Origin of the sequence: Helicobacter sp. MIT 01-3238 (assembly GCF_003364135.1) — a bacterium.
In the GTDB taxonomy this organism is placed as follows: domain Bacteria; phylum Campylobacterota; class Campylobacteria; order Campylobacterales; family Helicobacteraceae; genus Helicobacter_B.
Window position 1 is genome coordinate 57,672 of sequence record NZ_NXLN01000001.1, and the last position, 115,343, is coordinate 173,014.

A 115,343-nucleotide genomic window follows, 5' to 3' on the forward strand; every position below is an offset into this window, starting at 1 on the left:
TGCCGATAAAATTTAAGCCAAAAAAGCTTTTATAAAGCCAAATAAAAAGCATAGCAAAAAGGCTAGATAAAGGCTGATAGGGCAACCAAATAAGCTAACAACAAAACAAACTAACAAAAGGAAGGTTTAAAATGCGCATTTTAGTAGTAGAAGATGACGCGGCTCTTAGCAAGTCGCTTAGCGAATCGCTCAACGCCAATGGCTATCAAACAGACATTGCAGAGAGTTTGAAAGATAGTTTGTATTATGTCAGCATTCGCAATTATGACTTAGTGCTTGCCAACTACAAGCTAAAAGACGGAAATGCCATAGAGCTACTTACCGAAGTGAAGTCGCGCTCGCCACGCGCATCTGTGATTGTTATGGCTAGCAAGGCAAGACCCGAGCAGGAAGTATCTGTGTTTGGCAATGGAGGAGATGATTTTTTGGCAAAGCCATTTGATTTTTCTGTGCTTTTGGCTAGAATCCAAGCTAGACTTAGATTTTTTGGGACAAGCGCCATAGAGATAGAGGACTTAGTGATAAATCCTGATGAAGAGCGTGTAACTTACAAAGGCGAGGAAATCGAAGTAAAAGGCAAGCCATTTGAAGTGCTAACCCACCTTGCAAGACAGCGCGACCAAATCGTATCAAAAGAGCAACTACTTGATGCGATTTGGGAAGAGCCAGAGCTTGTTACGCCAAATGTCATTGAAGTGGCTATCAACCAAATTCGCCAAAAAATGGATAAGGTGCTAAATATCTCCACAATAGAGACTGTGCGCAGGAGAGGCTATCGTTTTTGCTACCCTAAGCGTCCTATCGGCGAGTAATCTAGCTTAAGGGTTTGCAAGCCAAAAGGCTTAAATCCAAAAATCACTACAAATGGTGTTTTGTTTGATTTTGTCTCTCGTTTGATTTTGTAAAAATCCAAAAAAAGTGCTTAAGTGTTTTTGTGGATTTAGCACTAAATTATGCTAGCAAAATCTATGAATGCCAAGATTTCAGTGCTAGATGTCAATAAAAGACAAGCGTTTGAGTTTAGCCTATTTGATAGCTTGGCAGATAAGATTCTAGGCAAAAAATCATCTCAAAAGTCGCCTCAAAAATCACTAAGGCAAAGCATAATGCTTGCCTTTGCATACATAAAAAGAGCTACAAACAAAATCTTTAAGGAAATAGCTATGAAATCATTAAAATTGTTACCCCTAGCAATCGCACTAAGTGCCTTGTATATGAGTGCTTGCAAGGAAGAAAATATGAGAATTTACAACACTTGGAATCTAATAACTCTAAGTGTGGATGGCAACCCTATCGACCCTACAAATAGCGAAAAACAAGTCTTTATCACAGTGGATGACCAAAAATTCAATGGCTATGCAGGGTGCAATCTGTTTTTTGGGAATCTAAAAATCCAAAAAAACAAAATCCAAAGTTCCTCCACAGGTGCTACAAAAATGCTTTGCGACCCCTCTGCTATGGAGATTGAACGTGCTATATTGCAGCTATTTTCTGATAGCTCGGTAGACTTTGTCATAAAGGACAAAAATCTAGTCTTAGAAAAAGACGGCATACAAGCGATTTTTGAAGCAAAAGGACAATAACAAACGCTACTTTCTAAAAACTAAAACACACAAACCAACGCTTACAAGGATACAAAATGGCTAAATCGCTAAATGGCTCACAAATGCTTATAGAAGCCCTACGATTAGAGGGTGTGGAAGTCATATTTGGCTATCCCGGTGGGGCTGTGCTAAATATCTATGATGAAATCTACAAGCAAGAGCATTTTCGCCATATTTTGAGTAGACACGAGCAAGCTGCCATACACGCAGCAGACGGCTACGCACGCGCTAGTGGCAAAGTAGGCGTGGCTATCATCACTTCAGGACCGGGCTTTACAAATGCCGTTACAGGTATCGCTACGGCTTATATGGACTCTATCCCTCTAGTAGTCATAAGCGGGCAAGTCCCCACAAGCCAAATCGGCACAGATGCGTTCCAAGAAATCGATGCGGTGGGAATCTCTCGCCCTTGCACCAAGCACAATTACCTAGTCCAAGACATAAAAGACTTGCCTAGAATCATAAAAGAAGCGTTTTATATCGCAAAAAGCGGGCGATTTGGACCTGTGCTGATTGACATTCCAAAGGACATTTCAGCCAAATTTGGAGAGTTTGTCTATCCCAAAGAAGTCGCCCTGCGAACTTATAAACCCACTCTAAAGCCAAATTCTCGCCAAGTAAAAAAACTAATAGAAGCCCTAAGCTATGCAAAAAGACCGCTTGCATACATAGGTGGAGGTGCGGTGCTAGGGCAAGCACACGAGGAGATAAGGCAGATAGTCTCACGACTAGGGATTCCCTGTGTAGAGACGCTTATGGCTCGCGGTTGCTTAGAATCTAGTAATCCATTTTTGCTAGGAATGGTGGGAATGCACGGGAGCTATGCGGCAAATATGGCAATGTGTGAGTGTGATTTGCTTATCTCACTAGGAGCGAGGTTTGATGATAGGGTTACAGGCAAGGTTAGCGAGTTTGCTAGAAGTGCCAAAATCGCTCATATAGATATAGACCCAAGCTCTATTGGCAAAATCATTGACATAGATTTTCCAATAGTTGGAGACATAAAGCTAGCTTGCCAAGAGATTTTGGCTTTGCTAGATTCCACAGATTTACCACAAAAAAGCACAGAGGATAAAAATACGCTAAGTGCCACAAATTACGATGAGTGGCGAAAACATTTAGGCAAGTATATGAGTGCAAATCCTATGTTTTTTAATGATTCTGCCACCACGATAAAGCCTCAATGGATTATCCAAGAGCTAGGCAAGAATTTTTATGGCAAAGCGATAGTTTCTACCGATGTGGGACAGCACCAAATGTGGGTGGCGCAGTTTTATCCATTTAGCACACCTAGAGAGCTGCTTACAAGCGGTGGGCTAGGGACTATGGGCTTTGGCTTGCCTGCGGCTATGGGAGCATATTTCGCACAACCAAAAAAGCATATTTTCAACATTAGTGGCGATGGCAGTATTTTGATGAATATACAAGAGCTGATGACTTGCGTAGAAAATCAAATCCCTGTGATAAATATCGTGCTAAACAACAACTACTTGGGTATGGTGCGACAATGGCAGACATTTTTTTATGAGGATAGATTTTCTCACACCGATTTGAGCTTGCAGCCAAATTTTGTCGCCCTAGCAGAATCGTTTGGCGCGGTAGGATTTCGCGTAGAATCCAAAGAGGATTTTGCCCCCACGCTAAAAAAGGCGATAGAGTCCAAAAAAGTTTGCATTATTGATGTGGTGATAGATAGGTTTGAAAATGTTTTGCCTATGGTGCCGACAAATGCCCCACTTGATAGAATGATACTGCCTCAAAAAGCACTAGACTCTACCTCTGTCATAGAAGTGCAAGTCAAAAAAGAAGCAAAAGCCACAAAAATCACACCCCGCGCTTTGACAAAAAAGAATTAGATTTTGTAAAAATTTCTTTAAGAATATGGCTAGGTTTTTGTGTCAAAAATTTGCATTTTTTAGTGTGTTGCATTTTTTTATTCGCATTTTACATTCGCTCAAGCACTTCGCTTACTTCGCTTACAGCAAAGCATTTGATAGCGGTTTGAAAGCTCGGTATTTTTGGGACTATCGCTTTTTTTAGTCCATAGCTTTGCATTTCTTTTAGTCGCACTTCAAGGTTGCCTACCTCACGCACATCACCTGTTAGGCTTACCTCGCCGATGAAAGCACTCTCTATCCCCAAAGGACGATTGCGAAAGCTAGAGATAATCGCAGCTACCACACACAAATCCGCGCTAGTCTCGCCAATCTTTATCCCACCCACGACATTGACAAACACATCATATCGATTTAGCGGAATCTCTAGCTTGCGCTCTAGCAAGGCTAGGAGCATATTTAGCCGATTACTATCAAAGCCTGTTGATTGTCGCCGTGGATTGCCATAGCTCTCGCTTACCAATGCTTGAATTTCAATCACTAACGCCCTAGAGCCCTCCAAAATCACACTAACCGCGCTACCTGCTACGCTTTTTTTGCGTGTAAAAAATGCCCTAGAGGCGTCTTTGGCACTTTTTAAGCCATCTGCACTCATCTCAAAGATACCGATTTCACTAGTCGTGCCAAAGCGATTTTTGAACCCCCTAAGTAGTCTTAGCTCCTTGCTAGAATCCCCCTCAAAATACAACACACAATCCACCATATGCTCTAGCACGCGAGGTCCCGCTATGCTACCCTCTTTTGTGATATGCCCGATGATAAAAATGCTGATATTGTTTTCTTTGGCAAGTCGCATAAGCTCAAATGTAATCTCACGCACTTGGCTTATAGAGCCCGGGGCAGAAGCGACATTTGGCGAGTAAATCGTCTGAATAGAATCAATGATGCACAAATCAAATCCTGCGGAATCTTTTGTATGCTTTTGACTTTTTTCACTTTTAGGATTTTCATCATTTGGATTTTTTGCTTCCACTTGTTTAGCACCATTTTGCAGGGCAAATTTGATAGAATCTAGGTTGATTTCATTTAGCAAAAATAGCTGATTGTGAATCGCGCCAAGTCGTTGCGCTCTAAGTCGTATCTGTCCAGCACTCTCCTCACCACTCACATACAGCACATTGTGTGCGTTTTTGGCGAGATTACCCGCGACTTTTAGCAAAAGTGTGGATTTTCCAACTCCCGGACTACCACCCACAAGATATAGCCCACCGCGCACGATTCCCCCACCTAGCACGATGTCTAGCTCCTCCTCAAATGAACTAAAAAAGTGATTTTGCTCGCTACTTATTTGCGTGATAGGAAGTGGAGTTTTTGTGCTATTTAGCCCACTAGTAGAGATTGCACTATTTTGGACTTTGATAAATTCTTTTTGGACTTGGTTTAGTTCTATCAAACTATCCCAGCTGCCGCATTCTCCGCATTTACCAAGCCATTTTGTTGTCTGCCAACCACAATGCTGACATTCAAAAAGGCTAGATTTTTTTGCCATTTTTTACCTTTTTTAGTTTTTGGATTTTATTTTGGAGGTTGGTTTTTAGAAGTATTGATAGAATTTTAGCAAGAAAAAATGAAGCGAAATCAAAAAGCGCGGACTTAAAGACTAAAAAGGTTTAAAAAAAACCTAAAAAATTCTCAAATCCTACGCTTTTTGTAAAATCTTTTGCAAGTTCTTATAAGTCCTAGTGATGAGATTCACAAGACTTGTGTGTGATAAACACACACAAAACCTGCTATGAGCAAAAGTGCCACAAAATCTTAAAGTGCAAAATCTTGGATTTTATCAAATTCCAAATATTTATATACTTTAGCGGTATTATCGCCTAGCTTTTGTGGGACGATTTGTAGGTATTCTTGCACGCTTGGTAGTCGCCCTAGCTTAGCACACACAGCACCTAGCTCGGCACTTCCTAGATATACTTGCGCTCCTTTGCCCATTCGGTTATCAAAGTTTCTAGTTGAAGTTGAGAATACTACGGCATTGTCTTTTACTCGAGCTTGGTTGCCCATACATAGACTGCAACCCGGCACTTCTATCCTTGCGCCACTTGCGCCAAATAGGCTGAAATATCCCTCATCGCTTAGCTGCTTAGAATCCATTTTTGTAGGTGGCACAAGCCAAGTGCGTGTAACGCTTTGCCCCTCGTTTTTCATTATCTCGCCAAACGCGCGGAAATGCCCGATATTTGTCATACAGCTACCGATAAAGACTTCATCAATATTTTTTGGACGCTTCTCATCAGCTAGTATCTCACTCAAAGTCGCCACATCATCAGGGTCATTTGGGCAAGCTAGAATCGGCTCTTTTATATCTGCTAAGTCAATCTCAATAACCGCAGCATATTCCGCGTCTTTATCCGCTCGCATAAGGACGGGATTGTTTATCCATTCACGCATTTTTTGCGCTCGCCTTTCTAGTGTTTTTGCATTGCCATAGCCGTCTTTTATCATCGCATTGATAAGTGCGATATTGGATTGCAGGTATTCAATTATTGGTTCTTTGTTTAGCGCGATAGTGCAAGCCGCTGCACTTCGCTCTGCACTCGCATCGCTAAGCTCAAATGCTTGCTCAACTTTTATATCTTCTAGCCCCTCAATTTCTAGGACTTTGCCACTAAAGATATTCTTTTTGTTTTGTTTTGGTACGGTTAGTAGCCCTTGCTTTATAGCATAGTATGGAATCGCATTGACCAAATCACGCAAAGTGATACCCGCATTTAGCTTGCCCTTAAATCGCACTAGCACAGATTCTGGCATATTTAGTGGCATATTGCCCGTAACGGCAGCAAACGCCACAAGTCCGCTTCCTGCAGGGAAGCTAATACCGATAGGGAATCTCGTATGAGAATCTCCACCTGTGCCGACCGTATCAGGCAAACAAAAGCGGTTTAGCCAAGAGTGTATCACGCCATCTCTAGGTCGCAGTGCTACACCACCGCGCGAAGTCATAAAATCTGGCAAAGTCGCTTGCAAACTGACATCCGCTGGCTTTGGATATGCAGCTGTGTGGCAAAAGCTCTGCATAACAAAATCTGAACTATAACTAAGGCTAGCTAGCTCTTTGACTTCATCGCGCGTCATTGCCCCTGTGGTGTCTTGGCTACCCACAGTTGTGGCGATAGGCTCGCAGTATTCGCCCGCTCTCACACCCTCTTTGCCACAAGCTTTGCCTACCATTTTTTGTGCTAAAGTGTAGCCTTTTGAGCTTTGCTGTGGCTGGGAGGCTTTGGCGAAGATTTCACTCTCTCCTAATCCTAGAAATTTGCGCGCCTTGTTGGTAAGCCCACGCCCGATGATAAGTGGAATCCTTCCACCTGCACGAATCTCATCAAAAATCGTATTTGGGCTTAGGCTAAATTTGCTTACTACTTCGCCGTTTTTTAGGATTTCGCCACTATGGGGTTTTAGCGTGATGATGTCTCCCTCTTTTAGCGCATCGACATTTGCCACCACAGGGAGGCAGCCACTATCCTCACAAGTGGCGAAAAATATCGGAGCGATAATCCCACCGATGACAAAGCCACCGCTTTTTTTGTTTGGCACGAAAGGAATCTCATTGCCAAAATGCCATACAATCGAGTTGCAAGCGGATTTGCGACTGCTTCCTGTGCCTACTACATCTCCTACATACACGACACTTGCGCCGTTTTCTGTGGCGACTTTTTTTATTGATTCTAGTCTTGCTTCGTAGTTTTCTACGCGCGATTTTAGCATAGCTTTGGCGTGTAGCGGAATATCGCTTCGCGTGAAAGCATCGCTAGCAGGGCTTAAGTCATCAGTATTTGTTTCGCCATCAATTTTTAGCACAGCTAGTTTGATTTCCTTTGGTAGTTCTGGCTTGTGCAAAAACCACTCGGCATTTGCCCAAGATTCTAGCACTTCTTTTGCGAGTGGCAAGGATTTGCTTTTCTCTGCGATAGTATCAAACGCATCATAGACTAAAAGTGTGTGCTTAAGAGAATTTGCCGCAGTTTTTGCGATATTTTCATCGCTAGATTCTAAGGCTTTTAGCAAAAACGGGACATTATACCCACCTAGCATTGTGCCTAGCAGTTTTGTGGCTAGCTCTGCATTTATACTATCGCATTTTTTGCCCTCAATTATCTCTCCTAAAAATTGCGCTTTGATTTTTGCGCCCTCATCGACACCGGGGCTTACGCGGTTGGTAAGCAAGTCTAGGGCAAAATCTTTGTCTGCCTTACTAGATGCAGAATCTAGCAAAATCTTAATGACTTCGCTGACTTCATTTGGCTTCAAAGGAAGTGGAGGGATTCCCTCTTTTGCTCGCTCTTGTGTGGCTTGGTTGTAAGTTGTGATAAATTGCATTGTTGCTCCTTTTGCATTATTCTAGAGTGTGTTAGATTATGCGAAATCTAACTTTTAGAATCCATAAGTATAGCAAATCTTATCCTAAGGCGAGTTAAAAAAATCTTTAACTTTTTAGCAAATGTGTAGAATCTATACAAACTAAATTGCGTATCAATAAGGACAAAATTCTAATAATGTATATAAAATCTGCATAACATTTTTTAATGCACTATTTTTGTAGAAAAGTCTTATTTTTGTGCCTTAAAAAAAACATACAAATCAAGCAATAAAAATTAGGCAAAGAAAATTTAGACAAAAAAATTAAGCAGGAAAAATACAATCAAGCAACCCCTCTATGTAGGCATTTTTATCAAATGCTAGTAAGTCCTCTTTTTTCTCCCCCACACCGATAAACTCTACGGGTAGTCCTAAAATATGTGCAATGCTAAAAATCACTCCGCCTTTTGCACTACCATCTAGCTTGGTAACGATAGCAAAATCTAGCTTAAGGGATTCTCCAAAGATTTTTGCTTGGCTTAGTGCAGAGCTACCTTGCGTGCCATCAAGGATTAGCACGCATTGGCATTGTCCCCTTTTCACTCCGTCATTTTCTAGAGCTTTTTTTGATACACGCAGGATTTTTTCTAGCTCGGCTTTTAAGTTTGCTTGATTTGGTAGTCGCCCTGCTGTGTCGATGATGATATGCTCTATGCCTTTTGCTAGCCCTGATTGAATCGTGCTAAAGGCAAGCGCACTTGGGTCGCTACCCTCTTTTGTGGCTACTACGCCTACTCCTAGTCGCTCTCCCCATAGCTTTAGCTGCTCGTTTGCTGCAGCACGAAAAGTATCTCCTGCACCCAAAAGAGTAGATTTTCCTTGCGCAAGTGAGTGGGCAGCTAATTTTGCTATGGTGGTGGTTTTGCCTGCACCATTTACGCCGATGATGAGGCTTACTAGAGGGTTTTGGGGAGTGGATTTTTTTAGCCTTGTGGCAAAATCATCGTTGCTTTCCTCGTTTTCTGCGCTATCTTTTTGCTCATTTTTTTTTGCATTTTGGCTTTTTAGAATCATTTCAAATTCTCTTTTTAGCTCCTCTCTAGTGATTTTGCTAGGGAGGTGTGATAGGATTTGCTCAATGATTTCATAGTCTATGTCGCATTCAATTAGCACTTCTTCTAAGGTATTTTTTTGTATAGAGTTGCTAGAATCTTTTGTAACAAGTGAAGCGATATTTTGCGCGGTTTTATGTAGAAATGTAAGCATTGCAATCCTTTTTGGATTTTGATAGGTGGGCAATATCTGTTTTTGCGATAAAAGCTATCGGGCAAGCGAGGCAATATCGCTTGAGAAAATCTCTTCTGGGATAATCCCCTCATAGTCTTGGTAAAATACCTGCGCTTTATCAAAAAGCACAAAGTAGGGCAGGGCAGGGATTTTTGGGGCTGTTGGCTGAAGTTTTTGAGATTCGCTTAAATTACTTGATTCTTTAGAATCGCTAGAATCATTAGCTTTTGCAGATTGCGCGTTTTTTTGTGTTGTTTTGGATTCTATGGGGTTTATAAAACTATTCACTGATTTTAAGTCATTTTGGATGCGCACAAATTTATTTTCTACAAGTAGTGTTAAAAGCTCGTTATTTTGGTTAGATTTTGGGTTTAGCAGAGCAAAATCAATCGTATATTTTTTTTGCAATGCTACTAAGTCTTTTTCATCGATTTTGCGTGATAGCACAGCGACAATCATCGCTTTGGATTCTGCATCTAAGTGGTTTAGATGCTCATAATACCTTGCGCAATCCTCGCAATCTGCATCTACAAAAACAAGCATAATAATGCGGTTTTGTGTCTTGCCATTTTTTTGGAGGATTAGCTTTTCTTTTAGGGATTTGGGATTTGTGATAGTTTTATTAGCGGGTGAGTTGTCCTTATTTGCGGAAGTATCATCTGTGGTGTTGCTAGGTAAAAGTGGCGTTTCTATGGTAATCTCATAGCTAGAATCTAGCGAAGTGTAGCTAAAACTTTTTTGGCTTATTTCTTTGTCTTTACAGCCTATAAAGAAAGCACAAAATCCAACACTTAGTATCAAAAAAGTGTTTTTTATGTTTTTATACATCGTTTTTATTTCTCCCGCTTTTGCTTTCTCTATTTTTTGATTTTTTATTTCTGTCGTTTTTTGTTGCTTTTTCACTTCCCCGATTATATTGCAAAATCCTTTTACCACAAATCATTTAAGAATCAAAAATCACTTAAAAATCTTGCCTTGACTTAAAAAACCTAGTGGGCAAATTCTACTGCCCTCACTTCGCGTATCACACTTACTTTGACTTCGCCGGGATAGTTTAGATTTTTTTCTATTTCTTTGGCTATATCTTTTGCAAGCACTATGCTTTGAGAATCATTTATCACATCTGCGCGCACTATCACTCGTAGTTCTCTCCCCGCATTTATTGCATAAGCCTGCTTTACGCCTAGCTTGTCATTGGCGATTTTTTCTAAGTCTTGCATACGATTTAGGAAGCTCTCTAGCACCTCTCTCCTAGCTCCCGGGCGAGCTGCAGAGAGTGTGTCTGCTGCACATACCGCTGCTGCTTCTACGCTCTCAAATGGTTCATTTCCGTGGTGGCTCATTATCGCATTTATCACTACGGGGTGCTCTTTGTATCGTCTGCATACTTCCGCACCCAAAGTTACGTGATTGCCACCACCATTTTCGATAGTGAGTGCTTTGCCTATGTCGTGGAGTAGTCCTGCGCGTCTTGCCAGTTTTTCATCGCCACCAAGCTGTGCGGCGATGATACCTGCTAGGTTTGCCGTCTGTATAGAATGCCCCAAAGCATTTTGCCCAAAGCTCGCTCGGTAGCGTAGCTTACCAATAAGCCTTATAATCTCTGGATGCATATAATCAAGCCCCAAATCAAGCACCACGCTTTTGCCCTCCTCTTGCACTTCAGCATCCATTTGTGCTTCAATTCGCTCATAGACTTCCTCGATTTTGGCGGGGTGGATTCTGCCGTCTTCTACAAGGGTGTTTATGGTTTTTACTGCAATGGTCCTGCGGTAGAGATTAAAGCTGCTTAATATAATCGTAGCTGGCGTATCATCGATGATGACATCTACACCACTTTTTAGCTCTAGGGCTTTGATATTTCGCCCCTCTTTGCCTATGATTCTGCCTTTCATCTCATCATCTGGCAGTGTTATGACATTGATAAGTCGCTCGGAGGCAAACTCGCCCGCATAGCGCGTAGTGGCTTGGGCTAGGATAAAGTTTGCGATTTTTGCAGCCTCCTCTTTTGCTTCTTTTTCGTATCGGCGGATAAGGTGTGCTTTATCATCAATTAGCTCATCTTCTAGGTTTTTTAGAAGCATTTGCCTTGCTTCCTCTTTGGTAAGTCCCGTGTAGTGGCTAAGAGTTTTATTTAGCTCTTCTATTTTTTCAAGGTATTGTTGCTGGATTTTTAGCTGGCTATCTTTTTGGAGAGATAGATTGTTTAGCTCTAAAGTGATTTTCTCTTTTTCTTTTTTTAAGTCCGCTGTCTCACGCTCTAGCCTATCCTTTAGTCGATTTTCTTTGCACTCAAACTCATAAGCCTTGCGCTTTAGCTCCTCATTCATACTATGGACTTTGCTTTTGTATTCTTGCTCAAGCTGGAGCTCACGCTCCTTTGCCAAAAACTTTTGCTTATCAAGCAGGGCTTGCGCTTCTAGTTCGATAGCACGGGCTTTTGCTTTTGCTTGAGTTAGTAGATGAGTAGAATCCAAGCTAGCGATTTTGCGGCAGATAAAAAATACCACCGCCCCTACTAGCACCCCGAAACCTAAAAAACTTATAAGAAGTGTCCAAGACATTATAAAAACCTTTTTTTTGTGATTTTGCAAATTTATAGCTTAAATACATATCTGCCCTAATGTCGAAATCCTCGCACAAAGGGAGTTTGGAAATGTATAGATTTTGGCTTACAAATACTTTACATATTTTTTGTGTTTTGCACATTTTGTGCTTAGGCTGTTTTTTTGATAGGCTTGCAAATACCCTATCATACATTCCTTTTCCCATACCGATTCGTGCATAAAATTTATCAATCCCAAGTGCTGGGATAAGCGCGAAATCAATGCGATTTGGCACATAAGAGCTAAGGTGTGGCTCAAAAATCCCTAATGTATTTTTTACTAAAGGCAAGCGATATAATAACATTTTAAAGTTAAGTCCCTTTATAGTTGGCAAAAAAATTCGTTTATTTTTGTTTTTTTTAAGTTTTTTAAGGAGTGGGAGGATATTTGCTTCAAAGGGCAGTGGGTAAAAAAGCAGTATATTTTTAAATCGTTTTTGGGACAAAATTTTTTCTAGCAGGGAATTTAAGTGGCGATGAGAATATGAGATAGGACGAGAATTTGCATAAAATCTAGAGTAACTAGAATCTGTGCTAGAGTCTTTGCAAAAATGCGCGTGAGATTTTGGGCTAGATTTTAGGTGGGATTTTATCGCTTCTCTAAAGCTAGATTTTGTGCTAAAGGAGCGGGATTCTAGCGTGCAAAATGGCAGATTTTGTGTGGGTAAGTTTTTTGCGTAGAGATTCTTTGATTCTTGCGCTTTTTTTGATTTTTGTGCTACTCGCTCTACTTGCATTACTTGATTTTTGTGCCACTAAGATTGGATATATTTAGGACTTTTTAGCTTCCTTAGGTTGCTTAGTAGATTCCTCGATTTTTATCACTTTTAGCCGTTTGATTCTCGCACCGTCCATTTCTAGCACGACAAATTCTATCCCCTCTTGCTTGATAGTATCGCCCACCATAGGCAGTCGCCCAAGTAGGTTAAACACATAGCCACCGATAGTTACTTGCTCTAGCTCTCCTTGAAACTCTATCCCCATAAGCTCCTCCACGCTTTCCAAATCAAGCATACCATTGACTTCATACACGCCATCACTTATGCGCTTTGATTCTTGGTTTTTCATATCGTGCTCATCGGTTACATCACCCATCACTTCCTCTATGATGTCCTCCATCGTCAGCAGCCCTGCTGTGCCGCCGTATTCATCGATGACAAGGGCTATGTGGATTTGCTCTTTGTTCATCGTGGTTAGGATTTGTGAGATTCTAGCTGTCTCTGGGACGATAATCATTTTGCGGATAATGCTTTCCAAGTTTGGCTTGGATTTGGATTCTGCCGAGCTGATAAGCAAATCTCGTATGTGAATCATACCGATGATATTGTCTTTGCCACTTTTGCAGTAGGGATAGCGTGTGTGGTTTGTCTGCTTGATGATTGCGATATTTTCAGCATAGCTAGATTCTGCATTTAGACACACCATATCTTTGCGCGGTGTCATTATCTCTTTTGCGATAGTTTCGCTAAAATCCACCGCATTTTTGATGATTTCACCCTCATAAGAGTCGATGAAGCCACCCTTTAGGCTCTCACCCACGATGATTTTTAGCTCCTCTTCAGAGTGTGCGTTTTCTTCCTCACTTGCAGGTGTGATATGAATCTGTAGCAAGATAAACGCAGCTAGCGCGTCAAAAAGCTTGATAATAGGGTAAAACGCCACAGAGAAGTAGTATAGAGGATACGCTACAAAGAGCGCGGATTTTTCACTTTTGGCTATGGCGATTGATTTGGGCACGATTTCGCCTAGCACTACGTGCAAAAGCGTGATAAGCGTAAAAGCGATAAACACTGCTATGCTGTGGATAAGAAGTGGATTTTCTCCAAAAAAGTGCGCAAAAGGAATCGCTACAAGCCTAGCTAATGCAGGTTCGCCTATCCACCCAAGTGCGAGCGAAGATAGCGTGATACCTAGCTGGGTAGCAGAGAGGTAAGAATCTAGTCGCTTAGTGATGTCTAGTGCTAATTTAGCCCTTTGGCTATTTTTTTGTAGCTCCTCTAGCTTGGAGCGGCGCACTTTGACAATCGCAAACTCTGCGACAACAAAAAAGGCATTTAATAACACAAATATGACTGCCAAAATCAGCATAAAAACCGAATGGGACGGGTCCAAAGTCTCAACTCCTTAAGAAAACCTATCTAGCATTTAAGTGCAGTGTAGATAACGCCACAAAGAATGCAAATATAGGCTTTGGTAGCTTCTAGTTTGCTAGCTAGGTTTTTGGGTTTTGTAAAATCCAATAATCTAGCAAAGCCCAAATCACTAACTAAAGCTTGAAACGCCCAAAACCCCGAAACAAAGTCAGGCTAAATCAAGCTATCTTAAAAAACCTCATAAAAAACAAATTTGGTGGATTATAGCACTAAATACTTAAAATATAGTTAGCAAATTGTGTAGTTTGGTAGGATTTGTCGTTGATGAAAAAGCATTATTTTACATTTTTTGTAAAATATATATTGACAAATAATGTAAAAATGAGCTACAATTATCCCCGATGAATTTTTGCCAAGTTTATAAATTCATCAAAGCAAAATCTAAAACTTAAGGCAGATAAATGCAAAAATCAACAAAGCCAAAATCCACTACCAAAAAAAACATAGCTAAAAGCACCAAAAGCGTGAAGTTTTTGCGCGACAAAATGCGCGAGGCGGATTTTAGGCTTGTGGATTTGGCGGAGTTTTTGTATATTTCTCGCCCTACGGCATATAAGTTTATCGAGCTATATGAGAGAGGGCAAAAAGACAAAATCCAAGCCAAAGTGCTAAGGCTGTTTGAGTTTATCGACAAGCAGGAGGATTTGAGTAGGATAGGGATTTTGAGGCATATCGCTACGATAAATCTAGGCAAGCAAGACACCAAAGAAAGCAAAGCCCAAAAAGAGGAAATCATCGCTAGCTTGCTAAAAAAAGAAAGCAAGACAAAGATAGATTTTATAGATTTGCTTAGCAGTAGCGAAATCTATGATGCTATCTTGGAATACTTGCTAGAATGTGCTAAAATCATCGCTAGACCAGCCCCTACACAAAGCGATTTGGAGAAGCTAGAGCCACTTATAGCTTTCTATGCTTCTCTAAATCTTAAAATCAGCTTAAACTATACCATAGAATAAGGAGATGAGTTAATGGTTAAAGTAAAACTATCAGAAATCGCACAAGAAACCGCAAGAAAGCCAGAAGAGGTTCTCACAAAAGCTAAAGAGATGGGCTTAAAGGTGCATAATGTAACAAGCTCGGTAGATGTCGAAATCGCAGGCTATATTGCAGAATATATCCTCACAGGCGTAAATAAAATATCCGCTCCAAAATCTGCAAAAATCCACAGCAACAGATAAAAAAGACAAAATCCAAAGTGATAAAGTCAAAAAAACACGCAAACTTGAAATCAACAACTTCAAAAATCTAGGCATAGGAGAGAAAACAACCCTTATCCTGCCACCAAGCGATAGCGGGGATTTGCTATTTGTCATCGGTGAAAACAATGTCGGCAAAAGCAATCTACTATCTGCGATAAAAGCATTTGGAGATAAGTCTTTCCAAGAAAGCGATAAGCCAAACTTCGTAGGTTGTGAGGAAGCAAACCCAAGTATAAAACTTATAGAGAAAACTATCGCTTTTGCTGATATTTCATCTGCAAGTGCTTCTACAAATACTTCTGCGGGGGGGGGGGGGGCGACTTCTGCCAAACTAGATTTTAGCAAATTGCGATCATTAAGCAAGGAGTTTAAAGATAAGGATTTTAATATCAGTTTTACGCCTGAATCACTAGAGGAGGGAGCAAGGCTAAAAGGGATTTCTCAAAAAGAATACATAGAGCATTGTAGAGGTTTATTTGACAATGCCAATGTTTTGGCATTTCACGATATGAATAAATCCCAAAAAAATCCTAGAGAAGAGATTCGGCTTGTGTTACAAGATTTGGGATTTGTGTTTTTTTGTATGACTAGGGCGGGGAAAGACTTGGGCTGCTTTCGTGTGATAAAAATCAACGATATTAGCGAGGTAAAAAACATTGATAGGGCATTTATCGCAAATTGTCGTTTTTGGGTAAAGGAGACTATTGAGTCTATACAATCAAAAGAGCCTAGTATCACCACTCTAGATAATGCAAATGAGCTAAAGAAGTTTTTAAAAGCGGATTTTAAGAAGTGGCAAGATAAATCAGTAAATGGCACAAATAATCTCAAAAATGAAATAGGGGAATGCAAGGAAAATTTTGTCGAAATCTTATATGTGGAAAACATAGGCAAAAAGCAAAAGATTATCGATAGGAAAGCGACTTATCAAGCACTTAGCCAAAAGTTTAGTGAGATTAGTGAGATATTTCTTGAGGATAAAATTAATGATGAGTGGCAGAAGTGGAAGTATGATGAGGTAGAGGAAGATAGTGAGTTTGAGGAATATATTACCTCATTTTATGACAAGGCTACAAGAGTTTATTTTGACAATATTGATTGGAAAGCATATAGATATGCAGATTACGGTTATTATTCCACAAGCCGAAGAGAGCGATGTGAATACTATGTAAGTGAAAATCTCTCATTGTTGGAGCAAAAAATTGACCTTTTTGATGAAATTTGTGATGAGGCTAATAGTGATGAATATGCTGATAAAATCACCAAGCTAAGAAAACAAGTAGATAAATTAAAGCGTCAATATAGTAATAAAAGCAGGATAGATTCCAATCCTTTTAAGGACAAATATAATAAATTAAAAGAGATTTTCTTTCCTAAAGTGGATTCTTTTATAATCTATCAACAGAGTGGAGTAGATATATCAGGAGATGAGAGCCTTATACCTCAAGTGATTTGGTATGAGGAAAATCAAGTGAAAGATAGCGATTTGGTTACCACACCAAGAGATTTTGGCACTTCTAGATTTTTCCAAAGCCTATGCAAAGCACTAGGAGATACCAAAGTAGCCACACAGATACAAGAGTGCTACTCCAAAAATAAAAATGACGCATATAGGGAAAATCTAGAAGAGAATATAAACAAGATTATCAAAAATGCTGTTACAAAGAAATTCAACGAACTATATCAATGGGGAAGTGAATATGCCTTCAGACTTCGGCTAGAGAGTGCTCGTATATCACTATCTTTTAGCAAGAAAAACACCATAAAAGAGCCACTTACACTCTCTCAACAATCCACAGGATTTCAGTGGTTTTTTAGCTTTTTCTTTAATTTCTTGCATTCGCATAATCTAAATAACGGCGATATAGTCTTGCTTGATGAGCTAGGTGGTAGCCTAAGTATCCCCACTCAAAGAGATTTGCGAAAGTTTCTAAAAGACTTTGCCAAGTCAAAGCATATCACTTTCATAGCAGCGATACACACGCCATATATGATAGATATAAATCATTTAGATGAGATTCGTATCATCAAGCAAAGAGTGGCTAGCAAGGACAATGCCAAAAATAAAGAAGTCTGTGGCACGGAAATCATCAATGATTTTTCTACCATAGATGATGAGATAGATTCGCTCGCTAAGATAGGGCAAGCCTTTGGGGTGGATAATCACTTCTCTATGGTGGGTGGGGATAGTAGGATTATCTTTGTAGAGGGAATCACGGATTATAACTACCTCATAAAATTTAAGCTACTCTATGAAAAAGAAAAGGACAAAAAGTTAGATATAGCCTTTTTGCCAATCGGCGGGCTAGGCAAAATAGAGCAAGACAAAAAAGGACTTAGCGACAAGCAAAAAAAGATTTTAGAAGAGCTACCCAAACTCGCACGAGCGCACAAAGAGCATTACGCCTTATTGCTTCTAGATAATGACAAATCAGGCGAAGCTATAAAAAATCACAAGAAAGACAATCTAAAAGTAATAAGCATAGATGAGGCATTTGAAGCGCAAGATGCAACTCGGGATAAAATCAAGGAAATAGAGAATCTTTTTAGCAAAAACGATATGCAAAAGTTTTTGCTAGATTCTAGCAAAAAAGTCATCAAGCGTAGCAATCTAAGTAGATGGTTTAAAAACAGCGACACTCAAGTAGAGGAAACCACGAAAGAGAATTTCTACGCGCTTTTGGAGTATCTAAAAGATTTATAGACTTTATACACCTTTTGCTAGAATCAAACTAGATTCTAGCAAATATAAAATCTACCCATCGATAAACATTACCTTAAACGCGATAAATACAAATCCCCCAAGCACAGCAGAAGCAGGCACGGTTATCACCCAAGAAGCGATGATTCTGTTTATCTCACTGCGCTTGACTAGCTCGTGTTTGTAGAATTTCTTTAGCTCTTTTTTCTCTTTGCTTGTTAGCTCAAAGTTTGGATTTTTTGTCTTTAGGCTTTCTAGCATTTGGGCTTTTTGCTTGACATTTGCTTTGGCAAAAGTCCTTAGGAACTCTTCAGCTACTTTTTGGTCTTTGCCTTTGTGTGCCTTGATGATTTGCTCACACATTTCAAAGTATCGTCCCTTGATATATTCGCGCAAAAACCCCACCCCGATAACCGCGCCGATAGCGATATGTGTGGAGCTTACAGGCAGTCCTAGCGCACTTGCTAGTAGCACCGTGATAGCCGCACTCATAGCGATACAAAAAGCACGCATTCTGTCTAGCTCGGTTATCTCACTACCCACTGTTCTTATTAGGCGAGGACCATAGAGTGCTAGCCCCAGTGAAATCCCAAGCCCACCGATAAGCATAATCCAAAAAGGCACGCTAGCTTTGCTATTTATGTCGCCACCGCTTAGTGCTTCATTTATCGCAGCGAGCGGACCTATGGCGTTTGCCACATCGTTTGCGCCGTGCGCGAAGCTAAGCAGTGCCGCAGAAAAAATCAGCGGAATCGTAAAGAGTGTGTTTATGGATTCTTTGGTGTTTTGAAGCGTGGAGGCTTTTTGGCGGATAAAAGGCGTGGTTACAAAATACACCACGATAGCCACAAATAGTGAGATAAGCCCCGCTTGCAGTGGGCTAAAAGAGTATAGCTTAGAGAATCCTTTCAACAAAAGATACGCGCAAAATGCCCAGCTCATCGCAAATACTAGCAAAGGCACGATTTTTTTTGCCGCTTCTTTTTTGTCCTCTTTGTAAGTGATAGTCCGCTTTATAAATACCAAAAATATTACCGCTATGATTCCGCCCATAACAGGTGAGATAACCCAGCTAAGTGCTATTCCTCCTAGCACCCACCAATTTGCCGCAGCCACGCCACCAGCGACTACCCCCGCTCCTAGCACACCGCCCACGATAGCGTGCGTAGTAGACACAGGAGCACGCAAAATCGTAGCCAAATGCACCCAAATAGCACCCGATAGAAGCGCAGCTAGCATAACAAACAAAAAGATTTCAGCATTTGCGATTTTTTCAGGAGCGATGATATCGGATTTTATCGTGCTTACGACATCTCCACCTGCGAGAATCGCGCCACTTGCCTCACAAATCGCAGCAATGATAATCGCGCCTGTAAGAGTGATAGCCTTAGAACCAACAGCAGGTCCTACATTGTTTGCCACATCGTTTGCGCCGATATTCATCGCCATATACGCACCCACAAGCGCGGCAAACGCAAGCAAAAGTGGCTGTGTAGAATACCCCAAAAGCGAGATAATCACCACGCTAAGCATAAAAAAGCACACAATACCGATTTTTATGCGCTCTACTTGATTGTCTTTGCTACTTATGCCTTCTTGAATCTTTTTGACATCTCTTATATCCATTGTGCGCTCCCCGCAAGTCTTATGTAGAATTTGAAGAAAACTTTTTCAACACAATTTTTAGAAAATCTGCTTAAAGATTCATAGCGGATTTTAGTGATTTTTGATAATCTCTAGCAAAATCCTTACACAAAATCTAAAGGCAAAAAATCTAAAAAGTGCGCATTCTCCGTTTTTCTCCGTTACTGAAAATGTAGTAAAAAAATATCTATTTTTTGTTAAGAATGCAGAAACAAAAAAAAAAAAAAACGGACATTTTTTGTGTGTGGCTTGGATTTTGGTTAGAAAAACGCTTGATTTATGTGAATTATCTTGTGAATTATCTGCTATAATTTGCGCTTTGTTTTATCAATCTTACTTTAAGAATCAAAGGAGTAGCAATGGCAACGGTTATACGACTCACACGAATGGGACGCAAAAAAAAGCCTTTTTATCGCGTTGTAGTAACGGACTCTCGCAAGAGGCGCGATGGAGGCTGGATAGAATCTATCGGATATTATAATCCGCTTGTAGAACCCGCACTTATCAAAATCGACACCGAGCGACTGTCGTATTGGAAAAGCGTGGGTGCAAAGATGAGTGAGCGAGTAGAAAAGCTAGCAAGCGTGAAATAGTGAAGTGATGTTTTATATGGATTTGGGGGGCGATTAAAATTTTCGATTAGAATTTTTAAAGTTCTTTATAGCACAATGTAAATTTTAGGGGATTTTGGGTTTTCTTGTATTTTTAGGCGTGGGGAAAAATAGGGGATAAATCGGGGATTTGGTTTTTAAGGGGATTTTATAGAGTTTGAAAGTTTGGAAAAAATAGCGAATATTTTTAAGTGCTAAATTATTTCAAATAATCAAAAATACTACATTATCAAAGAGTAAAAAATGATAGAGAAATTTCTAGAAAGCTATGTCAAAAAAATCGTGGCATATCCCGAGCAAGTCGCAGTAGAGAGTCGCTTGCTAAAAGATGAAAATATGAAGTTGCTTGATGTTTTTGTCGGGGTGCAAGATATGGGGCGCGTGATAGGCAAGGAGGGCAAGATGATAGCCGCTCTTAAGACTTTCGTCTCTGGGTGCAAAGCAAAAGATGGGCTGACTTATAAAATCACTGTCCACCCAAATAATGAGTAGCCAAAATAAAAACCACACTAGAGAATCCTCCTCTTTAAGCGAGAAGGGCAAACATTTTTTAGAATCCTCACATTCTAAAAAGTCCAAAAAAGAATCAAAAAATATAGATTTTGCAAAATCTAAAAGCATAGCAGAATCCGCAAAAAATGCAGATTTTGCAGAATTTGTAGAAGTCGGCAAAATAGGGCGTGTAAGCGGACTAAAAGGTGGACTTTGCTTTTGGCTTAGTGGGGATTTTGAGGAGTTTTTATCTCGTGGCATAGAAGTGCAAGTAAGGCTTGCAAACGAGCTAGAATCCCTAAAATCTAAAATAAAATCAAAAACACAATCTCAAAATACCACCAAAGATTTTGGGAGTATGTATCCAAATGTGGCAGAATCTACGGAATTTGCCACTACTATATCTACCCATACTACGCTCACTCTCGTAGTAAGCTCTTTTATCAAAAAAAACGATAAATATTTCATCGAGTTTGAGGGAATCACTTCGGCAGATAGTGCCAAGCAGCTTGTAAATGCCAAAATCTATGCGACAAAAGCACAGAGTAGAGAGCATTGCAAGCTAAAAAAAGATGAGTATTTTTACTTTGACATTATCGGGCTAGACATTATCGAAGATGGCGAAAATCTAGGCATTGTGCGAGATATTGAGCGCATTGGCAATGTTGATTATTTCATAGTGGAAGTGGCTGATAATCTTGCATCAAATATCGCTACGAAATCCACACAGCACAAACTCAACAAATCAAAAAATATAGCAAAATCTACAAACCCCACCACCAAACCCACAAAAAAACAAAAAAAACCAAAAACATTCCTTGTGCCTTATATTGATAGATTTATCCTAGAAATTTGCTTGCAAACGGGCAGGATTTTTACCAAAAACGCCAAAGCTATTTTAGAGCAAAGCTAGGAAATCAGTGCAAAATCTAGTAAAATCTACAACGCAAGCAAGCAAAAATAGCGCAACAAGGCGCAAATAAAGGGTAAAAATGCACTTTAGTTTTTTGACACTTTTTCCCCAGCTCATTGAGGGATACTTCAGCGATTCTATCCTCAAAAATGCGCGAGAAAATGGACTAATCAGCATTGAGACGATACAAATCCGCGACTTTGCTACAAACGCTTATAAAAGCGTAGATATGCCCCAAATCGGCGGTGGGGCAGGGCAAGTGATAAGCTATGAAGTGCTTAGTCGTGCTATCTCATCACTGCAAAAAACAACAAACCAAGACGCTAGGCAAAATCAAGCACAGATTCCACAGCAAGATTTTGCGCTAGATTCTACGCAGGATTTTACACAAGACTGCATACAAGCCACCGATAAAAATACTTCAAAAAGCAAAAATACCAGCAAAAACGCTAGCAAAAATACTGACATAAATATTTGCAAAACAGCACGGCCGCATATCATTTTTCTAACCCCTTGTGCCAAGCCATTTACCCAAAATGACGCAAAAAGGCTAGCAAAAAAACCTCATATCGCCTTTGTTTGTGGTCGTTATGAGGGGGTCGATGAGAGGGCGATAGAGGCATTCGCCGATGAGGTGTTTTGCATAGGGGATTTTATCCTCACAGGTGGCGAGCTAGCCGCGCTATGTCTATGTGATAGTATCGCTAGAAATATTAGCGGTGTGCTTGGCAATAGCGAGTCTTTGCAGGGGGAGAGCTTTGAAAACTACTTGCTCGAAGCCCCCGTATTTGCGCGACATATCAAGGGCGAGAAGATTTTGGATAGTTTCTTTACAGATTTTTCTACTGCAGATTTTGGATTTTCTTGCCAAGCAAGCGCGAAAAATGATAAAAATTTTGTAAATTTTATCGCCCCTTCAGTGTATTCAAAGGGAAATCATAGTAAAATCAGCATTTTGAAAAATGATTTGGCAGTGTGTAAGACGCGCTATTTCCGTCCAAATCTCTTTGAAAAATGGAAAATCCACAATCCAAATAACCCCAAAAAGAAAGGATAGACAATGAAAAATCGATATATTGAGAATTTTGAAAAATCTCAAATCGGGGATAAAAAAGTCCCACAATTTAAGGCGGGCGATACCATTAAGCTAGGCATTCGTATCGTGGAGGGTGATAAAACAAGAATCCAAAATTTTGAGGGCGTGTGTATCTGTATCCGTGGCAATGGTGTGGATAGCACCTTTACCGTTCGCAAAATCGGCGCAAACAATGTCGGTGTAGAAAAAACTTTCCCACTTTATAGCGATAGCTTGGAAAGCATACAAGTGCTACGCGTTGGCCGTGTGCGCAGAGCAAGGCTGTATTATCTGCGTGATAGAAAAGGTAAAGCAGCTAGAATCAAAGAAGACCGCTAGTAGCTGAAGTGCTACTTAAGAGTGATGATTTGCATAGATTCTAGCAAACCTATGCTAGTTGATTGCAAAACTTTGTATATCAAGTTAATGAATTAGCCCAAGAAATCAAGTCCAAATTCTTACCCACAAATACTTGGTAAATCCTAAATGCGAATACGAATCTACTATGAGGATACCGATTGTGGCGGTATCTTGTATCATACAAACTACATAAAATACTGCGAACGGGCTAGGAGTGAGCTATTTTTCTCGCGAGGACTATTGCCATCTCAAACAAGTGCTGGGTTTGTAGTGAGTGTTATGGAGGCGAAGTTTTTGGGCTTTGCTAGGCTAGGGGATATGCTAGAAGTGCGCTCAAAACTTACAAAACTCGGCAAAGTCCAAATAGTCCTACTCCAAGATATTTATAAACTACCTCATTTAAGCGTGCTAGATTCTAGTGCGAATATCCTAGAATCAGCGCAAAAATCCACTCAAAAAAAACAACTTGATAGTCCTAGTGAAGAAAAAATATTTAGCGCGCAAGTGCGACTAGGCTATGTCGATGTGGTAAGCCAAAAGCCCGTAGCGATTCCAAAGCATTTAGAGCAGATATTTTTAGAGCTAGGTAATGATATACATTGAAGCGCAAAAAAATGTGGAAGTGTGAGAACCCTAAAAAGCAGGAGCGAGTATGAAAAGCAAGCTAGAGATTAGCTACCCTTGCGTGTGGGAATATCGCATAATAGGCGAAAATGCCGAGAAAATCAGCGAAATCGTAGGCGAGATAATGCAAACCCCTTATCGCCTAGAATCCAAAAATCGCTCATCAAAAGGACGATTTGTATCTATGCACTTAAGCACTAGCGTGGATAGTGAGAAGTATCGCAATGAGATTTTTTCCCTCCTTAGCTCCCACCCTGAAATCAAAATGGTTATTTAGCTACAAAAACAAAAAATCAAATGCTTTTTTGCAATTAGCTATTGAGTGCAAAAGCATATTTTTATCCAAATTTTTTTTATAATTTTTTTACAATTCTGCATAAAGTCTACAAAAACCCACAAAAACTATCTACCCCTTAGCGTTTCCCAAGTCTGCGACTTTCCCCCACATTAGCCGATATTTGCGCTTCATAAATTCTAGTTCTTCTCTAGCGTGGCTTAACTCTTCGCGCATTACTTCTATCGTTTTTTTGTCATCATCATAGACTTCCTGCATAGAGATTAGCGCGTCTTTTAGGAAGCTATTTTCACTTTTAAAGGCGACTATGGTTTCATCTTTTGCACTGATGACTTTGTCGTGCAAGCCCATAATAGTGTGAATCGTGCGCTCTACAAACACGGGGTCATAAGAGCTACCATTTGCTTCTGCGGAGGTAAGCCCTGTTTGCACGCGCTGCACTAGGGCATTTGAGCTACTCTCTGCTTCGATTAGCCTGCGTCCGTCCTCCTCCTTGCTTGTGATTAGCCCATTTTCTATCATTTCAAGAACTTTTTGCTCTTCTAAGCCAGAGAGTTTTAGAAATTCGCTAAATTCTATCCAAGCCTTTGCAGATGCTGGGGTTGTAGAAGTGCTTGTGGGTGCGTTGGATTCCATTATATTCCTTTGCATTTGTGCTTTTCTAAGCCACTATATGCAAAAATTATTCCTTAAAGATTCTTTGTAAAAACTCAAACAAAACTAGATAACCTTAAAATATTGCAAAAGACACTACAAAAATTCTTGCCAAAGTTTTTATATTTTTTTAGCAAAAAATATAAAAGTGCAAGGCGCAAGAAAAAAACATAAAAAAACTAAAAAATACAAAAAACTTATCTATTTTGAGCTAAGCAAAACTTCTATTGAAGCAGAATCTTGTGCGACTTTTTCTTGCTTTTCTAGTCTGTCTTGTCGAAGTTTTTGCGCTAGATTTTCATCATTTAGGCTAAGGATTTGCGTGGCTAGATATGCCGCGTTTATCGCGCCTGCTTTGCCTACTGCCATAGTTGCCACAGGCATAGATGATGGCATTTGCAGGGTTGAAAGGAGTGCATCAAGCCCATCTAGGATTCCACCTTTTAGTGGCACACCGATTACGGGCTTTGTGGTTTGAGAGATTATCGCACCCGCTAGGTGGGCTGCCATACCAGCCGCACCGATAAACACTTGCACCCCACGAGATTCTGCGTCTTTTATGTAGTCGTGCGTGCGCTGTGGGCTTCTGTGTGCTGAAGAGATAAGCACTTCATAGCGCACACCAAAATTATCTAGCACTTTTAAGCATTCGCTCATCACCTCGTAGTCGCTTTTGCTCCCCATTATGACGCTTACAAATTTCATTTTCTCTCCATTAGATATTTTTGCAGAGTTATTGGCAGTTTATGCACTCTAGTCCCCTATCCACAACATCATCTTTGATTTCAGGGCTTTTTGTGCGGAGGTAGTAAGTGGATTTTAGCCCTAGCTTCCACGCAAGCATATATATATCGTTTAGAAGTTTTCCTTTTGTGTCCCCAGATGGCAAAAAGATATTTAGACTTTGTCCTTGGTCAATCCACTTTTGGCGCACACTTGCGGCTTTGACAAGAAGTGTTTGGTCTAGGCTATATGCGGAGGGGTAGTAGTTTATCGTATCAATAGATAGATTTGGCACGACTACGGGGATAATGCCACTTAGATTTTCCTCAAACCACTTTTTTTGATACACAGGCTCGATGGTCTGTGTCGTGCCTACCAAAATCGAAATCGAGCTAGTCGGTGCAATCGCCATAAGATAGCCATTTCGCATACCTTGTGATTTGACTTTGTTGCGCAACTCCTGCCAATTATATTCTGTATCAAAAAGTGTCTTATCAGTGAGATTTAGTGCATTTTTGTTTGCCACATCGATAGGGAAAATCCCCTTACTCCAATTACTCCCCTCAAATTGTGGATAGCTTCCGCGCTCTTTAGCGAGATTGGAGCTGGAGAGAATCGCATTGAAACTTATCATTTCCATTATATTATCAATCGTGTTTAGATGCTCTTGGCTTCCCCACTCTATTTGCTTTGTGGCGAGCATTTCGGCTTCGCCCATCACGCCAAGCCCTATGGCGCGATTTTGCATATTTGTGTATTTTACTTTACGATTTGGGTAGAAATTTAAATCAATCACATTATCAAGCATTCTAATAGCCACAGGTAGCACGCGCTCAATGTCCTCTTTTGTGTGGATTTTGCTTAGATTCACGCTTGCTAGGTTGCATACAGCGGTGTTGCCGCCCTCTTGGATTTTGGTAGTGATATAGATTTTTTTGCCTTTGATAGAGTCTAGGGAAGTGAGTTTGTTTGCTTTCTTTTTTACTCCCTCATCGGTTGTTATTTCATCATTTTCTTCAAAGTATTGTTTCTTGCCATCTTCAAATTCTACTTCGACTTTGTAGTGGCTAGGTGCAGTGTTTTGGAAAATCTCTGTGCAGAGATTTGAGCTTCGTATGATTCCTGCGTGCGCGTTTGGATTAGCCCTGTTTGCGTTATCTTTAAAGCACAAAAACGGCATTCCTGTTTCAAAGTAGTTTATAAGAATCTTTTTCCATAGCTCTTTTGCTTTCATTCGTTTTTTTAGAATGTCTTGGTTGTTTTCTAGCTCAATGTATTTTGCCTCAAACTCTTCTCCATACAGTTCGGTAAGCTCTGGGCATTGATATGGGTCAAAAAGTGTCCACAGCTCATCTTTCTCCACACGCTTCATAAACAAATCACAAATCCAAAGCGCAGGGAACAAATCGTGTGCCCTGCGTCTTTCTTCCCCACTATTTTTGCGTAGCTCGATGAACTCTTCTACATCATTGTGCCACACTTCTAGGTAAGTAGCGATTGCGCCTTTGCGCGTGCCAAGCTGGTCTACCGCGATAGCGACATCATTTGTGATTTTTAGGAATGGCACAACGCCACCACCTACATTTTTGTGTCCATCGATGAAGCTACCAAGTCCGCGCACTTTGGAATAATCCCACCCGATTCCGCCACCATACTTGCTAAGCAACGCCATTTCTTTGTAGGCATCAAAAATCCCCTCAATATTATCAGGCGTGCTACCGATATAGCAAGAGCTAAGCTGATGACGCGGTGTGCGGGCGTTTGCAAGTGTGGGCGTAGCGCAAATCACCTCAAACTTGGAAATCATATCATAGAACTTTATCGCCCATTCATTTTTGTCTTTTTCATTTTGTGCTAGAAACATTGCTATTGACATAAACATATGTTGTGGTAATTCAATAGGTTTATTTTCTTTGGATTTGATTAGATACCTATCATAGAGAGTTTTTATCCCAAGATAGTTAAACTGCAAGTCTCTCTTTGGCTCGATTTTAGAGTTTAGCAACTCTAAGTCAAATTTTTCTTTTAGTCCGCTTATGATTTTGCCTTGAGATTCTGCGTTTTCAAAGTAGTCTTTTAGGTGTTTGTATCCTGTGAAGCCATTTACTCTATGATACAAATCATACAAAAATAACCTTGCTGCGACAAATGTCCAATTTGGCGTGTCTATATCGATTTTATCTACTGCGGTTTTGATAAGTGTTTGTTGGATTTCGTATGTGTTGATACCATTGCGGAAATGTAGCTTTGCGTCCATTTCCAAATCACTCTGACTTACTCCGCTTAGTCCCTCCACCGCGCTTGAAGTATATTTTTTGATTTTATTGACATCAAGGAGTTCGATTCTGCCGTTTCGCTTAGTAACTGTAAAATCTGATTTTGACATTTTTTATCCTTATTTAGAGTATTTTTGCAAATTCATTAAAGGCGATTCTAGGTGCTTTGTGCTTAGGAGGTGCGATTCTATACCCAAAGCAAACAAGCAGTGCTACTTGCTCACTAAAAGTATCAATCCCCAAAAACTCCTCTAGCTCACTTCTGTCAAACCCCTCAATCGCGCAAGAATCCACTCCCAAAAACGCAGCGCAATTCATCATCGATATTGCTATCAAGTAGGCTTGCTTGGCACTCCACTGATATATTGAGCTAGAATCCACATAGCCGTTTTGCGCTAGAAATCCCGCATATCGCTCATCTTTGTAAGCCTTTAGCTTTGCTCTCACTTCCTCAGGCTTACTACCGCCTACTTTTCGCTCAAACATTTGTGTAGCGTAGTTTGTAGTGTGGCTCATATCAGCGATTTTGCTTAGATAAATCACCACTTCACTGCAATCTGTGATTTGAGATTGATTCCAGCAAAGTGGTTTTAGGGATTCTCTCACACTGCTATCTCGCACTACAAGCAAGCGCGTAGGCTCTAGTCCAAATGAGCTAGGCGTTAGCCTACCTGATTCGATGATGATGTCTAAGTGATTTTGTGGGATTTTTTTGGTGCTATCAAACACTTTGCACGCGTGGCGAAATCTCATCGCTTCCAAAAACGCGTTTTGTTCTAGCACTTGCGGGTTTGGCTCTAGTAGCGATTTTGCAGTGATATGCTTGGTAGAAAGGCTCATCGTATCTCCTTAATTGATGATTTGGTTTATACAAAAAAAAAAAAAACAGAATCAAAACAGATAACAACACAAATAGGCACAAATAAATACAAAATAGTGAGGCAAACAAACCAAAAAACTGCCCCTATAAATTCAAGTAGAGTTCTTACAAGCAAGTTTTATTTGGTAGTTTAGCAAAAGCAAAAAGTAGCTTAAAAAACATTTATTTTAAAAATCCTTTTATCTTAAAATGCTTTTTTATACTACTTCGCAAGTCAAGCAAAAAATCTACTCCTTAATTGTGGGATTATTGTGATACAAGATTGCTAAGACAAAAGCTGATAAAGCACATAGCATAGCCAAGATTTTGCGCTTACGCATATTTGCTTTATGCTACTTGGCTTTAGCATTTGCCCTTTTTCTTGCATTTGGCTCTAAAATCTTTTTGCGGATTCGCAAGTTTAGTGGCGTGATTTCTAAAATCTCATCTTCTTCTATCCACTCTAATGCCCTCTCTAGCGTTAAATCGCGTGGTGGCACGAGTTTGATTGCCTCATCTGCACCACTAGAGCGCATATTTGTAAGGTGCTTTGCCTTTATGGGATTGACATCTAAGTCATTATCACGGCTATGTTCGCCTATCACCATTCCCACATAGACTTTTGCCTGTGGCGCGATGAAAAGCACCCCTCGCTCCTGAATGTTAAAAAGCGAAAATCCTGTCGCCTCACCCGCTTCCATAGAGATGAGCGCACCATTTTTGCGCGATTCCACGCTTCCGCTAAATGCGCGAAACTCTAAAAAGCTGTGATTCATCACGCCCTCGCCCTTTGTATCTGTCAAAAACTCGCTACGATAGCCAATAAGCCCCCGCGCAGGGATTTCAAACTCTAAGCGCGTAAATCCGTCACCCATCGGATTCATCGCTTTCATCTCTGCCTTTCTGCGCCCAAGTCGCTCGATAATCGTCCCGCTAAAGTCCTGTGGCGTGTCAATTACCAAGTGTTCAAAGGGCTCACACTTCACGCCATCAATGTCTTTGACAATCACTTCAGGGCGGGAGATACTAAACTCAAAACCCTCTCTGCGTAGATTTTCCGCCAAAATAGTGATTTGTAGCTCCCCGCGCCCACTCACGCGGAATTTCCCCTCGCCCATTTCCTCACAGCGCATTGCGATATTTGTCTGCATTTCTTTTAAAAGCCTATCTTTAATCTTATTTGCCGTGATATGTTTGCCCTCTGTCCCAGCTAGTGGGCTATCATTTACCGCAAAATACACGCTCATCGTGGGCTCTTCTAAGTGCATAGGGTCAAGTGGCATTGGATTGTCTTTATCCACAATCGAATCGCCCACATCAACGGCGTTAAACCCAGCAATCGCCACGATGTCCCCAGCTCCAGCGGTTTCGATTTCGGTTCGCGCGAGTCCCATAAAGCCGATGAGCTTTGTGATTTTGCCCACTTCCTTTGTGCCGTCCCCCTTGGCGAGCATTACGGATTCGCCCTTTTTGACAACGCCATTAAACACCCGTGCAATGCCGATTTTGCCCACATAGTTGTCATAATCAAGCGTGAAAATCTGCATTTGCAAGGGATTTTCACTGCTTCCACTAGGCGCACTCACGCATTCTAAAATCGCCTCAAAGAGTGGCTCTAAATTCTTTTTTTCATCTTCTAGATTCTTGATAGCATAGCCATCACGCGCAGCTGCATAAATCACGGGGAAATCAAGCTGCTCATCACTTGCTCCCATAGCCACAAACAAATCAAACACTTCATCAACCACCCTATCAGGCTCGGCTGCGGGTTTGTCGATTTTATTTACCACGACAATGGGGCGGATTCCAAAGCCTAGTGCCTTTTTTACGACAAATTTGGTTTGTGGCATCACGCCCTCTTGCGCATCGACAAGCAAAAGCACACCATCTACCATTTTTAGCACGCGCTCCACTTCCCCGCCAAAATCCGCGTGTCCGGGCGTGTCGATAATGTTGATTTTTGTGTCCTTATAAGTTATGGCGGTGTTTTTGGATAGGATTGTGATTCCGCGCTCTTTTTCTAAGTCGTTGCTATCCATTACGCGCTCATCGATTTTTTCGCGCTCACTGAATGTGCCTGATTGGCTTAGTAGTCCATCAACCAAAGTTGTTTTGCCGTGGTCGACATGTGCGATAACGGCGATATTACGGATATTTTGGGTATTTTGCATATAGGCTACTCTCTTTAGATATTGAAGTGAAATGAAGTAAAAACGCAATTATAGTTTTTTAATCCTTTAGCTAAGCTATGATAGAACTTAATTTTTGCTAAAAATTGTGCTACAAAAAGAATCAAAAGCGCATATAAAAGCCTAAATTTAGGGCTTTGCTAGGTTGTTAATTATTTTCTTGTCTTTTTTGCGCACGATTTAGTTTGCACGATTTAGATTTCGGGCTTGCTGTGGCTTTGTGCTTTGCGTTTGTTTGCGATAAGGTTATTGCAAAACCTTATCGCAGATTTTACGGATATTTTGGATTGTGCTTTTGTTGCGCTTTAGCATTTTTTCATCGTGTTGATTACTATCCCACACGAGCAAATGTGCGTGCGGATAAAAGGGACTTTTGGGACTTTCTAGCCTCCCCCATCGCCAATCAAAGATTATCGGCAGTAGCACAAGTGTAGGAATCCCAAGTGCTAGCCCAAGATGAGCTAGCGCACTATCAATGCTTACAATCATATCAATATCACTTAGGGCTTCATAAGTGTCTTGCCAATCAAGCAGATTTTCCCCACGATTTTGCATAAAGCTAGGCACTATGAAATCCTCCTTTTTGCCATTTATCACTTCTCTCACTTGAAAGGATATGATTTCGTGCGGACTATCCCTAAAGGCGCACTCCAAAATCTCTAATGGAATATCTCGCTTAAATCGTTCAAAATTCCCACTACTATTGGTATGCCAAAAGAGTGCTATTTTCTTTCTTGCGCTAGATTTCGCACTAGAATCTTTGCTGTGAAAATCTTTGCCACTAGAATCTTTGCGTGATATAGGCACGATAGGTCTTGGCAGGCTTTGCCACTCCTGCAATCTCAAATCCATAAGAAAAGGAAGCGAGCATATCGGCACAGCATAGTCAAACTCATACCCACTAAGCCTTGCACTTCTCTTTTGATGAGCTGTGAGTTTTGGGTTTACCTTGCTATCATTGTGGTTTTTATCTCTAGGGAGGCTACCTATGATATGTAGATTTTCAAAGTCTTTGTTGCCATTATTTTTTAGCATTTCTAAGCTAGTGTCAAATAGCCGAAAAAGCTGACTTTGTGGAAAGAAAAGCACCTTTTTAGCCATAGCACATAGCTTGGCAAGTGCGGGGCTAAACATTATAGTATCGCCATAGCCCTGCTCGGCATAGACAAAGACTACTTTGCCATATAGTGCGTTTTTATCCCGAGCCAAATCCTGCCTGCAAGCCTCATAGTGTGATAGGCTAAATGCCATCTTACCCTTACTTGTCTCATTTAGCACAGCTAGTCTGTGCTCATAGAGTGTCAAGCCCTCTTTGTAGATTTCCTCGTTTTCTAGTAGCTGCAAAAGCATTTTACCGCAGCTAAAAAGTGCGCCCGCACTTCTCCTTAAGTTGATTGATTTTTGAAACGCATTATAAGCCTGCTGATAATCTCCACTGTGCCATAGCGCATCGGCATAGAAACTCCAAAAGTCGCTATTTGTTTGGTTGAACCTCTCTAGCTCGGAGTAGAGATTTAGGGATTCTTTGTCGCGATATAGGCAATAGAGATAAAAAGCTATGCCCGGTCGTATCACACAATTTATATAGGCTGATAAGTGTTTGATTTGCTTATCGTTTTGGTAGGTAGTGAGCGGGAGGGGGGTTAGTCGCTCCTCTAAAGGCTGGCACATATTAGGCAGGCTATCATTTGGCGAGGTATAAGGGATTTGCTTATTTGTGGATTTAAGGTTTGCAAGTATGCCCTCTAGTCTATGCAAAATCTCATAAAAAATCTCTAAGCACTTTTGCTCGCTAATTTTTTCATATTGTCGCCATAGATTTTCTATCGCCCTTACGGCTATGAGGTTTAGAGTGCCATTTGTGTCAAACATATCTTGCAAGTCTTGCTCGCTTAGACACCATTTGCTATGCAAAATCGTTTTGTAGATTTTCTCTGCTTCCTCATATTCGCCTAGTGCGGTGTGTAGCTCGGCTAGGGCACAGAGGATTTCTTTTGCTAGATTCGTGTTTAGGCTTGGGATAGGGCTTGTAGCAGGACTTTCATCAATGTTTTTTGGTGGATTTTGCGTAGGGTTTTGGGAGGGGGTTTTAGAGAGATTTTGATGGGGATTTTTGGAGGGATTTTGCGCTAGAGTATCATCGCCCCCCCCCCCCCCAATATTTTCATCTATATAGGATTTAATCCAATCTACAAATCCAAAATCCATATCATTAGCCTCCGCGCCTTTTAGGGCAAAATCCAAAAACGGCTTAGCAAGATTTTGCAAAATCTCTTTTGAGTGTGCTATATTGCCGTTGCTTGCGTAGGCTTTTGCCAAAGTCAAATCATAAAACGCCATTTTATCTTGGCTAATCTCATCGCACAAAATATGTTGCGTGCCTTTATTTTGCTCGTTTTGCGTGCTTTTATCTCTCGTGCTTCTATCTTGTGAATCTTTATGTGCTTTTAGCGCGATTTTGGCAAAGATAACTGCTTGCTTTGTGATTTTGCCGATTGCTTGCGTAGCTTTGGCTACCTCAAGTGCGCTTAGAGCAATCGCACTTGAGGTAAACTCCCCTAGCTCTTTTGCCCACGCGCTTATAAAATCCTCGCCAAAATCACAACCAAAATCCTCACTGCAATCGCCACCACAATTCCCACTAGAATCCTCGCTAGAATCCTTATCAAAATCCTTGCCAAAATCACTTGCGCTAGATTCTTTCAAATCTAGCAAGTCTGCAAGCCTCATCACTTGTGTGAAATCCCTACTTGCAAACGCGTCCAAAATACTATCTTTTATCCCACACAAATTTTGCCCCGCAAACCTTTCTTGCAAGCCTTTGTTGTCTAATAAATCTTTACCACCCATTTTCACTCCTTTTATTTTTTGAGATTTTTTGCTTTATTTAGTGCCGTATTTTTCTACCATTTTTATGGGATTGTAGCTTTTTTTTGCTCTCCTTAGCCCCTCTATGCCCAAGTCCTCCTCTCTGTTTATAAGCTCTACCGCGCTAAATTCATTTGCTAAAAGCTCTCTATTGATGATTTGATACGCTCCTGCTATGAGTGGGTTTGCCTTTTCGATATGCACTACTGCCATTTTTTGGCTCATCACTTCCCCAAAGCTAAATGCCACGATTTCGCTTTCCAGTCGCACCACGCCACCTTTTAGCCCTAGATTTTCATACTCTTTTAGTGTGTTTGCGATTCCTACAAACTCAATTTCTAGTGCTTGATTTTTGTTTGGATTTGCTTCTAGCCACTCTTTGCCACGCGATAAAATCTCATCTGCATTACTAGCACTCATTTTCTCATAGCTCCATTTGCCCTCATTATTTTGCAAAAACTGATTTAGATGATTTTTTTTCTTGTGAAATTTTCGCCCCTCAAGTTTGATAAGCTCTTGCACGCTATACACATAGTCAAACCGCGCAACTCGTGGCTCAAACTCTACTTGGCTAAACACCGATTTTATAGAATCAATATTTTTAGATTCTATCGACTCAAAGCGCGGGGGTAGATTTTTATCGCGCAAATATTTTTCCAAAGCACGCAAGGCATTTTCTTTGTCCCCACTGCCAAATGGATAAAAAAAGTAGGGCTTCTCGCCCTCATAGCGCGTCTGCACCACCACACAATCACTCTCAATCGCATAAGTGATTTCCCTTGCGTGCTTCCAAAGGTATAGATTCCCAAAGACAATATCAGAAATCTCATAATCCTCGCTTTGCAAATAGGGTTGCAAAACCTGCCTAGATTCTAATGTGATAGGGATAAACTCCATATATTCTCCTTAAAGATTTCTTTCAAAATTTTGCGTTTTTTAGCTTTTGCTATTTTTTGGCTTTTTGTCATTTTTATTTTGCGTTGATTTTAGGGCTTTTAGGCTTTTGTGCGCTTATGGCAGATACGCGTGTTTAGGCAAGCGGGCTAGTCCATTTTGGGATAGCTGCCAAGCCATTTGACTTGCCCGCTCCATTTCTCCAAAATCTCTGCGACTTTTTCATCATCTCTATGCCCATCAAAGTCGATATAAAAGCCCGAGCTAAAATCGCCCTTTTTGCTTTGGCTTGTCGCGTTTGAGGAGCGCACAGGGCGAGAGTCGATTTTGGTTAGATTGATTTTGGCATCTTCAAAATCTTTTAGAAACCTAAGCAGTGTGCCAGATTTTTCAAACCCCTTTAGCGTGGCAAAAATAGAGGTTTTGTCATTGCCACTGCGCTCATTGCTAAAATCACTTATGATGACAAAGCGCGTCTTGTTGCCACTATGATTTTGGACATTGCTAAACATTATAGGAATCTCATAGATTTTTGCAGCAATCTGTGAGCATATCGCCGCGCTTTGCTTATCTGCTTTGGCGAGCTGTGCGGCTTTTGCGGTGGATTCTGTGGGGATTTGCTCTAAGTGAAGTAGATTGTGAGCGTTTATGAAGCTATCGCATTGCCCGAAGGCTATGTCTTTGGAGTAGATTCTTTTTATTTGGCTTAGATTTTCACAAAGCGAGGCAAAGCTATGATGAATAGGCAGGATAATCTCTGCGATGATTTTTAGGCTAGAGTTTGCTAGATTGTCGATTGTCTCGCCTACTACGCCATTTGTATTGTTTTCTATCGGCACTACGCCGTATTTGGCTTGGGAGGATTGGAGGGTTTTAAATATCGCGCTAATGTTGTTTATCGGCAGGTATTGACTTAGTGCGCCAAAGCGTTTGGCTGCGGCTTGATGAGTGTAGCTTCCTAGCGGTCCTAGATAAGCGACTTTTTCGGGTAGCTCTAGATTGCGCGAGATAGCGAAAATCTCGTGATAAATCGCTTCTATCGCGCTAGTGTTTAGGTGGGCTAGCTTGTGCGCGCTAAGTCGCTTGATGATTTCTCTCTCTCGCTCGGGGCGATATATGCTTGCTTTGTTTTGGATTTTGGTTTTGCCGATTTGGGTTACGATGTGTAGCCTTGATTCTAGTAGGTTTAGGATTTTTTCATCTATGGTGTCGATTTGGCTTCGCAAGGCTTGCAAGTCTTTGTCTTGTGGATTTTTGTTTTGTTTGTTGTGTTTGCTAGCGTTATTGTTTTTGCGTGGCATTTTTTATCCTTTGTGTTGTTTTGTGCGGTTTTGCGCTATGTGATTTTGGCTAGCTCATTTTGGAGGTAGATACTAGCTTTTATCGCGTGGCAAGTTTGCAAAAATCCCTCTAGCTCATCTTTGCTTGCTTGATAGTTTTTGCGATATTTTAGCCACTGCTTTAGCACCTCATAGCCACCGATTTTGTATTGCCATATCTCTTTTGTTATGCCTTTGATTGATAGTTGTTTGTTTAGCGTGATTGTGTCGTTTTCATATCGTTTGGTTACTTGAGTAGAGTCTATGGGTATATCGCTTGAAAATTCCCCGACAAAATCAATACTAGCAAAATCCATATTTGGCAAAATCTCTTGGACAGGTAATCTCATCAAATGCAAGTCGATTAGCTTTTGCCCGAGATTTGCAAATGCTTCAAATTTTGATTTACTTACTTCAAAATCCACTCGTGGAAAGCCGATTTTTAGGTATTCTAAATATTTCGTGCGATAATGCGGACTAAATAAATTCGCGTAAATAAAAGCCAAAATCTGCTCCGAGCTTTTATTTTTTAGCACTTTATGTTGCGCTTTAAATGCGCTAAATTCTTTTGTGAAATTTGGGATTTTTTGCACTTTGCCCTCTTTGTCGCCTATTATTTCATCGTAGCGATAAAGTGGCGCGATATAAGTTCTACCCCCAATAAAATGCCCCTCTATCATTTTATCGCTAATAAAACTTACATTCTGGGAATCTAGCCCTTTTTCAAAGCCAATTCCTAGATTTTTATCTTGCAAAAAGTGTTGCATTATTTCTTTTCTACTATCGCCACGAGGGATAATTTTGTTGATTTTATCTAGCGGGTAAAAAATAAACTGCGTATCAAAAGGACGATAAGCAATTTGTATAATATCTTGTTCTTTTGGATTTTCAAAGTTTTTTCTTTGTTCGTTTATTGTCCAATCTTGCGTTTCTTTGAAATGATATTTTTGTAAGATAGATTCACGCTCTAGATTCTGCATATCATTAAGCATTTCTTTGATTTTTATTGCACTAGGTTGTATAAGTAGATTATCTTTCCTTGAGTTTGTTCCACAATTACAAACTTCAAAAATCGCTCTAGATTCGCCCAAAGCCTTATCGCTAGCTAACGCCCAAAAGTTTTTATATTCCACATTATCAAATGTTTTTGGCACAAACCAAAAGTATGGCTCATCTAGTTCTAGCTCTACCCACTTGATAGAATCTAGTCCATTGTGTGCTACGCTATTTAGCAAGGCAAATTTATCATTTCTGCGTAAGATTGTGTTGTCTTGGGTGGAGAAATAATACACTTTAGCGAGTTTGTCATTCTGAGGGAGCGAAGCAACCGAAGAATCTCTTTTATTATTCTTTTGAGATACTTCGCTTCGCTCAGTATGACAATTATTGGTATGACGATTTTGCGTGGTTTTATCACTATGGCGCACAAAAATACTTATACAAACACCCACTCGAATATCAAAGACATTTTCGTCCTCTCTACTATCCCCGTGTAGGTTTAGGATATAGATTTCATCAAATGATTTGGCTAGGGATTCTCTCATTTTGCGATGAGTGCGTCCGTCTAGATATGAATTGTTTGTGATGAAGCCTAGCAAGCCTTTGTTTGAGGTGTCAAAAAGACTGCTAGGCTTTCTTTGCTCCAAAAGTTTCCATTGCGCAAATCGAATGAACTTTATATAATCATCATCTAAAGGCTGTATATTTGTTTCATTTAGCCCTTGCTTATAAGTGTCTAGTAGTTTTAAAATCTCTTCGCCTTTGTTTGAGGACTTGACATTATAAGGAGGATTGCCCAAAATCACAAGTAGATTTTTGTTGTGCTTAATGTCTCGGGCTTTTTTCCACTCATCATCTAGGCTTAGCAGGGGCATAGACATTGTGAAATTTGCATTCTCACTCAAATCCAAAGTGTTGTTTAGATATATGCAAAAATCCGCATCGCTAAAGTCGCTAAAACCTGCGTTTTTTAGAATCTGCCCTAGCTTTAGCCTAGCGACAATGTAGGCAACAAATGAAATCTCAAAGCCATAAATATCACGCAAAAACTTATGCTTAATCGCATCATTTCTAAATGCCTCCCTCTCTTTTGATATGATTTTCTCAAATACACTCGCTAAAAAGCTCCCCGTCCCTGTGGCAAAATCTAGCACTTTGACTTCACTATCCAAAAACCCCTGCTTCTTGCCAAATCTGCTGATAAGTAGCTCATCAAGTGCGCTAACTATCATCTCTACTACAGGCGCAGGCGTGTAGAAAACCCCCCCTTGCTTGCGTTTTTGCGTGCTTCGTAGCTCATCGTATTCTTTCAAAAAATCCTCATAAAGATAAATAGCGATTTTTTCTATTTCTAGGTTTAAAAACTTTGACATACTTGCTTTATCAAGCAGGGCTAGAGTTTTTTTGACATTATCTAGCACATAAAGCACGCGCTTAGGAATCGCGTGATTGGGCAAAGAAAAATAGATAAACTCGTGCAATGTCTTAAAGTGAGAGGGCAAAAGAGTGATGAGAGAGTGTGCATCGATTTTGTCTATCTCTATGTTTTCACTCTCTACAAATGATACAAATAGCCCATATACAATGCTTTGAGAGATAATATCGCAAAAATCTAACTCACTAAAATCTACTTTTTGGACGGACTTGAAAGTATCATAAGTTTTATCCCAAAACTCACAAAATAGCGCGGAGGTGCTATCGCTATGTGTGCTACTTCCCTCATCATAAGCATTTTTTAGCGATATGCTTAGATAAAAACTTTGCGAGCTAAGCACTTTGACAAGCTCGGCTTTGGACTTGATTTGCGTGCTAGTATCAGCAAAAAACGCACTAATGAGGGTAAAAAACTCATCTTTTGATTCTTGGGTAAAAAGGTGTTTGTTTAGATTCTCATCAAAAAGCGTAGTATCATAAATCACTTTTCCAAAAGATAGCAAAATAAACCTACGATAGTTTGTGAGAATGATATTTGGCGAAATCTCTAAATATCGCTTGATTTGCTCGCTTTGCGTGTCTAAGTCCTTGTCTATGTCTTTGCATTCGATAAATCCCACAAGGCTATTGTAGCTTAGCTCATCGGCTTTATCGATTTTTTTATACACATCAAAATCTGGCTTTGCATTGTTTGCAAATTCAGCTTTTGCAAACTCGGTGGCTTGATTTTGTGTGCTATTTGTTTTTTTATCTCCTGCTTCATTGCTTTTTGTTTGCTTTGCTTCTTGGATTTTTGCTTCTTTGCCTTTTGCCTCTTGGATAATAGTATAGCTAGGGCTTGGCTTTAGGGCTTTAAGCAGATTTTCTAAAGGCGTGCGAAAGCTAAGCTCTTTTGTAGCGCGTGTCTCATAGAGGGCTTTTATCTCTTGGTAGTAGTTTTCTAAAATCTCGTGCTTTGCTTGGCTCATTTGTAGGCTTTACTTGGTGGATTTTGTGCTTTTTTGTGTTTTGGTGGATTTTTTGGATTTTTTTGCGTGGGTAAAATCTCGGCTAGAATCCGCATTTGAGAGATTGTCAAAATTTGAGAGATTCTCAAAGTCCAAAGCGCACTCTAAGCTAGATTTTGTTTTTGTGCTATATTTTGTGCCTTTTGCAAAATCTTTTAGACATTCTAGCTCGTTTGCCACTAGCTCGCTAAATGTTTCTCGCTTCTTTAGCAGGACGACTTGTGTTGTGCTATCTTTTTGGTAGATTCCCACTTCAGCGGGCTTAGCTCGTGTGTTGTAGTTGCTAGCCATTGAGTAGCCATAAGCCCCTGCATTGTCAAACCCTAGTATGTCGCCTTGCTTTAGCTCTCCTAGCTTCACTTCGCGCAAAAATGTATCGCTACTCTCACATACAGGTCCTACAATGTCTGCTTTTGTGCTTTGTTTGTCATTTGACTTGTCGCTTGATTTATCGCTTGCCTTGCTATATACTTGCACTTTATGCACGGCGTCATATAGGGCAGGGCGCATCAAATCATTCATACCGCTATCGACTATGACAAATCGCTTATTTGCCGTGCGCTTCTCATATAGCACTTTTGTTAGCAGCACACCTGCATTGCCTACTATGCGCCGTCCGGGCTCACATATAATCGTAAAATCACTTCCTTTAAGCGCGCTAAGTATGGCTTGAGCGTAGTCATACAAAGCGATTTCTTCTTCTTCCTCATACCGTATTCCTAGCCCCCCGCCAATGTCAAAAAAGCGGATTTCTATGCCAAGTGCTAGCAGAGATTTTGCAAGGTTTGCGATTTTTTGTGCGCTTTGTGCGATAGGGGCTAGCTCGCAAATCTGCGAGCCTATGTGAAAATGTATCCCCACAGGGTCTAAAAACGGCGAATTGTGCGCATAGAGATAAGCCTGCTTAGCACTCTCTATATCAAGCCCAAATTTATTTTCACTAAGCCCTGTGGAAATGTATGGGTGGGTTTTGGCATCGATATTTGGATTTACGCGGATAGAGATTCTAGCTTTTTTGGGCGATGAGGGGCTAGAATCTGTTTGGTGTGGACTTTGGCGCGGGTTTTGGTGTGAGTTTTGTTGCAAATGTTGGTGTGGATTTTGCGAGCTAGATAGCTTTTTTGCGATTTGCTCAATAGTCTTTAGCTCCTCGCTAGATTCTACATTTAGAAACAAAATATCTAACTTTAGTGCCTCTTCTATCTCCTCTGCGCGCTTGCCCACACCTGAAAAGATGATTTTATACTTTGGGATTCCAGCTAGAAGTGCGCGCTTGACTTCGCCGATAGATACGCAGTCTGCACCACTACCAAGTCGCGCTAGGGCGGAGAGAATCCCTAGATTTGAGTTTGCTTTGAGTGCGTAGCAAATGAGTGATTTGCGTCCACCAAAGGCTTCTTTGAATGAGAGGAAATTGCGCTCTATGCGCGATAAATCATACACATAAAGTGGCGTGTCATACTCCATAGCAAGTGCCAAAAAAGTATCTTGTAAAGAAGTGTCTTGTGATAGGTTATCAAGCATAAAAATCCTTAGCAAAATCTATGAAAATATCCAAAAAGAGTTTATGCAAAAGTTTGCACAAAAAAGCGCAATTTAACGAAAAATTGGCTAGAATTCTAGCCAAAATTCTAGCAAAAACAAGTTTAATGTTTTGCAAAAGCAAGTGCAATCTTTTAAAAAAATGGAAAAGCAATGTTTGAATTAGTCGCTTCTTTGAGCCTCTTTGTCTTTGTCATCGTTTCAGCTCTAATCATCGTAGCCAAAGTGTCCAAAAAAACGCCTGTGGTAATAAGGTCAGGCGATGATTTCTCTTATGAGGAAGTCATAACCTATGAAACCATAATGGTTACCATAGAGTCTGAGGACAGCACTTTCATCGACTTGCAAGACGCTGTTAAAGAGATGTTTTCCTACTACGATGTGCTAAACCTTAGCAAAACTCAAAAGCGACTTTTTCTTTTCGCACTTAGCAAGCACCCAAATGTCAAATCCCCCCTTGTCCTCTCCGCGCTAAATGAAATGAGCAAGCGAAATCCAGATATGGCAAAGGACTTGGATTTGAGCGTGAGGCGAGGGCTAGATAGACGCTAGTTAGATTTTCACACACAAAGCCACTTCTTTAGCCCCACTTCAAAATCCACATAAAATCCACAAATTCCCCAAATGCAATCACTACCCAAAGCACCCAAAATCGCCATAATCGGCAGACCAAATGTAGGCAAATCTTGCCTTTTCAATCGCTTAGCAAAGCAAAAAATCGCCATTACTTCAGACATTAGCGGGACTACTAGGGATACCAACTACACGCATATCTATCTACTACCAAGCAAGCAAAACAGCGATGATACCACAGACACCACGCAAAACCCAAAATCCGCACTTCTTATCGACACAGGCGGTATCGAGCAAAAAAGCAAAGATGAGCTGTTTTTGCAAGTGGGAGCAAAAGCAAAGCAAGCAAGCAAGCAAGCGGACTTGGTGCTGTATGTAGTCGATGGGCAAAATCCACCAAATGATGAGGATAGGGAGATTCTCTATGAGATTTTGCGACTAAAAGACAAAAAAACCCCTTGCTTTTTGGTGGTAAATAAAATCGATAGCGATGCACAAAATGAGGGGGCTTATGCGTTTTATGAGTTTGGAGTCCAAGAGGTGTTTTTCATCTCTGTGGCGCATAATCGCGGAATCACCACCTTGCAAAACGCAATGTTTAGCGCACTTTTTACAAACACAAATGAAGCAATCATAAATGATGATGAGGATATACTTGCAGGACTGCAAAAAGATTTAGAAAATCAGCTAGAAAGGGACTTGCAAAATCAGCTAGAAAAAGAATCTAGCAAAGAGAGTGAATCTAGCCAAAAAGATAGCCAAATCAAAATCGGCATCATCGGGCGCGTAAATGTCGGCAAATCAAGCCTACTAAACGCACTTACCCAAAAAGAGCGAGCAATAGTAAGCAAAAAAGCAGGAACGACTATCGACCCTGTCGATGAAAGCATAGAGCACAAGGGCAAACTTCTCACTTTCATAGACACCGCAGGAATCCGCAAAAGAGGCAAAATACAGCAGCTAGAAAAATTTGCACTTGATAGGACAAACAAGATTTTAGCCCAAAGCGACATAGCACTGCTTGTGCTTGATGCTAGCGAAAGGCTTTGTGAGCTAGATGAGCGCATATTTTCACTCACTCAAAAGCACGCGCTAGGTGTCATCGTGCTATGGAATAAATGGGACATAAAATATGCGGATTTCAAAACCCTAAACGCAGAATTTGAGCGGAAATTTCGCTTCTTAGAATATGCCCCAAAGCTCACTATCAGTGCCAAAAACAAACGCCACATAAATGAGCTAAAAGACAAAATCATAGAGATTTATCAAAACTTTAGCCTAAGGATTCCCACTGCTAAGCTAAATGAGACAATCGCCAAAGCTATCCAAAATCACGCAATCCCAAGCGACAAAGGCAAGCTAGTCAAAATCTATTATGCTACCCAATATGAGAGTGCCCCTCCCCAAATCGCACTCATATCAAACCGCCCAAATAGCATTCACTTCAGCTACAAACGATACTTGATAAACTGCTTAAGAGAGGAGTTTAGCCTTAGTGGCGTGCCACTTATTCTTAGCTTTAGGGACAAAAATGCCAAGCCACCAAAAGATGATAAAGAGGAATAATGGTGTCATACTTTTTATTTACTAATCCGTTTATGATAGTTAGTGCTACTTAGGATTTCTGTTTGATATTGCTATATGTTGCAAGTTGCTTTTCTTTTCTTTATTCATACTGCTTTGTTTGTTCTCTTACAGAGTTTTCCATTTATTGATTAGATTTTTATTGTCACGCTTTTCCACATTTTTTATCATTTGTTTTTTTATTTTTCTCATATTCTGGGTGGCGTTATGGGGGGCAAAGCTCCCTGTCTTTAGCTTTTTAGCACGAAATCCACTCATTTGTGATAGCCTAAAAGCTAGCGCAAATGAGTTAGTTCGTGCTATGCTTTTTTGCCGCGTAAAAAAGCTACCCATATAGCCACTTTCCCTCTCAAAAACCCTAAAAAATTTAAATGCAAAAACCCTAAATTTTTTAAAATATTTAAAAAATTTCACAAAAACTAAAAATTTAAAATAATCAAAAAATTTAAAAACATTTTTTACATTTTTTAAAACCCTAAAAATACTACAAATACTTTAATTTTATTGCGCCTTAATTCTATTCCTCATATTCATACATTCCGTATTCATCATCTTCTTTTCTTTCCTCCTCTTTGGTATTGCTTTCATCTGTGTAGATTCTCTCATTTTCCTCCATTTCTGGGTTTTTAGAGTATTTTTTCAATGTATTATCTAGCGATTTAGCGTTTTCTCTTGGCTTTTGCTTTACCTCTACTTTTTCATTAAAGAATCTAGCGAGTGTTTCATTTTTCTTAGGCATAGGAATAAAAATATCTTGGCTTAATTTAATGAAAATTATTGTGGATTCTCTCACAATGATGGGGTTGTAGTTTAGCTTACTGCGATTTTGCTAATGCAAAATCAACCCATCCCCAAACCCCATCGTGTTAAGGGAGAGGGGATTAACTAATGGCAAACACGCTCACTTTAAGGAAAGGTGCTTTTAAAGAGGGGTAAGAGCACCCTCTGTCACAATTTTACAATTTGTAGATTGGGGTTTAAAAAAGCTAAACACTACTACTTTGGGAGAAGTGGATTTAACGGAAAGACTTTAAGAAAAGCAAAACTCCGCAGTTTGTCATACTGTCTAGAACATTTTTGTCATACTGAAGTTTCGCAAGAAACCGAAGTATCTCAAAAATAGCACGACTAAAAAAAAACTTTTGGATACTTTGCTTGATACGATAAAAATCCCTAAAAACTCCATTTTTCTCTGCAAACCCTAATTTCTTAAAATTTTCCCAAGATTTTTTATGCAAATTTTTGCACAACTATCAAAATTTTCTTAAAAATTTTTAGATTTTTTGGAACTTATTTTGCTTTTCTAATGCTGATTTTCTATGCAAATTTTTAGCAAATTTTGCAAAAGATTTACCAAATAAGGAAGTGCAAGTGTTAGAGCAAGTAAATCATCTCCAATCAGTCAAAAAAGCCCCTTTTGAAGCGGATATTCTCCCAAGTCAAAAGTCCCAAAAGCTATCCCAAAATGGTGCAGAATCTGGTGAGCTAGATTTTAAAAACGCACTTCAAAAATCTATCCAAAGCACCAAGTCCAAAGACACTCCTAAAGATAATGCCAAGCCAAAATCCACCAAGCAAAACGAGCTAAATGACACAAAAGCTACATTGCCAAGCACCCTTTCAAATGCCTTGCCAAATTCCCTATCAAGCACCTTATCAAACAAAGCAAACCCACTAGCGCACAAAAACAAGACTTCTAGCGATGATGAATACTTGCTCCAAAATGCACTACACAAGTCCCAAATATCCCCAAAAGACGCGCTAAACGCACTAGAAAAAAACCAAAACACCAAAAAGCCTAGCCTAGATTTATCAAAAACCCACGCACAAGATTTTGCACAAGATTCTATCACAAGTGATATTTTGCAAAATGCACTGCTAAAAGATAAAATAACCCCTAAAAACGCGCTAGGCTCTAGCGAAAAATCAAGCGTAGAAAGCACCAAAAAGCACGCAAACGCGCTAAACTCCATAGCCCAAAATTCCACCAAAGCTATCCACAGCTTGGAATCTGGCGAGTCTTTGGATGAAACATTACAAGAGTCTACCCAAGCCTTGCAAGACGCACTAGAAAAAAAAGACACTCAAACGCCCAAAAAAGACCTAAACCAAATGGCGCGAAACAAAAACCAAGAAGAGACTTTCCTATCCAAAATCACGCAAAACAAAGTCCAAAACAAATCCAATGAAGATGTGGCAAATGGCGCAGATAAAGCGGGGGAAGTATGGGAAGCAGGACAAGATGAGCTAAAATCTATACCCACACCACCTAGTGCGCAAAATATCCCCACAGCTAGCGCACAAGATAGCGCAAAGACAAATCCACAAAATCTAGCAAAATCGCTTGAGTCTAGCACGACAAGCTTTGCCCAAACGCCTGCAAACTCGACTTTGCAAACTGTGGCTAGCAAGGCAAAAGAGCTAGGGCTAAATCCTAGCAATATCGGCTACCAAGAATCCCAAGAAGCAACACCTAGCACAAAAGCAGATGAGGCAAATGCAGCCAAAAAAGCAAGCAAAGTAGCCACTCAAGCAAACCAAACTAGCGGAGTAAAAACCTACTTTGATGATGATGAAGCATTGCGACCTGTGTTTGACATACTAGAATCTTTCGATGCAAAAAATGCAGCAAAGCGCAGGGCTAGCAACGCAGGTGCTTCTATAAAGTATGTCCAAAATGGCGAGGACAAAATCGCTGTGATTGAGCGAGGAAAAAGCCTGCCAAAAGCTATCACAGCTTCGCGCATAAAAAACGAACGACAAGAAAAAATCTTTGAGCAAATCCAAAAAGATTTACTTGCGGGCAAAGAGCTAAATCTAAGCCAAATTGAGCGTGAGCTAAGCAAACTTGAAAACGGACTTTTTGATGACAAAACTGAAGCAATAAACCCGCTAAAGCAAACCCCAAAGGGCATAAAGCCTAGCATACCCCAAAGCACCCAAGCAAGTGCTAGTATAGCCACAAGTGCTGGACTTAGCGCAGCAAGTGCGCTATCAAAAGATTCTAAGGACTATTCCAAAGATTCTAAAGGATTTGCTAATAGGGGCACAAAAGAAGCGAAAGAATCAAGCAAAACAAGCGCACAATCCACACTTGCCAAAGAGCCAAGCGAACCGCTTAGCAGCACACAGCAAAGACAGGAATCCATACTTGAGCGCAATCTTGCCACGCCACAATTTGCCCAAAACGATGAGCAAGAGGCTTTCAATGAAACTCTACTAGCCCAAAAAGCACAAAAGCAAGAATCAAGCGAGGCAAAAGCAGAATCTAAAGGCGAAGCAAAAACGCTTACAAGCAATGCTGCTAGCACAAACCCACTGCGAAGCGAAGCACGCACAAATAATATAAACGCAAGAGAAGCCCTTAGCTCCTTTGTCAATCAATTTGAACAAGAGGTTAAAAAATTTAAGCCACCGATGAGGCAAATCTCTATGGAGCTATCTCCAAAAGAGCTAGGAAATATCGAGCTTACAATCACTCAAAGAGGCAATAGCCTGCATATAAGCGTGGTATCAAACCCACAAGCCTTGCAGCTCTTTGCCCAAAATCACGGCGAGCTACGACAAAATCTCCTAAATGCAGGATTTGAGGGAGTGGATTTGAGCTTTTCTAGTTCTAATGGACAAAGCGGGCAAAGTGGAGGACAAAACCAAGATAGCGAGCAAAGCCAAAAAGGCGAAGCAAATTCGCTAGATTCCCTAGCACAAAAGTCCCAAAACAGCGCGGAGAGCGAAATACTCGCTATGGAAATCACACTTCCAAGATACGCTTAAAAAGCACAATCTTTAAGGAGCAAAAATGGCAGTCGACTTAGCCCAAATGACAGGTGCGACAAAAGCCCTAGAGGAAAAGCGCACAAAAGAAAGCGCACCCAAAATCGCTAATGGCTTGGATAAAGATGCGTTTATGAAGCTGTTTTTGGAGCAGCTAAAAAATCAAGACCCCACCGCACCAATGGAAACAGACAAAATCATCACTCAAACCGCCCAATTAACCCAAGTAGAAATGCAAGAGGAAAACAAAAAGGCGATGAAAGAAATGGTAGAATCTATGAAAGTTATGCAAGAAACAAACAAGGAATTTAAAGAGTTTCAAGCAAGCCTAAAAGAAACTATGGAAAGACTAGGTGCGGGGATAGATTCTAGCAAAGAAGCGACTGAACAAATGAGCCAATCTAGCGCGTTTCAAAGTATCTCAATGGTAGGCAAAATCGCAGAAACCGATGTAAGCGGGGTAAACTACAAAGGAGATGGCAAAATCCACTTTAGCCTATTCTTTGATAGGACGATAGACACGGCTAAAGGCATACCTGTGGTGCAAATATTTAACGAAGCAAAAGAGCTAGTGCGCACCCTCTCACTAAAAGATAGAGGTGGAGAGAGCGGGTATTTGGATTTTACTTGGGATGGGCTAAACGAAAAAGGCGAGCAGCTACCCGCTGGCTCATACTCTATCGCTGCAGAATACAATCTAGACCCCAAGACAAATCAATACCTAACCACGCGCGTAGGCAGAGGCGAAATCCAAAGCGTGCTATTTGACAAAGGCAAACCGCTCATTCGTATGGGCGAGCTGATTTTGCCACTAAGTGCGGCACTAGAATTTTACGAAAAAGAGCTTGTAGTGCAGTGATTTTGCAAGACTTATAAGACTTGATTTTGCAAAATCTAAATAGCAAAGCTAACTTAAGGAAAGACAATGAATGATACGATTCTAAACTCATATAGTGGTATGAAAACCCACCAATTTGGGCTTGATTCTGTTTCAAACAACATTGCAAATGTCAATACAAATGGATTCAAAGAAAATATCCCCGAATTCAAAACACTTTTTGCAATGAATATGGACCATCTAAATGCCAACACCATAACCAACAACGACCGCTCCTATGGCGCGACAAGTGCTAGTAATGCCATTTCTACCAAAGATGGCAACTACCACGCAAGCGATGGGCAATTTGATGTGGCATATATGGGCAAAGGCTGGTTTGTAGTCGCACCAAAGCAAGACGGTAGTTTTGAGGTAAGTGAGGATGGCTATGAAGCCGAGCAAACCACACTATTTACGCGCAACGGCGGATTTTTGCGCGATGCGGACGGCTATCTAGTAAATTCAAGCGGACAATATGTCTATGGAATCAATTTAGACAAAGTAAGCGAGGATATTTTCAACTCTTCAAACGATATGGACGCGGATATGCTAAAGCTAAGCGCGAACAAAATGCAGCCTCTTAGAATCCCCCAAGAGTTGCATTTTCAGCCCATAAACACCTCAAAAGTCGATATTTCTGTCAATCTCAACCCCAAGTCCAACTTCAAATCCGCACCTGAATTTTTATTGCCAAATGGCGAGATAGACACGCAGCGCGTATTAGTCCAAGATGTCGCTAGCTTCAGCGATGAAGATTCAATAGCTTATGACCCAAGAGGGTTTAGAGATATTATCATCACCACTAGACCAAAGCCTGATTCTGCCCAAGCAGAAAATGCTAGCGAGGGACAAACGCTACGATTTGTCTATGGCACGGGTGGCGCAGAGGCAAATGAATTTCACACCATAGGCGAGCTAGCACAGCTTTTTGCAAAATCTGGGCTAGAATTTGTGCCAACTCTAGGCTCAAGAAATAATCTAGCCTTTGCGGTAAAAAACGCCACAGGAGAGGAAATAGAAGTAACCATTGGTGGGGCATTGGCAAGTCGTATGGGAATCGCTAGCGCACAAATCCCACTTGCACAAGATGAGCAAATACTATCAAAAGACGCTAAAATCGCCACTTACTCTACTTCGGTGGATATTTTTGATGATAGTGGCAAAAAGTTTTTGCTAAAAAGTGATTATTATCTAATCGATTCTGGCGACATAAATGCGGGCAAAACCACAAATCAGCGGTGGTTTGTCAAAAGTGCGATATATGATTATAATGGCGAACTAATGGTAAGCCCAAATGTCATTGAGCAAGAATTGGTTTTTGATGATGAGGGCAAACCACAATCAGCCCAAATGGAGCTGGACTTTAAAGATAGCAAGGTGGCTTACTCTATCACAGGTAGTGAGCGATATAGCACACGAAATCTACCCTATGAAGAATCCCGCTTGCTTGAAATCAGCCAAGACGGCAAAGCAGAGGGACTACTAAAAGAAGTGCGAATCGATGATAACGGAATCATTTTTTTGGCTTTTAGCAATGGTATCACAGAGCCTATGGGACGCATAGGTATCGTAGCTTTTATCAATGACCAAGGGCTAAAAAAGCTAGGCGATAATGTCTATATGATGAGCACAAACACGCTAAATGGACAAGCCCGCACCCTAAGTGGAAATCCCATACTTGGCTGGGGCGAAAATGGGAATCTAAAATTTGGGCAAGTCAAGCACAAATATCTAGAAACAAGCAATGTCGATGTGGGCAACTCCCTAACTAATCTTATATTATTTCAACGCGGATATTCGATGAATGCCAAAGCATTTACCACAGGCGATGACCTCATCAAAGAAGCAATAGGGCTTAAAAAATAGCGCGATAGTGCTTTATAGATTTTCATAGATTTTATTATGTTTTGTAGATAAAGTGCGAAGCGCATTATCTATGCTCGCTATTTTTTACTCCTTGTTTTTGCCGTTTTTCGCTTTTTCTTGCATTATTCTTTTTTGCTTGCTACTTATCATTTGCGATAAACACTATTGCCACAAATAAAAGCAATATTTTGCTATTTGCTAGTTTTTGCTGTTTTTAATGTTTTTTAATGTGAGAAATAATACAATATTGCTTATCATCGCAAGCAAAGGAAAAAAATGTCTAAGCGGATTGGATTTTGGCAAAGTGATTTTTATCAAATTAGGCAAGCTAGATTTTGGGATTTTTGGCAAGCTAGACTTTTACAAACTAGATTTTATCAAGCTAGTTTTTGGCTAGTGGTGTATATCGCGCTTTTTAGTGGCTGTGCGACTGACATAAAAAGCCTAGAAAAATTTGCCCATACATACTACTACCAAGACGCAAAGCAAGCAAGTGAGTTCGCGCTAAAAAAGAGTGATGATAAAGATTTGCTATGGCTTACGCAAGCAGGAGTTAGTGCCTTTAGCGCGAGCGATGATAGCACGCTAGATTTGCTTGAGAGAAGTGAAAATCTATTTAGCAAGTATGAGGGCGAGGGACTGCTAGCAAGGGGTGGAGCACAAGTGGGTGCTACTATGGTAAATGACAACGCAATGGCATATAAGGGAAATATCTATGAGGGCGTGTTTTTGAACTATTATAAGGCATTGGCACAAATGGAGGCGGGGGAGGCAAACGCCACAAGAGTGGAGCTAAATCGCGCAAATGATAGACAAAGACGCGCAAAAGACTACTACGCTAAGCAAATAAACGAAGCGATGAATGAGGAAAATGAGCGATATGCCAAAAGCTCTGCGCGTGGCGTGGTAGATAGAGATAGCTCACAAAGACAGGCAAGCAGACAACTAGAATCTAAGTATTCCAATCTACGACAATTTCGGGCTTTTGATGGGTTTATAAACCCTGCGGTGAGTTATGTTTCTGGGCTATATTTCGCCCTCATAGGCGATAGTAAAGGCATAGACTACCTAAAAGAATCTTATGGCATAACCAAGCTAGAAACTATCGCTAATGACTTAGACTACCTCACAAGCCCACACTTCAAAGCAAATGCGAAATCTAGCAGGGATTTTATCACTTCTCTTAGACATAGTGGCGATGAAAAAAGTAGCGACAATAATGATAAAAATACAGAGGAGGACAATACCCAAAATCAAATGCTTCAAAATCAAATACTTGCAGATGAGCTAGAAAAACTAGAATCTAGTGAGTTTTATACTTGGATAGTGCTAGAGGAGGGCAGACAACCCTACAAAAGTGAGTTTAAAATCTCACTACCTATCGTAACTACTGATGGGATATATCACTTCGGTGTAGCCCTGCCACAGCTAGAGGAGGGCATAAGTTTTGCTAGCCACTACACATTAGAATCCGCCCCAAACTCGCTAAGGAAAGATTCTAGCGAATTTTATGAGCTAGCTGATACAGACAAAATCATCGCCACAGAATTTGAAAAACGACTAAACGCCATAATCGCACGCGCTTTTGTATCCTCAAGCCTAAAAGTCGCTACACAGCTTGGACTTAGCACAGGACTTGGGCAGGTAAATTCTGGGCTTGGGCTACTAGGATCGATATTTGGCAGTGCATATTCCGCACTAAGCACAAACGCGGATTTGCGCATAACAAGTGTGCTACCAAAGAGAATCCTACTTGCCAAAGTAAAAAATATCCCCCCAAATCCCACCCAAAATCAACTAAATGCAAAAGCTAGCCAAAAGCAAGAATCAAAAGAGCAAGCAAAGAAAGTAGCAAAAACAGATTTTGACTACACTATCTATGCGGACAAATCCAAAATCTCTAGCATAGATTTCGCGCTAGAATCCTGCTATGAAATCTCAAACGAATCCACACAAAAATCACAAGAATCAAAAAAAGTAAAAAGGCGTAAAAAAGGGAGTAAAACTCTCTCACTATGCCCCTATACGCACAATATCATCTACCTGCGCCACACAAAGGCAAAAACTTATCATAAAATCCTCTTTTCGCGCTAGAATTACACAAAAAGAGCAAAACCTAAAAACGCGTAAAAACCAAAAGTGAGGAACGCAATGAAATACGCAAAGCTAATAAAAGACTTCATAATAAACCTTATAAATAGCGCGACAAACTACCTCAAAGCAAACAATCTTATAGATACCCCTGCAAAAAAACTAGCATTGCTTCTGCTGGGGCTTGGTGGCGTGCTGATAGTCGCGCTTTTGGGATTTTTGCTCTATGCAAGCTACACTCTAAAATCTAGCCTAGAAACTTCCATAAACTCATATCTAGCAAGCATAAAAGAGGATATACCAACCCTAGAGTATGAGCCATTTGTCTGCTCTGGCGTGGCAAATATCTCGTGCGCTACGCGCTATATCGCACTAGCTGGCGAAGTGCAAGCTAGAGAAGTTTCTCTAGGATTTGGCTCACTTGGGGACAAAAAGCGACTAAATGCGTGGATAGAAACAAAAGAAGTAGAATTTATCAAAGATACGAGCACACATTCGCTACTAAGGGTGTTTTTTGCACTGCCAAAGGTGGACTTGAGTGATATTTTGTTCCCCACTTACGGGCTATGTGAGCTAGAAAATATCTTGCTAGATTCTAGTGATTTTAAAGTAGCTAAAACAGAGCAAAACACCCCCATACAAAATCCAAAGATAGACTCTCGCACGCATATCACACACATCGCCAAATGCAACCTAAAAGCCCAAAATATGAACTACACCCTAAAAGCCCAAGCCGAGCAAAGCCTAGAGCCAAATCAAAGCAAAGACACGCAAAACATAAAAGACATACTCCTAGAAATATATGATTCTTACACGACCACGCCAAATGCCTTTATGGAGGAATCTAGGATATGGATAGATAGCATAAGCCTAAATCTCAAGCCAAACAAGCTAGATTCTACCATAGCGCAATGGCTAGAAAAGCTAGAGTATGGCAAATCCACAGATGAAAAATCCACAAAAGAGCAAGCAAAAGCCCTAAAAGAGCGATTTGACAAAGCCATAACAGAGAGTGCAAATATCGCTACTTATACATTTTCATTTGTCAGCTCCAATAAAGACACGCGCAGGGCGATAATGGAGGGCGTAAATAGCTTTAGCAACCTTTTGCAAGGAGAAAGCACAGAAGTGAGATATGAGCTACTTCCAAAGCACACGCGATATTTCCGCTTAAGCGACTTAGTAAGCGCACCAAGTGCGGTGCTAAACCTCGCAAACTTCGCGCTAAAAGTAGAGCAAACCCAAAAACCAAAAGAGCAAAAAGACACGAAAGATTCTAGCGATTCTAACGAAGCTAGCAAACCCACTCCGCAAAAGTAGCAAATCCCTAAGCGTAAAAACCATAGCAAACACAAAAATACACACGAAAACTTAAAGGAGGCAACAATGTCAAAACACCAAAAAAAACTCCAAAAACGCAATCACAAAAAAGGACGAACAGGACTAAAGCGCATACTAAATGCTACGAAATACTCACAAGATGGCTTCATAAGTGCGTGGAAAGAAGAAGAGGGATTTCGCCAAGTAAGTGTGCTTTTTGTGCTTTCACTTGGGCTTGGGCTGTGGCTTGGCGAGGGGTTTTGTCAAAAAATATTGCTTGTTTTTAGTGGCACTCTTTGCGTGCTTGTAGAGCTATTTAACACCGCAATAGAAAACGCTATCGACCACACAAGCCTAAAGCCACACCCTTTTGCCAAAAAGGCAAAAGATATGGGCAGTGCAGCACAGCTTTTAAGCCTACTATTTTTTGCACTTGTGTGGGGGGCATTTGTCTATGAGCGATTTGTTAGCTAGATTTGATTGCAAAATCTAAAAATCTATACGACAAACAAATCTCACCACATAGCAAGACACGCTATGCAAATTTATTCTTAATTCCCCTTTTTGGAGTATTGCTCGATTTCTTGCTTGGTTAGCACGATAAAGTCTGTGCCTGAATTGTGCCTAGATTTTCGCGCTACTTCTATTAGCTGATTTGGATTGCTGCGAATAGTTGGGTCTATGTAGCCTTGCTCTATTATGCTTGAATTGATATGTGAGATAAACTCCCCATCAGTCTTTGCAATAACGACTTTGTTTTCCTTTGACATTGTCATTATTTCGATTTTTAGGGCTAGCTCAACTTTGAAGTTTGTCGTATATATCAAAAACAGCTTTTCGTGGGATTTCATATATCGCTGATAAAAGTTATATCCTGCTTTTTCTGCATCAGATATTTTGCTTTTGTCAAGTCGCTTTAGATACTGCCAATAAAATGTCATCGTGCAATAAGGACTATTGACATCGTGGCGAAAAAATCCATTATGCACCGAGACAGATTCCATACCGATTTTCCACATTTTGTTATCAAGATGCGTGGCAATGAGATTTAGCGCGTTTCTTACTTTGTCTACTAGCTCTACGCGAACTGCTTGAAACGAGCCTACAAAGTCATTCATATAGCTTGCCTTAAAATTCTTTGTAAGCGATTCCAATCTCTCTTGGGAAGCATAGAGGGTTTTTGCTTCCTCCTCTGCTTTTGCTGCGATTTTGGTTTGAGTATCGATTTTGGTTGGAAGTGTGGGGTCTGCTTTGTTGATTTCTAGCTGTGCGCGGAGCTTTCGCGCTTCGTTGTTTGAAAATTTTGCTTTATTATTTAGCTGCATTATTTGTTCTTTTATGTTTGAAATCGCCTTTGTCGCGCCTTTGTAATGCAGCTGCTTATCCAAAAACACATCTGTGTAGATATTTTCTGGCTTTGTCATCGCACTTTGGGCAAGCTCTTTGAAAGAATACTCTAGCCCGCGAATCTTTTGTAGCTCGATAGCAAACATATCTGAAGTGATTTTTTTATCACAAAAAACAAGAAAATCCATAGCCTTTACCAAAAATCGCTTGATAGCCAAGTAGTTTAGCTGGTCTTCTTGGGGAATCTCCTCTACTTCATCTAGGGCAAATTTTACCGAGTTTGCCTCCGCTGCAAAATGCTCTCTCACGCACTCTTCCGCACCTTTTGAAATGCTGATAGATTTCATATTTAGATAATCTGTTTTTTCAAAAATCTCTTCGGCTTGCTTATTTAGTCTATCAGATTCGATTGCCTTTAGCTCCTCATCGGTATTTGTTTTCCAAAAATCGATTTCTTTTAGCAGTGAGTCCTCGCCGAAGTCTTGAAATTTGGAACTATGCGCATCGACAATATGCCCTCCATCATCAAGCCGAAACTCCACAAACATACCAGATACGGGCAAAAACTTTCTATCCTGCCAATTTTCTTTGCGTAGCTCAAAGATTTTTTTGGAATAATTTACTATCACTCCTGACTCTGTTGCCATCGAATACCGCGTGATTCTGCCGTGCATTTGTCGCCCCTTTTTGTGTTGTAAATGCGCTATGATATACTATTTTTTAGAAATTTTCTCTTAAATGCGCAATTTATGCGGGCGAATTTTTGTGATTTTTGCGCAAAGATTTTTGCCAAATCTGCTTAATGCCACATTTTGAGAAATGTATAAAAAAGCAGATTTTGATATGCTTGATATGCTTGATATGCTTGATATGCTTTAAGTGATGATAATTTTGAGTAGCTAGGATTTTGCTAGTCGCTATTTCATTGCAAGAATGCAAGGCAAGTGCAACAAATTCCCATTAAACACTTTTTTATCATCATTTTTTATCATTTTTATCATTATTTTTTACTATTTCCCTTTCTCATTGCGATACTAAAATCCAAAATGCCTAGCCCATTAAATTCCTATTTATGCTTTATTTTTGAGAGTATCCATTCTCATTATACCTTTCTTTTTGATAACTTTTAGAAATAATTACCATTTTGTAAAAAATTAAGATTTTTTTAAGAGTTTTTGCATTATTATCGCGTTCGTTTTTTAGCCCACTAGGGCAAATACCTAATCAAAAGGACACCAAATGCAAACTCCACGCAAATTATCTGCAAATCGACATTTGCCTATCAAACCACTTGGCAATCCACTTAAAAATCAAAGCCACTCACGCAAGCTACTTACACAAGCTATTTTAGGACGAAATATCGCTATATCAGCCATAGCTTTTCTAAGTCTATCTAGCGTGCTAAATGCTAACCCAAATGAAAACAACTTAGATTATGTCTTACAGGGGGGGGGGGGGCACAAAATACAACACAAAATGTCTTAGAAAAAAATAGCACTCAAGCACATTCCACCCAAACCACCTCACAAGATTCCACCCAAAATCCTATCTCTACAAACCAAAGCGATTATCAAGCAAACTCCACCCAAGATATGCAAGATACGCTAGATATGCAGCCCCCACCTCCTATCAAAAACAAAAAAGATAAACAACACAAAAAATCTTACAAGGAAATAAAACACGAAAGCAAATATGACGACCTCCAAGCAAAGCAGCTTGATAGAGTGGTAGTAACCGCAGGTGGCTATGAGCAAGACATAAAAACCGCTCCAGCTTCAATTAGCATTATCCCAAAAGAGGAGATTCTCACACGCCCAGTGCGTGATATTGGCGAAGCGGTGCAAGATGTGCCCGGTGTGTATGTAGAGAGTGATAAAACAGGGTTTAACAAAATTTCAATGCGTGGGCTTAGCTCTGCTTATACGCTTATTTTGATTGATGGCAAGCGGCAAAATGTCGCGCAGGGCTTTAGCTCTAATGGCTTTGGCGAGGCACTAAATGCCAATATGCCGCCACCTTCTATGATTGAGCGTATCGAGGTTATTCGCGGTCCTGCCTCTACGCTTTATGGAAGTGATGCGATGGGTGGCGTTATCAACATCATCACCAAAAAGCATAGCGATAAAGTAAGCGCGGGAATCCAGCTTGATAGCAGAATCTCCAATCACAGAGAAGTGTTTGGCGACCAGCACGGTGTAAATGGCTATGTAACCACGCCAATCATTAAAGACACGCTCTCTATAAATGTGCGAGGTGGGTTTAGAGACGGTGGGCAAAATGCCTTTTATAAACCCGGATATAACTCTGGCTATACAGGGGCAAATGTGCAACGATTTACCAACGCGCCAAATATCAACCCATACTATGCGCATAGCTCCACTGCTTATACGAATTGGAATGCGGGATTTAGGCTTAATTACACGCCAAATACGCATAACTTCATATACTTAGATAGTGAGGTTATGTTTGTCCGTGCGGGGAGCTTAAACACAGCGAGTGAAAACTACACAAGCGTGAGGGATTTTTATAAAATCAATAATGTGCTAAGCTATGACACGAATTATGATTGGGGTAAAATAAGCTCTTATGTGCAATACTCCGCTACGCTGTGGGCACAGCATTATGATGACTACCGCAAATCTCGAGGCTGGAATGGCTTGTTACCGGGCTCGTATAAAGGTAGCGGTGTGGATTGGAGCGACCCTACGCGCAATCAAGACATAGTGCTTCAAAGCGCGTATAACAACGACTTTGACTTGGGCAAGGCGGGTGCTATCATCTTTAATGGCGGGGTGTATTATTTGTTTGAGCATATACACGGAGGGAGCAACAACTCTAGCTACACAGGACCTGCAAAATCGCTAGGAATGCACCAAGCCGCGATTTTTGCCGAAGGTGAATACCTCATCAATGATTATGTCTCTACCACTTTAGGCTTAAGGCTTAATTACAGCGATAAGTTTAATTCATTTGTCGTGCCAAACCCGCGCTTTTATGTCAATGTCAATCCTACGCAGTGGCTTACCCTAAAGGGCGGTATAGCAAGCGGTGTCCTAGCCCCTACGCTAAGCTATGTCTATGATGGCAAGATGAGTAGCACAAGAGGCAATAGCACTATCTATGGGAATACAAACCTTAAGCCCGAGCAAAGCTGGAACTATGAGCTAAGCGCGATATTGGACTTAGAGCCTACTATGCTTATTTTGACAGGTTTTTACACAGATTATAGTAACAAAATCGTTACAGACTCCACCATAGCAAGCGGACAAGTCGTAGATGGCGTGCAATGCTCTCCACTTGCAGGGACTACGGGGTGCACATTCTATCGCAATGCTGATAAGGCAGAAATCTATGGAGCGGAGCTTACCTTTAAGCTTAAGCCTGTGTGGTTTGTGGGGCTTGATGCGAGCTATGGATACACGCATTCTAAAACCATTAGTGGTAGTGGTGCGGGCGAGCCTATAAACGCCGTGCCCGAGCACAGATTTACCCTTAAGCCAAGCCTCAGAATCTGGAATTTTGATTTTTATGTGCGATATAGCGGGAACTTTAGGACACCTATCATCACACAAAGCACGCGCACAACGCTAGGCAGAAGTTTTTACAAAGACTATCAGCTTGTAGATTTAGCCCTTACTTATAAGTTTTTGAAAAACTATTCGGCTACATTTGCGGTAAATAATTTGCTTGATGTCAAAACCTACACAGAATTTGTCGCCAACACCAACATATACCAACGAATCCTGCCAAGCAGAAACTTTTGGCTAAGCATAAGGGCGGATTTTTAAAATGAATTTTAGCCCTAGAAGCCCTAGAATCTAGGGCTAGATAATTTCATTAAACTCATAGCCCTTGTCATTGCGAGAATTTGCGTTAGCAGATTTGTAGTAATCCACCACGCCTCACCCCATCATTGCGAGGCGAATCACAGAGCCGCACAAAGCAATCCCACGAATCGTCATTGCGAGATTCCGCGCGAAAGTGCGGAATCGTGGCAATCCACAAATCCATAGAATCAATCGTCATTGCGAGCGAACGAAGTGAACATAGTAATCCATAAAAAAGACATAGATTGCCACGACTTGACTTCGTCAAGTCTCGCAATGACGGATAAAAGCGCGTGGATTACTAAAGAAACTGCGCTACGCTTGTTTTCTAAAGAAACTGCGCTACGCTTGTTTTCTAAAGAAACTGCGCTACGCTTGTTTTCTAAAGAAACTGCGCTACGCTTGTTTTGCCACGCTCACTTCGTTCGCTCGCAATGACGCGGGAGCATTCGCGTAATTGGCAGTTGTTAGCTTTACTTGAGATTCAAGGGTAGGATTTACCCACCCCCTAGCCCCCTCCGCAAGGGAGGGGGAATGGATACTTCGCTTCGTTTAAGTATGACAATGCTTTCCGTCATTGCGAGAGAATGAACGAAGTGAATTCTCGTGGCAATCTATTTTCTATGTCAATCGTGTTTGATTTTGGATTGCCACGCATTTAGAATATTAACGATTCCAAATGCTCGCAATGACGATTGGGTGTCATTGTGTGTTTCTTTATTTTATAGATTGCCACGAATCACTACGCTATTCTCGCAATGATGAATGGGCGTGGCAATCGCGTTTGACTATGGATTGCCACGATTTTGCTACGCAAAACAAACGAAGTGAAGTTTCTTTAGTAAAATATCGCAATGACGGACAAAGATATAGATTATCGCAAAAATCCTTACGGATTTTCTCGCAATGACAAATTACTTTATGGTTTTTAGTGCAGATATTATGGCTTTTGGATAGATAGTGTATTCTAGCGCGTGGATTCTTTTTTCAAAATCCTCCATACTCTCGCCCTTGATTTTAGGTAATCTTTCTTGTAGGATTATTTCCCCTGAATCTAGCTCTTTACTTACCCAATGCACGCTAACGCCACCAAAATCCTCGCTTGAGAAGTAGCTATCTTTTATAGCATTTGCGCCTTTGTGGAGTGGCAAAAACGATGGGTGGATATTTATAGCGTGGATTTTAGATACTATCTCTTCTCCCAAAATCCGCATAAATCCTGCCAAAATCACTAAGTCTATCTCTCTTTTATGCAAAATATCTAGTAGTGCATTATCAAACTCCAAGCGAGTGGCAAAATCCTTGTGAGATAAAACCCTACATTCTAGTCCTAGATTTTGACAGCGCGTGATGCCAAAGGCTTCTTTTTTGTTGCAGATAGCAAGCGTGAAATTTGCTTGGATTTTTAGGCTTTCTAGTTCGCTTTTTATACTATCTTGGCGAAAGTATCTAACAATATTTTCAAGGTTGCTACCATTGCCACTAAAAAGCAATGCTATATTGATATTTCTTGCCAAATCCGCACTAGAATCTTTATGTATTTTTTCATCGCTATTTGTTGTATTGGTGTGATTTCGCATTTTTACGCGCTTATAGGTAGTTTACTAGCGACATTTGGTTTATGCGACTTGTGGAGTTCATCACCGCACTTAGATTTGTGGTTAGGTTGCTAAATTTATTATAAGTTTCGGCAATGTCTGTGCCGATATTTTGCCCTTTTAGTCCTTCTATTTGTGTTTTTAGCACTTCGTGGCGGTGGATTACATTGTCAAATGTCCTGCCACGCGAGCCATTTAGCGCGATTAGTTTTTCGATATGGTCGCTTAGGTGGTCAAATGAAGCGATAGCGTTTTGTATGCCTTTGTTGCGCAAGTCTCTATTGTAAGTGTCTTTTGCTCCTGCGCGGTAGATTCCCTTGCGCACAGCGTCTATGATTTCATTTATCTCTTGGAAATAATTTACTTCAGGAGAGTCAATAATAAGCGCGTTGTTTGCATTTAAGCGGATAGAATCCACATCGCGATAGAGTTTGTCCTCTGAAAAATCACTGCTACTAGAATCATAAAAAGACATATTCATTCGCGTGATAGAGCGGAGTTTGTCTTGGATTTGGATTTTGCCATCGGGCGACATTTTTAGCTCTACCATATTTTTTGCTCTCTCTAGTAGCTCGGTGTAGGCGTCTTTTGTGTCTTGGACTACGCCACCTCTTGGTGGCTCGATAGCTCGCAGTGAGGGCTCATCTATATTTGAGTAGATAAGCGCGATACTCATCGCGTCCATAAGCTGCCTATAAGTAATGTCATCTACTTTTGTTATAGACACGGACTCATCTGCAGGGTCAAATAGCGGAATCGTATAATCTCGCCCGCCTGTATGGTGTGGCAAAAGCATATATGCACCAGCTGGGTCAAATACGATGCGGGCTTCTACCATTACGCCATTTATGTCATTTAGCTTCATTACATAGCTTTGTCCCTCTATGCTTGCACCCGTTACTTGAGATAGCCTTGTATCAGCAGTGGCATATCCTCCGACATTTGCTAGCACTTGAGATACGCTAGAAGTGAGCTTTGAGCCCTCTACTTTGAAAAATGTCCTATCATATTCGCTTCCATAGTCGCTAGCGATTCCGCTTACTTCCGCACCTTTTTCATCAAGCGTGGTAAGTGAGATAGAAAATCCGTGCTCCCCATCAAAAGGCGGGTCTTTAAAGTCGCTAGATTTATTTCGCACATTATTATCCACGACATACAATCGCCCCTTAGAGATTCCCACATCTATATCCCCACCGAAGTGCTTTTTTATCGCTCGGGCTAAATCCGCTGCGTTTGCCCCCGCTATGTCAAATCTCAAAGGCTCTAGTGGATTTTCCTCATCATTATTTATCGTGCCATCGGCATTGTTTGGGCGAGTGCCCTCTATGAGTAGTGTGGATACATTTGGTGGGAAAACATCTTCTAGCTTGGTGGTTGCCTCTGCGGCTTTGTTGTCTTTTGTGATAAATGCAGTAGGAAGCGTGGTAAATCTAAAATCTGCGTTGCTTGTTACGCCACTAATACTAGAGTGTGTCCTCTCTGTGATAAAATCGCTTTGGATATAGTTTGTTACCCTTGCTCCCATATTTGCTAGCTCATCGACATTATCCACATCGACATCGCTAGAGATGAGATGAAAATCTATGCTAGATTTTCCAGCCTCTAAGTCTTTGATTTCGATTTGCCCCCATTGATTTAGGCTGACTTCGACAACCTTATTTATCGCACTATTGCCAAATTCTTTGCCGATTCTATCAAGTAAATCTTGCACTTTTGTCGCTCTCTCTTCGTTTTCGTAGGCTTTATCAAGGGCAAATTTTGCCTTAAACACCGAGCCATCAGAGCGCACACCGCGCATATAAAAATACTCTGGGCTATCATTGCTTGTATCTGTATCGTTATCGCCGATTAAATCACGCAGTGTGTCATTTGCTGTGATATAGACTTCCTCGCTTATGTTTTTGCGATTTGAGCTATCCATCATCGCAGGGTTTAGCTTGGATTGATTTAGCATTTTTATGTTTGTAGTGATGATTTTGTGCTTGTCAGAATCCCGCCCATAAAAAAGCTCACTTCCTGTGATATTAAATGGCACTAGATTATCCGCACTCACTAGCACACTTAGCTTTTCATCATTGCCATAGTAGTTTCCTTTGACATCAAAGGGTGGTCTATCTGTCCTACTTCCACCAAAGATAAATTTCCCACCGATAGAAGTGTTTGCAAGTCGCAAAAAGTGGTCGCGCAAGCTCTCCAAATCATTTGCCAAAGCCTCTCTAGAAGTGGTGTTGTGAATGTCGTTTGCTGCGTGAATGAGTTTGGTTTTAAACTGCACCATTGTCTCTGAAAGGTCTGAAAGCGTTTTGTCTGTGTTTAGCGTGGCAGTGCGGGCGTGCTCGGCTAAATCCACGCCTTGAGCTAGATTATTTACTTCTTTTTCAAATTTTAGATTTTGGTTATATACGCTTGCATCTTGGTAGCCGTATTGGATTTTTAGTCCTGAAGCGATTTGGGCATTTTTGTCATTTAGCTTGCGCTGTAAGTGCCCTTGGTCCCCCATCATTTGATTGTATTTTGTGCCAAATGTGATGCGCATCATCGTGTCCTTAAAATCTCTAATCTATCTTGCAAATCATTGCAAAATCTAGGCGTATTTTGCGACTTTTTCGCTACTTTTTGTGGTAAAAATGAAGCAAAAATAATGCCAAATAGCCACCAAGCAAATTCCAAGTAAAGAATCAAAAAGAAAAACTAGCCAAAATCCACAAGATTTAAAAATCAACGCAGATTCTTAAAATCTTTAAAAAAACGCTTGCGAAATATTGGCTTACAAGCAAATCTACGAATTGAAATCGGCGTTTTTCGTGTTTTTTGCGTATTTTATTGTGTGTTTATCACTAGGTTTTGTGCTAGATTTTGCGCTTCGTATTTTTGGTGCGGTTAAGAGAAATGCAAAAAATATTAGATATACTCATACATTTTTTAATTATGCGTTTTGTGGATTTGGTGCTTTTATGCAAGATTTTGCTTTAGATTTATGTCGTGTGCGATGTGTAAATAGCGCGAAAATAACAAAAAGGAGTTTATATGAGCTGGAGTGTCATTTTTGGTGGAGTGAGTTTTGAGCACGAGATTAGCATTGTGAGTGCTATTAGCCTAAAAAAAGTGTTGGGCGATAAAATCAAGCATTTTATTTTTTTGGATTCTAGTCATAGTTTTTATGACATTGCACCTGAAAAAATGCAGGCAAAGACATTTGCCTCTGGCGAGTATAAATCGTGCAAAAAACTTTTTCTTGGGCTTGGTGGATTTTATGAAAAAGGATTTTTAGGGGCGCAAAAGCCACTAAGTGATTTGGGAGTCGCACTAAACCTCATACACGGGGCAGACGGCGAAGATGGCACGCTAGCAAGCATATTTGATTTTTACAAAATCCCTTTTATCGGTCCTAGAATCGAAGCAAGTGTTATTAGCTTTAATAAAATCCTAACCAAAATCTATGTCGATTCGCTAGATAAATCGCGTGTAAAAACCCTACCTTTTTGTCGCTACCATAGAGATGAGTTGCCTTACATTTTGGATGGGAGTAAGCCTATTGCGTTTCCATATCCTTTCATCATTAAGCCCGCAAGACTTGGTAGCTCCATAGGCATAGCCATAGTGAACAAACAAAGTGAGGTAGAATACGCGCTAGATTCTGCATTTGAGCTTGATGATAGCGTGATTGTCGAGCCGTTTTATAAAGGCGTGAGAGAGTATAATCTAGCAGGATTTTTGGGCGAAAAAGATGGAGTAAAAAATACTTTTATCTTTTCTCAAGTCGAAGAGCCAAGCAAAAAAGATTTGCTAGATTTTAATGATAAATATTTGGATTTTTCTCGCACGGATAATGCCCCCAAAGCCCAAATAGATTCTAAGCTAGAATCCCGCTTGCAAGAGGCATTTAAAATCATTTATGGAAAAGTATTTGAGGGGGCATTGATTCGGTGTGATTTTTTTGTGATAGATGATGAAATCTATCTAAACGAGATAAACCCAATCCCCGGAAGTCTAGCAAACTATCTCTTTGACAATCTAGAAAAAGCACTAGAATCTATCCACCTACCTAGAAACAAAAATATCCCAATAACTTACGCCTATGTCGAGCATATCCGCAAGACTAAAGGCAAATAACCAAAATCTAAGCTAAACAAAAACGCAAAAAGGGCAGAAATGGCATTGCGCGAAGTGGTGTATAATGGAGTAAAGTTTGGCATAAGCTATGAAAAAATCCCTGCCAAAATCCACACAAATACAAAACCAAACACGCAATCAAATACAAATCCCAACACTTATTCTACAACTTCCACACAAGATTTTACACAAGAATCTAAAGAATCCAAAAATATCATTTTTTTGCACGGCTGGGGGAGCAACAAAGAACTAATGCGCAAAGCCTTTGAAAATGTGTTTTTGGAATACAATCATTTCTACATAGATTTGCCCGGCTTTGGCAAAAGTCCAAATGAAGTGCTACTAAGCACACACGATTATGCAAAGATTGTGTCTTTGTTTGCACACTCGTTAGATATTGTCCCTCATATCGTTGTGGGGCATAGCTATGGTGGCAAAGTCGCGGTATTGCTTGAAGAAGCGCGTGAGATTATCTTGCTTAGCTCGGCTGGAATCATTACACCAAAGCCACTAAAAGTGCGCACAAAAATCGCCATTGCCAAACTAGCAAAAATCGCTCATATTCGCCTGCCATTTTTGCGCTCAAAAGATGCGCAAAATCTAAGCCCCATAATGTATGAAATCTTTAAAAATATCGTAAATGAGGACTTTAGCGAGATATTTCGCAAATGTGAAAAGCCTACAAGTATTTTTTGGGGCGATGAGGACACTGCTACGCCACTTTCAAGCGGGCGCAAAATCCACTCTCTTATGAAAAATAGCAAATTTTGTGTTTGCAAAGGAGGGCATTATTTTTTCCTAGCGCAAAATCCAAACGCCCAAAATCAAGCCAAAAATCAGGCAAGGACTATCCAAACAATGTATAATACGCACAAAATGATGAGAGAGTCTGCAAGAGCGCAATCTCAAAATGAGGCACAAATGAAAATCTTACATATCATCGCGCAGGGCAGGGTGCAGGGCGTGGGCTATCGCAAATTTGCCAAAGCAAGCGCAGATAAAATAGGCATAATCGGTAGCACCCAAAACCTAGAAAATGGCGAGGTAGAAAACTACGCACTAGGTGATGAAGAGAGATTGCTAGAGTTTGTGGGCGAGCTATGGATAGGACCTGCTAGAGGCGAGGTAGAAAACCTAGTCATTAGCGAAGTGGATAGCACAAAGTGGGCGCAACAAGAACAAAAGATTTTGGAGTTTTTGGATTTGACAAAAGATAATTTGGCAAAAGATTTTACAAATAATGCAAATTCTCTTGCCCATTCTACGCAATCGCAAATTGCACAACCACAATCCACGCAACTACAAAAAGAGCTAGAATCCAAACAAACACAGAAGCAAGCAAAATCCACTCTATCTACCCTGCAAGATTTTGTGATTTTGCGATGAAGTGCGGACTTAAGAAGTGCTTGGGACATAAAAGAGCATAAAAAGACATAAAATAAAAGGACATAAAAAATGATTGATTTTACGCCACAAAGATAAAACCTATACACAAACTAAACAAAAAATTGGCAAAATTACACAATGAAATCACACAAAAATTAGGAGTATAAATGTTGTTTGATATTTTGGATTTTATCTCTAGAGTGTTGTTTATCCTTGCTATTTTTTATTATTCTATTTCTTTGCTTCAGTGGTACAACTACAACCCTTGGCGAGTGCTTACTAAGCATCATAGATTTAGTTGGCATTTGAAGTATTTTGTTTTGCCTATCGCTGCATTTATCGTGTGTTTTCATTTTGGGCAGAAGCTGATTTTTTATATTTATTTGTATGTGGTGTATTTGCCTATGCTTATTTATTGGGCTAGTAGGCTTGATAAGCGTGTGGTTTTTACTCGCAGGGTGTGGCGTTCGTTTATCATTACTGCGGCTTTTGCAGGGCTAAATGAAGTTCTTTTTTATATCTACAATGACGAGCTATATTTCTTGTGGCTTATGCCGCTTGTGTTTTCATTTGTGATTTGTGAGGTGTATGAAGCAGTGCTTATGCGCAACTTTGTCGCTCTAGCAAAAGAGAAACTCTCAATGATGAGCGGGATTAAAATCGTAATGATAACAGCGAGCTTTGGCAAGACAAGTATCAAAAACTTTCTTTTTCAGATTTTGCAATCCCAATACAACACCTACTGCACGCCTCGAAGTGTGAATACCTTTAAGGGTATCGTTATGGATATAAACCAAAATCTAGCCTTTGGCACAGATGTCTATATCGCTGAAGCAGGTGCTAGACAAAAGGGCGACATTTCTCAAATCGCCACCTTTCTAAATCCACAATACGGAATCATAGGCGAAATCGGCAAAGCACATATTGAGTATTTTAAAACCATAGAACAAGTGGCAAAAACCAAGTATGAATTGCTAGAATCCGAGCGATTGCGCAAAGTGTTTATCTACCAAAAAAACGAGCTACCAAAGCTAGATGCGAGGCTAAAGCGTATCGTGCAGACATATCCACCAAAGGTGCGAAATATCGAGGCTACTTTGGAGAATACAAAGTTTGAGCTAGAAATCGATGGGGAGTGGGTAAACTTCAAAACCAATATTTTGGGGAGGTTTAATGTCGATAATATCGCTGCGGCGATTTTGCTAGCTAGGGAGTTTTCTATCAATATTGATTCTCTAAAAAAACTTGTAAAAACCCTAACGCCTATTGAGCATAGGCTAAATCTATCTATCTCAAATGGCAAAACAATCATTGATGATGGGTTTAATGGAAATCTAAATGGAATCTTGGAGGGAATCTATCTTTGCTCACAATACAAAGGGCGCAAAGTCATCGTTACGCCCGGGCTTATAGAAAGTGATGAGGAGTCAAATATCACGCTAGCAAAGGCGATAGATTCTACATTTGACTTAGCAATAATAACAGGCGAGCAAAATTCTAGACTTATTGCTTCATATCTCCACCACACGCGCAAAGTCCAACTACGAGAAAAGACACAGCTAGAAAATGTGCTAAAAGGAATGGTAGGCGAGGGGGATTTGGTGTATTTTGCCAATGACGCTCCAAGCTATGTGTAAAATCGTGCTTTTGCGTTTCTAAGACATTTTTTTTATAGAAGTGTGGATTTTTGGGATTTTATTTAAGATTTTTATGCTTTAGGATTTTGCGGTAGGCACAAAATCCTAAATCCAAACTAGAATGAAGCATTTTATTTTAGTAGCAAAAATTCTCTAGCTTTTTCTTTTGGATATGGCAGGATTTCATAAACCTCTTCGCCTATTTTGACTTTTTGTGCGATTTGGGTTTGATTTTGTGGTGGTGGCGATATTTCATCGTTATTTTCTTTATTTTGCGCGTTTTTATCATTTTTGGCATAGCCTAGAGTTATGCGAGCTGCTAGGATTTTGTCATCTTTGCTTGCGTCTTTTTCTACCAATCCTAAAGGTCCTATGGATTCTAGCAGGATTATTTTTTCCATAGAGGGATTTGGCTCATCTAGCTTGGTGTTCTCACTCTCATTGCGCCCGATGATAGCACGAGCACCATTTGGCAAAACCATATACCGCCCGACTTTGACTATGGTGCTATCTTGGAGTAGCATTTTTCTATGCGCACTTAAGTCTTTTAGCTTTTTTGCTACGCTTATATCAGTTAGCAAACAGCCCCCGCCCGGATTTTCATAATGCTTCCACCCCCATTTTTTTACCATTTCTAGCTGTCTAGTGCGTCCCCGCCCGCTTATATCTAGTAGCTTCTCTCTATCTACCCAGCCTGCCCTTTCAGGAAAGCTAGGAGGTAGTAGCTTTGCACTCATAGGGCGCAAAAGTAGCTCATCTAGTGATTTTGGTTTATTTACCCCATCGCCTTTTGTATCCAAAATCTTATCAAATCGCCCACTAGATTTTCCCTCTCTATCATCTGTGTTCTCGCTATCTTTTTTGCCTACTTCTCGCACGAGGCTTCGCACTTGGTCTAGTGCTTGTTTGCGCTGTGATTTTGGTCGCTGTCCTAGCACCTCTCCGCTCACTACAAAGCTCGCCCCAAAAGATTCTAGCAGATAAAACGCATTGGCAAACATATTTGCGTGGCAGTCTATGCAGGGATTGAAGTATTTGCCATAGCCGTATTTGGGAGTGAAAAGCACTTCATCAAAAAACTGCTTTCTTATATCCACTACTTCTAGTCTAGCCCCTACTTGCGCACTTGCGTTGCGTAAGTATTCTAGTTTGTCTTTGTTGCCACCAAAGCCTATGTTGAAATGAAGTGCGATGACTTCTATGCCCTGCATAGTAAGTAGCTTCATAGAGATGAGGCTATCACAGCCACCGCTAAATAGTGCCAATGCTCTCATTGCCTAAAATCCTCCTTTTATTTTTGCCCTAAACATTGATAGATTCTAGTTTTGCGGGATTTTGCTTTATTAGATTTTCATATCGTTTGTAGCTCGCCTTTATTTAGCTTGGCGATTTTGCTCCTTAGTCGCGTGATAAGTGATATATCTGTGGCTAGCTTTAGCTCTCGCTCCAAATATCGCCTAATAAAATATTTTAGCTCTTCTTCAAATCCTTTCCCCTCATCATCATTTCGCAAAGGCAAAGGGTCTAGCGCGATTCCTAGAAGCAGTGGGTGATTTTTGTTATCCGCACACAATGCCTCAAAAGCCTCTTTATAATCCACAAAAATCCGCACATCAATAAAATCTAGTGCACGATTTAGCAAACTCTCATTTTCTAGCATATAGCGCAGTATAAGTCGCTCTAGTCTATCCCCGCTAGATTCTAGCACGGCGGTGTTTTTGTAGATTTTGGATTTTGTGTTTTGGAGATTGATTAGCGCACCTTTGTCATACTTGGTAGTGATAAGTCGCTGTGGGATATGCAAAAGATTTGCTAAAAATCCTACATATTCCTCTTGCATTAGTGGGCTAAGTGAGTGCAAAAACTCGCTAGATTCTTTGAGGGCGTCCTCTTTTTGAAGTGGGTTTTTTTCTATGTCGTGCGCTTCTATGATATGCCTAAAGCAAAACTCTATAAAAGGCGCGGGCGAGGCAAAAATCTGCTCTAGCTCGTTTATCCTGCCTTGTGCTACCATATCAGCAGGGTCTGCACCATTTGGGAAAATCACTACTCCGCCCTTTTTGCTAAGTGGGGCAAGTAGTTTAGAAGCCTTAAAGGCAGCATTTATCCCTGCTTTGTCTCCATCAAAGCCTAGTATGATTTGGGGCGAACCTTTATCAAGCAGTGGTATATGCTCTTTTGTGAGTGCTGTGCCAAGCGTGGCTACGGCGTTTGTGATACCTGCTTTGTGTAACATTATCGTATCTAGATAGCCCTCTGTGATGATGATTTGCTTGCGCTTAAAAATCGCGCTTTTTGCGATATGGTAGCCATATAGTAGCTTTGATTTATTGAAAATCGTGCTTTGGGGGGAATTGATATATTTACCTATTTTTCCCTCTTTGACTGCGGTGTCATTTAGCGTGCGCCCGCCAAATCCTACGATTTTACCATTTGGCGAGTGTATAGGGAAAATCACTCTATCGCTAAATCTCGCATACATTCGCTCATTTGCTCTTAGCCCTGTGCTATTTTGAGTATTTGAGACACCTTGCGTTCTTGCGTGGCTTGAACTGCTAGAATCTTGCCTCTTGCCTAGCACACCATATTCTAGCAATTCCCTAAAATCCAATCCATTTGCGTTTGCAAAACCTAGATTTTGCGCACTTGTAGGACAGTAGCCCAAGCAAAAAGTTTTGATTAGATTTTCATCTATACCGCGTTGTTTTAGGTAGTCTAGGTGTAAGGGCGATTTGGATAGATTTTGGGCATAAAATTGCGCGATTTTCTCTAGCGTGTCGGTTTTTTTGATTTCTTTTTTGTTGTCGTATTCTAGGGTAAATCCACACATATCAGCGATTTTTTCAATCGCTTCTTTGTAGCCTAAGTGTTCATATTCCATTACAAAGTTTATCGCATCTCCGCCTTTTGCACACGCTCCATAGCAAAAGTATATGCCCTTTTGTGGCGACACCTTGAAGCTAGGAGTTTTTTCGCTATGAAAGGGGCATAATGCCTTAAACCCACTGCCATCAGGCACTAGCTCAATATAGCTGCCGATGATTTCGACAATGTCTATGTAGTTTTTTAGATTTTGTATGCTTGCTTGACTTATCACGCCTTGCCTTTTGGAATGCTTTGGGACTTTTTATATTGCCTTTATGTTTTTGCAAAATTATAGCACAAGTATTTTTCTTAAAGAAAATGTCATTTATTTAGGAATGTATTTTGCTTTTTGAATTTTTGTGAGAAGATCTTGGACAAAAGTCTTGGCAAAACCCAAAAAAAACACAATACAAACACAAAATAGCGGAGAATCTCGTGCGTGATTACAACCTGCAACATATCGCTACATTTTTCCTAAATCTCTTTAGGCGGATTTTTTTTAAGCCACAAAAGCTACGATTTGGACTACGACTTGGCACAATCTCTACTCTAGCTCGTGCTGCTGGCTGTGCTGGGCTACTTATGCTTGGTTTTAGTGGCTGTTCGGGGAATTTTGTGCAAATGCAATACCTCTCATCAAAAGAGCATAACTATCTTTTCAATCCACACGCACCCACGATTATCGCTTATCAAAAGGGAGATTTGCTTGCCGCTTCGTATGTGCCTTTTGTAATGGAGGAGCTATCTAAGCAGGGCTTTACTGCACTATATGCACAAGGACAGCTTCCGCGCAAAAAGGCTAGAAATATCGTATTTATAAGCCTTACAAAACTTACCAAAACCATACCCACTTCAAGTGTGTCTTATGTGCCCTCAAAAATGATAGACCAATCATCGTGTGTGAATTATGACGGAATGTATTATTGCAGGGAGGAGACTTACCCCATTATCACGGATTATACAACTAGCTTGGAGGTAAGCTCGGGGTATCATTTTATTATGGATTGGTATGATTTGCCAACAAAGAAGAGGATTTTTTACATTGACGGAAGTATAGATGATAGCCCGTGCGTGTTTGAGGGGATTTACAAAGATTTGATTTATCAGACGATTGCGCGGATAGATATTTCGCGTGGCGAAGTGTATAGCTACCCTACCACGCTATCATACTATGATGCAAGCTGTCTGCTCGCACAGACGAAAAAACTTGGTGTAAAAAGATAAAATCTAAGAATCTAAAAGCTATTTTTGCGATTCTTAGATTTTTTAGATTTTAGGCTTGCGCTTTTCTTTGCGCTTTTTGTGATTTTGCTTGACAAAAATTCTACAAAACTTTATAAAATTCCACAAAAATACTAAAAATATTTAGAAAATCACACATAAAATTGTTATTTTTGGCGCACTTTTAGGGCATTTTGCACATTTTGGAATCAATTTTGCAACAGTATAAGCAAACTTTTGGCATAAATTAAGGCTTTTTCAAGCCAAGCTAGGTTATAATGCCAAACATTTTTTAAGATTAAGAGGTTAAGATGTTAAAAATCCTAGATGATGTCGAAGATAACGGAGAATTTGCAAGACTGCTTGAAGAGAGTGAAAGGAAAGAGGAAAAAGGACAAATAAAAATCGGCAAGGTTATCGCCGTGCGCGAAGATGGGGTGCTTGTCGATGTGGGAGAGAAAGTAGAGGGCTTTTTAGGTTTAGGCGAAGTGGCTGACACTTCGGGGACTATCAGCCTAAAAAAAGGCGATGAAATAGAAGTGTTTGTATCCTCTAGCAGAGGGGAGCGACCCAATATCTCACACAAAAAAGCAGTTAAGATTGGCAAAATCCAAGCCAAGATAAAACAGCTAGGAGAGAATTTCAAAGATAGTGTTGTAGATGGCAAAATCACGCGCAAAAACAAGGGTGGTTTCATCGTAGAATCCGATGGTATAGACTATTTTATGCCAAAATACGCTTCTGCGTTTAGAGACCCTGCTAAAGCGGTGGGGCAAAGAGTGAGGGTGTGCATAACCGATGTGCGACCAAATGAAAATAGCATACTTGTATCTCGCAAGAGGTTTTTTGAAATCGATGATGCGAGGCAGACAGAGGGCTTGCAAAAACTAAAAGACCACGACAAAGTCTATGAGGGGGTTATCCGCTCTATCACTAGCTTTGGTATGTTTGTCGAAGTTGAGGGGGTAAAGGGGCTAGTGCATTATAGTGAGATAAGCCATAGAGGACCTGTAAACCCCTCAAAACTCTACAAAGAGGGCGATAAAGTTTCTGTGAAAGTCGTCCAATTTGACGAGGAAAAGAAGCGTTTATCTTTTTCTATAAAAGCTGTTAGCCAAGACCCGTGGCAAGAAGTGCAAAAAGAATTGCAAAAAGGCTATGCTATCAAGGTTGTGGTTACAAATATTGAGCCCTATGGTGCGTTTGTAGACATTGGCAATGATGTAGAGGGCTTTTTGCATATCTCTGAAATCTCTTGGGACAAGAGCATCAAGCACCCTGAAGAGCAACTAAAAGTAGGGCAAGAAATTGATGTCGAAATCATAGAGATAGATACTAAATCACGCAGGCTTCGCGTTTCTCTCAAAAATCTACTACCAAAGCCATTTGCTAATTTTGCCAAATCACACAAAGTAAATGACATTATCAAGGGCAAAGTTGCCACCATTACGGATTTTGGTGCGTTTGTCAGTCTTGGCGAGGTTGATGGACTTTTGCATAATGAAGACTTATCTTGGGAAAAGGGCTCAAAATGCAAGGAGCACTTAAAAGTGGGCGATGAAGTCGAAGTCTGCATAATCAAAATAGACACTGCAAATGAGCGCGTAACGCTTAGCAAAAAAGCCCTAGAAGAATCCCCAGCACAAAACTTTGCCAAAAAGCACAAAATTGATGAGGTTTTAAAAGGCAAAGTGATTGATATTAAGGATTTTGGCGTGTTTATCCAAGTAGATGGTATGGACGCGCTTATCAAAAACGAGGATTTGTATCCTGTCAAAAAAGAAGAGCTAAAAGTGGGCGATGAGATTGAGGGAGTGCTTTTGTCTATCGACAAAAATAGAATCCGAGTGTCTGTCAAAAAGCTAGATAGACAAAAACAAAAAGATGAACTAAAGGCTTTCAATGCCAATAGTGCCAATGATGACAAAATGACACTAGGCGATAAGCTAAAAAACAAAATACAAGGAAAATAAAAGCCCCAAATTTTGTGATAGGGGCGCAAGTGCATAAAAGCTATGAGATTTGCTAGCTTTTATGACAACATAGCAAAAAGGGGAGAGTGATGAAAGGTAGATATGTCTTAGGTGGGATTGCGCTCATAGGGACTATCGTGGGCGGCTCTCTAGCGTGGCTATCCCACTACAAAGAAAATCTATCAAAAAATGGCATTGTGCTTAAGTTTTTCAACGAAGCACCTATCGCAAAATCCCCCGAAGATACTTCTGAGCATTGGTTTGATAATGCCAAAAACTTTAGAAAATCCTACACCTACCCAGCACAAGAATTTGAAGTGTTTGTAGATTTTATAAATCCAGACATACCCCCCGTGCCTCAAAAACTCCTAATCACCGCGATAAACCCCTACTATCTAGCTTGCCTAAATGAAGTTTTTAAGGCGCAAAATATCCACTTTGCATATAGCAAAAACCATAACTCCACCGACATAATCGTCTATCTGCCAAAAGAACACAAAAAAGCGACAAATCTCATACAAGAGTTGCGATATTATGAGATTCCATTCACTTATCAATAGTTCTACCAAATCCACCACAAAACCACAAAAGGAGAATCTAAAATGAGCAAATACAAAATCGCTGTATGCGACCATATCCACGAAAAAGGTTTGCAGCTACTATCAAATGAAAGCGACATAGAAATGCTAAATCTAGCTAGCTTGCCAAAAGATGAGCTACTAAAACATCTAAGCGAAGCAGATGTGGCTATCACTAGGAGTTCTACGGGCGTGGGCGATGCGTTTTTGAGCAGTGTGCCAAACCTAAAAGCTATCGTGCGAGCGGGCGTGGGCGTGGATAATGTCGATATAGAAGCCTGCTCTTATAAAGGTATCGTAGTGATGAATGTCCCTACCGCAAATACAATCGCAGCAGTTGAGCTAACGATGACTCATATCCTAAGTGCGATTCGCAATTTTCCAAGCGCAAATCATCAGCTAAAAGATGAGCGCAAATGGAAGCGTGAGGATTGGTATGGCACAGAGCTAAAGGGCAAAAAAGTGGGAATCATAGGTTTTGGGAATATCGGCTCACGCGTGGGAATCCGCACCAAAGCATTTGAAGCGGAAGTCATTACTTATGACCCTTATATCTTGCCATCAAAAGCCACAGATTTGGGAATCAAATACACAAAAGATTTTAATGAGATTCTCTCTTGTGACATTATCACTATCCACACTCCCAAAAATGCCGAAACAAAAAATATGATAACGGCAAAAGAAATCGCCAAAATGAAAGACGGAGTAGTGCTGATAAACTGCGCTAGAGGCGGGCTATACAACGAAGATGATTTATATGCTGGGTGTAAGAGTGGCAAAATCCGCTGGGCTGGAATCGATGTCTTTGACAAAGAGCCCGGCACTACTTGCAAGCTACTAGATTTGCCAAATGTCTATGTAACGCCACATATCGGTGCAAACACACTAGAATCCCAAGAGCAAATCGCTATCCAAGCAGCACAAGCTGCTATGCAGGCTGCGCGAGGAGCTGCATATCCAAACGCGCTAAACCTCCCCACAAAAGGTGCAAATGTCCCTGATTTTGCCGCGTGCTATGCCGAGCTTATGCAAAAAATGGGATTTTTGATAGCCCAAATCGACAAAGGAGCGATAACCTCGCTAAAAATCACTACACAAGGCGAGATTAGTAGCCATATTGACGCGCTAGAGACTTATGCGATAGTGGGTGCGCTAAAGCCATCTCTTGATAACAAAATCAATTATGTAAATGCGCCATTTATCGCCAAAGAGCGCGGTATAGAAGTGATAAAATCCACCAAAGAATCATCTACTTCTTATAAAAATCTAATAACCCTCACTGCTAGCACTAGCAAAGGTAGCCTAAGTGTGAGTGGAACGGTGTTTGAGGACAAAGTCGTCCGTCTTAGCGAGATAGATGGATTTGAGATTCTCTTTGAGCCAAAGGGGCGAATGATATTTTTCAAAAACACCGATGTGCCAGGTGTAGTGGGAAGTGTAGGGCAAATACTAGGTAATCACGGAATCAATATCGGGGATTTTCGTATGGCTAGAAATGCAAAAGGTGAAGCGCTCGCTGTAATTCTTATCGATGAAGAAGCTCCCAAATCTGTAATGGAAGAAATCTCTAAGATTCCAGCCTGCATATCGCTAAATGCTGCGGTGATTTAGCAATTCTTAAAGAGGGTTTTACTTTTTGTTGCCCTTTTAGATTTTACCTTGTCGTTTGTGTGATGACAGGGTAAATCTTGCTTTTTTGAGTTTATAAATTTTGCAGTCGCTTTCATAGTCCGCTTTACTACCATAGATTCAAAAATACGCATTTTTTTTGCAAAAAAAAAAGCAATAAAATTTTATAGATATTTTTTTGACTTCATAAACTCTTTCAAGTTTTTGTATTCATCTTTGCTAAAAAAGCGAGACTTACCAACGGGCAAAGCATTTAGATGGACAAATCCAAACCGAACGCGCCGCAAGTCTAGCACCTTAGCATCAAAATGCGCAAAAAATCGCCTAAGTTCTCTATTTTGCCCCTCATTTATCACTACTTTTAGTCGCGAAAAAGCGTGCGTATTTTTGATAATCTGCACGCTAGAAAATGGTGCAAAATCCATAGAGATAATCTTGCTAAGTCGATGTCCACCTGCTTTTGCGTTTTTTAGGCTTAGTCCATCTTGCATAGCTTCTAGCATTTTTGGCGAGATTTTAGAATCGATTTTTAGGATATATTCTCGCTCCAAATCACTGCCACTTAGTGCGTTTATCACGGTTTTTGAGTCGCTTAGGATTAGCACTCCCTCACTTGCAAAATCTAGCCTGCCAACAGGTGTAAAATGCCTAAACTTCTTTCCTAGTCCATCATAAACCACTCGCCTACCACGAGAATCCACCCTGCTTACTAGCTCGCCTTTTGGCTTGTGATAGACTATTGCGCTAAAGTGTGCTTCGCTTCTTTCGCGCACCAAATTCCCATCGACAAATACTCTCTCCCCACCTACTAGCACTTCTCCTAGTGTGGCAATCTTGCGCCCTATTTTTACGCGTCCACTAGCGATGATTTCATCTGCTTGTCGCCTAGAGTAAGGGCAATGTCGCGCTATGTAGGCATTTAGTCGAATCGCTTTTTGTTCTTTTTGTGATTTTTTTTCTACACTAGATTTTGCGCCAAATTTTTTGCTAGATTTTTTTTCAGTTTTTTTGCTAGTTTTTGCGTTGCTAGATTTTGCGTTTGATTTTTTATTTTTTGTCATTTTTTAGTTTTATCCTAGATTTTGGATTTTGCTAGCATTTGTGCAACTTCTTTTGCGTGATAGGAGATGATAATGTCTGCTCCCGCTCGCTTAAATCCTACAAGCGTTTCTAGCACGATTTTATCATAGTCGATTACGCCTGCGTTTTTGCCTGCTTGCATTAAAGCATATTCGCCACTGACATTATACACAGCTAGTGGCAGTAGTGTCCGCTCTCTCACATCTCGCACAATGTCTAAAAACGCCAATGCTGGCTTTATCATCAAAATATCCGCTCCCTCCGCTTCATCGGTTAGACTTTCATTGATTGCTTCTTTGCGGTTGGCTATGTCTTGCTGGTAGGATTTCCTATCTCCAAAGCTAGGAGCAGACTGAGCTACATCACGAAATGGTCCATAATACGCGCTTGCAAATTTCGTAGAATAGCTCATAATAGGTGTATTTGCAAAGCCAGCACCATCTAGTCCTGCTCGAATAGAGCGCACCATTCCGTCCATTGAAGCACTTGGAGCGATGATGTCCGCTCCTGCACTTGCTAGATTGATAGCTTGCTTGGCTAAAATCTCTAAAGTTTTGTCATTATCTACACTTGGGTTTTGACTTGGATTTTGGCTTTGATTTGATTCTAGGATTCCGCAATGCCCGTGGCTAGTGTATTCACAAAAGCACAAATCCACACTTACCAAAAAATGTGGATATGCCTTTTTGATAGCCCTCACACTTTCACACACGATATTTTGCGGGTTTAGGGCTTGGCTACCTACTTCATCTTTTTGCTCTACAATCCCAAAAAGTAGCACTTTATGAAGCCCTAGCAAATCTAGCTCTTTGCATTCTTTTAGCAGTATGTCTAAGCTCATTTGATACACCCCCTGCATAGAAGCTATTTCATTTTTTATCCCCTCTCCCTCCACCACAAAAAGCGGATAGATAAAATCTCCCACCCTCAAATGCGTCTCACGCACCAAATCACGCAATATCTCGCTACTTCTTAGTCTGCGAAACCGCCTAAAATCTAACTCCGCTATTTGTTTTTGTGTGTTTTGTGCCATTTTCTCTCCTTGATAGCCACATTAGATTGCACGAGATTTTGCTGCTACTTCAAGTCTGCAAAAGTCTTGCAAAAATCTGCAAAAGCTAAAAATATCGTAGAAATATAGCATTTATTTGATAAAATTTTGGTTATTTTTATCTCAAATGCAATGTGCTAGCCTTTTGCACAAATAAATCCTTTACGCGCTTAAAAAAGCAAAATCTATAAGGAAAAAAATGCTATCAAGCCACGACTTAAATCTAATGACTTCTTATCTCAAATCCAAAGGCTACACAAAAGAGCAAATCGCTTCAATGAATGACAAGCAAATTCTGCGCGACTATGAGGAAAAAACCAAAGAGTTTCTCTACCAAGCAAAAAAGCAAATCGACATTATTCCCCAAACCCCCAAAGAAGTGCAAAGAAAGGATTTGCAACATCTCCAAATCCCCTTAGAGCTTGCTCAAATTATCGAGCAAGATAATGTCAAAATCTATGAAATGCTTGATGAATACATAGAGAATTATAGTGTGCGAGAAGTTGCAGAAGTGATTTTTATGAAAACAAAGCACACCAAAATCGCTAAGCTAGAAAAAATGATGAGAATCAAGCGAAGTCAGCTCCAAGAGCTATGGCTAGAAGCCCTAGAGCGAAATCTAAGCACACTTCCTGCAGAGGAAGCACAAACGCTACTGAAATTTTACTACGACAAAAAAGACAATCTAATAGAGCTAAAAGACATATATACTCGTTCAAATGACAAAAAATACCTAAGCCAAATCTATGAAATCGCGTGTATGAAGCTGCATATCGTGCGAGACTATATGCCTAAAGAATTAGAAGAAACTTATCGTGTGTATTATGATAATAGTCAAGAAAAAATTGAGCTTATTAAGCAGATTTTGAATATTTCAAACGGCTTTGAAAAAGGCTATCTTTTGGGGCTTTCTATGCACGATTTGGGAGAGCTACTTATCCAAATCCAAGAAGAGCTACAAAAAAAGAAAAAAGAGGAAGAAGAAGTCAAAATGTATTTTGATGAGTTCAAAGACGCGCTTCATAGCACAAAAGAAGAGATGTTTTTGGAAGTCTGCATAGATGCTGCTAGCGCACTCTCACGCGAGAGATTTCAAGAGCTGTGTGCCAATCTTGCCAAAAAGTTTAAAACCTTTCGACATAGATTTACTGATATAGCTAGACATCACAAAGAAATAAGCAACTTACAAATTGTGTTTTAGGTGTTTTATAAATTGCGTGTTTTTTAGATTTTAGGATTTGTTGGTAAAAATCGTATTATTTTCTTTTGCTTTTTTTTAAAGAATCATTTTTACAAAAATAGAAAACATTACAAAAAATGGATTTTATGTAATATTTATGCAAAAATCACTTTTGCGATGACTTTTGCATAGAGAGGCTAAAGTATTCGTTTATTTCCTCTCTAGGATTGGATAGGTATTCTATTTTTTGAGGGAATCTATCTTTTAGATACATCCAATGCGTGCGCTTGTTTTCGCTAGTATTTAGCGTCATATCTGCAAATGCGACAAAGCCATATTCACTAGGCTCGATATGCTCAATTTCTATGCCATTTGCGCGAGCATAGTCCCATAGCTTAGCATTGTGGTAGTTTATATCATCAACCACTTCATAAAATCCTATTTCGCCAAATTCTCGCTTTAGCCGTGCGATTTCGACTTCATCAAAAGAAATGTGGATAATGCACCGCTCACAATGAACGATAAACGCCTGCATATTTTGTGGTGTTGCAGTGGCGTTTGGTTGTGGTTTTTTGCGTAGTTGTGTTTGCTTTGTGGTTTGCTTGGCAGGGGCAAAATCCACAGCACAAAAAGAAGCCAAAAAAATAGCAAAAAAAATGTTTTTCATAGAATCTAAGCCTTTTATTTATTTTATATTTACTTGCAAAAATTTCGTTAAAATCTTGCCAAAATCTTATTTTACAGAATTTACTTGCTTTTTTTCTTGTTAGCTCGCTTAGTGGTTGCTTTGGTAGGACTTGAGCTAGGATTTTGGCTAGAAGCACTTGCCCTTTTTATGCCTTTAGATATTTCTTTTATCGCAGAGTCCATAGCTTTGCGCACTAGATATGCTTTGTCCTTTGGTTCTATACTTATGCGTTTGCCGATTTCTAGCACTTTTTTGCTTTTGATTTCCATTTGTGCATTTGCCCTCGCGCTAAACCGCTTTCGTTCGCCATTAAAAAAATCAGGGATAAATTCTAGCTCTAGCTTTACGCTAGCTTGCTTTATGCTTGTAGCGACAAATGTCCCCTTAGAAGTGCTCTCCACCAAATCACTTCCATATCGCAGGCTTACTACATACATTTCCTCTAGCTCTTGGCATAAGTCATTTAGCCCTGCTAGAAGTGCTTGCTCGGCTTCATCTTGGGTGATTCCTAGCGCATTGTTAGTGGGGTTTGGCTCACTTTGGCTAGATTCATCTGTGTTTGATTCTTGCGCGGGGGTTTTGGATTTTTTAGAATCTTTTGTGAGCGGTGGCTTTTCTAGCTCTTTTATGCCGTCTTTTTGAGCGCAGTCCTCGCAAGGAGTGTCATCTAAAAGCCCGATTACTATTTGCTGGACTTTTGGACACTTCTGCGGAGTGGGATTTTCAGGATTGTTTTTTACACTTGGCAGTGCTTTATATCCAAAGCACCCGCTAAGTCCAAAAACACTTACAAATACTATGGTAAGCATTAGTTTTGCTTGGTTTGTGTATGAAATTTTTTGCAAGGTTTTATAGGATTGTTTTGCTAGTTTTGTTTGCAGATTTTTCATCGCCATTTTTTGCCTTTTTGGAGATTTTGAAGTGTTTTTGGGGTTTTTAGATTTTGCCCTTTTTATGCAAAATCTTTTTTTAGAGATTTTACACGCCCTCACATTATACACAAAAACTTTAAGGATTTTATTCCCCATTGATTTTGCTTTGGATTTTACTTTTTTGATTGCATCTCTTCAGATTTTGCTTCTTGGTGTTTTTGGAGTTGTTCGCAGGCTTGCTTATCGCCATTTTGACACATAGAGTCTAGCATTTGTCGTATTTGCTCTAGATACTGCTCTTGCTCTTTTTGCTTTTGTTGGGTGGCTTCTTTTTGTGCTTTTTTTTGGGCTTGCTCCTCTTGTATGGAGGCAAATTGCCATTTATACACAAAGTATAATATGACACACATTATTATCATAAAAATAAAATCCGTGCTACGCACTTTTAGCTTTTTGCAAAAATTACACCACGCCATTTTGTCTCCTTAGAGCATTTTATTTTTTTACGCTTTTTTAAACAAAATCAAATTTTACTCCAAAAAATCAAAAATACGCAAATACTATTGTATAATACGCGTTTTTGCATTTGACTATTTTGGATTCCAAGTATTTAGATACCAAGCAAGGATTTTTAGATTTTGTGGGATTTTAGTCATTTTGCAAATGTTTTTTGCATCTTTTGCACGGAGTATGGCGCAGCCTGATTAGCGCGCACCCTTGGGGTGGGTGAGGTCGTGGGTTTGAATCCCGCTACTCCGACCACTGATAAGCCACTATATTTATCACTTATTTTAAGATTTTGCTTGATAGAATCTTATAAGTTTCCTCCCGCATTTTCTCTAATTTTTTTTTTCGCATTTTTTTTTTTTTTGCAATTTTTTACAAAACTCTTTACACAAAAATTTTCCATAACTTCCACAAACTCACACAAAACTTCACGCCACAAAAATCAAAACAAAATATAAAACTTCTTGCAATTTTTATTCATCTTTTATCCGCCAATTTTTTTTTTTGCAATTTTTATCTTTGTAAAATCTTTTTTTACCTTAATCTGCTTGTGTTTTTATTTTTTTGATTTTTTTATCTTTTTTTGCAAAATCTAATTTAGATATTTACATATTTTTTTGATAAAATTTTTCCGTAGCCAAAGGGCTACCAACTCTTAGAACTCCATTACGATTGCTTTGTATGAGGCGTGTCAAATGCCCTAATATCAGCATTTGTAACTTCTGCCAAAAGCCTTAAGCAAAGCCACCCACTTAAGAACTTATGTGGATATGCGGACTCTTACACGACTTCTTATCAAAGCATTGTTAGGATTCTTTACTTTTGCCAAAAACGGCGAATGAGGAAACAAAGGAATGACAATGGATTTTGTAAATACAAGTTTCATAATGCTGTGCTCACTTTTAGTCCTGCTGATGACGCCTGCGCTGGCGATGTTTTATTCTGGTATGGTTGGCACAAAAAATACGCTCAACACCATTATGAATGGTTTCATCGTCTTTGGCGTGATTACTTTGCAGTGGATTATCGTGGGCTTTAGTTTGAGTTTTAGCGGTGATAATGCGGGCATTATCGGGGATTTTGCCAATTTCGCGCTCGCTGGAATCGCTGGCTATAACGATGATGGCGTGCCAAACATTTTGTTTATGCTCTTTCAAATGATGTTTGCGCTCATTGCTTCAGCGATTATCACGGGCTCGCTTGTAGGGCGCGTGAAGCTCGGCGTGCTTGTGGTGTTTTTGCTTTTTTGGAGCACGATAGTGTATGACACACTCGCGCATATGGTGTGGGGTGGCGGATTTCTAGAATCTAGAGGCAGCTTAGACTTCGCAGGCGGTGGTGTGGTGCATATCAGCTCTGGTGTGGCTGGGCTAGTTGGTGCGCTGCTTGTAGGTGCGCGCAAAACCCCCGCTTCTACGAGCGGGGCGCACTCTGTGCCTTATGCGTTTTTGGGCGCGATTTTGCTTTTCATCGGCTGGCTAGGGTTCAACGCTGGGAGTGCTGGCGCAGTTAATGAAATTGCGGTAAATGCCTTTATCGTAACGATTATTTCAGCGGCAAGCGGATTTTTAATCTGGGTGCTCCTAGAGTGGGTAAAGCACAAAAAACCCACCGTGCTAGGGGGTTTAAGCGGGCTTGTGGCTGGACTTGTTGGAATCACACCGGGCGCGGGATTTGTAAGCATTTGGGCGAGTGTGCTTATCGGTATGATAAGTGCGCTGGTGTGCTACTTTGGGTTGTTTTATATCAAATACAACCTCAAATGGGACGATAGCCTTGATGCGTTTTCATTGCACGGAATCGGCGGAATCTGGGGTGGCGTAGCTGTTGGGCTTTTTGCCTCTGGCACAGTAAATCCCGCCGTAGTAGAGCAGGGCGCACTAGGCGAGGGACTGCTTATCAGTGGCTCTTATGAGCTATTTTTTGAGCAGATTTTTGCTATTGTGGTGTGTGTGGCACTCTCTGGCATTGCAAGTTTTGTGATTTTTAAGGGCATTGGCTTAGTTACGGATTTGCGCGTCAAGGAGGAAGTAGAGCAAGAGGGGCTAGACTTGCGCTTACACGGCGAAAAAGCCTACGATATGAAAGAATAAAAAGAGTAGGCAAAATTCTCCACAAAGCACAAAAAGCAAAAAATCTAAAATGGAATAGCACGATGACAAAATATATAAAATCTATTTTTGTTTTCGCCGTGTGCTACTCTGTGGCTTATGCGGGAGCGGTGTGCGATTACAAAATCGACAAAGCAAGGGAGGGGGTGCGCTCTTATCAAGCCTACAAAAATAGCAAAAAATTTGATGAAAATAAGCTAAAAGAAGCAAAATCCCAGCTTGACACTCTCCTAAAATCCTGTGATGATGAGGCAGTGCTAAAAGAAGTGGAGGAATACATAGCCAAGACAAAAAAGCGATATGAGGTAGCAAAGCAAAATCTAGCTATTTTGGATTCTAGCAAAAATCCTCATCAAATCACTCAAGCAAAGCTAGAGTGCAAAATCGCTCACATAGAATACATAGCCGCTAAGCAAGAGGAACTACGACTAAAAGATTTGCAAAAATCTAATCGCTAGAATTTAGATTAAGTTTTTGTTTGGATTTATTTTGTGAGATTTATTAAAATTGTTTGCAGATTGGTTTTAGTATTTTAGAGTTTTTGTAGCGATTGAAATAAGTAGAGTTTTAGCTCGTTTAGATTTTTGCGTTTGATTGCAGAGATGGGTAGGATAAAGGCTGGGGGAGATTGTAAAGAGTTGGCAAAGTCGCTTAATTGCGCGATTTGTGGCGCGATTTGGGACTCATCTTGCAAGGCGTCAATCTTGCTAAGCGCGATTCCAAACTCTCTCTTAGCTAGCGTGCTTGAGTAGGATTGTAGCTCATTCCTTAGGGTGCAAAACTGCTCTTTAAGGCTTAGCCCTCCCTCAAATTCTAAGTGTGCAAGCTCCAAGTGCCCAAACTCCAAGCGCGTGCAATCAAGCACAAAAAGCAAAAACTTCGTGCGCTCAATGTGTCGCAAAAACTGCAAGCCAAGTCCTTTGCCCTCGCTCGCCCCTTCAATAATCCCCGGAATATCCGCCATTACAAAAGACTCTCCAAAGCCTTTAAGCCCATTTGCCCCATTTTGCGCGCTTTCTACCACGCCCAAATGCGGTGTAAGCGTGGTAAATTCATAATTCGCCACTTCGGGCTTGGCGTTTGAGAGCGTAGAAATAAGCGTAGATTTCCCCACATTTGGATAGCCCACAAGCCCCACATCTGCGATGAGTTTTAGCGCTAGCTTTATGTGGAGTGATTGTCCTGCTATGCCTTTTTGCGCGTAAGTTGGGGCTTGGTTTGTCGCGGTTTTAAAATGTGCATTGCCTAGCCCGCCTTTGCCCCCCTTTAGCGCGACAAAGCGCGTATCTGCTGCCTTAGAATCCTTGCAATCCGTTCCAAAATCGTGCAAAACCTCCCCGCTCTCAATGTCTAAAATCTGCGTGCCAAGCGGGACTTTGATAATGCAGTTTGCGCCACTTTTGCCCGCGCACCGCTTTGGCTTGCCAGCCTCGCCATTGCCTGCTTTATGGTGCTTTTTGCCACGAAAGTTTGCGAGCGTGTGTGCGTTGTTATCCACTTCAAAGATGACATCGCCACCCCTGCCGCCATCTCCGCCATCAGGTCCGCCCTGAATGACAAACTTTTCGCGCCGAAAGCTCACGCACCCAGCACCGCCACTGCCCGAAGTGATAAAAATATCTACGCTATCAACAAACATTTGTGTAAGGCTTTGTGGCTTTGCATTGTAGATGAGTAAATCTATTGTTGCAAAATCGCTTGGAATTTTTCTTGGAATACGGGGAGGTGCTTTTGGAGGATTTGTATCATTATGGGCGTTAAATCCTCATTTACCATTGAGAATTGCATTTTGGCGAGTTTTTTGCCTAGTGGCGTTTGGTAAAATTTCGTAAGTTCTTGTAAGTCGCTAAGAGAGAGATATTTTTTATACACACTTGGCATTATCGCCATCATATCGTTGTATGCGCCGTTTATGTATTCTTGGTAGGCTTTGGCGATTTGCTGTTTTTGTTTGCTGCTTAGTTTGTTGCCATATTCTTTATACAGCGCGTCAAGGGCTTGTTTGTCATTTAGAAGTTGATTAAGCGCGGCATTAGTTTGTGAGGTTTCCAAAAACTTCTCTAAGGCTTTTTGATACTCATCAGCCAAAGCCACGCCAAAGCCAAACACACCAAGTAACGCGCTAAAACTAAGCACACGCAAGGCACTTTTTACGCTGAAGTGTTTTAGCCTTTTCATCGCTCCTTACCCTTGCCTAGCTTTTGGTTGCTTCTTTAGAGATTCTTTATACTCTGCTTAAGCCTTTTGCGCTTTTGTCGCTTTTGTGCTTGTCTTTGTCGCGCTTTTTTGCGCTGTGGCAGTCTTTGCGCTCTTTGCTTGCTTTGGGCTAGTTTGTGCTACAAGCTCGCCTTGTGCGATGACAGAGACTTTTTTGCGGAGTTTTGATTTTTGGGTAAATTTCACCACGCCATCGATGAGTGCGAAAATCGTGTGGTCTTTGCCAATGCCTACATTATCGCCTGCGTGGATTTTTGTCCCGCGCTGACGAACGATGATATTGCCCGCTCGCACAAATTGTGAGCCAAATTTTTTGATTCCTAGTCGGCGTCCTGCTGAGTCTCGGTTATTTTGGGTGCTACCCTGTCCTTTTTTGTGTGCCATTTTTGCTCCTTTTAGTGTATTTGCCCTGATTGTCTTTTAGCTTCTTAAAAGCTCCTATAAGGCTTTGCAAAATCCTTAAGATTTTTGCTTTGTTTGCCTTTGTGCTCTCTAGATTCTAGAGATTTTGTCCCGCATAAATTTCTAAACTTTTCTATGCGACAAAATCCAATCCCAAGAATCTACCCCGCAATGCTTAGGATTCGCACGCGTGTAAAATCTCGCCTAAATCCGCGCTTTGTCTTGCTGTCTTTGCGTCTGTGTTTCTTAAACGCGATGACTTTCTTGCCTCTGCCCTCGTTTATGACTTCTGCTTGCACTTTCGCGCCTTTGAGGAAAGGCGTGCCAATGCTTAGCTCCTTGCCATTATGCAAGGCTAGCACTTCGTCAAATTCTAGCTTTTCTTTTGGCTCTTTGCCTAGTTTGTCAAGTAGCAAAACATCGCCTTGCGCGACTTTATACTGCTTACCACCATTTTTAAATATCGCGTAATTTTCACTCATCGCGTATCCTTAAATTTTGGAAATAAAAAACGGCTATTTTACCTCAAAAATATTTAATTTAGGCTTTATTTGATAAGTTTTTTCGCGTTATGTTGATAGATTTTGGCTTAAAATTTTGAAAAATTTATCAAAAAATTTCACAAAATCCCTTGACTGATAGTTGCTATCAGGTTTTATAATTGCGTTTTTAGATTTTATGAATTATGGAATGCGTCAAATAACAAAAAACCACGCACAATAAAGCCACGCATAGAATCTAAAAAATCTAAAAACCAACCAAAAGGAGACACAATGTTATTTCAATCAAACCTAACCGAAGCCAAAGAGGGCAAGCGAATCAGCGCAAAAGGCTTTGCCGTAGCGCACAAAAGCGATACATTTAAGCCATTTGAATTCTCACGCCACGCGCTAGGGGCGGGCGACATACTCATAGAAATCCTCTATGCAGGAATCTGCCACAGCGACATACACAGCGCACGAAGCGAGTGGCACGAGGGCATCTACCCTATGGTGCCAGGGCACGAAATCGCAGGGCGCGTAGTCGCAGTGGGTAGCGAGGTGCGTAAATTCAAAGTCGGCGATTACGCTGGGGTAGGCTGTATGGTAAATAGCTGTGGCGAGTGCGATTCGTGCAAGGCAAGCAGGGAGCAGTTTTGCGAAAATGGCAAAATGGTGCTTACTTATGACTGCCTTGATTGCTTCCATAATAATGAGCCAACTTATGGCGGATATAGCAACAATATCGTGCTAAGCGAAAAATTTGCCATAAAAGTCCCACAAAACGCTCCATTAGAGAAAGTCGCGCCACTGCTTTGCGCGGGAATTACCACTTATTCGCCACTTAAATTTAGCGGTGTGGAAAAGGGCGATAAAGTCGGTGTAGCAGGATTTGGTGGGCTAGGGGTAATGGCACTCAAATACGCATTGCAAATGGGCGCGGAAGTGAGTGTGTTTGCGCGAAACAAAAACAAAGAAGCAGACGCGCTCAAAATCGGCGCAAAAGCCCTCTACACCACCGATAAACTAAGCGAGGTAAAGGAGCGATTTGACTTTATCGTCTCTACGATTCCTACGCGCTATGACCCATTTGAATATGTAAATCTCCTCAAAAGTGGCGGGGAAATGGCAATCGTAGGGCTTCCACCAACCGATGAGTCAATCAAAAACGATATGACTCGCCTCATCTTTAATGCCAACAAAAAGGTGTATGGCTCGATGATTGGCGGGATAAAAGAAACTCAAGAAATGCTAGATTTTTCAATCAAGCACGAAATCTATCCCGAGACGGAAATCATCGCGCCAAACGAAATCAACACCGCTTATGAAAACCTCACTAATGGCAAGGCAAAATTTCGCTATGTGGTGGATATGAGCAAACTTTAGTGAGGAAAAGCATAAAAAGAAGCGCAAATGCACTCAAACGCATTCTAGATTCTGAAAAATTTTATAGCACAGATACATTAAAATGCTATGTGCTATAAAAAAGTATGGAATTTTATTATTTTGGTATATAATCACAATAAATTTTAATTTATAAGGAGCAAAAAATGAATGCGTTGGTGCAAGTAAAAGTTGATAGAGAGCTAAAAGAGCGTGCGGAGGAGTTGTTTAGTGAATTTGGGCTTGATACCACTACGGCGATTAGAATGTTTCTAAAAGCCGTAGTGCGCGAGCAAAGAATACCTCTAAAACTCCAAAAACCAAAAGCAAAAGAGCAAGACCCGCTATATAGCCCAAAAAATATCGCAGAGATTAAAAAAAGCATAAAGAGCTTAGAAGAGGGCAATGGTATAACAATGACCTACCAACAATTAGAGCAATTTTGCGATACAATGGAGAGGGCAACTCCACAAGAAGCGCAAGATATTATCAATAAAGTGCTAAAAAAAGAGTATTTTAATGATTAAGACAACATTTGAGCCACAGGCATTGCTTGAATATATGGAGATTCAACGAAGTGATAAGAAAATGCTAAGCAAAGTCAATACATTATTAAAAGATATTGCCAGAAATCCGCAAGGCAATGGGCTTGGGAAACCCGAAATGCTAAAGGGCGATTTGAGCGGATATTATTCGCGCAGGATTGATTCTAAACACCGCATTGTTTATCGCATAAATGATACTTCCTGTGAAATCGTGCAAATTGGCGGGCATTATGATGATACATAAACTAAAAGCAAGGCATAGCGTTTGCTTTTGGCTTAATGCAAAATGTGAAGCGCAAAAACGCATAAAAATATTGTTTTTTTTTTACAAAACTTGATAGCATTGCAAAAAATTGCGAAGTAAAATAGAGGCAAAATAAACGCACAAAAATACAATTTAAGGAGTCATAAAATGCCAAAAACGCAAGCCATTCTCAAAGACGGCGACACACACACACACACACACACTAAAAGAAAACACTAACCAAGAACTACTAGAACTCCTCCTAAGCCACTTTCAAAGTAGGCAAAACCTCACAACGCTTGCCACAAATAACGACACCAAACTACTTGGCTTTTTGCTTCAAAATCCCGCGCTAAAAGCGGAGTTTTTCACCCACATTGACTCCGCGCTTGTTTTCCAAAAAGAGCGGTTTTTGGACTTTCTTAAACTACGCATTCTCGATTCTAGCTACACAAAGTTTGCAAACAAAATTGGGCTTAGCTTGCATAGCGATTTACTCAAAAACGCCTTGCTAAAGGGGCAAGCAAAAGTCGCGCTTAACTTCCCCTATAAAGATTGTGTTTTGAAAGGTGCGCAGAGCAAGGATAGCGATAAAAGCGATGAAATCTTTTTCAATGAGATTTTGGCGAGTGATGAGATTGATATATTGTTTAAACCAAAAGCATTGCAAAATTTCAAGCTAATTAGCAAGGGACAAGAAGCGAATGATTTTGAATCAATCAAATCTGCCTTACAAAATAGGCGAAGTATTTTTGATGAGAAATCGGGGTTGTGTAGCCACGAGCAAGGAAATAAGACTAAAGCGTCTATTGACGAAGCGAGTGGCAAACTCCACGATTTATCGCAAAAAGACAAGCCTAGCACGCCAAATTTACTCATTAAAGGCAATAATCTACTCGCTCTCCACACGCTTAAATCTCGCAGAGACATTTATGGGCAAGTCAAGCTCATCTACATAGACCCGCCCTACAACACAGGCAATGATAGCTTTAATTATAACGATAGATTCAACCACTCCGCGTGGCTTGTGTTTATGAAAAATCGCCTTGAAATCGCCAGAGAGTTTTTGCGCGAAGATGGCGTGATATTTATCCAATGCGATGATAACGAACAAGCCTACTTAAAGGTGCTGTGCGATGAGATTTTTGGGAGAGAGAATTTTGTCGGTTGTATAGTGTGGCGAAAAAAGACAGGTGGTGGGCAAGATTCTGTAAATTTTGCTAGAGAACACGAATATATTTTATGTTATAAGCGAACAAATTGGCAGATTATAGACAGCAAGGAAAATCAAGATGAAAATGAATTTAATAAAATTATCAATGGTAAAAAAGCAAAAATTTTAAAATTGGAAAAATGGGGAATTGGCGCATTAAGGGAAGATGCTCCGAGTCTTTACTACCCTATTAAAGACCCAAATGGAAATGATTTTTATCCCATTGCGCCAAATGGGACAGAGGGGCGTTGGCGTAAAAAGCCTGAAAATTTAGATAATGAACATATTTATTGGCAAGAATCAAAAGGTAGATTAACGCCTTACGAAGTTTTATATTTTGATGAATTGCAAGATAAATTAAAAATCATAAAAACTAGAACAATTTGGCTTGAAAGTGGTAATACAACACAAGCTACAAAAGAAATGAAAGCACTTTTTGCAGATTCTAATGCTGATTTATTTTCTACGCCAAAACCCGAAGCACTTTTAAAGCGAATCATCGAAATATCCACCAAAGAGGGAGATTTGGTAATGGACTTTTTCGCAGGCAGTGGGACGACTTGCGCCGTAGCGCACAAGATGAATCGCCGCTGGATAGGCATAGAGCAAATGGACTATGTGGAGGGCATAACCAAAGAACGACTAATCAAAGTCATAAACGGCGAACAAGGCGGCATAAGCAAAGCAGTAGGGTGGAATCCACTCTCCCCCTCCCTTGCGGAGGGGGATAAAGGGGGTTGGTTATCATCACAAAGCAAAGATGAGGCAAGTAAAAAAGATGCGGATTCTACCCACCCCCTAGCCCCCTCCGCAAGGGAGGGGGAATTGCCCAAAAACGCATTTATCTATTGTGAGCTAATGCCACTTAATGCGTTGTATAAAGATAAAATCACTAAATCAAGTAGTGAGGGCGAGTTGGCACAAATCTATAATGAGCTACAAACAAAGGCGTTTATCGATTACCGCGTGGATATAAAAGAAATGCTTAAAGATAGGGACTTTGAAGCACTGCCTTTGGCGGATAAAAAGCAAATTCTTTATGCGATTTTGGACTCAAATATGGACTATGTGGCGTATAGCGATATACAAGATTCAAACTTTTGCGTGGATAAAGAAGTGCAAGAGCTAAATAGGGCGTTTTATAAAGGTGGGGAAAATGGATAAGCAAAATCTAAGCACCAAATTAGCCAACGCGCTAGAATATAACGACATAGAAATCCCTGAATATATCACTCAAAATCTCTCAAAAACTTTGCGCGACTATCAAGTAAAGGCACTTAAATACTATCTCTTGCAACGGCAAAAGCCTAGCACAAATCATCTAATGTTTAATATGGCGACAGGCAGTGGCAAAACGCTTATAATGGCGGCTTTAATGCTAGAATGCTACAAGAGTGGGTATAGAAATTTTGTGTTTTTCGCGCCTTATAACAATATCGTAGAAAAGACTAAAAGCAACTTTTGTGATGAGAGAAGCGAAAAATATCTCTTTAGTCGTGAGATAATCATAAATGGCGAGCAAATCAAAATCAAAATGGTAAATAGCCTTATCCAAAATAGCGAAAATGGCACGATAAATATCTATTTTAGCACCATAAGCACACTTTTTAATCGCCTAAAAGAGGGAGGAGAGCGCGAAAACTCGCTTACTTTGCAGGATTTGTGCGACAAAAAAATCGTCTTTTTAGCCGATGAAGCGCATCATCTTAATGCCGAAACAAAGCAAAAGCTAAATAAAAGCGAAGAGGAGGATAAGCAAAATTGGGAGGGCGTAACCAAAAAGGCATTTAAGGCAAATGAGGAAAATCTGCTTTTGGAATTTAGCGCGACTATCCCAAAGTTTGAATCCGTGCTAGAAAAATATAGCGATAAAATCGTGTATGAATACGCACTCAAGCAATTTCATAATGAGGGATTTAGCAAAAAAATCTACTTGCTAAAATACAATGGCTTAGAGATTGAGGAGCGATTTTTAGGAAGTGTGATTTTAAATATTTACCGAATGCTTTTAGCACAACAGCAAGGATTTTTCTTAAAGCCTGTGATTTTGTATAAAAGCAGATTTGAAGCGCAATCTAAAGAAAATGAAAGGCTATTTAGGGAATTTATAACAAATCTCAATGCCAATGAAGTGGGGGAATTTATAGACACTTATGCAAATCTCTCTAAAAGCGATGATGATGAAAGTGTGCTATTTTTTGAAGCGAGGGAGTTTTTTAAGTCGCGCAATCTCACAAATGAAGCAATTTGCACGATGATAAAAGAGCTTTTTAGCGCACCATATATCATCAATGTAAATGATAAAACTGCCGAAGAACAAAGGCAAATACTGCTTAATAGTCTAGAATCAAGAGATAATGAGATTCGCGCTATTTTCGCGGTGGATAAGCTCAATGAGGGCTGGGATGTGCTAAATCTCTTTGATATAGTGCGACTAAATAAAGGCGCGATAAAAGACACTACCAAAGAAGCACAGCTTATCGGGCGCGGGGCGAGATACTATCCATTTGCAATGCAAGATTGCGATGAATTTAGGCGCAAATTTGACACACAAAGGACACCACTTAAGGCATTAGAGATTCTCACCTATCACGCGGCAAGTGAAAATGAATTTATAAGTCGGCTAAATAGTGAGCTAGTAAATATGGGACTAAAAGCTAAAAAAAGTAAAAATATCATTTTGCGTGTGAGAAAGAAAATAATGCAAAGTGAATTTTACAAAGAAGCATATTTCGCTACAAATACACGGTATAAAGTCTCAAGCCAAAATAGTTTGTTTGCCGATGAAATTGTGCGTAGAATCATTAGTAAAAGTGATTATATGGAGATTCCGCTATTTAATGCCAAAGGTGTGGAGCAAGAAAATCTCATAAAAGATGAGCGCAAGGAAGAATCAACCCCATCGCATAGCGAGATGAAATTTAGGGATTTTCCACAAAGCATTATTTTAAAAGCGATGAATATTTTGCATAAGACTTATAATTTTGCCACGCTTTCAAAAAACTTTGATGTGCAATCAAGGCGCGACTTTATCGCTAAGTGCCTAAATCTCACTATCAAACTCCACCCTAGACAAACACTCAATGAATTGCATACAAGGCTAAAAATCGCGCTTTTTGTGCTAGAAAAATTTGGCGAAAATCTTAATAAATATTTGGACTCATACAAAGTGGGTAGCTGGAGGGCAAAGGCTTTAGAGACTATCGGGGATAAAGAAATAACGCGCGATGAGAATAGCGAGGAATTTAGCGGGTATGAGTGGTTTTATTTTGATAAATTTGTAGGGACTGCGCTAGAGAAGGATTTTTTGGATTTTGTCGAATCCAAAAAAGAGCTAATAAATAAGCATTTTGCGCAATGGCTTATCGTGCGCAATGAGCGATTTAGTGAATTGGCGATTTATGATGATAGGGAATTTTTGGCAAATGGGGAGGAAAACAAAAATTATGCGGATAGATTTGAGCCTGATTTTTACTTTTTGGGCAAAAGAGTGCGCGATAATCGCATAATAATGCAATGTATCATCGAGCCAAAGGGCGAAAAATGGCAAGATGATGATAAATGGAAAGAGGAATTTCTAGCAACGCTCTTTAGTAAAAAGCCTATTGAGCATAAAGGCATTAGTATCAAGCTACAAGGAATGCCGTTTTTTAGCGATAATAAGCGTGATGAATTTAGGGAAAAATTCGAGGGGTTTGTAAAATCTTTGTGAATCTAGCATATCAATTCGCAAAAAATCTTATTTGTGCTTATTTTTAGCAAAATTTTATAATGTAAATTTTGCTAAAAAATCCTAGCTTTTAATCCTTTTTGAAATTCATCATAAGTCATTAGCACTCCTTAAATTTACCCTAATTTTTCTTTTAGCAGTTCATTCACTCTCGCGGGATTTGCGCCTTTTGCGTTTTTCATCACCTGCCCTACAAAAAAGCCAAAGAGTTTGTCTTTACCACTTTTATATTCCGCGACTTTATCGGCATTTGCGCTTAGCACAGATTCGATTGCGCTTATAATCGCGCTATCATCATTGACTTGCACTAATCCTAGCGAATCGATTAGCAAATCGACTTCTAATTTTGCTCCACTCTCATCGATACCGCGCTTTTCCACCAAAACATCTAAAATCTGTTTTCCACTTTTGCCACTTATCGCACTTGATTCCACGCGTTTGACAAGCGTGGCTAAAGTTGCGCTATCTACGCCACAAGTTTGCAAAGTATTTTCGCCCTTTAGTCGCCCCAAAAGCTCGTTACCAAGCCACACAAATGCACCTTTGCCACTTGCGCCACTTGCTACCATTGATTCAAAATAAAGTGCAAGTTCTAGCTCATTTGTCAGCATTGCCGCATCTTTTGGCTTTAGCCCAAAATCACTCACATACCTAGCGCGTTTCTCATCGGGCATTTCAGCGATATTGCGCCCCTCACGCATTAGATTTTCATCGATAAACACGGGCAATAAGTCAGGGTCAGGGAAATACCGATAATCCGCAGCCTCCTCCTTGCCACGCATAGAGCGCGTAACGCCCTTTTGTGTGTCAAAAAGGCGCGTTTCTTGCACGACTTCGCTTTCATACTTGTCGTCCTCCCACGCCTCGCGCTGTCGCTGCACCTCGTATTCGATTGCTTTTTGGATAAATTTGAAAGAATTAAGATTTTTGATTTCCACGCGCGTGTATAGCTTGGTGTCGTCCTTTGGGCGTATGCTGACATTGGCATCACAGCGGAAACTCCCCTCCTGCATATTAGCATCACTAATGCCTAAAAAGCGCACGATAGAGTGGAGTTTTTTAAGATACGCCACCGCCTCATCGCTAGAGCGCATATCTGGTTCGCTCACTATCTCAAGCAAAGGTGTGCAAGCGCGGTTTAAATCGACTTTAGAAAAATTACTTTCGTGGATATTTTTTCCCGCGTCTTCCTCTAAGTGGGCGCGAGTAACGCCGATAACTTTTTGGCGCGGGTTTTGTGATTCAGAATCCACCTCGATTTCGATTTTCCCACGCCCCACGATTGGAATCTCATATTGTGAGATTTGATACGCCTTTGGCAAGTCGGGGTAAAAGTAGTTTTTTCGTGCAAAAATGGAGTTTTGGTTGATTTGCGCATCGATTGCCGTGCCAAATTGGATTGCCTTTTTTACCGCCTCTCTATTGAGAGTGGGCAACGCCCCGGGCAGTGCAAGGCAAGTGGGGCAGACATTTTTATTTGGCTCTTCGCCAAAACTCGTGGCACAAGAGCAAAAAATCTTAGTTTTGGTATTTAGCTGGACATGGACTTCCAGCCCGATAATCGTTTCAAAGTCATTGTTTGCACTCATTTTATCTCCTTGTGATTTTGCAAGTTGTGGTAATTTTGAAATTGTTTGAAGCCAAAAATTTCGCTTAAGCAAAATCTTTATTTACCCCTTTTGCTTTTTACTAGATTTTGTGGCGGTATCTTTTGCTTTTTTCGCATTGCTATGGGATTTTTGCTTGGATTCCACTTGCGAGCTGGTCTCTTTGCTAGCTTCTTGTGTAATCACTCCAAAAGTCAGCTCGGCTATTTCAGGGTGGGATTTTATGTAGGCATTTAGCGTTTTTAACTCAAGGTTTTTTATCCGCTCTAGCTCTTGCTTATAAAACCCTATCTCAAGTCCCAAAAAATATTCATTAAAACTTCGCCCTAGTCGCTGAGATAGTGTCTCATTGCCTAGTGGCTCACTTCCTAGCAAAAACTTCTTTGCATCATCTAGCTCTTTTTGTGTCGCGCCGTTTTTGACAAAATCGCTTATCACTTCGCGCACGACTTTTATGGCTTCATCTTGGGATTCTAGCTTGGTTTGGAGCTGTCCTATGCCATAAGAGATGAGCGAGCTTGTAGCATAGCGGAAATACGCACCGTAAGCTAGCCCGCGCTTTACACGCACTTCCTCCATAAGCCTAGAGCCAAACCCACTCGCACCCAAAATAAACCCCGCCACTCTTGCAAGGTATCGCTCCTCTTTTAGATTTTGCATTTTTAGTGGCGAGCCAAAGTAGATATATGCCTGCTGTGTAGGTGCGTTTTCACTCACAAAGCTAGGCTTTGCGCTTACTTCAAAGTGTTTTTTGGTATAAGGCTCTCCATTTGGAAAATCCTGCAAAATAGATTCTAGCATTTTTAGTGTGGATTCTAGCTCTATGTCCCCTCCTACTACGATGATGGCATTACTAAGGTTTAGGGTAGAATCTAGGCTTGCTTTTATGTCTTTTTTGCTTATGGCTTCTACATCTTTTTGTGTGCCTAGAGATGGATTGGCTAGTGGCGTGCCTGCAAAAAGCTGCTTGTTTAGCAGCTCACTAGCGAGGTAGTCAAAATCACTTTTGTTGCTTAGGATTCTTGCGTTTAGCGCGGTTTTTGCTTTGTTGATTTCTTTTAGGTTTGGGTGGTGGATTAGCTCGCCTAGCAAGTCTATGGCGTCTTTTTGGTATTCCTTTAGGAATGATAGGTAGAAGTTTAGCGTTTGAGAGCCACTGCTAGCACTAAGTGAGATAGCTTTCTCTTCAAGCGCGTTTGCAAAGCCTACATTGCCTTTTTTGCTACTGCCAAGTGAGAGGATTTCATCTTTTAGCGCGGTTAGTGCGATTTTGTCAGAGTTTACAGAGCCACCACCTTGAAACACTAGCTGGATATTCCCCGCAGGGATAAGCGCGGAATACTCATAAATCACGGGGATTTGGACGCCTTTTATCTGTGTGTGTGTAAGTGTGGTGGTGGATTTTGTGTTTTGTGCGTTTACTTGGGTTGTCATTATGATAGCTCCTATGATGATGGGTTTTAGTGTGTTTGTTATGATTGATAGGCTTTGCGAGCAAAATCTATGTTTTGATTCTACGATTTTTGCAAAAAGGCTTATCCAAGAATCTTTTTTGCTTTTGTTGTAATTTTTTATATTTTCGCATTCTTTGTCGTATTTGTCTTTTTTGTCATATTGAGTGTTAGCTAAATATCTCTTATTTTTGGATTTTAGCAAGATTTTGCCACACTTGCTTTCTTGAGATACTTCGCTTTGCTTAAGATGACAAATTGTAGGATTTGTAGAATCTACAAAATCATTTGGCATACTTTGGGTTTCGCCACAAATATTGAAACTTCGCCCACGATTTTCCCTCACAATCGAAGTATTTGCGGTATTGCTTTGGGAAATCTCATTGCCCTGCGAGCGTAGATAGAACATTTTGCGTTCATCAAGCGAAGCTGGGCAGTGAGATTTCTCAAATGAATCACCCAAAGACAAATTGCAACTATCCAAATGACTACCCAAAGACGAATTACCTCTACAACCCAAAACCAAATTACCCTCAAAACTACAACTTCTCATCTAAAACCTCTCTAATATATTATACGCCGTATCCCTCTTAGCAGGATTTTCCCCCACATCTTTGATAAGTGCTATCATCTCTTCTTGATTCATTGAGTTTCTAGCCCCAGCTGCAGCCACGACATTTTCCTCCATCATCGTGCTTCCCAAGTCATTTGCGCCAAATAGCAGTGCAAGCTGCCCGATATGACTACCCTGCGTAACCCAGCTACTTTGGATATTTTTGACATTATCAAGGTATAGTCGCGAGCACGCTAGCAAGCGCAAATAGCGATTTGAGCTTGCTTTTTGGAGGTGGGGGAGTTCGCTTTGCAATGGCGTATTATCAGGCTGGAAGCTCCACAAAATAAACGCGCGAAATCCACCGCTTTCATCTTGCAAATCCCGCACCCTACGCCAATGCTCGATAATGTCATCATCATTATCCACACTGCCAAACATCATAGTCGCAGTGGATTTTATATCTAGCTTGTGGGCTTGGCGATGCACTTCTATCCACTCGCTAGAGTCTAGCTTGCGAGGGGCAATGATGTCGCGCACTCTATCGCTTAGGATTTCAGCTCCAGCTCCCGGGATAGAGCTAAGCCCAGCTTTTTTTAGCCTTTCTAGGACTTCAGGGATACTTAGATGAGAGACTTTTGAGATATAGTTTATCTCTATGGCAGAAAATCCGTGTATGGTGATAGTAGGGAATTTTTGTGCGATATGTGATACTAGGTTTTCGTAGTAGTCAATCTTTAGCTTTGGGTGCACCCCACCTTGAAACAAAATCTGTGTGCCACCGATAGCGATTAGCTCCTCGATTTTTTTGTCAATCTCTTCAAAGCTAAGGATATACTCGCCCTCTTGCCCTAGCTTGCGCTTAAACGCGCAAAATTTGCAATCCACCCAGCAGATATTTGTATAGTTGATATTTCTATCCACAATAAAAGTCGTGGTTTTGCTTGGGTGAATCTCGGCTTTGACTTTGCTTGCTTCTTGCCCTAGCTCGCGTAGCGTGGCTTCTTTCATTAGTTGTTTGATTTCTTTGTCGGTGTAGCGTTTCATTGCTTTTGTCCTTGAGTTTTTTCTTGTTTTTAGATTCGCCTTTGGGTATTGTGTTGTATAGATTTTGCTATGTTTGGCTTTTTACTTGTCTTTGTCTTTTGCTTGTTTTTAACTTGTTTTATTGGGCTTAATTTGTCATATTGAGCGTTAGCGAAATATCTCTAAATCTTGCAATGTTTGTAAAGCTCTTTTTTGAGATACTTCGCTAACGCTCAGTATGACAATGGGTTTTGGCATTGCAATGGATTGCCTTAGGGTAGGGTAAGGATACCCACCCCCAAACCCCCTCCGCAAGGGAGGGGGCTTAAGATTTTGCTTTGCAAACAGTGTTTAAGTAGTCTTATGACAAAACAGCACAAAGCACAAACAAAACATTGCAAAGTGCAAAAAATCCCACAAAAAGTGCAAGTGGGATAGCAAACAATCCCAAAAGTCTTTCCCATCAAAATCTCGTTCCCATTGAGAATTCAAACTGCGAGGTATAATCCCCCTCTTTTTGGTTAAACAGCTTAAATGGGAAAATCAGCACGATAGGTCCCATAGGGCTTATCCACTCGATAGCCGCACCGATACTTGCCCTCCACTCCATACCATATCGCCCTACTCCTGCTATACCATATCCTGCAAAATCTGCATATCCACTACCCAAACTTTTGTAAGTCAAAAATCCATAGTCTCCATAGAGTGCTACGCGCATTTTTGCTGCTTCTAGTAGTCCATAGCTTAGCTCTACGGAGTTTGTAAACATACCATCACCACCTATCCAAGACAGTGGCGTGCCGTCATTTGCCACACCGATAGGTGAAACAGTGCCTGAGCGAAATCCACGAATGGTGGTAACCCCACCCATATAAAAGGTATTATTTAGTGGCAAAAAGTCATTTCTACTGAAGCGGAAAATATAGCCACCTTGCACCTTATAGCGAGCGATTAGGTCGATTTTTAGGTGCTTTTTTAGATGATAGTAAAAGGCAGCTTTTCCATATAGCTTGACATTGCGCACATCGCCACCAAGTCCGTTGAACTGCGCATAAGCTGAAGCGATTATCCCATTTTTTGGGAAGTAGTAGTCATCGGTGTTATCAAAGCTGATACTTGGGCTGATAGATGAAGTCATAGGCCAAGCATTTACATAGCTTTTGCCACCCCAATTATTATAAAACGCTTCATAATTGCTACTTAAAAAATCAAAAGTATTTACCCAATTTATATCATAGCCAAGTGAAGCGCGAAGTGTGGGAGAGAGCATACGCCCCACGCTAAAGCTAAGCCCGAAGCTCTGCTCGATATAGACATAGTTTACATAGTAGTTGCCATATACGCTTGCAGAAGTGGAGTAGCGAGAATCAAAAATACGAGGATTGCTTAGGGATAGATTCCCAGAGAATTGTCTCCCTGTGATTTTGCGCGGAGTGCCATAGTAGCTTATGTTATAGGGTGTGCCACCTGTGGCGATATTTGCATAGATAGAGCCTGTCTGCCCCGTGCCAAATAGATTTCTCTCACTTATTGAGCCATTTATCATTAGCCCTCCATAGCTACCATATCCTAGCCCAAATTGTAGTTGTCCCGTCCTGCCCTCTGTAACAGTGATTAGCAAATCCATAGAATCCGCGCTTACGCGTCTTTCATCGATTTTGACATTTTCAAAAAACCCAAGTCTTTGCAAGGCGTTTTGGGATTCTGCGATTTTGGATAGGCTGTATTCATCACCGGGAGCTAGCAAAATCTCACGCCGTATGATTCTATCATTTGTGCGGTTATTGCCTGAAATAAGCACATCGCTTATGTGGACTTTCTCGCCCACTTCGATATGATATAGCACTTTGACCGTGCCTTTTTGCTGTGCTTCCTCTTGGATTTTGCGTAAGGCTTCCGCCTCCTCTTTCTCCTCTTTCTCCTCTTTAGAAGTTAGCTTGTGGTGCTTTTTTGTGCCTTTGCTTGAGATTTTTGCCTCATCTGCTTTTTGGCTACCCTCCTCTTTGTCTAGGTCGGGGCGCACTTGTGCGTAGGCATAGCCTTTGTCTGCTACAAGTCGTTTTAGCACCTGCGCATCGGAGCGTAAATCCTCGATATTAAAGACTTGTCCTTTTTTGACTTGCAGGGCTTTGTGTAGCTTTTCTTTAGGGACTATGTCCTCTTTGTCAATGTTTATGACTATATCGCTTACGGTGTATTGCTTGCCCTCGCTTATGTTGTAGTGTAGCTCGGCTCTTAGGTTGTTGAAATTTGCACTTAAAAACGGCGAGGATACTTTGGCGTCCAAAAATCCATTGCGCATATAGACATCTTGGATTCTCATCGAGTCGTATTCTAGCTCTTGGAGGTGTAGCTTGCCGTCATTTAGCCCCCACATCCAGCCCATAAAGTCGCGCTGTTTATTAGCACTAAGGGATTCTATCTTACTTCTTTTTAGCTTTTGGCTACCCTCGTAGTGTGCTTTTTTGATTAGGATATTTTCCCCACGATTGACATTAAACACGATATTGTAAGCACCCTCATTGACTTTGGTAAGCTCCTCTTTGACTAGAGAGCCATAGTAGCCTTGATACTCAAGCACGGTTTTTAGGATAGTCTTTGCGCGTTCTATCTTTTGCTCATCGAAAGTCTCGCCTTTTTTGATTCCCATTTGGTTTTGGAGGGTTTGCTTTTCGTTATCGCTTCCGTAGCCTTTGATTTCTATACCTGCTACGCGTGGCTTTTCTACGAAGTGAAATGTCAGCACACCAGAATCAAACTCCGCTACAATGTCGCTAAAATACCCTTGGTCATAAAAATCCGTTACCGCGGAATCGATTTTTTCCTCATCTAGCTCTTCGCCTACTTTTATGTCTGCGATTTCGTTGGCTAGGTGAGTGGATAGGGACTGCAATCCCTCGTATTTGATAGAAGTGATAGTGTCTTTTGCATATATGGGTAGAAAAAGTGCGCTTGCAAGCGCAGCATACAAAGCAAGTCTAGATAATGCCAAGCGCATAGTTTCGCTAGCAATGGTGCAAGCGTGCGTTTTGCAAGCCACTTTTTTGTGGGTTGCTTTTTTGCAAGCATTTTTGTGAGCCAATCTATAAGCTAGAAAAATCGTAGAAATATTAGAATACCAAAGCAATGCTTATGCCTTTGTCATAGAATCTATAAGTAAAATAAAAGTCGATATTATACAAGCCCAAAGTATTATTTTGACCATATTTGGCAAGATATTTGGCAAGATTTTAGCAATTTTTTGGTTTTTGGGTGGATTTTGCAAATATTTTGCGAAGTTTTGCGCGTGGCTTTTTGTCTTTTTGTGCTACGCTTGGATTTTCTTGTGTAAGTGCTTTAGTAAAATGCTTGCAAAATCGTGATAGAGGGCTTTAAGAGAATGGACTTAAGCGCGAAAAACAGCAACTAAAAGAGGGCAAATTATGGTTTTATACATTCATATTCCTTTTTGTGAGAGTAAATGCGGGTATTGTGCGTTTAGCTCAGTGGTGGCGGGGCAAGATTTTGCTAGTCAAAAAAAGCGATATATAGACGCGCTTATTTGTGATATTTCTCACTCTTTGCAGACATATCGTGTGAGTGGGGATTTTGCCAAAAATGCTAGTAATGATAAAAATGCTGAAAAACTCAAAAATCTAACAAACACTAAAAACACCCCAAAACTCACGCTTGATTCTATCTATATCGGTGGAGGCACGCCAAATACGCTAGATGAGCGCGATTATGAGAGAATCTTTGGTGCGATTTTTGATAATGCCACAATCACAAAAGACGCACAAATCACAATTGAGGCAAATCCAAATTGCTTAAGTAAAAATTGGTGCGAAGCACTGCGCTCTTTTGGGGTAAATCGCATAAGTATGGGGGTGCAAAGTTTTGAGAGTGATAAACTTCGCTTCTTGGGGCGAAGCCACACGCAAAAAGACATAGCCAAAGCCCTAGAGCTAGCAAGTGGATTTAAGTATGCAAGCATTGACTTAATCTATGGCACGCCGCTAGATTCTAGCGCGGTGCTAAAGCGTGAGGTGGCAAAAGCTGTGAGTTTGCCCATCTCGCATATTTCGGCGTATTGTCTAATGTATGAGCAAGGGGCAAAAAATGCCAATAAATATGCCAAACTAGAATCTAAAATGCGTGGCGAAGTGCATAACTTTGATGATTCTAGGGATTTGGATTTCTCTAGCGCAGAAATAGCTTCTAGCGATATGAGTAAAATCGTGTGCGAAGAGCTAGAAAAAAGCGGATTTAGCCAATATGAAGTATCTAGCTTTTGTAAAGATTCTCACTCAAAAAGCCTGCACAATCTTAGCTATTGGCGTGGAGAAGAATACCTAGCTTGCGGGGTTTCAGCAGTAGGCAGGGTGGGGCAGTGCCGATATAGTGGGGCAAAAGAGCTAGGTAGGTATATAGCTTATCCTTTGCAAAAAGAGTGCGAGGATTTGAGTGTGGAGGATTTGGCATTTGAGAGGGTGTTTTTGGGACTTAGAAGTGAGGTTGGGGTTGCACTAGGGGAGCAAATTTTGCGTGATTTGAGCTCTCATTTTAGCACTTGTGGTATAGAAGTGCCAAAATCTACCACAAAATCTAGCAAAATTTGTGATAAAGACTTTATCACAAAAGATTGTGCCAAGTCTTTGAGTGATTTGGAGCGAAATATCACAAATGCCTTAAATCATCTCATAAATCCTGCTAGAGTGGCAATCCTTTTGAGAGAGAGAAAATGCACTTTGAGAGGAAACATACTGCATACTAAAGACTTTTTTTTAGCTGATGAGATAGCTCTATATATCACAAGCCATTAAAATTTATTTGTTTTTTTTAGTTTGCTATAATCGCATTTTTTGCGTTGCCTAAAGTTTTTGCGCAAGCAATTTTATGCAGGCAAAATTTTATGCTTTTATGAAATCGTTGCAAACAAAGCAAAGTTTCCACACTAAAATCGCCTCATCAAAATTGCTGCCAAAAATCACTACGCAAGGGAGATTTAATGAGATTTCAACACTTCACAAGATTTCGTTTATTTTGCTTCACAAGATTTTGCTTAAACAATCCTACTTTGAGATTTCACTCTATAAAAATACCAAAAATATCTTTACCACTTTTGTTTGGTGCTGCGATGATTTCTTTGCTTTGCTTGCAAGGCTGCAAAGATAGTAGCACGATTACTATGGCGACTGCTGCGGAGTTTCGTCCGTTTGAGTTTATGGAGGGCGAAGAGGTTAGAGGGATTGACATTGATATAGCAAGAGAGATAGCCAAGCGACTAAATAAACAACTAGAGATAAAAAAGATGAGGTTTGATTCTATCATCGTGGCTACAAGCAGTGGCACAGCAGACATTGCCATAAGTGCGATAACCATAAACCCCACACGCGAAAAAATGGTGGATTTTACCACACCATATTATGAAGCAAGTCAAGTAGCCATAGTCAAAAAGGGAGATTCTCGCTTCATAAATATTGCTAGCAAAGATGAGCTACTAGAAAAAATCGCTTCCATAAAAGACATAAAAATCGCCGTAGCCGTAGGCACGACAGGGCATTTTTTTGCTGCAGGGGATAAGGAGCTGGATTTTAGTGGGTTTCAAAACGCAGAAGTAAAAGCATATTCTAATGCTTCTGTTGCTATGAAAGCACTGCAACACTCTCAAGTGGACATTATGATAATTGATGAAATGGTAGCTACCGTGCTTTCTAGGGCTTGGTGGAATCCTAACGCCACTCTTTTGCCTTTTAGACTCACACAAGAGCAATACGGCATAGCTATCAACAAATCAAAGACTAAACTAAAAGAATCCATACAAAAAGCCCTAGATGAAATCAAAAATGACGGCACGCTAGAGAAAATCATCACTTCATATTTGTAGGGATTTTATAGATAGTCGCGTAGAGTTTATAGAGATTTATATGTTTTATTTATGTTTTATTAAGGATTGGCAATAGTGCGCTTTTGGCACACTTTTGCATTCTTGCTATATTTAGATTTGACCCCAAAAGCACAAAAAAGGCTATAAATGCGTGAAATCGTGCTAGTAAATTCTAAACCATTTAGAGATATAAAGACTTTGGTGGTAAATGAAATAGTGCATTTTCCGCTCCATAGCGCACTTATCGAAGCGCATATATCTCCTGCAAACCCAAAACGAGATATTCAAGCCCTCATTTTCACTTCCAAGCACGCCATAAAAGCCCTTGCCAAAGAGATAGATTCTCGCCCACAAATGAGTGAGTTTTATCAAATCCCTAGCTTTGTCATCGGGGCAGGCAGTGCACAAAGCTTGCAAAAATACAACTTCACCCTTGAGTATATCTCGCCTGATTCGCACGGAGAGGGGTTTGCAAATGAGCTAGTAGAAAAGCTAAAAGGCAAAAACGCGCTTTATATCCGCGCCAAAAAAATCGTATCAAGGCTTGATGAGAGGCTAAGCGAAGCAAAAGTTTCCCTAAAGCAAGTCATCGCCTATGAAAACAAAACCAAAATCCTCCCACAAGAGCTAAAGCCCGCTCCTCGCTCTATTGTGATATTTACCGCACCGAGCAATTACTACTCGTTTGTGCAAAATTTTGGCTGGGATGGGAGCTATGTGGCTATCGCTATTGGAATGACGACTTTTGGTGTGCTAGCAAAGGAAATCACACGATATGTCGCTCCAAAGCAAAGCATTGAGAGCTGTGTGGAGTTTGCCCAAGAAATCGCACATATTTATCCATAAATAGCTTTTTGAGTAGCTTTGGATTCTTGTGTTTTTGAGATTTGGCAAAAATGAGTTGGGAAAAGCTACAAAATCCTATAAAGTAAGGGGTATAAATGGCACAAATCTATGTCGCAGGAATCCACACAGACGCGGGCAAAACTCACTTTAGTGCGGCATTTTGTAAGGCGTTTGGTTATAGCTATTTCAAACTTATCCAAGCAGGCACACCCACAGATACACAGCGCGTAAGAGAGCTGCTAAAGCTAGCGCAAGACAAAGAATGCAAACACCATAGCGCAAGCACCACAAATCATAAAAATCAAAAAAACAATAGCGACACAAAAATGGCAAACAATTCTCAAGCAAAGATTTGCCAAGCAAAAATCAATCAAACAAAGATTCATAAAGCAAAGATTCATAAGGAAGGCATAAGTCTAGCCACCCCCACTTCCCCACACATTGCCAAAATCCGCGAAAATATTTACTATGACAAAATCCCTTTGCCACAAGATGACAACTGCCTTATTGAGCTAGCAGGTGGGCTATACACACCATTTGATGAGCGATGCTGTATGATTGACTTTATGCGAGAAAATCCCGCTACAACTGTGCTTGTGGGGCGATATTATCTAGGGTGTATAAATCACATTTTGCTTAGCTTGCAAGCACTAAAGCAAGCTAATATAAAAGTGCTATGCCTTGTGATGAGTGGCAAAGACTATAAGCAAGATGATTTGACAAATGAGAGTGCTTTGATTGATAGATTTATCAGTGATTACGCGCTTGTGCCTATCGTGCATTTGCCCTTTTTTGCAGATAGGGCAGATGATTTCGTGCATAGCGCGGAGGTGCTGTATGAAGAGATAAGTGAGAGAGTGGATTTTGGATTTTAGGCAAAATCTAGTCAAAATCTAAAAACATAAAAATCAACACAAAATTCACTAAAAATCTTGCAAAAAACATTGCAAAACTTTAATTTATACAAAATCTTTAGGGTGTGAAAAATCGATATTCCAAAAACGCCTTTCCATAGCTTGTGTTTGTGGGTGCGCTTGGCTCATCGCGCATTTTTTGCTCCATATACACACCTATTAAGCCCAAGTGCAAGCCTTTGTAGATATTCCACCCAAATCCAAGTGCGATTTGGAGCTGCTCGCCTCCTAGACTTCTTTTTTCTGTGCCTTTGGAATGTCGTGCTGTGAGGCTAAAAACCACAGGATTTATCTTTAGCGCACCAAACCCCCACCAAGAATCAGTATTTCCTTGAAACATATTTGTTTGTTGAGTGCCGTTATGGTAGCCACCGGGCGCGATGACATTATACATAAATGGCGTTTCATCTTCTGCTTCAAATATGTATAGATTTCCTCCCATATGCGCTTGGAGGAAGTCATTTGCCCCCGTGCGAGCATAGCCTATGCCTAGCTTGTATGCTACTTTAGATTTCTCATAGCTTATGCTTGGCTGCAAGGTGATGAGATAAGTATCGCCTAGTTTCCTAGATTCGTTGATAGAGCCGATTGCCCAGCCTTTTCGCTGTGAGGAGAGATAGTTGCCGTGCGCTAAAATATTTAGACTAAATGGCGAGCTACCAAGCGCAATATCTTGGGAAATCTTAGCCCCAAGCATATAGAAAAAATCCGTAAGATAGTAGGCATATATATCGCCTAAGCGGTATTCTCCGCGCCCAAGTTTTACGCCTAGCACAAATTCATTTCCTCCATAATACAGCTCTTTGAATTCCACAAAATTGCTTGTTTCTTCGCGACTTGAGTGGGCGTATTCATTTACCCACGCGCCATAGATTTCGCCGTATTTGAAATCATAAGCGATATGCGCTCCTTGCATATGCTCCCCTACCCAATCCACCAGCGCATCAAACCTCCCTGCTTGCACGCTAAAGCCCCTATATGAGTAGCGCAAAAATGCGTTGTTGCTATTCCAATCATTGCCGACTTCATCGCCGATATGGTTGCCAAGATATTCGTGTGCGTTGTGCCGCAGTGCGCCACCTAGAAGTGAGGTAGCCCCCCAAATGCCTATGGTGGCGTTTAGCAAATGGTCATTTTTGGCATAGAAATCATAAGAGAGATTTGCAGCGAAGTGTAGTGTGAGGTAAGAATCTCTGTGCTTGCCAAAAGAGGATTTGCCAAATGTGCCAATGTGTCCATAGAATTGTGTGCGATTTAGGATTTGTGCGATTATGGGGGGTTGTGAGGACTGCAAGGCTTGTGAATCTTGTTGCGTGGACTGCACGCGTGAAATGATAGAGTCTGCAAAATCTTGTGATTCTGCAGACTCTATCAAGGTGGAATCTATGGGGGTAGAATCTGTGGTGGTGGAATCTTGTGTGGCGTCATTTTGCAGAGTGGAATTTTGCGAGATAGAATTTAGTGGATTAGCACCTAAGCAAAAATGGCTAAAAGCCACGAGAGCACATAGAGTAAGCACTTTTGGCAAGGAAGTTTTAAAACTATTTTTAAAACCATAAGCAGACATTTTCATTTCCTTAAACTTTAAGATTTTTCTTTGGACTTTTGTCTATTTTTTGTGTGTATTTTCATAATTTGAAAATATTTATGAGTGATATTAGCATTTTTGTATAAACACATAATGATAAAAATTATGATAAAAGTTTGTTTTTTTTTGATTTTATTTGAAAATAAATGCTACACTCCCAAGCTATAAAATTTATAAAAACCTAAAAAGCAAAGAGGGCAAAATGACTTCAAACACAGCAAATGCGCTAGATACACTAGAGACAACCACGCTAAATGCAATCACACTTGATGAGTGCAAGCCAAATCACTGCTACAAAATCACTTCTATCCATTTCACAAACCAAGCTATCAAAGAGAGGCTTGCTTCTTTTGGTGTCGTGCGTGGTGCGCTCTGCACGATACTATGTGCCGCACCAAATAAAGCCACACTATCCATACAAGTAAACCAAACGCTTGTCGCACTGCGCGGGGAGGAAGCAAAGCTGATTTTTGTCGAGCCCATTCATCGCTAGAAATTTTTAGCTAGATAGATTTTTGTGATATGATTTTGCAAAATCTTTTAAGAGCAATCTAAAAGATTTGCAAAATCTAAAAAGGGCAAGAATGTGTGCTTTATCAAACAAAAAACTAGCAAACCCAAAATCCTCCACACAATCCAAAACACCGCAATCCAAAAAGCCACAATCCAACAAATCAAAAACTACCATAAAGCCTAGCGATATTGACACTATCAAGACCCGCTTCTTATCCCACTACCCAAACGCAAAAACCGAGCTAGTCTATGCAAACACATATCAGCTTTTGGTATGTGTGATGCTCTCTGCCCAATGCACTGATAAGCGAGTAAATATCGTTACACCTGCACTTTTTGCTAGCTATCCCACACCTGCCGCACTCTCTCAAGCAAACATTGATGAACTAAAAGAAGTTATAAAATCTGTTTCGTTTTTTAACAACAAAGCTACAAATCTAATCAAAATGGCAACGCAAGTAATGGATAGATTTGGCGGGGAAATCCCAACCACACAAGAGGAGCTAAAATCTCTCGCAGGTGTGGGACAAAAAACCGCAAATGTCGTGCTGATAGAAAGCCAAGAAGCAAATGTAATGGCGGTAGATACGCACTGCTTCCGTGTAGCTCATAGACTAGGACTAAGCAATGCAAAAAGCCCGCTAGATACCGAAGCGGACTTGACAAACGCCTTTAGAGACAATCTAGCCACGCTACACCAAGCATTTGTGCTATTTGGGAGATACATTTGCAAAGCAGTAAAGCCACTATGTCAGCAGTGCTTTTTGCAAGAATTTTGCCTAAGCAAAAGCAATTTTAAGCCTGCATAGGGGGCGATGAATTTTGATGAGTCTTTTGATGAGCGTTATGCCGTAGAATTTTGCACGCTATATGTGGCTAAATCCCAAAAAGGCACAAATATTGCTAGGTTTTATTTATGGATTTGGTGTGTAGTTTAGTGTGTTTGTGTGGAGATTTTCTTTAGGTTTTATGTTTGATTTTCGTGTGGATTTTTGTTATGTTGTTTTTGCATTGGATTTTGCATAGATTTTGTCCAAATTTTGTGCGAAATTTTGCAAAAAGGCGTTGCAAGTAGCCTAATAATGATATAATGACAAGCATATTTTGCGCTTAAGGGAAGCAATCTAGTGCTAAATTAAGCTACTTATGACACAAAAGGACAGGACACAATGGAAATCATCAAAGAGAGCTTTTTTGAAGTCATCAACAACTCTATCGGAGTCTCCCCACAAGAATCCATAATCCCCGTGAAAAGAGGGTATCTAGCCTCGATAGATACTTTTAGCAGGCAGCGAGAGCTAGAAGTCTATCTTGTGTTTAATAAGAAGTTTTTGCACTTTATGTGTGAGAATTTTTTGGGCGAGGAGAATCCTAGCTTAGAAGCACTAGAAGATATGGCAAAAGAGCTTGCAAACCTCGTAGTAGGGCACGCAAAAGTTTTAGCACAAAATAAAAACCAAAATTTCACTATATCCACACCACAATATCTCGGCGTGCGCGTGATAAAAAACTACAATCACGGCTTGCACTTTCGCCTAAAAGGTGGCGGGCATTGCAGTATCTTTGTGCGAAACAAAGACTAGCAAATCTGCAATTCCGCAAAATCACGCAAATACAATAACTTAAAACGAGCTAAACAAAACAGCTAAGGACAAAAATGGCAAAAGAGCAAAAATCTATCCTTGATAGAAAGCGCACCCACACTCCAGAAGAAATCGAGCTTGCTACATATCTAGAGGAGATGATGGAGGACTATGAGGGGTTGCTTGATATGGGTGTGGTTTTTACTGCTGATTTGGGCTCTACTAAGATTCCGCTTGCAGAAATACTAAAGTTTGAAAAAGGCTCAATCATTGATTTGCAAAAGCCAGCAGGAGAGAGTATAGATGTGTTTGTAAATGGCAGAATAGTAGGCAAAGGCGAAGTAATGGTCTATGAAAGAAGTCTAGCGATTCGTCTAAATGAAATCCTAGATTCCAATGCGATAATCTACTATATCGCTAGGACAAGTCCTTACGAATAAGCCCTACAAAAAGCAAATAAAAGGGGAAAGATGCTATTTCAGCAAAATAACTTCAACGAAATTTTTCATAACTTTTTTGGTGATTTTTGGCGTTTCAAAAGAGCGCGACTAGCTTTTTTTGGCTTTTTTGGTAGCACTCTTTGCGCTTTTTCATTTTTTGCACTATTTGTGCTAGCATTAAACGCACTTTTTTTATCCTTTGCCTTTGCTGATTCCAAAACCTCGCAAAATCTCTCAATCGTAAAACAAATCCAAGCATATCCCGACTCGGCACAAGATAGGCTTGATGTTTTGTTGCTATTAGATTCTAGCTTTAGGGGCGAAGTGGGGAGTGCTACTATCGCAGATGAGCGACTTAGCGTGATTTCTGGCGTGGGCTTGCAAGAGAAGTGGAGCAAATCTTTTGCAAACTCGCCTATTTCTAAGCTAGAGATTATCCCGCACAATAACAATCTCTACATAAACGCAAAAGGTCGCAAACGCTATTATCTAAAGCCAAGTATTTCCAAAGATAAAAGCACGCTTAGACTTAGCTTTTATGCGGCTGATTCTCAAGTGCTAGATTCTTTGCTATCTACCACTCCCACGCTAAAAGCCACTCCCATAGAGGAAGTTTTTAGCGATTTGCAGGCTTCAAAAATTTCTAATAAGATTTCTCAAATCTCTAGTGATTCTCCAAATGGTGCAAATCCATTTGCTTACACAGCTCAAAACACGCAAACAAGGACAGATATAGGGCTTGATTCTGCCTTGCAGCCTAGTGCGAAGTCAAGTCAAGCAAATTCTCAAAATGCCAAAAATGCCCAAGATGATAATTTGTTTAATTGGGCTGCTATCGCACAAGGTGCGGAGTTTAATGCAAGCGATTACGCACTATATCTAGCTGTGTTTGCCTTTGTGATTGCACTTTTGGTGCTACTGCGCTATCTCATTCGCAGAAGTGGCAGCGCAAATGCTTCACTAAAAGTCGTTTCCCAAAGCCAGATTGATAGCAAAAACAAAGTCGTAATCTTTGAAACAAAAGACTATTTTTATATGGTGCTTTTGGGCGAAAAAAATAATATTTTGATTGACAAAATCCCTCGCAGTGGAGCTTCCCTCTCTGCAAAACCACTTACCGTAGGCTCTGTGCTAGAATCACTAGGCGAGCCAAAATCCACTCAATCTCGCCTAAAATCCACTCCAAGCACTTCCCAAAGTGCTTCAAGGGTAGCTACCTCCTCTGCGCTATCCTCCCCCTCCCTAGCTACACCAAAGCCAAGTGCTAAGCCTAGAAGTGCCACCCCTCAAGCAACCGCGCCAAAGCCCTCGCCACTAGAATCGCTTACCATTGGAAATGAAAATTCTTTCAACCAAGATTTTTGGGACGCACTAAAAAGTGGCAAAAGATGAGAATAGACTATGAGACAAGCAGAAGCTCTTAGTGTGGGGTATAGCAATAGCGAGGATAGATTTTGGGTTTCTCTGCTTTTGTCTGTTGTTTTGCATTGCTGTATCATAGCGATAGTTTGGTTTATAAACGAGCAGCTAAAAAAGCCAAAACTCCACAAAGTTGAATTAGAAAATATTTTGTTTCTAAAGCGCGGGGATAGCCTAGATAAAAACGACAACAAAGAGGGAATGACACCACCCTCTCTTGCAAGTCCAGATAGCGCACCGCCAACCCCTCCATCTACACCCACGCCAAATACGCAAGAAGCAGAGTATAGAGAGCAAAGACAAAGCAAAAGAGTGCCACTGCCAAAGCAAGAATCCAAAAAAACCTATCAATCTCTAAACCAAATGAGCCAACCTGCACAGCAACCTTCTAAAGCGAGAGACCGCACTACTTCGCGTGCTATTAGCGAGCTATATGGACGAGAATGGGGGGATTTGGGCAGTGAGGAAAAAGACTTCGTAACGAGCAATCTACGCCAAATCGCTCGCATAACCCAAAGCTACTTAGAATACCCACAAGCTGCGGGTTATCTAGGACAGCAGGGCGAAAATGCCGTAGAATTTTATCTCCTACCAAATGGCGACATAGAGGGGCTTAGGCTTATTCGTAGCTCCAAGTATAAGCTACTTGATGATAATTCTACAAAAACCATACGAATTGCTTTCAAAGACTATCCTCGCCCCAAAAAACGCACGCTTATTAGATTTCATATCACTTATAAGCTGCACTAGATTTTATTTCAAGGACTTGCAAGCAAATCAAAAACCTAACAAATCTAGCCATAAATTTTACAAGGAGAAATATGCGCTTAAAACTTACAAACCCGCTTGATATGCACTTGCACTTACGCGATGAAGCTATGCTAAAATCCGTGCTACACTTTAGTGCGAGCAGGTTTGCAGGTGCACTGATAATGCCAAATCTAAATCCTCCAATAGATTCGCTAGATTTGGCTAATGCGTATAAAAGTAGGATTTTGGACGCGCTAGATTTTCTCTCAAAAACCCAACCAAAGCAATCAAAAAAAACACAGCAAGACACACAACCCACAATCAAAAATTTTTATCCATTTTTGGCTTTGTATATTACTGATAATCTTAGTTTAGATGAACTAGAAAAATGTGCTAAGAACGGATATAGGATTCTAAAACTTTATCCAAAAGGTGCTACCACAGGGAGTGAAAGTGGTGTAAAATCTATCCTTAGTCAAAAAATGCGTGATATTTTTGCTTGTGCGCAGGACTTGGGTATGATACTTTGCATACACGGGGAGAGTGCGGGAGAGGCTTTGCAAAGAGAATATGAGTTTGGCGAGATTTTTGCCTATATCGCTTCGCATTATCCCAGACTAAAAATCATCATCGAACACCTTAGCGACCACCGCTCTTTGCCACTTTTAGAAGAGTTTGACAACATTTATGCCACTCTTACGCTACACCATATCACGCTTGATATTAGCGCACTTATAGGTGGGAGTTTGCAGCCTCATTATTTTTGCAAGCCCGTGCTAAAGCGCGTGATAGATAGGGAGGCTTTGGCACGATATGCTTTGAGTGCAAATCCAAAAGTCAGCTTTGGCTCAGACTCTGCTCCGCATAGCCTGTATGCCAAACTCACACAAGGTGCGGCAGGGATTTTTAGCGCACCGTGTCTTTTGGAGCAGTTGGCGGAGTTTTTTGAAGCACACGATTGCTTGCAAAATTTGCAAGCCTTTGTAAGTGATAATGCAATGAAAATCTATGAGCTACAATCCCACTTTTCCTCGCTTCCACCAAAAATAATCACGCTAGAAAAATCTACAAACGCGATTCCAAATGTTGTGCATATCAAATCTAGTCCGCACGACACAAAAGTAAACCACGCTAAAGAATATGATTTTACAAAATCTAGCGATTATGATAAGTTTGCCACAGAGTGTGTTATTCCATTTCGCGCAGGCGAGCAAGTAGGGTGGAAACTCTGCTAAATTGCTTATAGCCCGACTAGCAAACTCGCAAAATTACTTAAAGGCATAATATGCAACTAGATAATTTCACAAAAAATCTCTCTGTCCTGCAAAACATAGACCCAGCACTTTTTTGCGCGCTAACAAACTGCAAGCCAAATGAAAAATATGAAGTGTTTATGGATAGCGACCCTGCTAATTATAATATCATCGATAAAGGCGACACAGATAAAAATCCAAGCAAAAATCCAAATGAGATTTTGGATAAACACACACAAAGCAATATAGCTCAAAATGATTCTGTGCTAAATAACCCAGCCTCCGATAATCCAACCCCCAATAATCCCATTCCTATGTATCTCTCCAAACCCATAGATGAGATAATGCAAAAAAACACCGAATTAGTAGGCTACTCATATTATCCGTTTTTGTATATTTATGGGCTTGGAAATGGCGTGCTACTAAAGCTGCTTTTTAATGAACAACGACAGCGCATTGTCGTATTTGAGCCAGAATTGGAGGTTATTTTTATTGTGCTAAATCTGCTTGATTTCTCAAGCGAGCTGCAAAGTCAAAAGCTAGTGATTATCCATTCTAAACAGGCAAATTATATTCGCATAGATTCTCTATTTGATAGCAACAAATACGCTAGAATCTTTGTGAAAACTTATGATTTGCTACTTTCGTGCAACTACTATGAAAAATACCAAGATGATATTTTGCGCATAAATGGTTATTTTATCAAAGCCATTGAGCAAGCCGTAGTGAGTGTGGGAAATGACGCAAAAGATTCTCTAGTGGGAATCCTACACCATATAATAAATTTACCCGATGCCCTGCGCTCGCCAAATGTCGATGCGCTATATAGCGCACTGCGCGGTAGAGATACGGCTATCATCATATCCACAGGTCCTAGCCTACACAAGCAGCTTCCATTGCTAAAATCTATCGCACCTTATGCGACTTTGCTTTGCATTGACGCGAGCTTCCCTATCCTATATAAGCACGGCATAAAGCCAGACATCGTAATAAGCCTAGAGCGCGTAAAAGAAAGTGCTAAATTTTACACCGATACACCAAAGATTGCCCAAGAGGGCGTGATATTTGCGCTTACTTCTATCGTGCATAGCGATACCAAAAACGCTATAACAAAAGGCGTAAAGCAATTTAGCTTCCGTCCATTTGGCTACACAAGCCTTTTTGAATTTCACGAGTATGGCTATCTAGGTGTGGGAATGAGCGCGGCAAATATGGCGTATGAAATCGCTAGAGGAGCGAAATTTAAGCGGTGCGTGTTTATCGGGCAGGATTTAGCTTTTGGCGATGATGGAAACACACACTCACAAGATGCGATATATGGCACAAAAGAGAGGCAATATAAGCAAGAGGGTATAATGATACCCAAATACGGCGGTGGAGGCGAGGTAGAAACTAGCAAGGTTTGGAAGCTGTTTTTGCATTTTTTTGAAAAAGACATAGCCCACACGCAAGGCATGGAAGTGATAAACTCCACAGAGGGTGGCGCACGCATACACGGCACAAAAGAAATCCCCTTTGCCAAAGTATGTGAAATGATAAAATCTAGCCCAAAATCTAGCATAAATCTAACCCCTCCAAGCCAAAAGATAAGCCAAAAAAATATAATCCTAGCTTACAAAAAATGCCTAGATATAATCAACTACGGCACAAAGCAAAAAAAGCGCATAGAGAGGTTGTTTTTGCGACTTGTAAAAGAGCTAGAAAAGGTAGAAAAGCTAAACAAAAAAGGACAGCTAGATAGGATAGATTTTGACAAATTAAGCGATTTGAGCGAGCAGCTAGAGGGGATAAAATCTCTTTTTAGTGAGCTAAAATTTACCAACTATTTTTTGGATGCGATTCAGTCCTATATATTTCATCAAGAGCTAGACATAGCCAAAGTCGTAGCGACATACACCCAAGATGATGACGCGCTAAAAGCAAAGCAACTAGAGTGGTTGTATTATCATAAGTATTGGCTTTTTTCGCTTGCAGGTGGGATAGACTGCGTGATAGAGTCCATAAAGCGTGGGCTAGGGCAGTGGAGTGAGGAGGATAATGCTATACTAAAAAAAGCGGGTGTGAAAATGCTAGAAACACAATCAAGCGCGAAATCTAGTGATTAGTTTTGGAGTGAAAATCATAAGCAACGCAATCACTAAAAACAATCCATTTTACAAATATGGCGATTTGGCACACTCACATAATCAAAGCTAGCAACAGTAAGCCTGCGATAGCGAGTGTGATAAGCCACCTTAGCAAATAAATATTTAGACTCAAGCATTTTTAGTTTTTTAGTATCATCTTACAAAACCACTTCCAAGTTTAGCTTGATTTTTTAGTAATTTTATCTAAAACCACGCGCCGTATTTGAGTGAGAGAGCATTAGAAAATCCTTGCAAAGATTGCCTAGAAAATCCACCTACAAAGTAGATTCCGCCATAGCCTAAGGTTAGCTCGTGGTTTTTATGTATGCTCCACACAAAGTTCAAATCCAAATTTGCATAAGCAATTGGTAGATTTATATCGCCCTTGCTTTGCAAGTTTGCTATTGTGAAGCTCGCTTTTTGAGTGTTTAGGATATTATATTTGCCACCAAGTAGCCAAAACATTCTAAAGCCTCCGCTTTTGCCAAAACTTTTGATTCCTCTCAAAGATAAATTTATCTGCGGGAAATGCCAAAGATGAATGGGATAATCCTCATTTGCTTGGTTTATAAATTCTTTATTTAGATGAAAACTTGGCAATATTATCAAATCATAGCTTATCCCTAGCTCTGGGGCGATATAGCTAGCGGCTTTTTCTTGATAAAAAGCTGTGCCTATCCTTGCATCTGCTCCAAATCCGTAGTTAAAAGATTGTGTTTTTAGCGCACCTGCATAAGTGCTTGTCTCAAAAAATGGCACACTCATATCGCCTCTTAAGATTCCTTTGAAATAAAATTCTCTCAAACTTTTGCTTTTTAGTGCTTTTGAATTGAAATAAGTCGCACCGACTTGGACACTATGGGTTTGTAGATTTATGTTTTGGGTATATACATCTGCTAGAGTGTAGGAGTATTCATAGCCTA

At 40.5% G+C, this 115,343-nt stretch carries 90 protein-coding genes, 1 tRNA gene and 2 pseudogenes (1 of these 93 only partly in view); 53 read left to right on the plus strand and 40 right to left on the minus strand.

Features of this window, described 5'->3' with window-relative positions; all coding sequences use genetic code 11:
- The first annotated feature begins 131 nt into the window (after positions 1 to 131).
- The 3 genes from hsrA to CQA40_RS00255 all read left to right on the plus strand — a co-directional run bounded on the left by hsrA (position 132) and on the right by CQA40_RS00255 (position 3,460).
- On the plus strand, positions 132 to 812 hold the full coding sequence (gene hsrA, locus CQA40_RS00245; RefSeq protein WP_115518998.1) for a homeostatic response regulator transcription factor HsrA: 681 nt from the start codon (positions 132 to 134) through the stop codon (positions 810 to 812).
- 141 nt (positions 813 to 953) lie between these two features.
- Entirely contained in the window at positions 954 to 1,583 is a 630-nt protein-coding gene (locus CQA40_RS00250) for an META domain-containing protein (RefSeq protein WP_115518999.1), read from the plus strand.
- Positions 1,584 to 1,639: 56 nt separating this feature from the next.
- On the plus strand, positions 1,640 to 3,460 hold the full coding sequence (locus CQA40_RS00255; RefSeq protein ID WP_115519000.1) for an acetolactate synthase large subunit: 1,821 nt from the start codon (positions 1,640 to 1,642) through the stop codon (positions 3,458 to 3,460).
- An 88-nt stretch (positions 3,461 to 3,548) separates the two neighbouring features.
- On the opposite strand, the gene radA is transcribed toward CQA40_RS00255, so the two are convergent.
- The 7 genes from radA to CQA40_RS00290 form a co-directional block, all read right to left on the minus strand.
- Positions 3,549 to 4,988: a DNA repair protein RadA gene (radA, locus tag CQA40_RS00260; RefSeq protein WP_115519001.1), complete on the minus strand. Its 1,440-nt coding sequence runs from the start codon at positions 4,986 to 4,988 to the stop codon at positions 3,549 to 3,551.
- A gap of 266 nt (positions 4,989 to 5,254) precedes the next feature.
- Positions 5,255 to 7,822 (minus strand): bifunctional aconitate hydratase 2/2-methylisocitrate dehydratase, encoded by a 2,568-nt coding sequence (acnB, locus tag CQA40_RS00265; RefSeq protein WP_115519002.1) that lies wholly within the window; start codon positions 7,820 to 7,822, stop codon positions 5,255 to 5,257.
- A gap of 303 nt (positions 7,823 to 8,125) precedes the next feature.
- Positions 8,126 to 9,067, minus strand: coding sequence for a signal recognition particle-docking protein FtsY (ftsY, locus tag CQA40_RS00270; protein WP_115519003.1), 942 nt, complete (start codon positions 9,065 to 9,067; stop codon positions 8,126 to 8,128).
- 54 nt (positions 9,068 to 9,121) lie between these two features.
- A complete protein-coding gene (locus CQA40_RS00275; RefSeq protein ID WP_147290125.1) occupies positions 9,122 to 9,916 on the minus strand; it encodes a hypothetical protein in 795 nt (264 codons plus the stop codon).
- Positions 9,917 to 10,077: 161 nt separating this feature from the next.
- Positions 10,078 to 11,652 carry a ribonuclease Y gene (gene rny, locus CQA40_RS00280; RefSeq protein ID WP_115519005.1) on the minus strand — a complete coding sequence of 525 codons (1,575 nt, stop codon included), beginning with the start codon at positions 11,650 to 11,652 and terminating at the stop codon, positions 10,078 to 10,080.
- Entirely contained in the window at positions 11,567 to 12,430 is an 864-nt protein-coding gene (locus CQA40_RS00285) for a 5-formyltetrahydrofolate cyclo-ligase (RefSeq protein WP_115519006.1), read from the minus strand. Before CQA40_RS00285 ends, rny begins: the two co-directional genes overlap by 86 nt.
- Positions 12,431 to 12,464: 34 nt before the next feature.
- Complete coding sequence (locus tag CQA40_RS00290; RefSeq protein ID WP_181882772.1) at positions 12,465 to 13,805, minus strand: hemolysin family protein; 1,341 nt, start codon at positions 13,803 to 13,805, stop codon at positions 12,465 to 12,467.
- A 442-nt stretch (positions 13,806 to 14,247) separates the two neighbouring features.
- Between CQA40_RS00290 and CQA40_RS00295 the strand changes: the two genes are divergently transcribed.
- The 3 genes from CQA40_RS00295 (at position 14,248) to CQA40_RS00305 (ending at position 17,749) form a co-directional block, all read left to right on the plus strand.
- Positions 14,248 to 14,802 (plus strand): hypothetical protein, encoded by a 555-nt coding sequence (locus CQA40_RS00295; protein ID WP_115519008.1) that lies wholly within the window; start codon positions 14,248 to 14,250, stop codon positions 14,800 to 14,802.
- Between the two features lie 12 nt (positions 14,803 to 14,814).
- Positions 14,815 to 15,024 (plus strand): translation initiation factor IF-2 N-terminal domain-containing protein, encoded by a 210-nt coding sequence (locus CQA40_RS00300; RefSeq protein ID WP_115519009.1) that lies wholly within the window; start codon positions 14,815 to 14,817, stop codon positions 15,022 to 15,024.
- A 121-nt stretch (positions 15,025 to 15,145) separates the two neighbouring features.
- Positions 15,146 to 17,749 (plus strand): hypothetical protein, encoded by a 2,604-nt coding sequence (locus CQA40_RS00305; RefSeq protein ID WP_115519010.1) that lies wholly within the window; start codon positions 15,146 to 15,148, stop codon positions 17,747 to 17,749.
- A 51-nt stretch (positions 17,750 to 17,800) separates the two neighbouring features.
- On the opposite strand, the gene CQA40_RS00310 is transcribed toward CQA40_RS00305, so the two are convergent.
- Complete coding sequence (locus tag CQA40_RS00310) at positions 17,801 to 19,372, minus strand: inorganic phosphate transporter (RefSeq protein WP_115519011.1); 1,572 nt, start codon at positions 19,370 to 19,372, stop codon at positions 17,801 to 17,803.
- Between the two features lie 377 nt (positions 19,373 to 19,749).
- Between CQA40_RS00310 and rpsP the strand changes: the two genes are divergently transcribed.
- From rpsP to CQA40_RS00345, 7 genes are all read left to right on the plus strand, one after another.
- Complete coding sequence (gene rpsP / locus CQA40_RS00315; protein WP_115519012.1) at positions 19,750 to 19,983, plus strand: 30S ribosomal protein S16; 234 nt, start codon at positions 19,750 to 19,752, stop codon at positions 19,981 to 19,983.
- Between the two features lie 261 nt (positions 19,984 to 20,244).
- Positions 20,245 to 20,493, plus strand: coding sequence for a KH domain-containing protein (locus tag CQA40_RS00320; protein WP_115519013.1), 249 nt, complete (start codon positions 20,245 to 20,247; stop codon positions 20,491 to 20,493).
- Positions 20,486 to 21,406: a ribosome maturation factor RimM gene (rimM, locus tag CQA40_RS00325; protein ID WP_115519014.1), complete on the plus strand. Its 921-nt coding sequence runs from the start codon at positions 20,486 to 20,488 to the stop codon at positions 21,404 to 21,406. Before CQA40_RS00320 ends, rimM begins: the two co-directional genes overlap by 8 nt.
- 79 nt (positions 21,407 to 21,485) lie before the next feature.
- Positions 21,486 to 22,463, plus strand: a complete 978-nt coding sequence (locus CQA40_RS00330; protein WP_309544441.1) for a tRNA (guanosine(37)-N1)-methyltransferase TrmD — start codon at positions 21,486 to 21,488, stop codon at positions 22,461 to 22,463.
- Between the two features lie 3 nt (positions 22,464 to 22,466).
- Positions 22,467 to 22,820, plus strand: a complete 354-nt coding sequence (gene rplS / locus CQA40_RS00335; protein WP_023927545.1) for a 50S ribosomal protein L19 — start codon at positions 22,467 to 22,469, stop codon at positions 22,818 to 22,820.
- A 147-nt stretch (positions 22,821 to 22,967) separates the two neighbouring features.
- Positions 22,968 to 23,444 carry a YbgC/FadM family acyl-CoA thioesterase gene (locus CQA40_RS00340; RefSeq protein WP_115519015.1) on the plus strand — a complete coding sequence of 159 codons (477 nt, stop codon included), beginning with the start codon at positions 22,968 to 22,970 and terminating at the stop codon, positions 23,442 to 23,444.
- Between the two features lie 49 nt (positions 23,445 to 23,493).
- Positions 23,494 to 23,742, plus strand: coding sequence for a YbeD family protein (locus tag CQA40_RS00345; RefSeq protein WP_115519016.1), 249 nt, complete (start codon positions 23,494 to 23,496; stop codon positions 23,740 to 23,742).
- 129 nt (positions 23,743 to 23,871) lie between these two features.
- On the opposite strand, the gene CQA40_RS00350 is transcribed toward CQA40_RS00345, so the two are convergent.
- From CQA40_RS00350 to lysA, 10 genes are all read right to left on the minus strand, one after another.
- Complete coding sequence (locus tag CQA40_RS00350; protein WP_115519017.1) at positions 23,872 to 24,396, minus strand: DUF3972 domain-containing protein; 525 nt, start codon at positions 24,394 to 24,396, stop codon at positions 23,872 to 23,874.
- A gap of 219 nt (positions 24,397 to 24,615) precedes the next feature.
- The gene (purE, locus tag CQA40_RS00355; protein ID WP_115519018.1) at positions 24,616 to 25,119 is read right to left on the minus strand and encodes a 5-(carboxyamino)imidazole ribonucleotide mutase; all 504 of its coding nucleotides are present in this window, start codon (positions 25,117 to 25,119) and stop codon (positions 24,616 to 24,618) included.
- A 28-nt stretch (positions 25,120 to 25,147) separates the two neighbouring features.
- Positions 25,148 to 27,523, minus strand: coding sequence for a ribonucleoside-diphosphate reductase subunit alpha (locus tag CQA40_RS00360; protein ID WP_115519019.1), 2,376 nt, complete (start codon positions 27,521 to 27,523; stop codon positions 25,148 to 25,150).
- A 13-nt stretch (positions 27,524 to 27,536) separates the two neighbouring features.
- Positions 27,537 to 28,253: an NAD(P)H-dependent oxidoreductase gene (locus tag CQA40_RS00365; protein ID WP_115519020.1), complete on the minus strand. Its 717-nt coding sequence runs from the start codon at positions 28,251 to 28,253 to the stop codon at positions 27,537 to 27,539.
- Positions 28,254 to 28,625: 372 nt separating this feature from the next.
- A complete protein-coding gene (gene typA, locus CQA40_RS00370; RefSeq protein WP_115519021.1) occupies positions 28,626 to 30,443 on the minus strand; it encodes a translational GTPase TypA in 1,818 nt (605 codons plus the stop codon).
- A gap of 264 nt (positions 30,444 to 30,707) precedes the next feature.
- Positions 30,708 to 33,311 carry a tetratricopeptide repeat protein gene (locus CQA40_RS00375; RefSeq protein ID WP_115519022.1) on the minus strand — a complete coding sequence of 868 codons (2,604 nt, stop codon included), beginning with the start codon at positions 33,309 to 33,311 and terminating at the stop codon, positions 30,708 to 30,710.
- A 33-nt stretch (positions 33,312 to 33,344) separates the two neighbouring features.
- Positions 33,345 to 34,226 (minus strand): DUF2156 domain-containing protein, encoded by an 882-nt coding sequence (locus CQA40_RS00380; protein ID WP_115519023.1) that lies wholly within the window; start codon positions 34,224 to 34,226, stop codon positions 33,345 to 33,347.
- Between the two features lie 146 nt (positions 34,227 to 34,372).
- Positions 34,373 to 35,524 (minus strand): prephenate dehydratase, encoded by a 1,152-nt coding sequence (gene pheA / locus CQA40_RS00385; RefSeq protein ID WP_115519024.1) that lies wholly within the window; start codon positions 35,522 to 35,524, stop codon positions 34,373 to 34,375.
- A 35-nt stretch (positions 35,525 to 35,559) separates the two neighbouring features.
- Positions 35,560 to 38,943, minus strand: coding sequence for a type ISP restriction/modification enzyme (locus tag CQA40_RS00390; protein ID WP_115519025.1), 3,384 nt, complete (start codon positions 38,941 to 38,943; stop codon positions 35,560 to 35,562).
- A gap of 9 nt (positions 38,944 to 38,952) precedes the next feature.
- On the minus strand, positions 38,953 to 40,506 hold the full coding sequence (gene lysA / locus CQA40_RS00395; RefSeq protein WP_115519026.1) for a diaminopimelate decarboxylase: 1,554 nt from the start codon (positions 40,504 to 40,506) through the stop codon (positions 38,953 to 38,955).
- 171 nt (positions 40,507 to 40,677) lie between these two features.
- Between lysA and CQA40_RS00400 the strand changes: the two genes are divergently transcribed.
- Positions 40,678 to 41,076: a hypothetical protein gene (locus CQA40_RS00400; protein WP_115519027.1), complete on the plus strand. Its 399-nt coding sequence runs from the start codon at positions 40,678 to 40,680 to the stop codon at positions 41,074 to 41,076.
- Between the two features lie 72 nt (positions 41,077 to 41,148).
- The gene (gene der / locus CQA40_RS00405) at positions 41,149 to 42,663 is read left to right on the plus strand and encodes a ribosome biogenesis GTPase Der (protein ID WP_115519028.1); all 1,515 of its coding nucleotides are present in this window, start codon (positions 41,149 to 41,151) and stop codon (positions 42,661 to 42,663) included.
- A gap of 535 nt (positions 42,664 to 43,198) precedes the next feature.
- Here der and CQA40_RS00415 read toward each other — a convergent pair.
- Positions 43,199 to 43,420, minus strand: a complete 222-nt coding sequence (locus CQA40_RS00415) for a hypothetical protein (protein ID WP_147290126.1) — start codon at positions 43,418 to 43,420, stop codon at positions 43,199 to 43,201.
- Positions 43,421 to 44,052: 632 nt separating this feature from the next.
- Here CQA40_RS00415 and CQA40_RS00420 point away from each other — a divergent pair.
- The 6 genes and pseudogenes from CQA40_RS00420 to CQA40_RS00450 all read left to right on the plus strand — a co-directional run bounded on the left by CQA40_RS00420 (position 44,053) and on the right by CQA40_RS00450 (position 53,083).
- A complete protein-coding gene (locus CQA40_RS00420) occupies positions 44,053 to 46,455 on the plus strand; it encodes a flagellar hook-length control protein FliK (RefSeq protein WP_115519031.1) in 2,403 nt (800 codons plus the stop codon).
- A gap of 25 nt (positions 46,456 to 46,480) precedes the next feature.
- Positions 46,481 to 47,299 (plus strand): annotated as a pseudogene (flgD, locus tag CQA40_RS00425) (flagellar hook assembly protein FlgD); the annotation flags it as partial.
- 81 nt (positions 47,300 to 47,380) lie between these two features.
- Positions 47,381 to 49,198 (plus strand): flagellar hook-basal body complex protein, encoded by a 1,818-nt coding sequence (locus CQA40_RS00430; RefSeq protein ID WP_115519033.1) that lies wholly within the window; start codon positions 47,381 to 47,383, stop codon positions 49,196 to 49,198.
- A 276-nt stretch (positions 49,199 to 49,474) separates the two neighbouring features.
- Complete coding sequence (locus tag CQA40_RS00440; RefSeq protein ID WP_147290127.1) at positions 49,475 to 51,292, plus strand: hypothetical protein; 1,818 nt, start codon at positions 49,475 to 49,477, stop codon at positions 51,290 to 51,292.
- A gap of 57 nt (positions 51,293 to 51,349) precedes the next feature.
- Positions 51,350 to 52,609, plus strand: coding sequence for a hypothetical protein (locus tag CQA40_RS00445; RefSeq protein WP_115519036.1), 1,260 nt, complete (start codon positions 51,350 to 51,352; stop codon positions 52,607 to 52,609).
- Between the two features lie 66 nt (positions 52,610 to 52,675).
- Positions 52,676 to 53,083 carry a diacylglycerol kinase gene (locus CQA40_RS00450; RefSeq protein ID WP_115519037.1) on the plus strand — a complete coding sequence of 136 codons (408 nt, stop codon included), beginning with the start codon at positions 52,676 to 52,678 and terminating at the stop codon, positions 53,081 to 53,083.
- Positions 53,084 to 53,160: 77 nt separating this feature from the next.
- Here the strand turns inward: CQA40_RS00450 and CQA40_RS00455 are convergent, their stop codons facing one another.
- Positions 53,161 to 54,630: a hypothetical protein gene (locus CQA40_RS00455; protein WP_147290128.1), complete on the minus strand. Its 1,470-nt coding sequence runs from the start codon at positions 54,628 to 54,630 to the stop codon at positions 53,161 to 53,163.
- Positions 54,631 to 55,195: 565 nt separating this feature from the next.
- On the opposite strand from CQA40_RS00455, the gene CQA40_RS00465 reads away from it, so the two are divergent.
- Together CQA40_RS00465 and CQA40_RS00470 are read left to right on the plus strand one after the other, a co-directional pair.
- Positions 55,196 to 55,441 (plus strand): hypothetical protein, encoded by a 246-nt coding sequence (locus CQA40_RS00465; protein ID WP_115519040.1) that lies wholly within the window; start codon positions 55,196 to 55,198, stop codon positions 55,439 to 55,441.
- A gap of 107 nt (positions 55,442 to 55,548) precedes the next feature.
- Positions 55,549 to 57,744 carry a TonB-dependent receptor domain-containing protein gene (locus tag CQA40_RS00470; protein ID WP_258864400.1) on the plus strand — a complete coding sequence of 732 codons (2,196 nt, stop codon included), beginning with the start codon at positions 55,549 to 55,551 and terminating at the stop codon, positions 57,742 to 57,744.
- A gap of 85 nt (positions 57,745 to 57,829) precedes the next feature.
- Here CQA40_RS00470 and CQA40_RS10805 read toward each other — a convergent pair whose 3' ends face one another.
- Positions 57,830 to 58,051 carry a hypothetical protein gene (locus tag CQA40_RS10805; protein ID WP_147290129.1) on the minus strand — a complete coding sequence of 74 codons (222 nt, stop codon included), beginning with the start codon at positions 58,049 to 58,051 and terminating at the stop codon, positions 57,830 to 57,832.
- Between the two features lie 441 nt (positions 58,052 to 58,492).
- On the opposite strand from CQA40_RS10805, the gene CQA40_RS10810 reads away from it, so the two are divergent.
- On the plus strand, positions 58,493 to 58,693 hold the full coding sequence (locus CQA40_RS10810; protein WP_147290130.1) for a hypothetical protein: 201 nt from the start codon (positions 58,493 to 58,495) through the stop codon (positions 58,691 to 58,693).
- Between the two features lie 4 nt (positions 58,694 to 58,697).
- On the opposite strand, the gene purN is transcribed toward CQA40_RS10810, so the two are convergent.
- Entirely contained in the window at positions 58,698 to 59,363 is a 666-nt protein-coding gene (gene purN, locus CQA40_RS00475; RefSeq protein ID WP_115519041.1) for a phosphoribosylglycinamide formyltransferase, read from the minus strand.
- A 10-nt stretch (positions 59,364 to 59,373) separates the two neighbouring features.
- Positions 59,374 to 61,917, minus strand: coding sequence for a flagellar hook-associated protein FlgL (flgL, locus tag CQA40_RS00480; protein ID WP_115519042.1), 2,544 nt, complete (start codon positions 61,915 to 61,917; stop codon positions 59,374 to 59,376).
- Positions 61,918 to 62,408: 491 nt separating this feature from the next.
- Between flgL and CQA40_RS00490 the strand changes: the two genes are divergently transcribed.
- The 3 genes from CQA40_RS00490 to CQA40_RS00500 all read left to right on the plus strand — a co-directional run bounded on the left by CQA40_RS00490 (position 62,409) and on the right by CQA40_RS00500 (position 66,517).
- Positions 62,409 to 63,494 (plus strand): D-alanine--D-alanine ligase, encoded by a 1,086-nt coding sequence (locus CQA40_RS00490; RefSeq protein WP_115519044.1) that lies wholly within the window; start codon positions 62,409 to 62,411, stop codon positions 63,492 to 63,494.
- A gap of 39 nt (positions 63,495 to 63,533) precedes the next feature.
- Positions 63,534 to 64,880, plus strand: coding sequence for an alpha/beta fold hydrolase (locus CQA40_RS10940; RefSeq protein WP_181882775.1), 1,347 nt, complete (start codon positions 63,534 to 63,536; stop codon positions 64,878 to 64,880).
- Positions 64,881 to 65,047: 167 nt separating this feature from the next.
- The gene (locus tag CQA40_RS00500; RefSeq protein ID WP_115519045.1) at positions 65,048 to 66,517 is read left to right on the plus strand and encodes a UDP-N-acetylmuramoyl-tripeptide--D-alanyl-D-alanine ligase; all 1,470 of its coding nucleotides are present in this window, start codon (positions 65,048 to 65,050) and stop codon (positions 66,515 to 66,517) included.
- A gap of 131 nt (positions 66,518 to 66,648) precedes the next feature.
- Here the strand turns inward: CQA40_RS00500 and CQA40_RS00505 are convergent, their stop codons facing one another.
- Together CQA40_RS00505 and dnaG are read right to left on the minus strand one after the other, a co-directional pair.
- Complete coding sequence (locus CQA40_RS00505) at positions 66,649 to 67,791, minus strand: argininosuccinate synthase domain-containing protein (RefSeq protein WP_115519046.1); 1,143 nt, start codon at positions 67,789 to 67,791, stop codon at positions 66,649 to 66,651.
- Between the two features lie 77 nt (positions 67,792 to 67,868).
- The gene (gene dnaG, locus CQA40_RS00510) at positions 67,869 to 69,614 is read right to left on the minus strand and encodes a DNA primase (protein WP_115519047.1); all 1,746 of its coding nucleotides are present in this window, start codon (positions 69,612 to 69,614) and stop codon (positions 67,869 to 67,871) included.
- 203 nt (positions 69,615 to 69,817) lie between these two features.
- On the opposite strand from dnaG, the gene CQA40_RS00515 reads away from it, so the two are divergent.
- The 4 genes from CQA40_RS00515 (at position 69,818) to serA (ending at position 74,765) form a co-directional block, all read left to right on the plus strand.
- Complete coding sequence (locus CQA40_RS00515) at positions 69,818 to 70,606, plus strand: hypothetical protein (protein ID WP_115519048.1); 789 nt, start codon at positions 69,818 to 69,820, stop codon at positions 70,604 to 70,606.
- Positions 70,607 to 70,914: 308 nt separating this feature from the next.
- On the plus strand, positions 70,915 to 72,576 hold the full coding sequence (locus CQA40_RS00520) for a 30S ribosomal protein S1 (protein ID WP_115519049.1): 1,662 nt from the start codon (positions 70,915 to 70,917) through the stop codon (positions 72,574 to 72,576).
- 89 nt (positions 72,577 to 72,665) lie between these two features.
- Positions 72,666 to 73,136: a hypothetical protein gene (locus CQA40_RS00525; RefSeq protein ID WP_115519050.1), complete on the plus strand. Its 471-nt coding sequence runs from the start codon at positions 72,666 to 72,668 to the stop codon at positions 73,134 to 73,136.
- A gap of 42 nt (positions 73,137 to 73,178) precedes the next feature.
- Positions 73,179 to 74,765, plus strand: coding sequence for a phosphoglycerate dehydrogenase (gene serA, locus CQA40_RS00530; protein WP_115519051.1), 1,587 nt, complete (start codon positions 73,179 to 73,181; stop codon positions 74,763 to 74,765).
- A gap of 182 nt (positions 74,766 to 74,947) precedes the next feature.
- On the opposite strand, the gene CQA40_RS00535 is transcribed toward serA, so the two are convergent.
- On the minus strand, positions 74,948 to 75,844 hold the full coding sequence (locus tag CQA40_RS00535; RefSeq protein WP_309544442.1) for a pseudouridine synthase: 897 nt from the start codon (positions 75,842 to 75,844) through the stop codon (positions 74,948 to 74,950).
- A gap of 14 nt (positions 75,845 to 75,858) precedes the next feature.
- A complete protein-coding gene (gene hemB / locus CQA40_RS00540; RefSeq protein ID WP_115519052.1) occupies positions 75,859 to 76,896 on the minus strand; it encodes a porphobilinogen synthase in 1,038 nt (345 codons plus the stop codon).
- Positions 76,897 to 77,113: 217 nt separating this feature from the next.
- On the opposite strand from hemB, the gene CQA40_RS00545 reads away from it, so the two are divergent.
- Positions 77,114 to 78,115 carry a hypothetical protein gene (locus CQA40_RS00545; RefSeq protein ID WP_115519053.1) on the plus strand — a complete coding sequence of 334 codons (1,002 nt, stop codon included), beginning with the start codon at positions 77,114 to 77,116 and terminating at the stop codon, positions 78,113 to 78,115.
- 145 nt (positions 78,116 to 78,260) lie between these two features.
- Here the strand turns inward: CQA40_RS00545 and CQA40_RS00550 are convergent, their stop codons facing one another.
- The 3 genes from CQA40_RS00550 to CQA40_RS00560 form a co-directional block, all read right to left on the minus strand.
- Complete coding sequence (locus CQA40_RS00550) at positions 78,261 to 78,761, minus strand: hypothetical protein (protein WP_115519054.1); 501 nt, start codon at positions 78,759 to 78,761, stop codon at positions 78,261 to 78,263.
- Positions 78,762 to 78,841: 80 nt separating this feature from the next.
- On the minus strand, positions 78,842 to 79,810 hold the full coding sequence (locus tag CQA40_RS00555; protein ID WP_115519055.1) for a hypothetical protein: 969 nt from the start codon (positions 79,808 to 79,810) through the stop codon (positions 78,842 to 78,844).
- 17 nt (positions 79,811 to 79,827) lie between these two features.
- Positions 79,828 to 80,130: a hypothetical protein gene (locus CQA40_RS00560; RefSeq protein WP_115519056.1), complete on the minus strand. Its 303-nt coding sequence runs from the start codon at positions 80,128 to 80,130 to the stop codon at positions 79,828 to 79,830.
- Between the two features lie 208 nt (positions 80,131 to 80,338).
- Between CQA40_RS00560 and CQA40_RS00565 the strand changes: the two genes are divergently transcribed.
- The 3 genes from CQA40_RS00565 to CQA40_RS00575 all read left to right on the plus strand — a co-directional run bounded on the left by CQA40_RS00565 (position 80,339) and on the right by CQA40_RS00575 (position 82,730).
- Positions 80,339 to 80,416, plus strand: a tRNA-Pro gene (locus tag CQA40_RS00565).
- A gap of 605 nt (positions 80,417 to 81,021) precedes the next feature.
- Positions 81,022 to 82,254, plus strand: a complete 1,233-nt coding sequence (locus tag CQA40_RS00570) for an ammonium transporter (RefSeq protein WP_115519057.1) — start codon at positions 81,022 to 81,024, stop codon at positions 82,252 to 82,254.
- Between the two features lie 62 nt (positions 82,255 to 82,316).
- Positions 82,317 to 82,730, plus strand: coding sequence for a hypothetical protein (locus CQA40_RS00575; protein ID WP_115519058.1), 414 nt, complete (start codon positions 82,317 to 82,319; stop codon positions 82,728 to 82,730).
- Between the two features lie 74 nt (positions 82,731 to 82,804).
- On the opposite strand, the gene obgE is transcribed toward CQA40_RS00575, so the two are convergent.
- From obgE to rplU, 4 genes and pseudogenes are all read right to left on the minus strand, one after another.
- Positions 82,805 to 83,911: a GTPase ObgE gene (gene obgE, locus CQA40_RS00580; RefSeq protein ID WP_115519059.1), complete on the minus strand. Its 1,107-nt coding sequence runs from the start codon at positions 83,909 to 83,911 to the stop codon at positions 82,805 to 82,807.
- Positions 83,912 to 83,952: 41 nt separating this feature from the next.
- On the minus strand, positions 83,953 to 84,450 hold the full coding sequence (locus CQA40_RS00585) for a DUF2059 domain-containing protein (RefSeq protein ID WP_115519060.1): 498 nt from the start codon (positions 84,448 to 84,450) through the stop codon (positions 83,953 to 83,955).
- A 177-nt stretch (positions 84,451 to 84,627) separates the two neighbouring features.
- Positions 84,628 to 84,873, minus strand: a pseudogene (rpmA, locus tag CQA40_RS00590) (50S ribosomal protein L27); the annotation flags it as partial.
- Positions 84,874 to 85,052: 179 nt separating this feature from the next.
- A complete protein-coding gene (gene rplU, locus CQA40_RS00595) occupies positions 85,053 to 85,373 on the minus strand; it encodes a 50S ribosomal protein L21 (protein ID WP_115519062.1) in 321 nt (106 codons plus the stop codon).
- A gap of 291 nt (positions 85,374 to 85,664) precedes the next feature.
- On the opposite strand from rplU, the gene CQA40_RS00600 reads away from it, so the two are divergent.
- From CQA40_RS00600 to CQA40_RS00620, 5 genes are all read left to right on the plus strand, one after another.
- Positions 85,665 to 86,756: an NAD(P)-dependent alcohol dehydrogenase gene (locus CQA40_RS00600; protein ID WP_115519063.1), complete on the plus strand. Its 1,092-nt coding sequence runs from the start codon at positions 85,665 to 85,667 to the stop codon at positions 86,754 to 86,756.
- A gap of 164 nt (positions 86,757 to 86,920) precedes the next feature.
- Entirely contained in the window at positions 86,921 to 87,280 is a 360-nt protein-coding gene (locus CQA40_RS00605) for a type II toxin-antitoxin system RelB/DinJ family antitoxin (RefSeq protein WP_115519064.1), read from the plus strand.
- The gene (locus tag CQA40_RS00610; protein ID WP_115519065.1) at positions 87,273 to 87,542 is read left to right on the plus strand and encodes a Txe/YoeB family addiction module toxin; all 270 of its coding nucleotides are present in this window, start codon (positions 87,273 to 87,275) and stop codon (positions 87,540 to 87,542) included. Before CQA40_RS00605 ends, CQA40_RS00610 begins: the two co-directional genes overlap by 8 nt.
- Positions 87,543 to 87,705: 163 nt before the next feature.
- Positions 87,706 to 89,919: a site-specific DNA-methyltransferase gene (locus CQA40_RS00615; protein ID WP_258864407.1), complete on the plus strand. Its 2,214-nt coding sequence runs from the start codon at positions 87,706 to 87,708 to the stop codon at positions 89,917 to 89,919.
- Entirely contained in the window at positions 89,912 to 92,467 is a 2,556-nt protein-coding gene (locus tag CQA40_RS00620) for a DEAD/DEAH box helicase family protein (protein ID WP_115519067.1), read from the plus strand. The genes CQA40_RS00615 and CQA40_RS00620 overlap by 8 nt, the downstream gene beginning before the upstream one ends.
- 134 nt (positions 92,468 to 92,601) lie before the next feature.
- Here the strand turns inward: CQA40_RS00620 and gatB are convergent, their stop codons facing one another.
- The 4 genes from gatB to bamA all read right to left on the minus strand — a co-directional run bounded on the left by gatB (position 92,602) and on the right by bamA (position 100,162).
- Positions 92,602 to 94,074 carry an Asp-tRNA(Asn)/Glu-tRNA(Gln) amidotransferase subunit GatB gene (gatB, locus tag CQA40_RS00625; protein WP_115519068.1) on the minus strand — a complete coding sequence of 491 codons (1,473 nt, stop codon included), beginning with the start codon at positions 94,072 to 94,074 and terminating at the stop codon, positions 92,602 to 92,604.
- 81 nt (positions 94,075 to 94,155) lie between these two features.
- Positions 94,156 to 96,096 carry a pitrilysin family protein gene (locus CQA40_RS00630; protein WP_115519069.1) on the minus strand — a complete coding sequence of 647 codons (1,941 nt, stop codon included), beginning with the start codon at positions 96,094 to 96,096 and terminating at the stop codon, positions 94,156 to 94,158.
- Positions 96,097 to 97,143: a dehypoxanthine futalosine cyclase gene (locus CQA40_RS00635; RefSeq protein ID WP_115519070.1), complete on the minus strand. Its 1,047-nt coding sequence runs from the start codon at positions 97,141 to 97,143 to the stop codon at positions 96,097 to 96,099.
- A 442-nt stretch (positions 97,144 to 97,585) separates the two neighbouring features.
- Positions 97,586 to 100,162 carry an outer membrane protein assembly factor BamA gene (gene bamA, locus CQA40_RS00640; protein ID WP_258864401.1) on the minus strand — a complete coding sequence of 859 codons (2,577 nt, stop codon included), beginning with the start codon at positions 100,160 to 100,162 and terminating at the stop codon, positions 97,586 to 97,588.
- Positions 100,163 to 100,544: 382 nt separating this feature from the next.
- On the opposite strand from bamA, the gene hemW reads away from it, so the two are divergent.
- The 4 genes from hemW (at position 100,545) to bioD (ending at position 104,709) form a co-directional block, all read left to right on the plus strand.
- A complete protein-coding gene (gene hemW / locus CQA40_RS00645; RefSeq protein WP_115519071.1) occupies positions 100,545 to 101,924 on the plus strand; it encodes a radical SAM family heme chaperone HemW in 1,380 nt (459 codons plus the stop codon).
- A gap of 185 nt (positions 101,925 to 102,109) precedes the next feature.
- Complete coding sequence (locus tag CQA40_RS00655; protein WP_258864402.1) at positions 102,110 to 102,988, plus strand: transporter substrate-binding domain-containing protein; 879 nt, start codon at positions 102,110 to 102,112, stop codon at positions 102,986 to 102,988.
- A gap of 147 nt (positions 102,989 to 103,135) precedes the next feature.
- On the plus strand, positions 103,136 to 103,834 hold the full coding sequence (locus tag CQA40_RS00660; RefSeq protein WP_023927600.1) for a uroporphyrinogen-III synthase: 699 nt from the start codon (positions 103,136 to 103,138) through the stop codon (positions 103,832 to 103,834).
- A 95-nt stretch (positions 103,835 to 103,929) separates the two neighbouring features.
- Complete coding sequence (bioD, locus tag CQA40_RS00665; protein WP_115519074.1) at positions 103,930 to 104,709, plus strand: ATP-dependent dethiobiotin synthetase BioD; 780 nt, start codon at positions 103,930 to 103,932, stop codon at positions 104,707 to 104,709.
- 97 nt (positions 104,710 to 104,806) lie between these two features.
- Here bioD and CQA40_RS00670 read toward each other — a convergent pair whose 3' ends face one another.
- Entirely contained in the window at positions 104,807 to 106,315 is a 1,509-nt protein-coding gene (locus CQA40_RS00670) for a hypothetical protein (protein WP_115519075.1), read from the minus strand.
- 223 nt (positions 106,316 to 106,538) lie between these two features.
- On the opposite strand from CQA40_RS00670, the gene CQA40_RS00675 reads away from it, so the two are divergent.
- The 9 genes from CQA40_RS00675 to CQA40_RS00710 all read left to right on the plus strand — a co-directional run bounded on the left by CQA40_RS00675 (position 106,539) and on the right by CQA40_RS00710 (position 114,399).
- Positions 106,539 to 106,829, plus strand: coding sequence for a FeoA family protein (locus CQA40_RS00675; RefSeq protein ID WP_023927603.1), 291 nt, complete (start codon positions 106,539 to 106,541; stop codon positions 106,827 to 106,829).
- A gap of 91 nt (positions 106,830 to 106,920) precedes the next feature.
- The gene (gene nth, locus CQA40_RS00680) at positions 106,921 to 107,658 is read left to right on the plus strand and encodes an endonuclease III (protein WP_115519077.1); all 738 of its coding nucleotides are present in this window, start codon (positions 106,921 to 106,923) and stop codon (positions 107,656 to 107,658) included.
- A 6-nt stretch (positions 107,659 to 107,664) separates the two neighbouring features.
- On the plus strand, positions 107,665 to 107,787 hold the full coding sequence (locus CQA40_RS11480; protein ID WP_258864403.1) for a hypothetical protein: 123 nt from the start codon (positions 107,665 to 107,667) through the stop codon (positions 107,785 to 107,787).
- A 231-nt stretch (positions 107,788 to 108,018) separates the two neighbouring features.
- The gene (locus tag CQA40_RS00685) at positions 108,019 to 108,432 is read left to right on the plus strand and encodes a chemotaxis protein CheX (RefSeq protein ID WP_115519078.1); all 414 of its coding nucleotides are present in this window, start codon (positions 108,019 to 108,021) and stop codon (positions 108,430 to 108,432) included.
- A 74-nt stretch (positions 108,433 to 108,506) separates the two neighbouring features.
- Entirely contained in the window at positions 108,507 to 108,872 is a 366-nt protein-coding gene (gene fliN, locus CQA40_RS00690; protein ID WP_023927606.1) for a flagellar motor switch protein FliN, read from the plus strand.
- Positions 108,873 to 108,902: 30 nt separating this feature from the next.
- Positions 108,903 to 110,264 carry a flagellar biosynthetic protein FliO gene (locus CQA40_RS00695; protein ID WP_115519079.1) on the plus strand — a complete coding sequence of 454 codons (1,362 nt, stop codon included), beginning with the start codon at positions 108,903 to 108,905 and terminating at the stop codon, positions 110,262 to 110,264.
- 9 nt (positions 110,265 to 110,273) lie between these two features.
- Entirely contained in the window at positions 110,274 to 111,041 is a 768-nt protein-coding gene (locus tag CQA40_RS00700; RefSeq protein ID WP_115519080.1) for an energy transducer TonB, read from the plus strand.
- Positions 111,042 to 111,112: 71 nt separating this feature from the next.
- Positions 111,113 to 112,276, plus strand: coding sequence for a dihydroorotase (pyrC, locus tag CQA40_RS00705; RefSeq protein ID WP_115519081.1), 1,164 nt, complete (start codon positions 111,113 to 111,115; stop codon positions 112,274 to 112,276).
- Positions 112,277 to 112,326: 50 nt separating this feature from the next.
- The gene (locus tag CQA40_RS00710; RefSeq protein ID WP_115519082.1) at positions 112,327 to 114,399 is read left to right on the plus strand and encodes a motility associated factor glycosyltransferase family protein; all 2,073 of its coding nucleotides are present in this window, start codon (positions 112,327 to 112,329) and stop codon (positions 114,397 to 114,399) included.
- A gap of 225 nt (positions 114,400 to 114,624) precedes the next feature.
- Here the strand turns inward: CQA40_RS00710 and CQA40_RS00715 are convergent, their stop codons facing one another.
- A protein-coding gene (locus CQA40_RS00715; protein ID WP_115519083.1) for a hypothetical protein crosses the window boundary here: on the minus strand, positions 114,625 to 115,343 show its 3' portion. The gene runs 1,339 nt beyond the window's last position; the window shows 719 of its 2,058 coding nt (coding positions 1,340–2,058); the start codon falls outside the window, past its right edge — the gene reads right to left on this strand; the stop codon is at positions 114,625 to 114,627.

What these genes read in the sequence shown, in the direction of transcription:
- hsrA (WP_115518998.1), top strand. Translation starts at nt 132, where the DNA reads ATGCGCATTTTAGTAGTAGAAGATGACGCGGCTCTTAGCAAGTCGCTT.
- CQA40_RS00250 (WP_115518999.1), top strand. Translation starts at nt 954, where the DNA reads ATGCTAGCAAAATCTATGAATGCCAAGATTTCAGTGCTAGATGTCAAT.
- CQA40_RS00255 (WP_115519000.1), top strand. Translation starts at nt 1,640, where the DNA reads ATGGCTAAATCGCTAAATGGCTCACAAATGCTTATAGAAGCCCTACGA.
- radA (WP_115519001.1), bottom strand. Translation starts at nt 4,988, where the DNA reads ATGGCAAAAAAATCTAGCCTTTTTGAATGTCAGCATTGTGGTTGGCAG.
- acnB (WP_115519002.1), bottom strand. Translation starts at nt 7,822, where the DNA reads ATGCAATTTATCACAACTTACAACCAAGCCACACAAGAGCGAGCAAAA.
- ftsY (WP_115519003.1), bottom strand. Translation starts at nt 9,067, where the DNA reads ATGCTTACATTTCTACATAAAACCGCGCAAAATATCGCTTCACTTGTT.
- CQA40_RS00275 (WP_147290125.1), bottom strand. Translation starts at nt 9,916, where the DNA reads ATGTATAAAAACATAAAAAACACTTTTTTGATACTAAGTGTTGGATTT.
- rny (WP_115519005.1), bottom strand. Translation starts at nt 11,652, where the DNA reads ATGTCTTGGACACTTCTTATAAGTTTTTTAGGTTTCGGGGTGCTAGTA.
- CQA40_RS00285 (WP_115519006.1), bottom strand. Translation starts at nt 12,430, where the DNA reads ATGCAAGTAGAGCGAGTAGCACAAAAATCAAAAAAAGCGCAAGAATCA.
- CQA40_RS00295 (WP_115519008.1), top strand. Translation starts at nt 14,248, where the DNA reads ATGCAAAAATCAACAAAGCCAAAATCCACTACCAAAAAAAACATAGCT.
- CQA40_RS00300 (WP_115519009.1), top strand. Translation starts at nt 14,815, where the DNA reads ATGGTTAAAGTAAAACTATCAGAAATCGCACAAGAAACCGCAAGAAAG.
- CQA40_RS00310 (WP_115519011.1), bottom strand. Translation starts at nt 19,372, where the DNA reads ATGGATATAAGAGATGTCAAAAAGATTCAAGAAGGCATAAGTAGCAAA.
- rpsP (WP_115519012.1), top strand. Translation starts at nt 19,750, where the DNA reads ATGGCAACGGTTATACGACTCACACGAATGGGACGCAAAAAAAAGCCT.
- CQA40_RS00320 (WP_115519013.1), top strand. Translation starts at nt 20,245, where the DNA reads ATGATAGAGAAATTTCTAGAAAGCTATGTCAAAAAAATCGTGGCATAT.
- rimM (WP_115519014.1), top strand. Translation starts at nt 20,486, where the DNA reads ATGAGTAGCCAAAATAAAAACCACACTAGAGAATCCTCCTCTTTAAGC.
- CQA40_RS00330 (WP_309544441.1), top strand. Translation starts at nt 21,486, where the DNA reads ATGCACTTTAGTTTTTTGACACTTTTTCCCCAGCTCATTGAGGGATAC.
- rplS (WP_023927545.1), top strand. Translation starts at nt 22,467, where the DNA reads ATGAAAAATCGATATATTGAGAATTTTGAAAAATCTCAAATCGGGGAT.
- CQA40_RS00340 (WP_115519015.1), top strand. Translation starts at nt 22,968, where the DNA reads ATGCGAATACGAATCTACTATGAGGATACCGATTGTGGCGGTATCTTG.
- CQA40_RS00345 (WP_115519016.1), top strand. Translation starts at nt 23,494, where the DNA reads ATGAAAAGCAAGCTAGAGATTAGCTACCCTTGCGTGTGGGAATATCGC.
- CQA40_RS00350 (WP_115519017.1), bottom strand. Translation starts at nt 24,396, where the DNA reads ATGGAATCCAACGCACCCACAAGCACTTCTACAACCCCAGCATCTGCA.
- purE (WP_115519018.1), bottom strand. Translation starts at nt 25,119, where the DNA reads ATGAAATTTGTAAGCGTCATAATGGGGAGCAAAAGCGACTACGAGGTG.
- CQA40_RS00360 (WP_115519019.1), bottom strand. Translation starts at nt 27,523, where the DNA reads ATGTCAAAATCAGATTTTACAGTTACTAAGCGAAACGGCAGAATCGAA.
- CQA40_RS00365 (WP_115519020.1), bottom strand. Translation starts at nt 28,253, where the DNA reads ATGAGCCTTTCTACCAAGCATATCACTGCAAAATCGCTACTAGAGCCA.
- typA (WP_115519021.1), bottom strand. Translation starts at nt 30,443, where the DNA reads ATGCAAAATACCCAAAATATCCGTAATATCGCCGTTATCGCACATGTC.
- CQA40_RS00375 (WP_115519022.1), bottom strand. Translation starts at nt 33,311, where the DNA reads ATGGGTGGTAAAGATTTATTAGACAACAAAGGCTTGCAAGAAAGGTTT.
- CQA40_RS00380 (WP_115519023.1), bottom strand. Translation starts at nt 34,226, where the DNA reads ATGGAGTTTATCCCTATCACATTAGAATCTAGGCAGGTTTTGCAACCC.
- pheA (WP_115519024.1), bottom strand. Translation starts at nt 35,524, where the DNA reads ATGCCACGCAAAAACAATAACGCTAGCAAACACAACAAACAAAACAAA.
- CQA40_RS00390 (WP_115519025.1), bottom strand. Translation starts at nt 38,943, where the DNA reads ATGAGCCAAGCAAAGCACGAGATTTTAGAAAACTACTACCAAGAGATA.
- lysA (WP_115519026.1), bottom strand. Translation starts at nt 40,506, where the DNA reads ATGCTTGATAACCTATCACAAGACACTTCTTTACAAGATACTTTTTTG.
- CQA40_RS00400 (WP_115519027.1), top strand. Translation starts at nt 40,678, where the DNA reads ATGTTTGAATTAGTCGCTTCTTTGAGCCTCTTTGTCTTTGTCATCGTT.
- der (WP_115519028.1), top strand. Translation starts at nt 41,149, where the DNA reads ATGCAATCACTACCCAAAGCACCCAAAATCGCCATAATCGGCAGACCA.
- CQA40_RS00415 (WP_147290126.1), bottom strand. Translation starts at nt 43,420, where the DNA reads ATGCCTAAGAAAAATGAAACACTCGCTAGATTCTTTAATGAAAAAGTA.
- CQA40_RS00430 (WP_115519033.1), top strand. Translation starts at nt 47,381, where the DNA reads ATGAATGATACGATTCTAAACTCATATAGTGGTATGAAAACCCACCAA.
- CQA40_RS00440 (WP_147290127.1), top strand. Translation starts at nt 49,475, where the DNA reads ATGTCTAAGCGGATTGGATTTTGGCAAAGTGATTTTTATCAAATTAGG.
- CQA40_RS00445 (WP_115519036.1), top strand. Translation starts at nt 51,350, where the DNA reads ATGAAATACGCAAAGCTAATAAAAGACTTCATAATAAACCTTATAAAT.
- CQA40_RS00450 (WP_115519037.1), top strand. Translation starts at nt 52,676, where the DNA reads ATGTCAAAACACCAAAAAAAACTCCAAAAACGCAATCACAAAAAAGGA.
- CQA40_RS00455 (WP_147290128.1), bottom strand. Translation starts at nt 54,630, where the DNA reads ATGCACGGCAGAATCACGCGGTATTCGATGGCAACAGAGTCAGGAGTG.
- CQA40_RS00465 (WP_115519040.1), top strand. Translation starts at nt 55,196, where the DNA reads ATGCAAACTCCACGCAAATTATCTGCAAATCGACATTTGCCTATCAAA.
- CQA40_RS00470 (WP_258864400.1), top strand. Translation starts at nt 55,549, where the DNA reads ATGCAAGATACGCTAGATATGCAGCCCCCACCTCCTATCAAAAACAAA.
- purN (WP_115519041.1), bottom strand. Translation starts at nt 59,363, where the DNA reads ATGCGAAATCACACCAATACAACAAATAGCGATGAAAAAATACATAAA.
- flgL (WP_115519042.1), bottom strand. Translation starts at nt 61,917, where the DNA reads ATGCGCATCACATTTGGCACAAAATACAATCAAATGATGGGGGACCAA.
- CQA40_RS00490 (WP_115519044.1), top strand. Translation starts at nt 62,409, where the DNA reads ATGAGCTGGAGTGTCATTTTTGGTGGAGTGAGTTTTGAGCACGAGATT.
- CQA40_RS10940 (WP_181882775.1), top strand. Translation starts at nt 63,534, where the DNA reads ATGGCATTGCGCGAAGTGGTGTATAATGGAGTAAAGTTTGGCATAAGC.
- CQA40_RS00500 (WP_115519045.1), top strand. Translation starts at nt 65,048, where the DNA reads ATGTTGTTTGATATTTTGGATTTTATCTCTAGAGTGTTGTTTATCCTT.
- CQA40_RS00505 (WP_115519046.1), bottom strand. Translation starts at nt 67,791, where the DNA reads ATGAGAGCATTGGCACTATTTAGCGGTGGCTGTGATAGCCTCATCTCT.
- CQA40_RS00520 (WP_115519049.1), top strand. Translation starts at nt 70,915, where the DNA reads ATGTTAAAAATCCTAGATGATGTCGAAGATAACGGAGAATTTGCAAGA.
- CQA40_RS00525 (WP_115519050.1), top strand. Translation starts at nt 72,666, where the DNA reads ATGAAAGGTAGATATGTCTTAGGTGGGATTGCGCTCATAGGGACTATC.
- serA (WP_115519051.1), top strand. Translation starts at nt 73,179, where the DNA reads ATGAGCAAATACAAAATCGCTGTATGCGACCATATCCACGAAAAAGGT.
- CQA40_RS00535 (WP_309544442.1), bottom strand. Translation starts at nt 75,844, where the DNA reads ATGACAAAAAATAAAAAATCAAACGCAAAATCTAGCAACGCAAAAACT.
- hemB (WP_115519052.1), bottom strand. Translation starts at nt 76,896, where the DNA reads ATGGCACAAAACACACAAAAACAAATAGCGGAGTTAGATTTTAGGCGG.
- CQA40_RS00545 (WP_115519053.1), top strand. Translation starts at nt 77,114, where the DNA reads ATGCTATCAAGCCACGACTTAAATCTAATGACTTCTTATCTCAAATCC.
- CQA40_RS00550 (WP_115519054.1), bottom strand. Translation starts at nt 78,761, where the DNA reads ATGAAAAACATTTTTTTTGCTATTTTTTTGGCTTCTTTTTGTGCTGTG.
- CQA40_RS00555 (WP_115519055.1), bottom strand. Translation starts at nt 79,810, where the DNA reads ATGGGGAATAAAATCCTTAAAGTTTTTGTGTATAATGTGAGGGCGTGT.
- CQA40_RS00560 (WP_115519056.1), bottom strand. Translation starts at nt 80,130, where the DNA reads ATGGCGTGGTGTAATTTTTGCAAAAAGCTAAAAGTGCGTAGCACGGAT.
- CQA40_RS00570 (WP_115519057.1), top strand. Translation starts at nt 81,022, where the DNA reads ATGGATTTTGTAAATACAAGTTTCATAATGCTGTGCTCACTTTTAGTC.
- CQA40_RS00575 (WP_115519058.1), top strand. Translation starts at nt 82,317, where the DNA reads ATGACAAAATATATAAAATCTATTTTTGTTTTCGCCGTGTGCTACTCT.
- obgE (WP_115519059.1), bottom strand. Translation starts at nt 83,911, where the DNA reads ATGTTTGTTGATAGCGTAGATATTTTTATCACTTCGGGCAGTGGCGGT.
- CQA40_RS00585 (WP_115519060.1), bottom strand. Translation starts at nt 84,450, where the DNA reads ATGAAAAGGCTAAAACACTTCAGCGTAAAAAGTGCCTTGCGTGTGCTT.
- rplU (WP_115519062.1), bottom strand. Translation starts at nt 85,373, where the DNA reads ATGAGTGAAAATTACGCGATATTTAAAAATGGTGGTAAGCAGTATAAA.
- CQA40_RS00600 (WP_115519063.1), top strand. Translation starts at nt 85,665, where the DNA reads ATGTTATTTCAATCAAACCTAACCGAAGCCAAAGAGGGCAAGCGAATC.
- CQA40_RS00605 (WP_115519064.1), top strand. Translation starts at nt 86,921, where the DNA reads ATGAATGCGTTGGTGCAAGTAAAAGTTGATAGAGAGCTAAAAGAGCGT.
- CQA40_RS00610 (WP_115519065.1), top strand. Translation starts at nt 87,273, where the DNA reads ATGATTAAGACAACATTTGAGCCACAGGCATTGCTTGAATATATGGAG.
- CQA40_RS00620 (WP_115519067.1), top strand. Translation starts at nt 89,912, where the DNA reads ATGGATAAGCAAAATCTAAGCACCAAATTAGCCAACGCGCTAGAATAT.
- gatB (WP_115519068.1), bottom strand. Translation starts at nt 94,074, where the DNA reads ATGAGTGCAAACAATGACTTTGAAACGATTATCGGGCTGGAAGTCCAT.
- CQA40_RS00630 (WP_115519069.1), bottom strand. Translation starts at nt 96,096, where the DNA reads ATGAGAAGTTGTAGTTTTGAGGGTAATTTGGTTTTGGGTTGTAGAGGT.
- CQA40_RS00635 (WP_115519070.1), bottom strand. Translation starts at nt 97,143, where the DNA reads ATGAAACGCTACACCGACAAAGAAATCAAACAACTAATGAAAGAAGCC.
- hemW (WP_115519071.1), top strand. Translation starts at nt 100,545, where the DNA reads ATGGTTTTATACATTCATATTCCTTTTTGTGAGAGTAAATGCGGGTAT.
- CQA40_RS00655 (WP_258864402.1), top strand. Translation starts at nt 102,110, where the DNA reads ATGAGATTTCAACACTTCACAAGATTTCGTTTATTTTGCTTCACAAGA.
- CQA40_RS00660 (WP_023927600.1), top strand. Translation starts at nt 103,136, where the DNA reads ATGCGTGAAATCGTGCTAGTAAATTCTAAACCATTTAGAGATATAAAG.
- bioD (WP_115519074.1), top strand. Translation starts at nt 103,930, where the DNA reads ATGGCACAAATCTATGTCGCAGGAATCCACACAGACGCGGGCAAAACT.
- CQA40_RS00670 (WP_115519075.1), bottom strand. Translation starts at nt 106,315, where the DNA reads ATGTCTGCTTATGGTTTTAAAAATAGTTTTAAAACTTCCTTGCCAAAA.
- CQA40_RS00675 (WP_023927603.1), top strand. Translation starts at nt 106,539, where the DNA reads ATGACTTCAAACACAGCAAATGCGCTAGATACACTAGAGACAACCACG.
- nth (WP_115519077.1), top strand. Translation starts at nt 106,921, where the DNA reads ATGTGTGCTTTATCAAACAAAAAACTAGCAAACCCAAAATCCTCCACA.
- CQA40_RS11480 (WP_258864403.1), top strand. Translation starts at nt 107,665, where the DNA reads ATGAATTTTGATGAGTCTTTTGATGAGCGTTATGCCGTAGAATTTTGC.
- CQA40_RS00685 (WP_115519078.1), top strand. Translation starts at nt 108,019, where the DNA reads ATGGAAATCATCAAAGAGAGCTTTTTTGAAGTCATCAACAACTCTATC.
- fliN (WP_023927606.1), top strand. Translation starts at nt 108,507, where the DNA reads ATGGCAAAAGAGCAAAAATCTATCCTTGATAGAAAGCGCACCCACACT.
- CQA40_RS00695 (WP_115519079.1), top strand. Translation starts at nt 108,903, where the DNA reads ATGCTATTTCAGCAAAATAACTTCAACGAAATTTTTCATAACTTTTTT.
- CQA40_RS00700 (WP_115519080.1), top strand. Translation starts at nt 110,274, where the DNA reads ATGAGACAAGCAGAAGCTCTTAGTGTGGGGTATAGCAATAGCGAGGAT.
- pyrC (WP_115519081.1), top strand. Translation starts at nt 111,113, where the DNA reads ATGCGCTTAAAACTTACAAACCCGCTTGATATGCACTTGCACTTACGC.
- CQA40_RS00710 (WP_115519082.1), top strand. Translation starts at nt 112,327, where the DNA reads ATGCAACTAGATAATTTCACAAAAAATCTCTCTGTCCTGCAAAACATA.